The following is a 115,343-nucleotide window of genomic DNA, read 5'->3' as shown; positions in this document are numbered from 1 at the left end:
ACCATTGGACAAAGCGTGTTCAGCCTGTTGGGGAGAGATAAAATGAATATGGGTATCAATGCCGGCAGCCGTGAGGATCAGATGCTCACCAGATATCGCATCAGTACTGACACCAACCACCATGTCAGATGTAACGCCATTCATCATACTGGGGTTACCGCTTTTACCTATCCCAACAATGCGCCCCTCTTTTATGCCGACATCAGCTTTAATGACGCCTTGGCGTGCATCCAAAATCGTGACGTTGGTGATCACCAAATCCAATACATTTTCACTGGTCATACGGTTATCGGCACCCATGCCATCGCGCAGCGATTTACCTCCGCCATAGACCGATTCATCACCATAACCGCGCAGATCTTTCTCAATTTCAATAAACAGATTGGTATCAGCCAGGCGAATCTTATCACCGATAGTCGGACCAAAAAGACCGACATATTCCTGCCGGGAAATGGTTGGCATAGTTTATTCCTTTGTTCGAATAGTTTTCCGACGTTCGTTAACTTTACCTTGAATTTATTTGATGGTTTTATAACCCTAGTTTTATTACCCGGCGTGCAGCCATGTCTTTTCTACATATTCCTCAGTGGCAACCGGGATTTTACCCGCCCAACCATCGACTAAGTTATTAAATCCATAAACGTTTTGTTTCCCACCCACAGGGATTAATGACACCTCAATTTCATCACCGGGTTCAAAACGGATTGCGGTTGTTGACGTGATATTGAGTCGTTTGCCAAACGCAGCCGCACGATCAAATTGCAGGGCTTTGTTCACCTCAAAAAAATGAAAATGAGATCCCACCTGGATAGGACGATCACCTGAATTGCGAACCCTTAATTGAATAGCCGGACAATCTTCATTAAAGGATATAGGGCCTTCAGCAAGAATATATCCCCCCAACGGAGTAATATCTTCTTTATTATTTTCTTTCATCGGAAAATCTCCACGTCAATACGTGAACCAAGACCTAAATTAATATTTTATCCAGATAACTTTTCCTGTTATTCATAATTTTTTTCAGCAATTATTGGATGGGATCATGCACAGTCACTAAACGACTGCCATCCGTAAATATGGCTTCAACCTGCACATGTGGAATGAGATCAGCTACACCATCCATTACATCTTCTTTAGTCAGAACGTGCCTTGAATCATCCATGACTTCTTCCAGCGTTTTCCCCTCTCTGGCCCCTTCCAGAGCCGCCGCGGTAATAATAGCAACAGCTTCAGGGTAATTGAGTTTTAAGCCGCGGGACTTACGCTTTAATGCGACATCCGCCAGTGTATATACCATGAGTTTCTCAATTTCCCTTGGCGTTAATTGCATAACCCCCCCTAATAATTGGTTATTCCATACGGTCACACTGTCATGTTAAGAAGATATAACTTAATTCGCTTTTTCCAACAGACTTTATTCAAAATCTGCTTTTTTACCAATTTAAATATTGGAAAATATATCCTTTGGTAAAAAGGTTTTGACACCAGAATTATTATATGTCAATTAAGTTACTCCTCTTACAACAGGTTAGTCCTCTTACCTTTTATTTAAGTTTATCCAAGTTAATATTACAAGTTAATTAGTATTATGATTTAGCAAAAAACCGTACATTATTGCGTACAGAGGATACTTACCGTTTTTGTTTTTCAGAAATCATCCGCAAACAAGTTTAACATTGACAGGTTTCTTATATGAATAAAAAACACGCACTTTCGCTTCTTGTTGTTCTGATTGCCGCCAACTTACTTGCCTGGATTTGGGCATTTATCGCTTTCCGCCATCATGCAATCATGATGGGGGCGGCTCTGCTGGCATACGGTTATGGGCTACGCCATGCGGTCGATGCCGATCATATCGCAGCAATTGATAACGTCACCCGCAAACTGATGCAACAGGGTAAATCACCTATTGCCGTCGGCGCTTTCTTTTCTCTGGGACACTCTACCATTGTCATTTTGGCCTGCCTCGCTATTGTCCTGACTTCAATGGCTTTTAAAGATCAAATGGGCTGGGTTCATGACTATGGCGGCATTATTGGCACTCTCGTTTCTGCCTGCTTTCTGTTGGCAATAGCGCTGATTAATTTGCTGATACTGAAAAGCGTTTATCAGAAGTTTCAGGAGATCAAACGTGGAAAAGAGTTGGCGAACAGTGAGTTAACCGTGCTGGAAACAACACCGGGTGGAGTTATGACCCGCCTGTTTCACTCGGTCTTCCGGCTGGTCAGCAAAAGCTGGCATATGTATCTGGTCGGTTTCCTGTTTGGACTGGGTTTCGACACCGCAACCGAAGTTGGGCTGTTGAGTATATCTGCCGCCGGCTCTCTTAGTGGACTGCCTTTATGGTCGCTGATGGTATTCCCGGCGCTATTTGCCAGCGGCATGGCGCTAATCGATTCACTGGATAATTTTGTGATGGTAGGTGCCTATGGCTGGGCTTTTTCCCAACCAACACGCAAACTCTACTACAACATGACCATTACTGCGGCTTCTGTTGCCGTGGCGCTGTTCATTGGTGGGCTGGAAGCGCTCGGCCTTATCGCTGAGCAGTGGGATTTGCATGGTACTTTCTGGAGCACCATCGGGGCATTAAACGACAATATGGGCAATGTTGGTTTTTGGGTTGTCGGGATTTTTATTCTGTTCTGGACATTATCAGTGATAAATTATCGCTGGCAGGGATACCACACATTGGAAATTAAGTAGTAAAAACAGTCTGTTTAGATAAAACGAAAATCTGATTAGTCAGGTTTATGATTACTAACGAACCATCTATCTTTGCACTTATCATAAATACGCTATATCATCCATATAACGAATATACGCAAGATACGAGTTCAAGCAGATACAATACGGAGGCCGTATGATTACTAAATCACAAGACAAATCGAAGAATGTCAGCTTTAGCTTTCTTTCGATGGATACCATTGAGTTATCAAACAACAATAATGATATCGACAAACATATCAATTTGTCTGAGATTCCTTCTGATGAGGCAGATCAATATGTTGTCGTGAAATTGCCAAGAGCAATTGATTATTATGATGTTAAGCTAGCAATAGCGAGTGCAGTAACTGCTGTCACTACATTCAATAAGTACAAACAGCTGTCTTTTGTGACCAAACCGTCAGAAATTGAATTTGCTTCCCGCAATGAAGCACGTCTTGAAAAATTAAAAAATCAGATTCTTACTGATTCAAATTGGCTGACTGCCAGTGAACTCAGCAAATTAGCCGGGTCTAAATCGATGAATTCCAGCGCTGCGGCAAATCGGTTGAAAAAGTCAAAAAAAATATTTGCATTGCCAATTAATGGCAAAGACCTATTCCCACTGTATGCTCTAGACGAAGGTGGCCAACCATTACCCGTGATAAAAAAAATCATTGAGCTGTTTGGGAGCAAAAAGACGCCTTGGTCAATGGCCATTTGGTTCGGTACACCAAATGGCTGGCTTGGTAATAAAAAGCCAAAAGACCTTTTATTAACCCAACTTGATGATGTTTATATGGCAGCCAGAGAAGAAGTTGAAGGACCGCGTCATGGCTGATGATAAAAAAAGACTTCAAGAAAATATACCGCTTCCTCCAGAAAATACAGTAGCTAAAACCAAAAAATGGAAAGCGGGTACACCTATTGAACGTATTCATAGAACTAAATTCAAAGGGGCTGAATTTAATCCTGGTGTTGGCAATGCTCGCTTTAGCCCGTTCAAAAATAATGGAGTTTTTGTCCCAACAATCTATGGTGGTGAAAATATAGGAGTAGCTATTATGGAGACGATTTTACACGATATTCCATTAAACTGCTCCGGTATACCGGTTGATCTAGGTAAACTGGATTATTTAGCACACAGCCAAATCACTCCGCAAAAAGATATCAAGTATATGGATATCAATCCACGAATACTGAAGAAATGGGGAATTATTCAGGGCCAACTAATAGAATCAGAAGCATCGGATTATCATATTACTCAAAGATGGGCAGCCAAAATTTATCATGACAATCCTGATGCTCAAGCAATTCAATGGCCCTCTAAGCAGCACGGCGGCAAGGCAATAATAATTTTTGGAGATCGAGTAGAAGAAAGAGATTTGCGTGTGTCTATTGAATCTGAACCAGCCGCTACTTCTAAAAAGGTTAACGAAAAACTTAAAGAACTTGCAGATGAAATGGAATTAGTTCTAGTACCCCAAAATATTATATAAACACCCAATGATGGAACATGAGCTAATTATCCCTTTTGGTGGCACAAGCTATGTATTCAGTGGAAATCTGGCACTAGGCGAGAGTGTTTACAAGATTAAAAACTACCAACTTATTCTGTCTCTCAATCAAGATATGATTGAGAGACAGCAAATCCATCAGATCCGTAAGTTATAGCGATAAAAAATCACAGTGCACGAAGGATTGCTTCGACACTCGCTTTCGCATCACCAAACAACATCTGGCTATTGTCTTTAAAGAACAGCGGGTTTTGTACACCAGCGTAACCTGTGTTCATGGAGCGTTTAAACACAATAACACTCTGTGATTTCCACACTTCCAGTACTGGCATACCGGCAATTGGGCTGTTTGGATCTTCCTGTGCAGCCGGGTTAACGGTGTCGTTGGCACCGATGACCAGTACAGTGTCTGTATCAGAGAAATCATCATTGATTTCATCCATTTCCAGAACAACGTCATAAGGAACCTTGGCTTCCGCCAACAGCACGTTCATATGCCCAGGCAGACGCCCCGCAACCGGATGGATACCAAAGCGAACCTTAATCCCCTTTTCACGCAGTTTGGCAGTAATGTCATGTACTGGATACTGCGCCTGTGCAACCGCCATACCGTATCCCGGTGTGATGATGACAGACGTTGAGTTTTTCAGCAGTTCAGCAACCTCTTCCGCTGTGGTTTCGCGATATTCGCCCATATCCTGATCATCACCGGTCGAGGAACCATCCGTCCCAAATCCGCCTGCAATCACACTGATAAAAGAACGGTTCATTGCCTTACACATGATGTAAGACAGAATAGCCCCCGAAGAACCGACCAGCGCTCCCGTGACAATCAACAAGTCATTACTCAGCATGAATCCAGCGGCCGCGGCAGCCCAACCCGAATAGGAGTTCAGCATCGAAACCACCACCGGCATATCCGCGCCACCGATAGAAGCAACTAAATGCCAGCCAAACACCAATGCGATTGCCGTCATGATCAACAGGGTGGAGATTTGCAGGCCCGTACTTTCCGTTTTTACAAAAGTAATTAACAGGACAAAGGAGATAACCAGCGCTGCAAGGTTTAATTTATGCCGATTCGGCAACATCAGCGGTTTGGAAGAAATCTTTCCGCATAATTTACCAAATGCCACAACAGAACCGGTGAAAGTGACCGCACCGATGAAAACACCCAGGAATACTTCTGTCAGATGGATATTCTCCATCACAGGTTCCGCGAAACTATCGTGAGCAATAAAGCTGTTAAAACCAACCAGCACCGCAGCCAAACCGACGAAACTGTGCAATATGGCGACCAATTCCGGCATTTCCGTCATTTCAACTTTGTTTGCCAGACGAATACCAATAACCGCACCGATCACCATCGCCAGAATAACCCAGACAACATTTCCGGTATCAGGCCCGAAGATAGTCGCAATCAATGCAATTGCCATTCCGGTGATACCCAAAATATTCCCGCGTTTGGCGCTTTCGTGACGAGATAAACCCGCAAGGCTGAAAATAAATAAGATGGCAGCAACAATATATGCCGCTATAACGACTCCACTCGACATCAATTACCCCTTAGTCCTTACGAAACATTTTCAGCATACGTTGAGTGACAGTAAAGCCACCGAAGATATTAATGCTGGCAATTAAGATAGCGATAAATGAGAAGAAACTTACCCATCCACCATCACCAATTTGTAATAACGCCCCAACAACGATAATCCCCGAAATAGCGTTAGTTACCGACATAAGCGGTGTATGTAAAGCATGGCTGACGTTCCAGACCACGTAGTAACCCACCACACAAGCCAATGCAAAAACAGTAAAGTGAGATAAAAACTCTTTTGGGGCAACATTGGCTAACCCGCCGAACAAAATAACAGCCAGTGCCAACAAGCCATATTTCAACCAAAATGAAGCAGGTTTAGTCTCTGGCTTTTCTGTTTTGACTGGTGCCAGTTTTGTTGTCTGTTGAGCAGAAACTTGAATTGGCGGCGCCGGCCAGGTCACTTCCCCCTCTTTGACAACGGTCACACCACGAATAACAACATCATTAAAATCAATATTGATTTCGCCATTTTTCTCTTTGCACAATAGCTTGAGCAGATTAACCAAATTAGTCCCGTACAGTTGTGAAGATTGTGTTGGTAAACGGCTTGGTAAATCGGTGTAACCGATAATCTTCACGCCATTTTCTGTCACAACTAATTTGTCTGCTTGCGTTAATTCACAGTTCCCTCCCGTCTGAGCCGCCAGGTCAACAATCACACTGCCCGGTTTCATTGATTCAACCATCTCTTTGGTGATAAGACGCGGTGCTGGTTTCCCCGGAATAAGTGCCGTTGTCACAATAATGTCAACTTCTTTCGCCTGTGCTGCAAAAAGCGCCATCTCAGCCTTAATAAAGGCTTCAGACATGACTTTTGCATATCCGTCACCACTACCGGCCTCTTCTTCAAAATCCAGTTCGAGAAACTCCGCCCCCATGCTCTGAACCTGCTCTTTAACCTCAGGCCGGGTATCAAACGCACGGACAATAGCCCCCAAACTGCCCGCTGCACCAACAGCAGCCAGACCAGCAACACCGGCGCCAATAATCATCACCTTGGCTGGTGGAACCTTACCTGCGGCTGTAATCTGACCAGTAAAGAAACGACCAAATTCATGAGCGGCTTCCACTATCGCCCGGTAACCTGCGATATTCGCCATAGAGCTCAGTGCATCCAACGACTGTGCACGGGAAATACGCGGTACTGAATCCATCGCCAACACAGTGACTTTACGGTCTGATAATTTCTGCATTAACTCAGGGTGTTGTGCCGGCCAGACAAAACTAACCAACGTACTCCCTTCCTTCATTAACGCAATCTCGTCATCCTCAGGAGCATTCACCTTGAGAATGATATCTGAACCCCAAATATCATTACGATCGGTCATTTCAGCTCCGACCTGTTGGTAAGCACTATCCCCAAAGCTGGCTAAATGCCCTGCTCCATTCTCAACAACGACATCGAATCCCAATTTCAACAGTTGTTCCACAGTACTCGGCGTGGCTGCAACACGTGCTTCATTGGCAAGTCGTTCTCTCGGTACACCAATACGCATAATGTTCCCTTCCTAAAGCTTAAGATTAATGATGATTATTACTTGCTGAGGTCAGTTTAGCGATTCAATTAACTTTATTACTGCTATCAGCAAAATCTATCAACGAATATTTTGATAACCGACCGAAAATATTATTGGTGATCCATCACTAATGAGTAAGAAAAATAGCTAAGTAATATTACTGGTGTGAATCGCACTTTTCAGTGCCAGTCACTATGATATTGATAAAAACGTGTTGATGAAAACTTATGGCGCCATTTCTATGAACTTGTATTCATTCATACTGATAGCATAAATTCGTGGGACATTAGCTATTATTACATGTAATAATTGTCGGCTATGTGATACACAACGATGTTCAGCAAGTTATAAGTAATTAATGCGCAAGGCGGAAGGATTTTTTATGAGGCTGAAAACAACGATCATCGCAGTCGCGGTGTTCTCATTAACTGGTATTACCGCTGCTCAGGCAGCTCAAGAATTATCCCCGGAGAAAGCAGCAGAACTGAAACCATTTAAACGTATTATGGTTACAGGTCCTTTTAATGCTATTTATGAAGCTGCCGATGCCGTTTCCCGTCGGGCAGATAAAATGGGCGCAGATGGATTTTATATCCAAAGCCTTGATGATCTGAATAATAGTGGCAATCTGCGCGTTGTAGCTGATCTGTATCACAAAGATGCAGAGAAAGTTGACAATTCAACTAAATATCGTATGTTTCGCGGTATTAAAGAATTACCCAAAACAGAAGCTGTCACGCTGGAACCATTCGATACGGTAACTATCAGTGGTTTTTACACCAATGAGCCAGATTTGAATGAGGCCATCGCAAAAGCAGCCAAGAAAAAAGGTGCAGCTTCTTTCTTTATTGTCCGTCAAGTTTCAACCAACGATGGCGGTAATCAAACTGTTACCGCTTATGTTTACAAAGATGATGCGACAAAACGTCAAATTCAGGCTAACGAAGCAGTAATCCCGGCTGATTCAGACTCAGGACGCGCTGCATTAGCTGCGGGTGGTACAGCCGCTAAGAAAGTAGAAATCCCTGGTTTAGCTTCTTCAACTTCAACCAGTAGTTCCATTGGCCGCTTCTTTGAAACCCAATATTCTAAAGGTGAGCGTTACACTGTCACTCTTCCTGATGGTACGAAAATCCAGGAATTAAATAAAATCAGTGCTGCCCAGATGGTACCTTTTGATTCCATCACCTTTTCAGGTTACTACAACAGCATGCCTGATGTTGCTTATGAAGTCGCTAAACGCGCAGCGGCTAAAGGCGCTAAGTACTACCATATCACCCGTGAATGGCAATCCAGTGGTGGTTCCTCAACTATCAGTGCAGACCTGTTCAAATAATCTGTTTAATTTAGTAAAAAGGCACATATGAGATAACCATATGTGCCTTTTTACTGTAAGGATAATAAAATGCTTTAAATCAGCTAACGGATTCTAACTTCAAACGGATACAATCAATGGCATTTTGTACCGTCACCATTTTCTCCGCTTCTGTATCGTCAATAGTTATCTCGAAACGTTCTTCCAGAGCCATAATTAACTCGACACTATCTAACGAATCAGCACCCAATTCCTCGAATGTCTGTGTGGTAAGAATCTCGGCTTCAGGTATTCCAAGTTGTTCTGCAACAACATTTTTAACATGATTCTCTAAATTTTCCATGCTATTATCTTCCTAATGTACCCATACTCGGGGAAACTCACCGTTTCCCCCTTTTTCATTAATTAAAGTTAAATATTTACACGACAGTCAGGTGCATGAATGCCCCTGTGAATCTGGCACTTTCAGGGATAAAACATAACAGACGCTGATCTTTCTTCAATTTACCCGACTTCATCAGCTCATCCAACATGATATAAATAGAAGCCGATCCGGTATTTCCTTTCACTGTTAAGTTAGTAAACCAACGCTCTTGTTCAATACCAAAATTAATATCTTCAAGACCCTCGGAAAATTTCATGCGGAAATATTCAGATGAATAATGAGGCAAGAACCAATCAATAGATTCTGCCGATAAGTTACGATCAGCAACGATTCGTCTCAATGGTTCGGTAAGTGTAAATTTAACGACCCTCTCATTTAAATATCTGACATCTTGCTTGATACAGAAAACAGAATATGCCAGCCAATCAGCCTGACTCATTTGTGTCCAGCTTTTCAAACTGCCATCTGCTAACTTTTCTCCACCCGCGTACATGCATGTCTCTTGCTCATTAGCAAAAGAGTAAATATCTATCCAATCAATTCGTAATGAAACACCATCAGGCCGAGGTTTATTTTCAAGTAAAGCTGCGCCGGCACCATCAGAAAGCATCCAACGTAGAAAATCTTTTTCAAAAGCAATTTCAGGACGTCTTTCCAATTCTGCAACCCGGGCTTCGTTTTCACGTTCAAAGTTACGGGCATGCAGTACTGTTGAAGGCGTCTCCGAGGTGGTTGATACCGCATTACTTGTCGTTCCTGAGAGAACAGACAAATAAGCATATTTCATCGCTGTCATACCCGCAGCACAAGCACCTGAAGTTGAAATGACTTCACAAGGTTTATTCTTGAGTTCCCCATGAACCATTACCCCATGACCAGGTATAATTTGATCAGGAATACCACTGCTTGCTGCTAAGCTTTGCATATCATCTAAAGAAAAATGCTCATCAACTAAGCCTTTTACTGCTTCAGCCGCCAATTGAGCACATGAATAAGTTGTCTCTCCTGTTTTCGGATCCAGTGCATAATGGCGATATTTTATACCATTATTACGGAGCACGATATGACGAGATCTTGATGGGCGATCACCAACGAAACCAAGGACAGATTCCATTGTCTCATTATCTATTGGGTTTCCCGGCATAAAGGCGGAAACTTTAGTGATATAAACGTTGTTACTCATTTAATTATTTATCTCCTTTATTATCATAGCGGGCAGAACCAGATGGTAGTTCATAATATTTTTGCAATTCATTAAGACGCTCTTTCAGTAATACGGACAGCAAACGACGAATAACTACCGATATAGGTAAAACAATCAATACCGTCAGTACCAAATAGGTTACAAACAGGGTTAATAGCAAACCCCTTACCCATTTCCGCCGTTTACCTACGCGGAGAATAAACCCGGACCACAATCTAAATCCGCGATGTATAGTGCGTTCACCGAAAATAAAAGATTTATCAACAAATACTGCCCCTAACCCTTTCAACATTGGAGCATCAACTTTCTCTTTATCCGCTTTAAGTGCTGTTACCAACGCATCCCCAAAACGTTTAGCTCCTTGAACATCTTCTTCTGATATCCCGGCAGATGGTAAACTGGTAAATGGACGTTTTTTTCCTGTCATTAGCCATAGCGGGGTTATAAACAATGTTACAAAGAAGTTTGCTTTATTAATAAAAACCACGTTATCGCGCAGATACGCTCCATTTTCATGTAATAATTTTTTGACCGTTTCTTGGGCTGTTAGCCACATATCTCGACAAGCAATAACCGTCACCACTGGCCGACCATTGAGTAATCGTTTTCCTTCTTTACTCTTAATAAATGCAATTATCGGAGGAGAGGGTGACAAATACCAAACTTGATAGCCTAATATGACCAAGTCGAAAGGTTCTTCATCTTCCAGATCTAAAGGTGCTAGCTCAGGTGAATGTAACTGCACCGTTTCTGGAAAAACATCAACAAATTTAGAAAATGACCAGGGAAATTTATACTCTGGAATTGGTTTCAGAACCACTTCACGAATGTATATCTCGTCAGACTCATGCAAAGGTGCGATTAAACTTTTCACCACATCAATCAATTGGCCGCTTTGGGAATACGATACCACCAGAACACGTTTCATATGTTCTAACCTTTATAAATATTTAATACACTAAGCCAGTCAACGGCACCTAAAAGATAATAATTCGAATAACAACTATCTCCTAACCATCCAAAAATTTTTCAGTGTATAGACATATAATCATTCCTGAAAATTAAAAACACATGCAAGAAAATGAGTTAATAAATAACAGGTTAATATTTTCACAAACAATATAAATCAAAATGGTCGTTGTCAACATGATTTTTTTATTTTTATATAAGAATAGTTTTACATCACATTAACTAACATTAATTTGTTACTGGTGAAAATAGTTGATGAGAAATATATTAACCTAAAGCTAAAATTAACAAAACCAATGAAAAAATTAAAAATAATTAAATAAAATCAATTAATTAAAAAATATTCAGTTACTTCAATTTAATAAGACTCTCATTACGTTATAATTTAAAAGATTAACTTAGCAACCTGATATGAAAAAATAATTATTGTTACCGAATAATAATATTACATGGTAAAGTAAATATTGAAGAAAAAGCTTTACCTTTTACAATTATTTTCATTAAACTTTGAGATTGATTGAATAAATTAAAATAAAAATTACTTAATTAGTAATAACATCACAATGCTTTATATTCGTCATTTGTTACTCTTAACATAATAAACAGCATTATAGAAATATCCCATATAAGTTTGTAAAAATAAATTGTATGACATGACGTCCTAACCATCACTCTAACAGTGCATAAAATTTATAGTTACTTGCATAGAAAACCATTGCATCCAGCCCATACCCTCCGTAGAATCCCCGTCTATTTCTAGGTTTAACCAGTCTGTTTTTCCGTTCTATACAGCTTGGAAGCGACAAAAACCCAATGCCCAATTCATTTTTGTGATCGGGGTAATGAACTGGCTAACAATGCAGTTTATGTCATATTAGGAACATATCTTTGGAAAAAAAACTAGGTCTTACAGCTCTTACTGCTCTGGTACTCAGCTCTATGGTCGGCGCGGGTGTTTTCAGCTTACCGCAAAATATGGCTGAAATTGCCAGCCCGGCTGCGTTAATGATTGGTTGGGGAATAACCGGTGTCGGTATCCTGTTTCTGGCTACCGCCCTGCTATTTCTCTCTCGCCTTCGCCCGGATCTTGATGGAGGCATTTTCACTTATGCTAAAGAAGGCTTTGGTGAACTAATAGGCTTCTGTTCTGCCTGGGGATATTGGTTATGTGCGGTAGTTGCCAATGTTTCTTATCTGGTTATCGTTTTTGCCGCCCTGAGTTTCTTTACTGATAAAGAAGGTACCATTATCTTTGGTGACGGCAATACCTGGCAGTCCCTGTTGGGAGAATCTGTTTTACTCTGGTTAGTACACTGGTTGGTACTCCGTGGCGTTCAAACCGCGGCAGGAATCAACAAACTGGCAACAATGGCGAAATTGCTGCCTTTAGGTGCTTTTATTATTCTTGCCGCAATCGCGTTTAAAATGGATATCTTTGATCTTGACTTTACAGGTATCGAATTGGGTGTTCCTGTCTGGCAACAAGTAAAAGACACGATGCTGATCACCCTTTGGGTTTTCATTGGTATCGAAGGTGCTGTTGTAGTTTCAGCCAGAGCAAAAAAACGTAAAGACGTTGGTATTGCAACTATGCTGGCCGTCGTCGCCGCATTAGGAATATACATATTAGTTACCCTGCTCTCCCTTGGGTTAGTACCACGGCCTGAGTTAGCTGAAATACGCAATCCATCGATGGCAAACCTGATGGTAGGGCTTATTGGTTCGGCAGGTGAAATCATTATTGCCGCCGGATTAATTATTTCCGTTTGCGGCGCTTATCTAAGCTGGACAATCATGGCGGCGGAAGTTCCATTCATCGCTTCCCAACACGGCTCTTTCCCGAAAATTTTTGGCCTGCAAAACTGCAATAACGCACCCTCATCCTCATTGTGGTTGACTAATGGCGCCGTACAACTTTCCCTTGTTCTGATTTGGTTGAGCGGGAGCAGCTACAATTCATTACTGGCAATTGCATCAGAGATGATTTTACTGCCCTATTTCCTCGTTGGCGCATTTCTGTTGAAGGTCGCTTTTGATCGTAGCAACAAGGGATTATTACTGATTGCTGTTGGGGCTTGTCTTTATGGCTTATGGCTGCTTTATGCATCCGGTTTAATGAATTTGTTATTGTCTGTTGTTCTCTATGCACCGGGTGTTATTGTTTTCCTGTATGCTCGCTGTCAGAATCCACAGAAACACAATCTTTACCTGGCTGAAAAATTAGCTATTACCGTGTTGCTAATAACCACAATCCCTGCAACCTGGCTATTAATCAAATAATCCCATCGAATTCAGGATATTACTCTCTGTGGTAGCCATTTTTGTTTTCATATGGCAATTTGTTTTATTTTTGTACTGTTCTGGCATATTTTTTGGGTGTTGTCTTACAAAGTATGTTGTAACTAATTTGATGCTTTCCAAAGTCGATAATCGGAACCGTCCCTGTCTGGGAAATTCGCGCCAAAACAAGCACAGCTCGAATGCTCTGACAGAGACTGGATTCTCTTTTAGTTATTTAGTTTATCGCCCCAATTCGCAATCGCATCCGCTGTCTCGATCGGTTTCACCGCCGGCAGTGCATGGCTGGCCCCTTCTATCACAACGACAGTAACGCGGTTGCCAAACTCATCCTTTGCCTCCATCCGCGATTCCTCAGGTCGGAACGGGTCGGACCCGGCTTGCAGATCGAGGATCGGCGCTGTCCCGCCAGCCCACCAATCCTTACGATTAGTCAGCTCACGCGCCGCAGACTGGCTTTTTACGACATCGGAATGCCAACCCTCAAGCCAAGGCGTCGGATCATTACCTTCCGCGAAGAAGGCCAGCCGAAGCCGCGTCAGTCGCTCCTCACGGGTGGATTTCGGATCATTGATCACAGTGATTGCATCAGAAAGCTCCGGGGGCCAAGATTTCGCAGCCCCTGCCAAAAGCACTATGCCACGCGTCATTTCGGGATAATCTGAGGCGATTGTCTTGGCTATCCAGTGACCATAAGCATGACCCACCACTATTGCCTTACTGCCTTCCGCTGCAATTACCGCCGCAAAATCATCGGCAAAGTCGTGGAAAGTCACGTTCGCCATCGGACCAGTCGACCCCGAGATTCCGCGTGGTTCGGGCAGAGCGACGCGATAGCCACGCATCGCCAGTCGATCCGCAAGCGGCGCGAATTCCGCTGTTCCCCGACCGGTTGAGGCGATCATCACAATCAGTGGCCCCTCTCCCCGCACCGAATATTCGATTGATGCCGCGCCATTAGTGACGGTTTTCTGCTCTGCTTCCATGGCCGAAACGAGCGGCGTGAATGCGAGTACGACGGCCAATAAGCCCGATACAAAGACGAACTGTTTCATTTTTCCTCCGTTAATTTCAGATTGTCGCAACGCCGCAGAAAACAGCATCCCTGAGACACAAAAGTCTGCCAGTAGGCGACACAACTCCCCCAATCCAGAATTCATAGACCAATAAAAGCCAGATGTATAGCTTTTATTCCGTGAATATGCGTCCTTAACGCAAAACTTCCCTTACATGTATAACAAATGAGGTATTCAAAGTGGCCGGATGCGAATTTTTTATCCATTTCACCAAAAATGTGAGTTATTTTTAGATTGGAAAATAGATAATGCCGAGAATCCTTCTTGGATTGAACAGAATACGTTCGAGATATATTTCCGTTCAAAGCTCATAAAAGAATAACTTTTTCAGTGTGATATATGAACTGTGATATAAATCACAATTCATTTTATAACTAATTATTAAGTAATAAATATTCTTATCCGCTAGCATAATAGTTTATTCCATATGATAAATTACAATAAACTTTAAAAAAAATCCTGTCTAGTCATTAATTATAGATAAAAATCTTAAATGCAGCATATTACCGAGTCATTCTTTGGATTCTTCCGAATTAATCGCTATTATCACCCACACTTTATCCTAAATAAGAAACGCCAAACAAAACACCGTTTGACCTATGATTCTGATTATCGGATAAGAGCTTTAGATACTTACATACTGTATTGGCATTTATACAGTCTCGGTTCAATCAATGTTTCTGTTTCCCTGCCGTAATACTCGCCAGGGTTAGGATCTATTTACAATGAACACTAAACTGATTATTTTATCCTTACTTGCATCTTCTGTATTTATCTCTGTAGCAAATGCGGCAGATGGAAAGATCAATTTTACAGGTAACATCATCGCTAATGCTTGTAAAATCGATACCGATTCTGCAAATCAAAACGTGAACATGGGGGCAATTAGCTCAAATGCATTTAGTGGTGTAGATAGTACCGCTGCACCAACACCTTTTAGCATTAAGATGAGTGATTGCCCACCAGAATATACTCATGCACAAGTTAAATTTGATGGACAAATAGATAATAAAAATAGCAACCTTCTGGCTTTATCCAATGATAAAGGTCAGGCAGTCGCCAATGGTGTTGCGATTGGTATCTATGAAGAAGATAATTCAACCCTGATTCCTTTGGCAAAAGCATCTAAACTCCAGACTTTTACTGATCAAAAAACCGCAGAATTAAAATTTATTGCAAAGTACATTGCTACAGCTCAAGCAATTAGCCCAGGATCTGGGGATGCAGTCGCTAACTTTACTGTTGTTTATAACTAAGATAGGACAAACTTAGAACAAAACTGCTTTATGTTTTGTTGCTATGCGGCATGGATGCCCAAAAATCCCATAGAATAACGTATAAAAATACGATAAAACTGAGAGGTCACTGTGCAGTTCCAACGCCTATTAACTATAATATTTCTATATATTGTCAGCATAAATTTTGCTATCGCAGGTGTCGTTATTGGTGGAACCCGCGTTATTTACATGAGTGATAAAAAGGAAGCATCCATTTCTATAAACAACCCGGAAAAAGATGCACCCTATCTGATACAGTCTTGGATCCAAGATGAAAACGATAATATGAAAACCCCTTTTATCGTTACTCCCCCGATATTTAAACTCGCAGCAGGCCAAGAAAATATTCTGCGGATTGTAAAAACAGAGGGTAATCTGCCTGAAGATCAAGAGTCACTTTTTTGGTTGAATATAAAATCTATTCCTACCTCGGTGAAATCAGATCAAAATCAATTACAGATTACAGTTAAGTCAAAATTTAAATTGTTTTACCGTCCCATAAGTTTGGCAGAAAAATCAAGTACCGCATACAAAGAGATCAAATTCAGAACGGAAAATAATTTATTGATTGCAGAAAATCCTACTCCCTACTTTATCTCATTTTCTCACCTTAAAATAGATCAACATGAAATAAAACCTGCGGGAATGATTAAACCCTTTAGTCAACTGAGCTGGGCTCTTCCTGTAAAGAATATAAAACAAATAAGTTGGAAAGTTATTAATGATTTTGGTGGTGTAACTGCCGAAGAAAAAACAACCATTTAACAAAATAATCACATTAATTTATTCTATGCTAGAAAGTTAATTATGGAAAAGTACTCACAGCATAAAACCAATAAGAAATCATATGATATTGAACATTCATGGCTCTTATTACCGTTATTTATGGCAGTTGGAGTACTTTTTTACTCTGCTAAAACCTATTCTGAAGATTATTTCAACATTCATGCGTTAGAAACTGGGGCTGATTTTGGTTCTCCTGAAGATATTGATCTCTCTATTTTTACACAGGATGACCACCCCCCTGGTATTTATTGGGTAGATATTTATCTCAATAAAGATAAAATAGATACCAGAAACGTAGACTTTATTATAATAAATAACAAATTGCTTCCTAAACTAACTATTCAGCAATTACAGGATATGGGGGTAAAAATTGATACATTCTCAGAATTAATCAGTTTACCACCAGAAACAGAGCTATCTGATTTAGGTCAATATATTCCATCAGCAAGTACTGCCTTTAATTTTGGTCAACAAAGGTTAGATATCAGTATTCCACAAGCAGCGTTAAATAATCAGGCAAGAGGTTATGTTTCACCTGAATTATGGCAGCAAGGACTAACTTCATTATTGATTAACTATAATTATAGCGGTTCAAACACCTGGCAAAATAATCCGTCTGGTTCTACACAAACCAACTATCTGAATCTTCGAACAGGCGCTAATTGGCAAGCATGGCGTCTGCGCAATTATTCCACCTATACCAGCCGCGATAAGAGTTGGAAAAGTATTAATACCTATTTACAACGGGACATTCATTCACTAAAAGGACAATTAACGCTGGGTGACAGCTTTACATCTTCCTATATTTTTGATGGCGTCCAATTTCGTGGCTTACAATTAGCTTCTGACGATAATATGTTACCAGACAGCTTAAAAGGTTTTGCCCCTACTATCCGGGGAATTGCTCAAAGTAATGCACAAGTCACAATCAGACAAAGCGGCTATATCATTTATCAAACTTATGTTTCACCCGGTCCGTTTGTCATTAATGACCTTTTTCCAACCACAACAAGTGGGAACCTAGAAGTTATTATTAAAGAAGCCAACGGTCAGGAATATCGATCTACCCAATCTTTTTCCACAATACCTATCATGTTACGGGAAGGAGGCATTCAATATTCAGCCACTCTGGGCCAATACCAATCATCAAATAATCGTGGGCGAGAACCAAATTTTGCCCAAGGGGCGCTAATCTACGGCCTTTCCAATAATATCACCACCTACGGAGGGACTATTTTTTCAAAAGATTATCAATCGGTTGCCTTAGGATCAGGTTATAATTTTGGTATATTTGGTTCTCTCTCTTTTGATATAACACATGCGAATACCGATTTGCTATCCAATATAAGTACCAAAGGACAATCTTACCGCTTTCAATATGCAAAAGATCTTTCATTAACAGGAACCAATTTTACTCTGGCAGGTTATCGCTATTCAACACGTGGCTTTTATGACTTTAAAGAAGCCAATGATATAGATAACGCCAATAAAAGTGACTGGCGTTATCACACCAATAAAAGAAGCAAATTGCAATTGCATATTAATCAATCCATTGGAGATTTTGGTAGTTTATATTTATCCGCTTTTCAACAAAATTACTGGCAGCAACATGGTTATGAACGTAATATCAACGCAGGCTATAGCATCAATTATAATAATATTAATTACAGTTTAAATTATACCTATAACCAACTTCCCAATACGAATAAAAATGAACAACTTTTTTCATTCAGCATACAAGTTCCATTAGCTCGCTGGCTAAAAAATAGCTGGGCCAGTTACAATTTGAATACGAATAAAAACAAGGATATTTCCCACCAGGTGGGTCTAAGTGGTACGGCACTGGAAGATAATAATTTAATTTATAGTTTACAACAAAGTTATGCTAATCACGGTACCAGGGCTGGCGGCCATATACACACAGAATATAAAGGATCTTATGGTCAATTTAATGCCGGCTATAGCTATGATAATCATTCCCGCCAGCTGAATTATGGCCTTCAAGGAGGAATTGTTGCTCACCCATATGGCATTACTCTTTCACAACATTTAGGAGATACACAGGCATTAGTCCGGGCTGATGGTGCACAAGGAATAAAGATCCAGAATAATGTAGGTGTTACTACCGACCGGAATGGTTATGCTGTTATTCCCTATGTCAGCAGCTATCGGAAAAACCGAATTGCGCTAGATACTCACTCATTAGCCGATAATGTCGATATTGAAACAAATGCCCAAACAGTAATTCCCACTCAAGGGGCCTTAGTCCTGGCCAATTTCAAAACCCGAATAGGCCACAGGGTACTGATAAATCTTTACTATCAAGAAAATCCGATTCCTTTTGGTGCTATTGTCACGGTAGAAAAACAAGATGAGATTGATGAAGAAAATAGTGCAATGGTCAGCCATCAAGGACAAGTTTATCTCACTGGTTTACCCGATCGCGGACAGTTACTGGTTAAATGGGGTTACAAGGATATCCAGGAATGCGTAGCTCATTATACACTGCCAGAAAAAAAACCTTTATCTGGCATTTATACAATAGAAGCACACTGCAAATAACGATTTTTAGGAAAACACTATGCTCAGTACTTATAATAGGTTTAAATATTTTTTAGTTGCCCTCATTTTATTTTCTGGTCAGGAAATTATCCCTTATAGTTCTGCTGCTAATTGCCAATTTGATAAAGGATTTAAACCAGAAATCACTAATCTATCTTTTGGAACCTTGTATGTTCCAAGAGATAAACCTATTGGCACAACTATTCACGAATATCGTGCAGATGAATTAGACAATAAAGGCAATGTTTTCTATTGCAATACAAGAATAAATACATCATGGGGATATACAGCTTATAAAAGTGCAGATTACAATAAGGATGCTATTTACGAATCCGGTGTTCCCGGTGTCGGTATCAGAATAAATACCTGGGGTCCTGGCTATGGTTTGGACTGGTTACCTCGTATTACCAATGACCCTGTTAGTTGTGACCATTCAGGTCATTGGTATTGCGGTAATACATGGGGTTATTTGACTATTCAGTTGATAAAAATAGCACCGACAACAGGTTCCGGTTTTATCAAAAATGATCAATTAATTCAGGCACGGGTAAATGATCGTATCGTTCATACCTATCGTTTAGGCAATACCCGGATTATTACCAAAAGCTGTTCACTGAAAGATACCAATATTACTGTTCCTATGGGTGATATCAAAAAAAGCGATTTTTCCGGTATTAATAGTACCGCAGGAGGAAAAGATTTTGAGGTTATTTTAGATTGTGATGATAATGTGCAGATTCAATTAATGCTTGATGGCAAGAAAGCAAAAAATAGTTTAAATCATGTATGGGCACTTGATCAGAATTATAATCGCACAACGGCTTCCGGTGTTGGTATACAAATCCTTTATAATAACCAACCGGTAATTATTCACTCACAAATTAATATCGGCAACAGCTATTCAGGCGGGAAGTATTCTATTCCTTTACGCGCCCGCTATTTCCAGACAGACCGCAATATTACCCCCGGTCAAGCAAATGCAACTGCAACAATGACATTAACTTATCAGTGATAAATTAACCTGCATCAGCTATAGAAATTTTATTTTTTAGCTGATGTGTTATTGTTTAATTATTTTATTTCTATCTTGGGAATTAGTTCATCCAGCGTAGCCGATAAGTTCATATTCAGGCTACGGGCGGCGTCTACCAGATCAGTTGTAAGGGGTTTCTTAAAATGATTTTTTCTTCAACCATATTATTTTTACCTTATCCTTTTTGTAACCACTATCCATTCTTAAGTTATTTATTTTATCAATTAATTTATAAAAAATTTCTTTTTATTATAAAATTATGCTTTTAAAACCGTTTGTTAGATTTAAAAATAAATTTCTTAATATATAGATTTTAGATAAATCTATCCTGCACTTTTGTACGATACGGGAAATCAAAATATTAGAATTTACGAATATCATTCTTGAAATGGTATGTCCAGAAAGGTATTCTTTACAACGAGTTGAACTTCGATTAAGGAAAGGTACCCATGAAACCATCCGTTATTCTTGAGCTCAAACGAAATGCTGTGCGAGAAGCTACTAGTCGCTTTCGCACAGCAAACCCGCGCATCTTTGGCTCAGTGCTCCATGGCACCGACCAAGATGGTAGTGACCTCGATCTGTTAGTCGATGCGTTGCCCGGTACAACACTGTTCGACTTAGGTGGTCTGCAAGTCGAACTAGAATCGCTGCTCGGCGTACACGTCGATCTGTTAACCCCTGCCGACTTGCCACCGAAATTCCGGGCTAAAGTGCTTGCAGAGGCACAGCCGGTATGAGCGAGAACCGCCTCCCCGACTACCTCGAACATATGCGGCAAGCTGCAACCGATGCGTGCAACTTCGTGGATGGTTTGAGTAAAGTCGATTTTCTTGAAGATAAGTGTACCCAACAAGCCGTTATCATGAGCTTCATTATCATCGGTGAAGCAGCCACGAAAGTAATGGACGGCTATACAGAATTCACGCAAGCGCACCCCGAAGTGCCGTGGCGCAGCATGCTCGGCATGCGTAACCGCATCGCCCACGGCTATTATACGGAAGGTACCTGCCAACCAGGTCATACGTCTTAGTAAAAAGCCACCGCTAAAAGAGGTGGCCTTGCACTATTAAGAAACTATTTGTTCCATATTCTGCAAAATACGTTTATCAGAGACCGGATATGGCGTACCCAGTTGTTGGGCGAACAAGCTGATCCTTAATTCTTCTATCATCCAACGAATCTCTTGCACCTCAGGTAACTGCTTCTGTTGCAGTGATAATTTCGCCATCCATTGCTGCCACTGCTGCTGAACATTCTCGACACGCCCCATTTGCGTCCGATCCCTGTGTGGGTCTATCGCCAATTTTTCGAGACGGCGGTCAATACCATGCAGATAACGCAAAACATCCGGCAAGCGCTTCCAGCTATTAGCGGTGACAAATCCTCTGAAAACCAAACCAGAAAGCTGCGCTTTAATATCAGATAACGCCAGGGCCAGTGAAATATCAACCCTCCCCTTAAGACGCTTATTAATAGCAAAAACAGTGGTGAGTATCTGTTCTACCTGCCTGGCAATTTCCACAACAGTATCATTCAACTCAGCCCGAACTTTATCCTGTAGGTGAATAAAAGCCGGTTCATTCCACGCCGGTCCACCGTTCCCCGCGATCAATTTATCAATACCACAAGAGATACAATCGTCAATTAAGTCCAATACCTTGCCATAAGGATTAAAGTAGAGCCCCAATTTGGATTTGTTCGGCAATTTCTCATGTAAGTATTTAATGGGCGAAGGAATATTTAGCAATAATAGACGACGGGTGCCTTCCCACATGGCAGTCTGTTGTTCCAGCTCAGTTTCAAACAATCTGATACCGATGCTCTCTTTTTCATCCACCAGCGCTGGATATGCTTTAACGGAGTAACCGCCACGTTTTTGCTCATATCGTTCCGGTAATTCACCGAAACTCCAAATATGCAGCCCACTCTGTTCAATACCATCATCGGCAACAGCTGAAAGTGTCTCCTGAACTTTCTCTTTCAATCGTACTTTCAGCGCAGCTAAATCTTTGCCTTCAGCGATAGTCCGGTTCTTCTCTCCTGCCACCCGGAATGTCATTTTGAGGTGATCGGGCACTTGTTCTAACTGCCAATCATCACGTGACACTGTCACCCCTGTCATACGCCGTAATTCTCTCTCAAGACTATCCAACAAAGTGGATTGAGGTTGGGGTACCCGTTCCATAAATGCCTGAGCATAGTTTGGTGCCGGCACAAAATTACGACGCACCGGTTTCGGCAATGATTTAATTAGAGCGACGACAAGATCATAGCGAATACCTGGGATCTGCCAATCAAATCCTGCATCTTTAACCTGATTCAGCACCGGCAATGGAATATGCACCGTCACACCATCGGCTTCTGTGCCCGGCTCAAACTGATAACTAAGCCGTAATTTCAGTGCATCTTGATGCCAATAATTAGGGTAATCCAACGCGCTGATTTTATCCGCATCACCTTTGATCAACATATTTTTTTCAAAGTTGAGCAGGTCCGGTTGCGCTCTATTCGTCTTCAACCACCAGCGATCGAAATGACCCGTAGAAACCACACTCTGAGGTATACGTTGATCATAGAAACTGAACAGGATTTCATCATCCACCAGAATGTCACGACGGCGAGATTTATGTTCCAGCTCCTCAATTTCCTCGCGTAATTTCAGATTCGCCCGGAAAAATGCATGCCGGGTTTGCCAGTCACCTTCTACCAGCGCATGGCGGATAAACAATTCACGGCAAAGCATTGGATCAATTTTACTGTAATTAATCAAACGACTCGCCACAATTGGCAGTCCATATAAAGTGACTTTCTCCTTAACCATTGTCGCACCCTGCGATTTTTGCCAATGCGGTTCGCTATAATGGTGCTTCACCAGATGTGCGGCCAATGGTTCAACCCACTCAGGTTCTATCCGCGCAGCAATACGCCCCCACAAACGATTGGTTTCAACCAGTTCCGCAACCATTGCCCATTTAGGTGGCTTTTTGAATAAGCCGGAGCCAGGAAAAATAGAAAAACGTGCATTGCGTGCACCGGTATATTCCTGTTTATCTGTATCTTTTTGGCCAATATGCGATAACAGCCCAGAGAGCAGCGAAACATGAATACTACGATAATCTGCATCCTGACTATTTACCGGCAGGCCGACTTCTTTTACAACTTGTCGTAACTGGGTATATATGTCCTGCCATTCTCTGACTCTCAGATAGTTAAGATAATCCTGACGGCAAAGCTTGCGGAATTGTGAAGAAGAAAGTTCCTTTTGCTGCTCTTTCAGAAAATCCCATAATTTCAGGAATGCAATAAAGTCGGAATCTTTGTCGGCAAACCGACGATGTTTCTCATCAGAAGCCTGTTGTTTCTCCAGTGGCCTCTCTCTTGGATCCTGAATAGATAGCGCAGAAGTAATTACCATCACTTCACGCACACAACCGTGATGACGAGCTTCCAGCACCATACGCGCCAACCTGGGATCAACCGGAAGTTGAGCAAGTTGCTGCCCTATTAATGTCAGACGGTAATTACCCTTCACCGTTGCGTGCTGGTCAATCGCCCCAAGTTCTTCCAGAAGCCGGACACCATCCTGAATATTACGTTTATCAGGCGGTTGCACAAATGGAAATGCGCCAATATCCCCAAGACCAATTGATGTCATTTGCAGAATAACCGATGCCAGGTTAGTCCGCAGAATTTCTGGATCAGTAAACTCTGACCGTGAAAGGAAATCATCTTCCGAATACAGGCGAATACAAATTCCGTCAGATACACGCCCACAACGTCCTTTCCGCTGATTTGCCGATGCCTGGGATATTGGCTCAATCGGTAATCGCTGGACTTTCGTCCGATAACTGTAACGACTGATACGTGCATATCCGGTATCAATCACATATTTAATTCCCGGTACAGTCAAAGACGTTTCTGCCACGTTAGTGGCCAGCACAATTCTGCGACCGGCATGCGATTGGAAAATCCGGTTCTGATCACTGTTAGAAAGACGTGCAAACAACGGCAATACTTCGGTATGACGCAAATTTAATTTATTCAAAGCATCAGCTGTATCACGAATTTCCCGCTCACCACTCATAAAGACCAAGATATCCCCAGGCCCTTCACGGCCCAGTTCATCAACAGCATCAATGATGGCTTCAAGCTGATCCCGCTCTCCATCACTGTCTTCAGCTATTACAGGCCGATAACGCACCTCTACCGGATAAGTTCGGCCTGAAACTTCAATAATAGGTGCATGATGAAAATGACGGGAAAAACGTTCAGGATCGATAGTCGCTGAAGTGATGATCACTTTCAAATCAGGACGTTTTGGCAATAGCTGACGCAAGTAGCCCAGAATAAAATCAATATTCAGACTACGTTCATGCGCTTCATCAATAATGAGCGTGTCATATTGTTTAAGCAGCCTGTCATTTTGCAGTTCCGCCAGCAAAATACCATCTGTCATCAGCTTAACCAGCGTGCTATCACTGACATGATCACTGAAACGGACTCTATAACCTACAGCTGAGCCCACTGAGGTTTCCAACTCTTCCGCCAGACGATTGGCAACCGCGCGAGCAGCCAACCGACGAGGTTGGGTATGACCAATCAATCCTTTTATTCCCCTGCCCAGTTCGAGGCAAATTTTCGGGATCTGCGTTGTTTTACCCGAACCGGTTTCGCCGGCAATAATCACAACCTGATGATCACGAATGGCTTTGTAGATATCATTTTTCTTCTGGCTGACAGGCAGGTTTTCTGGATATTTGATTGTTGGACAAACGGCCTGACGATTAATGATTTTCTGAGACTCTTTCACCTTATCTTAGTCCTTAGTGACTTATTACTTTGCTGATTAGCCAGTTTTTGCTGATGACATAGTAGCATATCCTATTTATTGGCAATAATTTCAACGACTATTCCTTCTGCCGTAATCAGTACGAATAAATGTTATTCAATAAATTTGAACTCTAATCTCTAAATATTGATCTATTGCCAGAAGATAATAACTCATAGAATAACTGTATCGTGATTAACAAGTGAACGAACAAAAGTTAATTTAAGGAATAAAAATGAGTAAAGTTCTGGTTCTGAAATCCAGCATTATGGCGCAGCATTCACACACTAACCAAATGGCAGATTTCTTTATTGAAAAATGGCAAGCTAACCATGCTGACGACAGTATCACAATACGTGATCTGGCTGCACAACCTATTCCTGTTCTGGATAACGAACTGGTTCATGCATTACGTCCAAGAGATAATGAAATGACCGCCCGTCAGAAAGAGGTATTGGCGTTATCTGATGAACTTATTGCGGAATTGCAGGATCATGACATCATTGTTATGACCGCACCTATGTACAATTTTCACATTCCAACCCAACTGAAAAACTATTTTGATCTGATAGCCCGTGCTGGCGTCACCTTCCGTTATACTGAGAATGGCCCTGAAGGTCTGGTAAAAAACAAACGCGCAATTATCCTAACTAGCCGCGGAGGAATTCATAAAGATGGGCCCAGTGATCTGTTAGTGCCTTATTTGCGCCTGTTCCTCGGATTCATTGGTCTTACTGATGTAGAATTTGTGTTTGTTGAAGGTGTAGGATTAAGCCCTGACGCCGCAAATCAAGCACAACAAACTGCCCGTGAAGTTCTGGAAAAAATGACTGCCTGATAATTACACTCTATTCATACATTACCTATATATTATATTGCTGTATTTTGCGCACCTCCCGGTGCGCTTTTATTTCTTCAACCATTTCCCTGAGGTAACCAGAAACCTTGAATAACCAATGGGGAATAGAAAACCATACCGTCAGCATCAGCACCACCAATGGCATCAGTACAATGCCTCTTTTGATTATCAAATTATTGCCTCTCCTTATTAAGCCTTAGATCGGTTACTTCTATTGTTATTCCATAATTTAGTAGACACATCTCAAACTAAGACATTGATTATTAAGTAAATTTTGTTGAACATGTAGGAAAACAACAAGCAATACCCTTATAGCGTTACTTAATTTATCGGTTTATTTAATCCTTTACGTCAGCAATAATTTAAGTCCTAAACAATTTATTAGCTACTTAAATTATGACGGAGATAATTCCATGAAATTAGTCGTTTACAGTACCAAACAGTATGACTATAAACATCTGGAGCTGGTTAATCAAAAGCTCGGGTTTGATTATGATTTTGAGTTTTTCGATTTTCCTCTCAGTTCAAAAACTGCCAAAAATGCTATCGGTGCAGATGCTGTTTGTATTTTCGTTAACGATAATGCTGATCGTGAAGTACTTGAAGAATTGGCTGGAATGAATATAAAAATCCTCGCACTGCGTTGTGCAGGTTTTAATAATGTCGATTTGGACGCAGCTAAAGAATTGGACATTCAGGTTGTACGGGTTCCGGCCTACTCTCCTGAGGCAGTTGCTGAACATACCATTGGATTAATCCTGTGTTTAAACCGCCGTATTCACCGGGCTTATCAACGCACCCGTGACGCCAATTTCTCTCTTGATGGCCTAATTGGTTTCAATATGCACAACCGTACAGCGGGAGTTATTGGAACAGGCAAGATTGGTATTGCAACACTACGTATCCTTAAAGGGTTTGGCATGCGCCTGTTAGCCTGTGATCCATACCCAAATCAAGCTGTCTTGGATCTCGGTGCTGAATATGTCGATCTGGATACACTATATGCGCAATCCGATGTGATATCTCTTCATTGTCCGCTGACATCAGAAAACTATCATCTGCTGAATGAACTTGCTTTTAGCAAAATGAAAAACGGCGTCATGATCGTCAATACCAGCCGCGGCGCTCTGATTGATTCCGTAGCCGCTATTAACGCATTAAAGCAGCAAAAGATTGGCGCTTTGGGTATGGACGTTTATGAAAATGAACGCGACCTCTTCTTTGAAGACAAATCTAATGACGTGATTCAGGATGATATTTTTCGTCGCTTGTCTTCATGTCATAACGTGCTGTTTACCGGCCATCAGGCATTTCTGACAGAAGAAGCCTTGACCAGTATCAGTGAAACCACGCTGAGAAATATTCAGCAGTTAATCAACGGGAAAGATTGCCCGAATATTGTTAGTAAATACCCTTAAAATAATATATTAGGAGATAAATATGAAAAAAATACTACCTTTGGCAACAGCAACTTTATTGTTAGCCACATTCCAAGCCTCAGCAGTAGAAAATGTATCAATTGATGATTTACAGCATCACAGATTTGTTCTGGTGAGTGTTAATGGCGAAGACGCGAAAAATCAAGATGGTCGCGTACCATCCATTGAATTCGGTGAAAAAATGCATATCTCTGGTTCCATGTGTAATAACTTTATGGGTCAGGGTAAGCTGAAAAATGGTGTACTGACAGTTAAAAACCTGGCCAGCACTCAAATGCTTTGCGCTGATGATAAGTTGAACAGATGGGATCATTTGATTGGTAAGGTATTAGAAGATGGCGTCAAAATCACGCTGAAAGATCAAAAGCTGATCCTGTCCAACCATGGTAATAAGCTGGTTTATAAGCTGAAAGATTATGTTCAGTAATCAGAAAGTAAGTTAGTTTCAAGTGCCGGAAAGCGCTTTCCGGCACCTCCAGATATAAATATCTCAACAATAAATCTATGTTGGATTAACCTCGTCACCTAAGCTGTTTTACAGCGGTCTCTCATCAATTTAATAAAAAAAGCCGCAACTAAGCGGCGTGCGTGGCAAAATCCATAAGAAATTAGAATTGTTTTCTATTAATTCACTATTTATTAGGAAGCTTAATCTTGGAAATAATGGCTAACCTATCCATATAATATTCTGCATCGCCCCACAACCAACTCTGCTCTTTACCAACATCATCCTCAGTTAAGATATTTCTTAATTCGCAGGTCATAACATCATAACCGTAAACATAAAGCCCAAACTGTAATGCTTCATACATTCGAGCTTGCCAAAAAGAGATATCGTCTATTATTTGATTGACGTTTGAGGCAGCGACATCATGTGTTCTGATCAGATAATGGAAAAAGATTTTAGCTGCCAAATCACTTAACGCCGCTTTATGTTTTGGTTTCTTCGTTCTCCACACAAGCGTCTGAGATGCAGGACGACAGTTAAGCACCAAGTCATTCATCACAATAACTTTGTTGTAATAAACAACTTCCTTAGCGTCATCACTGAGTAACGCCAATTCAAAATGAGGCTCATCTATATCCAAATCTAATCTGCTATCAACCCTAACCAATCGGTAGCCTGGTGGAAGAATGAGTTCTTCCACATCATTCACAATATCAGTACCAGAGGAATCAAAAACATCATACAGGGTACGATTGAGCTCTGGCTCGTTCAGTTGGCTGAAATCATTGGCAATTTTTTCTATGTTTTCCGAATATCTTGGCATATTTTATGCTTCCTCTAATAAACCACAGGTTTAATTACCTCTAGGTAATAGTATAGATGCAATTATATACAATCAACCTTTAGTTCATTTTTAGTGAATAGATGTATTGGATAACTTAGTTTTAAGGCCAGATCCCATTTGGGAGAAGACACAATAAGAATAATAGAAAAATAATTTGTTAAATTACAGTTAGTTAAATCATTATTCAGGTTTATTAATAATATGGTCTTCCCATTCCACAACATCAATTTCCCGTACAGCGATATGCCTGACAGAGATTCTTTCGCTATGCATTGCTGTTTTGGAGCCTCTAATGAGTGGGTGCCAAGGTAACAATGCCTTCCCCTCCGCAAGCAAACGATATGCACAAGTCATTGGCAACCATTCAAACGTTGGCAAATTGTAGCGAGTCAGTTTGATACAATCCGGTTCGTATCTGAAACGATCTTCGTAATTTTTGCATTGACAAGTTTTTATATTAAGTTGATTACAGGCAACGTTAGTAAAATAAATTTCATCGGTATCATCATCCATTAATTTATGTAGACAGCATTGCCCACAACCATCACATAGCGATTCCCATTCTTCATCTGTCATCTGATCCAGGGTTTTTACCTGCCAGAAAGGTTGAGACATAACTTCTGCTATTCCTTATATTCAAATCACTCTTGTAGTGAGCGCATTATCATTCAAAGTGATCTTTAACACATCACCGGATTCCAGAACTCCAATACCTTCCGGTGTCCCGGTAAGAATCACATCTCCCGGCCGCAAAGTGAAAAAGTGAGACATATGGCTGATCAGAGGAATGATGGGTGTCAACATGTCATTGGTATCACCGTTCTGCCGTAATTCATCATTGACCGTCAATGAGAGCCGGGTATTTTGTGGATCACCAAAACTGCTCATCCGAATGAACCCAGATATCGGACAAGAACCATCAAACGCCTTACTTTTTTCCCACGGCTGACCTGCTTTCTTGAATTTGGACTGTAAATCACGCAAAGTAAGATCCAATGCAACAGCAAAACCGGCGATCGCAATGCCAACACGCTCTTGATTTGCTTGTTTCAGCTGTGTACCAATCAACACAGCCAGTTCAACTTCGTGATGAACAGCACCCAAATCTTTTGGAATCGCAATCGGCTGATGTATATCACACAATGCAGTTTCCGGTTTAATAAAAACAATGGGTTCTTCCGCTGGCTGAGAACCCATTTCTTTAATATGTTTAGCGTAATTACTGCCAACGCAAACAACTTTATTGACGGGAAGATCCAGTAATGCGCCCTGCCAATCTCTATGCTGATACATACTCATTCCTTACTCTGGTTTATCAGGCATACCCCTGATTATAGCATTTATTGCACTACCCTATCAGCCATAACTCAACATCAATGGGAAAAAAACACCACGCCCGTTAATATTGCAGTGGTTAATAAAACTGCAATAACGGTTAATTCCACTCACCAAATCCTCGGATTTTTCTTATTTTTTCATCTGTTCCAGATGTGCATTCATTAAATTTTCGGCCGGGGGTGGGATTTGCAGGTAAAAACCCTGTTCAATTAACGATATTTTTACTTTTTCTATATCAGCACCCACCAGTTTCTTTCTGTCTGCCAGGGAGATCATCATTGCGTATTGAGGCTGACCAAAACTTTTTAGTAACTCCTCAGGAACACGAGAAAAATTATCTCTTTTTTCAACATAAAGATATGTTTGCTCCCGTTTCGGGCTGCTGTAGATCACACAAATCATTATAATAAACTCTTTTAAATTAAGGCCACGACTTGCTTGAATAATTTAGTAATTATAACATGCTTATTGTATTTCGAAATATCGTATCCCAGATGTTGTTCTGGGGGATCTCAAATTTGCTGAATCTGAGTCAGGATAGATGTCACAGTCGCCAATTGAGCTAAAAGGCAGTAATTTTACGCTTTCAGTTGTTCATTTACACAATGACCAACCGGAAATTATTCTACAGGCCCTACAGGAAAAAGTGGAACAAGCACCGGATTTCCTGAAAAATGCGCCTGTTGTCATTAATATCTCCGCTCTGCCGGCAGGCGCTGATCTGAAAGCACTGCATCACGCTATTGATTCAGCAGGATTCCGGGTTGTTGGAATTAGCGGTTGCCGTGATGAGCAGCAACGCAGGGCGGTAATAAAAGCCGCCTTACCATTGCTAAATGAAGGCAAAAAACAAAAAACTTCGGTACAGGAAAATAAACCAACAGAGCCTACTGTTAAAAAAACCCGCATAATTAATTTACCTGTTCGCTCAGGACAAAGAATTTATGCCCAAGGCAGTGATCTTATTGTCACCAGTAATGTTAGTGCTGGTGCTGAATTGATTGCGGACGGCAATATTCATATCTACGGCATGATGCGAGGCCGGGCATTAGCCGGCGCATCTGGTGATCAGGAATGTTTGGTTTTTTGCACCCATTTAAACGCTGAGCTCATCTCTATAGCTGGGCAATATTGGCTCGGCGATAAAATCCCGACTGAATTAGCAGGAAAAGCCGCAAAACTTAGCCTGGTAAATAATGAATTAACTATTGAACCTTTAATCTAGCCCTTTTAATAAGGAATCGCTTCATGGCACGCATTATTGTTGTTACATCAGGTAAAGGTGGTGTTGGCAAAACCACTTCAAGCGCGGCCATTGCTACCGGCCTTGCCCAAAGAGGTAAAAAAACCGTTGTCATCGATTTTGATATCGGTCTGCGTAACCTCGATCTGATTATGGGATGTGAACGCCGCGTAGTTTATGACTTCGTGAACGTTATCCAAGGTGACGTCTCGCTTAATCAGGCATTAATCAAAGATAAACGTACCGAAAACCTTTACATCTTACCGGCATCGCAAACCCGCGATAAAGACGCGCTCACTCCTGAAGGTGTTGAGAAAGTTTTAGTCGATCTGGATAAACAAGGTTTTGATTTTATTATCTGTGATTCCCCGGCAGGGATTGAAAGTGGTGCGTTGATAGCACTCTACTTTGCTGATGAAGCGATTATCACAACGAACCCTGAAGTCTCTTCTGTACGTGATTCAGATCGTATTCTGGGCATTCTGGCCTCTAAATCACGACGTGCTGAACGCGGTGAAGATCCCATTAAAGAGCATCTGTTACTGACTCGCTATAATCCAGGCCGAGTAAGCCGTGGTGATATGCTCAGTATGGAAGATGTTCTGGAGATTTTATGCATTCCTTTACTTGGTGTTATTCCTGAAGATCAATCGGTACTGCGTTCATCCAACCAAGGGGAACCCGTCATTCTGGATACGGAATCCGATGCAGGAAAAGCGTATACAGATACTGTTGAGCGTTTATTGGGGGAAGAACGTCCTTTCCGTTTTATTGAAGAAGAGAAGAAGGGCTTCTTAAAACGCCTATTTGGGGGATAAAACATGGCCTTGCTAGATTTCTTTCTGTCGAGAAAAAAAACGACAGCAAATATCGCCAAAGAGCGTCTGCAAATCATCGTGGCAGAGCGTCGCCGTGGTGATTCTGAACCGGCTTACCTGCCTGACATGAAACGGGATATTCTGGCGGTAATCTGTAAGTATATACAGGTAGATCCTGAGATGCTCTCTGTACAATTTGAGCAGAAAGGTGATGATATTTCTGTGCTGGAGCTTAATATAACACTACCTGAGACGGAAGAAGCTCAAAAATAACTAAACCGTGCTTGCTTTATCATTAATCATCATCAAAGTAACCACGCTATATGGCTGTCTGAGATGGGGTAACCGTAAACGAGAACCCCACTCTCTCTCGCTTTAGTCTGCTATCAGACTAAAGCCGTCGCTTTCATCTGATGTGAGTTAATCAGGATAGTTCGCCAGAATCTCTGCGACTGGCCCAGCCAGCAACTCTCCCCGCCATCCACTGAGCAGTTCAGGTTTGCCATTTAATTGTTTCAATTTCCAGTGAGCGCTGAGTAACTGATTAATCTGACGACGGGATGCCAACAATTCAGAATTAAACCGATGCTGTTCACTTACCTGATTAATCAGCGCCTTAATATCCTTAAACGCCTTACGATAACCAGGTTGGTCAATCAGGTTTGTCACCAACGGAGGACATTCGCTTTCTGGGATATTTCCACTTTCAGCAACCATTGCCAACAGGCGACGTCCATGACAACGGATCTCCTGCCCACTTAACCCCAGCGCATCCAATTCTGCCAAAGAGGTTGGCATATAACGCGCCACCTGCCACAAGTTTTCTTCACGAATAACAAAGTTCACAGCTAAATCACGCTCTCTGGCCTGATTCAAACGCCATGCAGCCATTTTTTTTAAACACGCAAGCTGTTGAGGACGTAATTGACAGATATTGCCTATCTGTTTATAAGCACATTCCGGCGTCAATATCTCTTTGCGGCGCCGACTGATAAGCTCACACTCACCCATCGCAGCCTTCATATACCCAGCCTGCTCTGTCGAAGTCATCAGAATATCAGCCAAAGGTAGCAGATAATAAACATCCGCTGCTGCATATTCGCACTGCTTTTCACTTAACGGGCGGGCAAGCCAGTCAGTACGCGATTCGCTTTTATCCAACTCAACATGAAGATATTCAGCCACCAGCGCGGCAAAACCACATGATAGAGGGTGACCAATAAACGCAGCCAAGACCTGAGTATCAATCATGGGTTCCGGCAAGCATTGAAAAGCATTCAGAAAAACTTCCAAATCCTCACTGCCAGCATGTAACAGCTTCAATATCTGAGGATGGGTAATCAATTCACGAAAAGGTTGCCAGTTAGTGATATTAAGTGGATCTATCAGAGAAAGTTGTTCGCCATCATACAGTTGTATCAAACCTAATTGTGGATAATACGTCCGTGTGCGTACAAATTCAGTATCCAATGCTACTTTTGAGTATTTTTTTGCTCTTTCGCAGACTTGCTGCAATTGAGCATCTGTGGTGATCAACTGATAATTCAAAACATAGTTCTCTTAGCCATTCATGGTAATAAGCATGACAACGCCGGCTGAAACCGGCGTTGTCATGCTTATAAGTATTATGAAGAGGGTTAGGCTATAGCTACATTCCTAACCTTTTCCTCTTCATCGCGCAGTTCTCTGCGGAGAATTTTACCTACATTAGATTTAGGCAATTCATCCCGGAACTCAATGATCTTAGGTACTTTATACCCTGTCAGATAACGACGGCAATACGTTTTAAGCTCATCCTCGGTCAAACTGGGATCTCTTCGAACCACAAACACTTTGACAGTTTCACCGGAACTTTCACTTGATACGCCGATTGCTGCCGACTCTAGCACTTTCGGGTGAGCTGATACAACATCTTCAACTTCATTAGGATACACATTGAAACCAGAAACCAAAATCATATCTTTTTTACGGTCTACGATATGAATAAAGCCTTGTTCATCAACGTTAGCAATATCACCCGTCGCTACCCAGCCATCTTTCAACACTTCTTCCGTCGCATCATGGCGATTCCAGTAACCAACCATAACTTGCGGCCCACGAACCCATAGTTCTCCCTGCTGGCCTATCGCCACCTCATTACCGTTATCATCTACGAGTTTGATTTCAGTTGAAGATACCGGAAAACCAATACTACCAGTGTAATGTTTCGAATTATAAGGATTACAGGAAACCAATGGTGAGCACTCTGTCAAACCATATCCTTCAAGCAGAGGCCTTCCTGTTACTTCTACCCATTTCTCAGCAACCGCCTTCTGTACTGGCATACCACCACCAACAACGAGACGCAATGAGGAAAAATCAAGCTTCCTAAATTCTTCATTATTCAACCAGGCGTTAAACAACGTATTCACCCCTGTGACAGAAGTGAACGGGTAACGACTCAGCTCTTTAGCTGTACCAGCAATATCACGCGGGTTAGTGATCAGAAGATTGCATCCCCCTAGGTAAATAAGTAGCAAACAGTTTACCAATAATGCAAATATGTGATAGAGAGGCAACGCAGTGACTATCAGTTCCTGACCAGAATGCAGTAATGGTGAATAAACCGCTTTTGACTGTTCAAGATTTGCCAGAATATTACGGTGCGTCAACATAGCACCTTTAGCTACGCCAGTCGTGCCACCAGTATATTGCAGAAAGGCCAAATCCGCGCCGTTAATATCCGGTTTTACATATTGCATGCGATAGCCTTTATGTATCGCACTACGGAATGAGATGGCATCAGGCAGATTATACTTCGGTACCAGTCGTTTGATATATTTCACAGCAAAATCAACCAACGTACCTTTAGGGCGGGATAACTGATCACCCATACGCGTCAAAATAACATGCTTAACTTTGGTATTAAAAACGATCTTTTCCAGTGTATGGGCAAAGTTGGACACAATCACAATAGCTGAAGTGCCGCTATCATTAAGCTGATGTTCAAGTTCGCGTGGCGTATACAGCGGGTTTACATTTACGACAATCATACCTGCACGCAAAACACCAAACAGTGCAACAGGATATTGCAACAAGTTTGGCATCATCAGTGCAACACGATCCCCTTTGCTTAATCCCAAACCATTTTGCAAATAAGCAGCAAATGCCCGACTACGCTCTTCCAGCTTACGGAAGGTCATAACCTCACCCATATTGATGTACGCAGGTTGATCTGCATAGTGCGCTACAGCATTCTCAAACATCTCAACTAATGATGCATAACGATCCGGGTCAATTTCCGCAGGAACATCCGCCGGATAATGTTTTAGCCAGACTTTCTCCAAGGTAGTACTCCTGAAATTTCAATTGCTATGTTATCACTCGCCTAATAAATAACGCACGCCTTGTTTTAACAAATTATTAACTCAGCGTACCAGTGTAAAAAAGAAACATTGTTCAGGTTGAGATACACATCACTAATTTCATGTTAATCCTTACATACAAAAAACAAAGAGAACGATATCGTCTGTAAATTATTTTTTATAATCAGTATATTATTGCTATAGTTAACATTTAACTTAGTTGCTATTGATTATACATTGACCTACCTATTTTTCGTTTAAGATAGCATTTTTGAAATAGCATTTATTGCTTTCATCTATTCCAATAAATTATTAAAAAACTAAAAATAATAAAATATGGTCATAAACAACATAACGGTTAGAATGGGAAACCATTAAAGATAATACCTCACCACTTTTCGTGATTTTATCCCAAACCGCAGATTATATGACAAATTTGGTTTTGTCTTACTGGAACCGGATAATATTCCTGATAAATTACTGAAAATTCTGGCCGAGGAAGTTACTACTGATTTGGATGCAAGAATTGCGATGAAATTAACGATAACACCAAAGGAATAGTTACACGGATCACCGCCACATAAAAGCGGCGGCTCCGACAAGAAACGAAGTTACAGCGTCACAGATCACACATTAACAAAACAACAATTCTGGTATTAAAATGATCTTACTTGGTCAAAATAGTTTCAACAGGCGCAGGACCGGGATAATACCCATCCCATCCCCAACCTGAATAATAGGGATAACCGTAATAGTTCCAAGGCCCTGGGCCAGAAGGCATTAATACTCTCTGAGCAATCCTCCAACGTTGATAACCTGTGACATGAATCACAACATAAGCGTAATCCGCCTTGCCAATTTTACCCTTCTCTACACCCATGACCGGGCCAATGATAGTGACGTAATTTCCTTTAAAATCATTGGGATCAAGAAAATTATTAACATAAGCATAAATACGGCCGACAGAAGGCTCATGCAATCTCGGACTGGCATCGGATGCTAAGGGTAATGACGATATTTCCAGGCGGGTACAGTTATTTTCATTCACCACATCAAGCACCTTACCACCAAATCTCCCTTCCTGGCCGATGAACAGATCAGGCGTATTCTTAACAGAAAGCAGATCCTGGACTGGCATTGGTGACGTTCCCTTTACCGAATCAGGAACGGTGATACAACCTGTAAGCATGACAACACCTAACAAGATTACCGCTTTAAAACCAGTCCGGCAGTTTATTACTTTTAACATAACCACCTTCTCCTGAAAATTGGCCCAATAACGATGTTTGAAATAACCATGTGTTTAAAATAATTATGTCTATTTGATACTTTCTTTTACTACAAGTTTCATCAACCGATACTTAACGACCCGGTAATTTTTTCCAAGTCACTTCATTACGCAAATAGATCGGTTCAGCCTGTTCTACAGCTGTCATCTCACCGTTCTGCCACATCTGTACAGCCAGAGGTAACATATCTTCAGCGTGAGGCAATGTGATACCACTGTCAGTCAGCGTTAAGTGACTTGTCATCAATTGAGGATAAGCCTGCCAGCCGGTTCCGGCAATGCCCCACCCGCCATTTAATGAAACCATGAGCGCCTGAACCTGTTCCGGTTTCAGCACAGCTTCCGTTCCACTCCCTTGCCATTCACCTTTCTGGTCACGGGTATATTGGCCCCAGTAAACTTCACCCATCCGAGCATCAATAGCAGTTAACACCTGAGTTGCCCCTGTCAAACGAAAAACACCTTGAGCCATTGTATTAAGCGTTGAAACCCCAATAACTGGCAGGTCAGCCCCCAGAGCTAAACCCTGGGCAATACCCACACCAATACGTACACCGGTAAAACTACCCGGCCCACGGCCAAAAGCCAAAGCATCAAGTTGCTGTAAACTGAGACCCGATTCAACCAGAACAGACTGAACCATAGGTAAAATACGTTGTGTGTGTTCACGCGGAGAAATTTCAAACTGCGCCAGAACAGCGCCATCATTCCAAAGAGCAACAGAACAGGCTTCCGTTGCGGTATCAATAGCCAAAATTCGTGTGGACATGCCTTAACCTCGGCAAGAAATAGGATTCGAAATAAGGCATTATCTTATCACAACCTAGCCTATTTTACCCAGTTGGCAACCATAAGAAGGCTATGGTAGCGGTGTCTTTATAAGTTATCAGATAGAAGAGAAGTAAATTTGCCTGTCCTTCATCACTGCCTAACGTAATTCTACTGCCTCAATATGGAATATCCTTAATTATCATACCACGACAATGAACTCGCCTGACCAGCTTCGGGACATACGTGCCTTCCCAGAAAATTTGGCGGGTCGGCCTCCACATTGCGTCTTTCAAGACCTGTTCAGCGTAATGTATCAAGTTGATAGACGGATTTGTTAAGTAATAAAGCATCAAGAATATAAACAGTCTCCCAGACTCCACAGGATATAAAATGACTGAATAATAGCTCAATAATACGAAGGTATACTTAAAACAGTACCCCCTCATTGAAGATTTGACTCACTGGGTTTTGTGACTATAATCAGTTACAAAAGGAAGTTAGTTAATGGGGAAGTTGGAAAAATTGAAAATCATTTTTTTGCAGAGTCGAAAACGCTTGCATGATCTGAACTAGTTTCATTACTTAACCTGCTGGACGATGAAAAAAATGAATGCAGGGGCCACGAATACTTTTTTATAACAAAGAAATAGACCACACAATAGGTTGGATTGGTATGAAACATCTTACTTACAAAGGCTATATGGGCACGATTGAATTTAATGTGGAAGATAACTTTTTATTTGGAAAACTGGCTTATATCCGTGACTTGGTGACTTATCAGGCCACAACAATTAAGAAGCTGGAAGAAGAGTTTAAAAAATCTGTCGATTTATATTTACAGGATTGTCGGGAACTAAACAAGAAGCCGGACGTTCCGTTTAAAGGGGGGTTTAACGTCAGGGTTAACCCTGAAACGCATAGACATATTGCGGAACTTGCCAATGAAAAAGGTATGACAATAAATGCCTTTGTCAATAAAGCGCTAGAAAGCGAAATTAACAAATATACACGCCAGCATTGAACCACACCTGGCATTCCATGGTCACGCAGGCAAAATGGAGACATTGAGTTTGATTTTTCATGGATGGCTTCGATACGTATATCATGAAGCCAGTTTTCAAAGAAGTTGTATTCATCGGTAAACGATCAGCAGCATCAAAGACAAAGTCATCAATCACCACCTAGTACGGATTATCCGGGAAACTTATCCCGCCCTCACAGTCAACACCGTAATTTTTGCCATAAATGTAAAATTGATGACAACACCGAGAATAGCGACTTTAAGTTACATTATTGAAAATAACTAACAATATTATTAACACTTTAAATATATGCATAATTTAATCATTTATAACAAAAAGAGGAATTGATATGTCAGAAACAAAAAGTTATACCGACTTTGCGCGAAAGGCATTTAATGAAATGACACCTATTCATTGGGATAATAATGATTATTCAAAAAAATTAATTGAACATAAGGAGTTTTCTTTTTTATCTCCTGTCCTTCTAAATGAGCTTAAAAAGATTGTTTTTTTTGATAAAAATGTACCTCAGTTCAACTGTAATATTAGCAATAACTTTCACAATAGCATGCTTCTTACAACAAATGCGGATGTCGGTCTATTTTGGCGGATTGGTAGTTTTATTACTGTTCCGATTATAAGTGCAGCTATGGACTATCAAAACTCTGCCTACACTATTTTGCTTGGTGGTCTTTTCATTATCGTTCTTTTTATATCTATCATTAATATGAAAGTCCGGAGGTGAGTTATGATATCAGTGCGAAATTTTTTTCTAAAAGATAATCTTCTCTCTATTAAATCATTAGACTTAGACACTATAATGAATATTATAGAGCTGGCTCAGAATTTTAAAGTATCAAAACCTGATAAAAAAATAAAAAAAAGAAATGAAGATATCCTTGTTGCTTCACTTTTTTTTCAGCCCAGTACAAGAACTCGCCTCAGCTTTGAAAGCGCAGTCAACCGTCTTGGTGCAAAAATTATAGGTTTTGCTGATGGTGAGTCAAGCCGTTCTGGTTCAAGCTGGAATGAAAAATTTACAGATACTGCACAAATGATCAATGCGTATGCCGATATTGCCATTATGCGTCATGCCAAAGTTGAGCCTGTGCATAACTATTGTATAAAAAGCCGCCTTCCCGTTATAAATGCGGGAAATGGTGAAGGATTAAATGCAGAGCATCCAACGCAGGCTTTACTTGATATTTTTACCATTCATCAATCTTTCCCTCTTCATAAGTCATTAACTTTATTATTATGCTGTCACCCATCTTCCCGATCAGCGCGCTCCCTTCTCTTTTGTATAGCCCTGTTTCACAATATAAAATTATTACTTTGCACTGAACAAAATTGTAAGCTTTTACCAGAAGACGAAGCGTACCTTCGTCAAGCTGGTGTCACCTACGAATATCTCCGTAACATAAAAGAGGGGTTGTGTAGTGCGGATGTTATTTATATGGCGGGTTATAAAGAAACAGCAGATCATTTACCCGATTCCAATTTGATGCTCACTCCTGATCTACTTTCATACTTACATCCCCGCGCCATAATTATGCATCCTCTTCCGCGAGGTTATGAGCTTCCTTATGAGTTAGATAATTCAGTACATTGTGCTTATTTTTCTCAGGCTGAGAACGGAGTTTTTGTTAGAATGGCAATTCTTCAAGGTTACTTCAACGTTATTGGGGGACGGTAAGGATTCGTGCGTAAACAGGAAGGGGTTTGGTGGTAGTTGGTCAGGTGATGTTCACCGTGGCGGCGATGACTCAGGCAGCATTAGTGATGGCTGCAAAGGCAAGGGTACATGTAGAGGCTTGCAATCAATAATCCGAGCCTGTTTACGATTTTGTGTGAACGCCTTTTCTCAGAAGTGACCTTCAAGGCGATCACCGAACTCAATGATAAAGCGGCTCATCGCCATCCGCCAGTCTTTCAGCGGCATCGTCCATGTCTGCGATGCTGCCAGGATAGCCAGCCACACCACCTTTTTCACCGAATCGTCTGACGGGAACACTTTGCGCTTTTTGATGGCATGCCGGATCACGCTGTTCAGCGATTCGATGGCGTTGGTGGTGTAGATCACCTTGCTGATGTCGAGAGTATAAAAACCGACATTCATAACTACAACTCATATACGTGTACACTACACGTATACTCAATACCGGAGATAAATCATGACAGCAAAACAACAGAGGCGTTAAACCGTTTCCATGACGAACAGGGTTGTTTCAGTGATGAATACAGGACATTTTAACGATGCAATTCACCGTTTACCGTATATTGGGAAAACCGTTGTTTATCCCCTGTTGCTGGACGTCACGAGTGACATTATCGGGCAGTTAAACCGCCGAATTGCGATCCCACTGCTGCCAGTTGAAAAATATCCTGACAGCTGTCGCCCTGTTCGAATGATCCTCCTTATCAGGTTGATAAATATGCTGTCATGACTCACGAACTAGCCAGTATATCTGTTCATGCTTTAGGTGCTGAATTTTGCGATGCATCGCAATACCGTCATCAGGTAAAGGCGGCGCTCGATTTCCTCTTTAACGGTATTTAAGTCGGATAAGCGCAGACTGTTGCCAGACTGCGCTTATCCGACCAACTCCCTTGCGTGACGATGTTAGCTGAAAACCTTGCTGGCTTGGAAGTACAATGGATATGTTGACATATGCTAGGTGCAGGCATATATTGTGCACATATGTTAAACAAAAGGAGGTTCACATGCGTACCGTAGCGATATTTAAAAACGGTAATAACCGGGCAATAAGACTCCCAAAAGATATGGATTTTGATGGTATCGCCGAATTAGAAATTTCCCGTATCGGGGACTCCATTATTCTGAAACCAATAAAACCCACATGGGATTCTTTTCTGTCACAGGAAAAAGCTGATAATAATTTTTTAGAATCACGCCCTGATATTATCGAAGAAGGTCGCGTGAAATTATGAAAAATATTTATATGCTGGATACCAATATCTGCTCTTTCATTATGAGAGAGCAGCCAGCGAATGTTCTCCATAAATTACAACAATGTGTTTTGTACAGACATGAAATTGTTATCTCAGCAATTACCTATGCGGAAATGAAATTTGGAGCTATTGGCAAAAAAGCTTCTCCGAAACATACCATACTCGTTGAAGCATTCTGTCAACGCCTTGATGCCATCCTGCCATGGGATAAAGCCGCCGTAGATGCTACAACCAATATTAAAAACACGCTGACCACAGCAGGAACACCGATCGGCGCTAATGATACAGCTATCGCAGGACATGCACTAGCGTGTGGAGCAATCTTGGTGACAAATAATACCCACGAGTTTAAGCGTGTGGATGGCTTAATTATCGAAGATTGGGTAAACTGCTCCGAAATAACGTAAAAAGCATCACGGCTGGCTTATTAGGGACGCCTATAAACCAGCCATATCTACAATTTTCTATTTGCTATTAAATTACAGTCCTAAATCAGATAATCCTGGATGATCATCAGGACGACGACCTAAAAGCCAATGAAATTTTCGTTCAGACTCTTTTATCGGCAGATCATTAATACAAGCATAGCGATTGTACATCAAACCCTCTTCGTTAAATTCCCAGTTCTCATTACCATATGAGCGAAACCAATTACCGGAATCATCACACCATTCATAAGCATAACGAACCGCTATTCTATTATCAGTAAACGCCCAAAGTTCTTTAATCAGACGATATTCATGCTCTTTCTCCCATTTTCTGGCTAAAAAATCCTGAGCCTCTTTACGACTATGCACGAATTCAGCGCGATTACGCCAATGAGTATCCAATGAATAAGCCAATGAAACCTTTGCAGGGTCACGGCTGTTCCATCCATCTTCGGCCAAGCGAATTTTTTGAATAGCCGTTTCCCGGGTAAATGGCGGTACTGGCTGGCGAATTTCTTTTGTATCAGACATATTTTGTCTCCTAATTAATTATAATTAAATTTTCTATTAACTCACATTGTATTTATTCAATAATGCTTTAGCGATATTCATTGCTTCCAAAGCATAATTTCTATCATTCATTATATGGGCAGTGGTAATAGCGCCTTCTATCAAAATCAAAAGCTTCCGGGCTAAATCCACTGATGAATCCAAAGATATTTCTTCACAAATAGAAAGAACGTAAGTAAAAACTTTCTCTTTATGCTCCTTAGCAATAATTCTTACCGGATCAGCAGGATCAAGCCGTTCACCGGATGTATTGATAAATGCACATCCTCTGAAATCATCACTTTCGAACCATGTTTGTAATACCAGAAAAATATTCAGTAATTTCTCTTCAGGCGTCTTATATTCAGCTATTGATGAAGTAAACCACCCCATCCATCGTTCATCCCGCCGGCGAAGAACTTCTTCAACCAATCCATCTTTGGTACCGAAATAACGATAAATTGTTTTGCGTGAAGAACCCGTCGTGCGCGTTATTAGATCGATACCTGTCGCCGCAATCCCCCTGGTGTAAATTAATTCATCTACAGCATCCAACATGTTTTCCCTGATGTTTGCCGCCTTCTCATTTTCCATGTTCTTCATGGTAGAACGATCGTTCTCCATAGTCAACCTCTTAACTAAAAAAACAGAATAAACTTTCCATCTTTATGATTTAAAAAGTAATTTTAATAATAATCACATTTATCATAAAGAGACCCATTTTCACAAAAGAACTATCTTAAATAGTCTACACTGCATTATGATACCAAAATCATAGCGTAAAATAATTTACGAAACAGATTGGATGTTTTTAACTTTTCAGAAGGGAAGTAAATTGTATTTAATCGAAAAATCATCAACCATTAATAAAGAGTTGAAAAGAAATCCGCATGTAAAAGAATATTTTCCGAACAGATGGCTATTCAAGTACTTTATCGCCAGTTATTTTACGAAGAAAACCATAAAAATAACGCAATAAAAAAACGGATAAAGCGGTTAATTTAGCGGGGTTTAACTTAACAAAAATCAGGTGTTAAAAGGGATAAAAACAACGGTTAAAACTTTAAAACCGATTAGAACCATAAGTTAAAAAGATGACTTTTAATAACAGGTTAAAGTCTGCCCATCATAAAACTCAGAGTGGGATCCTGTTTCGTTTTTTCAGAAGGAGAGTTAATTGCATTTAATCGAAAATTATCAACCATTAATAGAGAGTTAGAAGAAATCTGCATGTAAAAAAATATTGTCCGAACAGATAGGTATTAAAGGGCGAATATCCGCCCTTCTATCAACCACCAGCCAATTTAACTGTCATACCTTTGGCTTCAAGCAACTGTTTCAATAAATCCCTTTTATCGCCCTGAATTTCTATCTCGCCATCTTTTACTGAACCACCGCAGCCACATTTTTTCTTCAATTCAGCCGCCAACTTGACCAGCGTCTGATCATCAACGTCAATGCCGGTAATAACACAAACACCTTTTCCTTTACGTCCACTGGTTTGGCGCTGGATACGAACGATACCATCCCCTTTCGGACGCTGAGGTTTAGCGGCTTCTTCCTGAATACGGCCTCCATCGGTGGAATAGACCAGACGCGAATTATTATCTTGCATTAATAACTCCTGCAATAGATTGATTAATCTGACGCAATGCCGCCGCGGGATCCGCGGCGCGGGTAATCGGACGCCCAATAACCATATAATCAACACCAGCCTGTACCGCCTGTTCCGGCGTCATGATACGACGCTGATCACCGGCTTCACTGCCCGCCGGACGAATCCCCGGCGTTACCAGTTGGAAATCCTGACCACAAGCGTTTTTCAGTTGCGTAGCTTCATGCGCAGAACAAACCACACCATCCAACCCACACTCCTGCGTGAGTTTTGCCAGCCTTTCAGCTTGCTGCGCTGGCGTCATATCAATACCGATACCTTGCAGATCCGATTGTTCCATGCTGGTTAATATCGTGACGGCAATTAACAACGGCGCAGTATTACCATAAGGCAACAGCGCTTCTTTCGCCGCCGCCATCATTCTGACGCCACCGCTGGCATGAACGTTTACCATCCAAACCCCCATCTCAGCCGCAGCAGCTACCGCTCTGGCGGTAGTATTGGGAATATCATGAAATTTCAAATCCAGGAATACTTCAAAGCCACGCTGGTGCAACAACTTAACAAATTGAGGGCCATTAAGGGTAAACATCTCTTTACCCACTTTCAGGTGGCAATCCTGTGGATCAATTTTGTCAGCAAAAGCCAGGGCAGCATCCTGGTTGTCGTAATCTAAAGCAACAATTACAGGCGAGCTAATCTGTTTACCGAATGATGTTAAGGTATGCGATGTCATTTTTTAACCTTTTTGACCAACAAAGAAATATTACTGTGATATTGTCACTGACCATCCAACCCACGGATGGGTTTAATCGAATCCCATGAACGACATGATGGGCAGTGCCAATAAAGTGAATGAGAAGTAAAGCCGCATTTATGGCAGCGATAATTAGGTTTAGTTCGAATTTGTTCACCCACCATGTCCCGCAGCAAAATAATACTTTCTTTCGCCCGGCCTTCTTCCGCTTCCGCCAAATGGTAATCCATCAGGCGATAAAACAGGTGCATCGTCGGATGACGTTCTAATTGATGATTGATATAGACTTGAGCGACTTCATGGCCTTCTTTCTGCTCGATAATATCTGCCAGTAAAAGTTCGGCAGTTGCCCCACTATTCTCTTCTACACAACGTCTAAGAAAATTTTCCCATTCATCAGTCTGATTCAGATTCTGGTAACATTCCTGGAGAATAGGTAACACTTCACTGACCAACTCTTTATCCTGCTCAAGAACAGATTTCAAAGAACCCGCCGCTTTAGTGTATTCCTGTTGGACCATAAACAGACGCCCTAACATGATAGAAACCCTGGCGCAATTTTTATCTGCCTGAACAGCTTTATTGAGATAACCAATAGCCTCATCAAGATCATCACTACTCATTTCCTGCAAGGCCAGTTCGCAATAAAAATGCGCAATTTTTTCCCGTAAATCATGTTTGCCGGATTTAACTAATTTTTCAGCGATATCAATGGCTTTTTTCCAATCACTGGTTGCCTGGTAAAGCGTAAGCAGTGATTGAAACGCATTTTGCCGAAAATCTTTTTCATTCACTAACTGAACAAACATATTTTCGGCGCGATCGTATAACCCCGCCGACATGTAATCACGGCCTAATTGTTGAGTCGCCAGCAAGCGCTGCTCAAATGTCAGAGAAGCGCTTTCCATGAGAGATTGGTGAATACGGATAGCCCGTTCCACTTCCCCTCTGGAACGGAACAGATTCCCCAAAGTCAGATGCGCTTCAAAAGCGGAACTGTCCTCTTTAAGCATTTCAAGGAACAGATCCTCCGCTTTATCTTGCTGGTTTGAAAGGAGAAAGTTAACCCCAGCAACATATTCCCGCGATAAGCGATCCGCATTTTGTTGCTTATCCTGCTGCGCACTCCTGCGCCCCATATACCAGCCATAAGCAGCGGCCACAGGAAGCAACAGAAACAACAGCTCTAACATGGGAATTTATTCCTTGCTAAATACAGGCGGTGAATGAGTAACCGGAGGTTCAGCCGGTTGCTCCAGTTGTGCTTCGAGTCGCTTAATCTTACGTTCAGCTCTTCCCAACGACAAACGAGTACGAAGATAGAATAATCCACAGATAACCCAGCCTAACACGAAACCGCTGGCGAATAATACAGCCAAAAGTGTAGATACAGAGTAATTTCCTTTAGCAATCAGATAGTTAAAAGTAACAATCTGATCGTTATTTGAGCCAAGAGTCACAGAGATGACAAAGATCACCAACACCAGTAATAAAATCAGAAAATATTTCACATTTTTTCCTGTTATCTATTGTTGCTTGGGTATTATGCCAAATAACAGACATAACGGCCTATTAAATTAGCATTTCCAGTCTGGGCAAAGGAAGCAATTTATCATGATAAATGCTTCTTTCAGCTTTTTTGCGATATCTTCCCATTAACTAAGTGTAAATAAGAAGCAATTACCTATCTAAGTCCTTCTGGAAGTTAATCAACCGCCATTTTTCTATGAGACAACAAATAACCATCGCCAACACTGCACTAATTAACGTAGATACGATAAGATCCTGCGGCTAGTGCATACCTAATGCCATTTTGCTGATCAAAACACTCGTCGCCCATGCCGTCACTATTGTGGATAAAATAGAGCAACGACGCGACCATAATACCCCCACTAAAAGCAGTGCCCAACTTGCAGCAAATAGGGTATGCCCGGAAGGAAAGGCATACCCCGTTTCACTTTTCCAGTGAGTAAGTTGCCATTGTGGAATACGGTCATCAGCTTTCAAATACTGTTCCAATAATTTGGCCCGCTGTTTTCGCTGATATTGATAAAACTCATCTGTTGGCACCCGATAATTTTTTTTCTAACCAAACAACATAGGGGCAGGGATCTTTAGTGGTATTTTTAATCAAAACCTTTATACCTTGCCCTGTCAAAAGCAACGCTGCAACAGGTGGCAGCGATAAAATCACAGTCGCTATAACTATAGGTCTGATAAATTGATTCATATCCGATACCAAATTATTCTTACTATACATTTTAAAAATCCATCTATAGCTTAACATGTTGATGTTACGCCTATTACTTATATACGATTATTTGAAGATTTTTCACAGATAATTGGCGATAAATATGGCAGAATACATGCGTGTTATAATCAGAGAAAATTTCTTGTGCAGTTTCAGCTGATTTCCCAGACCGGTATTATTTTTTTACAATCCATTCTTATAACGAGTCTGAATCGACATATGAACAATAAGATGCAATTAAAACAGATAGCTGAGGCTAAATTACCTACCCCTTGGGGCGACTTTTTAATGATCGGCTTTGAAGAAATCGCTACAGGTCAAGATCATGTCGCATTGGTATATGGCACTATTTCTGATAATGAACCTGTTCTCTCCAGGATCCATTCAGAATGTCTGACGGGTGATGCCCTGTTTAGCCTGCGTTGTGACTGCGGCTTTCAACTTGAAGCGGCGCTGTCTCAAATTGCTAAGGAAGGACGGGGGGTATTGCTTTACCACCGGCAAGAAGGCCGTAATATTGGTCTATTAAATAAAATTCGTGCTTATGCATTACAGGATAAGGGTGCCGATACGGTAGAAGCTAATCATCAGTTAGGTTTTGCCGCCGATGAACGTGATTTCACCTTATGTGCAGACATGTATAAATTGCTGGGCGTTCATGCTATTCGTCTGCTGACAAACAATCCTAAAAAAGTGGAAATTATGACCGAAGCAGGTATTAACATTGTGGAGCGGGTTCCGTTAATTACCGGCCGCAATGCTAAAAATGCTTATTATCTGGATACCAAAGCCAGAAAAATGGGTCATTTATTCGCCGACAAGCCTTAATTTCTACTTATTTTAGCTGGCAAAGATGGCGCCAAGATTGGCGCCATCTTTATGTGATGTAAAAATTATTTCAACATATGGCGGATGACATAATGCAAAATACCGCCGTGATGGAAATAATCCAGTTCAGTTCCGGTATCAATACGACACCGAGCCTCAACGACCACTTTGCACCCATCAGCATAAGTCATTTTTACCGGTACGATCTGACCAGGCTTGAGGTTATTCATCCCAGCAATATCAATCGTCTCATCACCTTTCAGATTTAGCGTTTTACGGTTTACGCCCTGAGGGAATTCCAGTGGTAATACGCCCATACCAATCAGGTTAGAACGGTGAATACGTTCAAATGATTCAGCAATCACCACCCGAACCCCCAATAACCGGGTTCCTTTCGCTGCCCAATCGCGGCTTGAACCAGAACCATATTCTTTGCCGGCAATAACAGCCAATGGTGTTTTTTCTTCCTGATAACGCATAGCCGCATCATAAATCGCTAATTGTGTCTGTGATGGAATATGGCGGGTATATCCCCCTTCTACACCCGCAATCATCTCATTACGAATACGAATATTGGCGAACGTTCCGCGCATCATCACTTCATGGTTACCACGCCTTGATCCATAAGAGTTAAAATCTTTAGGATCAACGCCATGCTCCTGAAGATAACGCCCTGCCGGACTGTCAGCTTTGATATTTCCCGCGGGGGAAATATGGTCTGTGGTGACAGAATCACCAAGAATAACCAATATATTCGCACCGTGAATATCCGTTATAGCCTCCGGCTCTGCTGTCATTTCACTAAAGAATGGCGGGTGGCGAATGTAAGTAGAATCAGGCAGGAAGTCATAAGTTGCAGAACTGACAACATCCAGCGATTGCCATGTCTCATCACCATCAAATACTTCGGCGTACTCTTTGTGGAACATGCCAACCTTAACTTTATCAACCGATTCAGCAATTTCTTTGCTGTCTGGCCATATGTCTTTCAAATAGACATCATTGCCTTGCTGATCCTGACCAATAGGATCTTTAGTCAGATCCTTTTTCATACTGCCGGATAAAGCATACGCCACAATTAATGGGGGTGATGCCAGCCAGTTAGTCTTTATCAGCGGATGGATCCGACCTTCAAAGTTCCGGTTACCAGACAAGACCGCACCGACGGTAAGATCAGCTTGCTTAATTGCAATTTCAATAGATTCAGGCAACGGCCCGGAGTTACCAATGCAAGTTGTACAGCCGTAGCCCACCAGATTGAAGCCCAGTTTCTCCAGATATGGCGTAAAACCAGCAATCTCAAGATAATCCGTCACCACTTTTGAGCCAGGTGCCAGTGAGGTTTTTACCCATGGCTGACGTTTAAGCCCTTTCTCGACCGCTTTTTTCGCCAGTAAACCTGCAGCCATCATCACACTGGGGTTAGATGTATTAGTACAGGAAGTAATCGCAGCAATGACAACCGCACCATCTTCTAACTCATACGTTTGGTTATCCAGATTAACGGAGGCTGAGGCGACTTTTCCTTGTGCTTTATTCATCTCCAGCTCAATGGCTAACTGAAATGCCTGTGGTACTCGCTCTAAAGCAACTCTGTCCTGTGGACGTTTCGGCCCGGCGAGGCTCGCTTCCACCGTAGACATATCCAGTTCCAGACTGTTGGTAAATACCGGTTCATCACCCGGATTTCGCCATAGCCCTTGGATCTTACAATATGTTTCAACCAGAGCAATCTGCTGTTCTGTACGCCCTGTTAACCGCATATAACTCAGTGTAATATCATCCACCGGGAAGAAACCACACGTTGCACCATATTCCGGTGACATATTGGCAATGGTTGCTCTGTCTGCCAATGGCAAATCAGCTAACCCATCACCATAAAACTCAACAAATTTCCCAACCACACCGTGTTTACGCAGCATCTGTGTCACTGTCAACACAAGATCTGTCGCAGTCATCCCTTCGCGTAACTTTCCAGTGAGTTTAAAACCCACCACATCAGGAATAAGCATGGAAACAGGTTGTCCTAACATAGCCGCTTCCGCTTCGATACCACCAACTCCCCATCCCAGAATACCAAGGCCATTGATCATTGTGGTGTGAGAATCAGTACCAACTAAGGTATCAGGATAAGCCAATTCCCGCCCGTTATGCGTTTCATGCCAAACCGTTTTGCCCAGATATTCCAGGTTGACCTGATGGCAAATCCCGGTTCCTGGTGGTACTACGCGAAAACGGTTAAATGCTTGTTGTCCCCAACGCAAAAACAGGTAACGTTCATAGTTACGTTCCATTTCTAATTGAACATTTTGTTCAAAAGCGTTTTCCGTGCCAAATTTATCCACCATGACTGAATGGTCAATAACCAGATCAACAGGTGACAATGGATTAACCTGTTCAACATCGCCACCAAGGCGCTGAACTGCATCCCTCATAGCCGCTAAATCAACGACGGCAGGCACACCGGTAAAATCCTGCATTAATACACGAGCCGGGCGGTAAGCAATTTCCCGGTCTGCATGACCGCTATTTTGCCAATCAACAATCGCTTTTAAATCGTCATCAACAACAGAGTTGCCATCAATATTGCGCAGGAGATTTTCCAGAAGAACTTTCATTGACTTAGGCAAGCGGGAAATATCACCTAAATGTTTAGCAACCCGTGGTAAGCTGTAATAATCATACTCTTTACTTGCAGCGGAAAGTGTTGAAACACAAACCTTTTTCAAATCAAACGACATAACTCCTCCTTCTTATTATGCTGGCATCACTCAGATGCCATCTTATGATAATGACACAAGTTCAACATAACATATAAACAAACAATTGTTTTTTATTACCACACAATTTGTCAATTCAGATTGTCCATCGGAATTTCTATAATAAATTTTGATGATTTAATCTGGTAAACAATTGAATGACAATCAGCTAGAATTAGTTCGCCAACAATTAAATTGGACTTTAATTATTAATTAAAAGAATAAGGAAAAAATTATGGATATAAGAAACTCAATTATAAATCACCAGGATCATATAGAGAAAATCAATGAAGCCAATAAGTTCTTCCATATCGATGGAACTTATTTTAATATAGAAAATACAAATACATACAAAGAAAAAGATGGCTTAGTTCAGTTCATTGTCGCAACACAATTATCTGATCAAAAAGATGTTCAGGAAAAAACGAATAGTTTAAGTCAAACATTAATTGCACTTTCCTCCATCGCGACTAATTATGTCAATAAACATGCAGAAAAGCATGGAGAGAAATACAAGACAGATATGGCATTCTGGACTCAAGTTGTCAACAAACTTCCTTTAATGGGTACCAGCAAAGTCGAATCCAAAAACTACACAGATTCATTGACTGGTCTAAGCATCTCAAAAAGTTTTCTTCATTTTATTATGAATGTTGTTGTATTCGAAAATACTGATATGCTGGCAAATTTCGCTGACTTTCTTACCAAACAAGGCGAAACGATTCGTTTAGGCATACGGAAAAATAAAGGTTTTTATTCTACCATTACACTGACAGTTGCCATAGATACCTTAGTTGTCGGAGAAAAGACAGTATATATTCCGAAGCTGAAACTTTATCGAATTAATTTCGATAGTAATAATTCAAACTTTTTATCAAGTTGTGCTTCTAATGAGAATGTTAATATTGATTTTGAATACTCATCCTTAATATCGGTCTTAGACTACGAAGCGCTCGAACATCCTGATATTAAGGCTAGTTTTGATGATTTCATTAATAAGCACAGAAAAATATCAATAGAAGATTCCGATGATTTCTTCAGTGGTGAGTTTGATCCAACCTGATAAGTAAAATCTGGGAGATAATGGGCATTATTATCTCCCTTATTATTTTATTATATGATTGGCAATTTGATATCTTTGAACATGATTTCGATATCTTCATTTGAGCGCAAAGCAACCGCCTGATCAATAACATCACGCGTCAGGTGAGGTGCAAACCGCCACATAAAATCATACATATAGCTGCGCAAGAAACTACTGCGCCGAAAACCAATCTTAGTTGTGCTGTAACTGAATTTATCTCGCATATCAATGCAAATAAGATCTTTATCCTGCACCGGATCAACCGCCATGCTGGCAATAACCCCAACACCCAACCCCAACCGGACATAAGTTTTAATGACATCAGCATCAGTGGCAGTGAAAACAATTTTAGGTTTTAAACCCACTTTATCGAATGCAACATCTAATTCAGAACGACCAGTAAAACCGAAGGTATAAGTGACCAGTTGATATTCAGCTAATTCTTCAATTGAAACATTCTCTTTACTCGCCAACGGATGATCCTGTGCCACCACTAACGTTCTGTTCCAATGGTAGCAAGGCAACATTATCAGATCTTCGTATAAATGCAGCGCCTCAGTAGCAATAGCAAAATCAGCATTACCTTTACTCACAGCTTCAGCAATTTGCGTTGGCGACCCCTGGTGCATATGCAAAGAGACCTGCGGATAACGCTCAATAAATCCCTTAATCACAGGAGGTAATGCATAACGGGCCTGTGTATGGGTAGTGGCGATATATAGCGAACCACGATTCGGATAAGTATGTTCACTGGCAACTGACCGTATTGCATCAATTTTAGACAATACTTCACGAGAAATTCGGACAACCTCTTCACCTGCGGGAGTAACATGTGTTAGATGTTTACCACTACGGGAAAAAATCTGAATACCTAATTCATCTTCAAGCATCCTGACTTGTTTACTGATCCCTGGCTGAGATGTATACAATCCTTCCGCCGTAGATGAAACATTAAGGTTGTGGTTTACCACCTCTACGATATAACGAAGTTGCTGCAATTTCATATAAGCACCATCCCAAAATAAACGCAGTGAACGATTATGACTTAAAACCTGGCCTGATATTGCCGTTTGCTATTTATTATAACTAATAGAAATAATATTGTTATCGCATATAACCACTATAACACGATTATATATTTATATAACGAATAATTGAAAAATCATAACGAAGGTTATAGCTGCATTCTAATTCATATATTTTAAAATTCTGTTGATAGATGAAAAAAGCCAACCTATAAGGTTGGCTTAATAGAAAAAAACAACTTCTTTTTTGAGAAAAAGAGAGTGTTAATTCTCCTAAAAATTATTACTGTTTATCTTTCTCAACCCATTTTCCATCAACATAAAACACACTCCACCCCGTTGCCTTGCCATTTTTCTCTGAAGCAGCATATTGCTGTTTAGTTTTACGACTAAAACGGATAACGGTTCTATTACCTTCAGCATCTGCCACAGGCGCATCAGCCAGATAGCGTAGTTTTTCCGGCAAGCGGTCTTTAAAACGAGCCAACTCTTCTACCAATGGAGCTCTGGTTTCCCTTGATTTAGGAAAAGTATTCGCGGCTAAAAAGACGCCAGCAGCACCATCACGCAATACAAAATACGCATCAGACTTTTCACAAGGAAGCTCAGGTAACGGAACCGGATCTTCTTTTGGTGGAGCGACTTCTCCGCTACGCAGGATCTTGCGGGTATTTTTACACGTTTCATTGGTACAGCCCATGTATTTACCAAAACGCCCCATTTTCAGGTGCATTTCAGCGCCACATTTGTCACACTCGATAACAGGGCCATCATATCCCTTAATGCGAAACTCGCCCTCTTCCACTTCGTAGCCATCACAAGCAGGATTATTACCACAAACATGTAATTTACGCTGATTATCGATAAGATAACTGTCCATCGCTGTACCGCATTTTTTACAACGACGACGAGCACGTAATGCGTTTGTTTCCGCATCATCCCCTTCCAAAATGTTAAGAATTTCATTTTCAGGGATAAGGTTGATCGTCTGCTTGCAACGCTCTTTAGGTGATAACGCATAACCGGAACAACCTAGGAAAACACCAGTGGTTGCCGTGCGGATACCCATAGGACGATTGCATGTCGGACACTCAATGGAAGTAATCACCATCGGGTTGGGTCGCATCCCACCATCTTCCGGGTCTTTATTGGCGACATCAAGCTGTTCACTGAAATCAGTGAAAAATTCATCTAAAACCCCTTTCCATTCAGCTTTATTACTTGCAACCTGATCGAGCTGATCTTCCATTTGCGCGGTAAAATCATAACTCATCAGCCCGTTGAAATTCTCTTCCAGCCGATCAGTTACAATTTCCCCCATTTTCTCTGAATAGAAACGACGGCTCTCCACCCGAACATAGCCACGATCCTGAATCGTGGAAATAATGGAAGCGTAGGTAGACGGGCGACCAATACTGCGTTTTTCCAATTCCTTAACCAAGGATGCCTCGCTGTAACGTGCTGGCGGCTTAGTAAAGTGCTGGCTTGGGAGCAGTTGTTGCAAGTCAAGTTCAGTACCAATGTTAACAACAGGCAAAGAGTGGTCTTCATCCCCCTTGCGCAATGCAGGCATCACTTTTGTCCAGCCATCAAAACGCAATGTACGGCCTTTGGCGCGCAACTCAAAATCACCCGCCTGTACCGCCAGAGTTGTGGAATCGTATTGTGCCGGTGTCATTTGACAAGCAACAAACTGACGCCAGATAAGCTGATACAGTTTTTGCGCATCCGCATCCATGTCTTTCAGCTGTTCAGCCATGACATCAACGCTGGAAGGACGAATTGCTTCGTGCGCTTCCTGTGAATTCTCTTTACTGCTGTAAGTATTTGCTGTTTTCGGCAGGTATTTATCACCAAAATTATCACCGATATAACCACGAACCATATCCAGCGCATCCTGACTCAGGTTGGTTGAGTCAGTACGCATATAGGTGATATACCCCGCCTCATACAAACGCTGGGCCATCATCATGGTCTTTTTAACACCAAAACTTAAACGCGTGCTGGCGGCCTGCTGCAATGTGGAGGTGATAAACGGTGCACCCGGTTTACTGGATGTTGGGCGATCTTCACGATCAATAACTTTGTAACGGGCTTTTTCCAGTAACGATATGGCAGCCTGAGTTTGCTCACTATTAACCGGCTTAAACGGCTTACCCTGCTTATGAGTCACTTCCATATGCAGTGAAATTTCACCTTTCGCCAGTAAATCAGCGTGTAACTGCCAATATTCTACCGGTACAAACGCTTTAATTTCGCGTTCTCTTTCTACAACAAGGCGTACCGCCACAGATTGCACGCGACCAGCAGAAAGCCCTCTGGCAACCTTTTTCCACAGTAGCGGAGAAACCATATAACCCACAACCCTATCCATAAAACGACGGGCTTGTTGCGCATTTATCCGGTCAATATTCAATTCACCCGGATTATCAAACGCCTGTTTGATGGCGTTTTTAGTAATTTCATTAAAAACAACCCGGCTAAAACGATCACTGTCACCACCAATCACCTCCCGCAAGTGCCATGCAATGGCTTCTCCTTCACGGTCAAGATCCGTTGCGAGATAAACATGATCTACTTTTTCAGCCAGTGATTTCAGCTCTGCGACGACCTTCTCTTTGCCAGGCAAAATCTGATAATCAGCTTCCCAGCCGCGGTATGGGTCAACCCCCATACGGCTGACTAATGCGGCTTTCTCATCTTTTTTGACCTTCTTCTTAGACTTATCGGTAGATGAGCTCGAGCTCTTTTTGCTGGCTGAACCGCTGGTCGGCAAATCACGGATATGACCCACGCTGGATTTCACCACGTAGTCACTCCCCAAATATTTATTGATTGTTTTGGCCTTTGCCGGGGACTCCACTATTACAAGAGCTTTACCCATAGTTATCTTTACCTAATTATCTTTTCAGATGGCGGAATTCACAGCGTCCATATCACGGTATTTAAAACCTCTTTTTATATTGCGATAGATTCTCAATATATCAACTTATTTTTATTCAGATGATCTGTCCGAAAGCGAAACCTGTTGAATTATTTAAGGTATTTTAGATACCGCCCATGAGCTATGCAAATAAATGAAGCGAATCGTAAACAAAATCTTCCATCTGCATGACGAAAAGTTCACACTCTACCTGATAAAAAATGATGCGCAACAAATTATTTTTGATAAAGGCCGAGAAATGCGAAAGGGAGCGACACCGATTAAACGTGAACAATTATTAGAAAAAGCCAACCGTATTATCCGCCAACATGAGGATTTTATTCAGGGTATGCAGGTAGACGATGTAGTACAAAAAGGGGATGTATTGGTATTCCGTGGTGAATTTTTTCTGGGTGAAAATGAGTAACAAAAATTTATAGGGCAACGAAACGGATAGACAGATATATAAAAATCATCTAAAAATATATCTGCCGGGCATATAAGACACTTTGTACTATAAACTTTGAATATTATTTAATCTTCAAGGGAAGATCGGAGAAAAAACCCGCCATCATGACATTAAACCTCTCCGGCGCTTCCCAGAATGGTCCATGCCCAAGATTGGTCAAATTATAAACACGGCCAGTCCAAAGATTTTTGTAGGTTATTCCATTGATATAATCAATATTAACAAATAAATCTTCCGCGCCATTGATAATCGCCAGAGGAGTTGGGTTTGTTTCAACCAACAACCGTTGATCCATAACATCTGGTGAAATGGATGCCTCTGACATATATTGCCGAGCTAAACCATCAGTCCGCGCAACTGCGGCTCTAAGAAATGGTTCACAAAGCGCACTTTTTCCATACAACGCCAAAGTATAATCTGTAATTTCCGCCTCAGTCAGCGAAGCCTTACCCGATATCGCCATGAACCGGCTTGGCTTAAATCCAAGGCTGACATTCTCTGCGCCTGGGCTCACCGGAGGCGTGCCACAAATCATCAATCCAACAATTCCAGGGAATCGCGGGATCATTTCCAACCCGATATGACCACCCAGTGACCATCCAAAAACAGCAACTTTATCGATGCCTAATTTTTCCAGCACTTCAATAATGCAGAGAGCATAGCCAGGTATCGAATAAGTCCGACGAGGATCCATTGCGTTTGATGAAGCACCATGCCCTGGTAAATCAATAGTCAAAATACGGTATTCATCACCAAAACAGCTCACTTGATGGCGAAAAATATCTTTACAGCTTGAATTACCATGTATAAGAAGTACCGGTAACCCGTTACCGCCAGTATCAGTAACAGAGATGACAGCATGACGGGTATGAATATCGTACTGCGAAATAGCCATAATACTTTATTTCCTTAGGAATATTATTAATAAATCGCCATTTTTTGGGAATTATATAATGCGTTTAAATGCGCCAATGACGCGGTGCAAAAGTGACTTATACTTGTTTGGAAATCAGCCAGATAGAACATATAAACACGAAGCCAGAGTACCAATTATTAGTGTAGAAAATTCTGATTCGCATCACACAGGTGAAGTGGTATGTAAAGCAAATTATGTAACACCTGTAATGTTTTAACAGGGACAAAATATCTGGTTTTTCAGGGGAATAATATCTTGACGATAAACAGGAAATGAGCACGGCACGGTTTCAATCAGCGTATCAGCCGGGCTGTTAACAGACACGATATCAAGGCGCCCCTAAGCGTTAAGAAAAGAACGCTGTTTCGGGTACGCCAAGATTATTCATTCAAAGCCGTGGTATTTTAATCAAAACAAAGGCTTTTCTCCTCTCTGCCACCAGCGTAATAACAATTTATCAATGCTTTCCATTGCGCTGCCAGTGAAACGCTCCACCATGCGTTTACGACGTGTGTAATTAACACCAATAACTTCACAATGATCTATTTGAGTAATTAACAGATCATCACTAACACCAATTTCGTCAATCAACCCTTTTTCTTTCGCCTGTGTGCCATACCAATATTCGCCTGTAGCGACACTTTCCGTATCAAGCAATGGACGATGTGTATGAATAAACGCTTTGAACAATTCATGAGTCTGATTGAGATCTTCTTGGAATTTTTTCCGGCCCTGTTCTGTATTTTCCCCTAAAAAAGTCAATGTGCGTTTATATTCACCAGCTGTATGCAGTTCTACATCAATATCATTTTTCTTCAATAACTTATGAATATTTGGGATCTGAGCAACCACCCCAATAGAGCCAATAATAGCAAATGGCGCGGCAACAATCCGATCAGCAACACAAGCCATCATATAACCACCACTGGCGGCCACTTTATCTACGACGACCGTCAGGCGGACACCTTTCTGACGCAGACGGGCAAGCTGAGAAGCGGCAAGTCCGTAACCATGAACCATTCCACCGGGGCTTTCAAGACGCAGCAAGACTTCATCTTTTGCATCTGCCACTGCCAGAACCGCGCTAATCTCTTCACGTAATGAATCCACTTCATGTGCATCCATACTGCCTTTAAAATCCAGCACATAGAGACAAGGTTTCTGTAATCCTTTCTGCCCTGTCTTAGCTTCACTCTTCTTCTGCTTGGATTCTCGCTTTTGCTGTTTATTAAACTCTTTGTGCCAGATTTTTCTTTCGGCTTCGGTCATACGGGCTCGCTGCATTTGACGCTGTTTATCCCGATATGACTCACCGAGATCTGTCAGTTTCAACTCACCTTTTGGCGAAGATTTCCGCATTCCCACACCAATACCAAATATTGCCAGGACGATAACGGCTAATACCAACGTTATCACTTTGGCTAAAAACAACCCGTAAAGAGATAAATACTCCACAAAACCCACCTTTGTCTTCTGATAATCAATATTTTTCATTCTAACTAAAAATAGATATTAACGCCTGTAATGTTTCACCATCTACTTCCTGAGCAGTCAGCCTTTACAAATTTGACTCAATATATCAATTTCTGTTCTGATAGCCTGAACTGCCTCCAACAGTAACAAATCGCTCTATCAATAACAGGAAATCTTCAAATGTTACATTACCAACCTAAACATGACCTCCTACAGCAACGTATTATTCTGGTTACAGGTGCTGGAGATGGAATTGGTCGTGAAGTGGCTTTGACTTATGCCCGTTATGGAGCGCAAATGATCTTACTTGGCCGAACCACGCACAAACTGGAAGCGGTCAAAAAAGAGATAGAACAAGCAGGTGGCGTCCCTGTAGCTATTTACACCATGGATCTACTCACCATAACAGCCGAAGAGTGTAAAACATTTGCTGACAATTTAACGAAACATTATCCACGTCTGGATGGTGTATTACATAACGCCGGATTACTGGGCGCCGTCGCACCAATGGCAGAACAGCCGGTTCAGTTATGGCACGATGTTATGCAAGTCAATGTCAATGCGACCTTTATGTTAACTCAGGCATTGCTTCCACTATTATTGAAATCACCTCACGGATCATTAATCTTTACCAGTTCAAGCGTTGGCCGTGAAGGTCGCAGTGGTTGGGGGGCTTATTCCGCCTCTAAATTTGCAACCGAAGGCATGATGCAGGTTTTAGCGGAAGAATATAAACACAGTTCTTTGCGCGTTAATTGCGTCAACCCTGGCGGCACACGCACAAATATGCGTGCCAACGCATTCCCTAACGAAAATTCTGCTAAACTGAAAACACCGGCGGATATTATGCCGCTGTATCTTTATCTCATGGGCAGCGACAGTCTGCGTAAAACAGGCATCAGTTTTGATGCACAACCCGGACGCAAAGCAGGACCAGCCGAATAATGACAATCAATGATAACCAGCACCAAAAAAGGCAACAACGCCTGAAAGAAAAAGTGGATTCCCGAATTGAAGCCGCCCAATTAGAGCGGGGAATTTTCATCGTTTTTACCGGCAATGGAAAAGGCAAAACCACCGCGGCTTTTGGCACCGTAACCCGTGCAGTAGGTCATGGGTTACGTGCCGGGGTTATCCAGTTTATAAAAGGTCAATGGGAGAATGGCGAGAAAAATTTGCTAGAACAGCATGGTGTGAATTTCCATGTTATGGCGACAGGTTTTACCTGGGAAACCCAAAGCCGGGAAACCGACACCGTAGCCTGCCATCAGGTATGGCGCCATGCGCTGGAGATGCTGGCTGATCCCGATTTGGATCTGGTCGTACTGGATGAACTAACTTATATGGTGAGTTACGGCTATCTTCCTCTTGAAGAGATTATTACCGCCCTGAAACACCGGCCAGAACACCAATCCGTTATTATTACTGGCCGCGCTTGTCATCGTGAATTATTGGAAATGGCCGATACCGTCACAGAAATGCGCCCGGTAAAACATGCCTTTGATGCTGGCATTAAAGCACAAAAAGGAATCGACTGGTAAAAAAGGCCCCGTATTACACGAGGCCCACAGAGCCTGGAAAGAGAAATTAGCGACCTTTTGAGGCAGTTGGGCGCCCCGCATTCTGGCGGGAGCTCCCCGGGCGCTTTCCTGCCGCTGGACGTGATGTTCCCTGAGTATGGCGTTTAACCGCACGGCGGATTTGGTTAGCTTTAAGACGGCGTTGATCACGTTCAACCGCCACTTTGGAGACCATCTCTGCATTCAAACCCACTAATTGGCGCAAATAATTAGTTTGCTCCAAGCCCAGTTCTGTCCAGCCGCCGCGTGGTAAACCTTTTGGCAAGCCAATATCACCATAACGCACACGAATAAGGCGGCTCACCTGTACCCCCACTGCTTCCCAAAGACGGCGAACTTCACGGTTGCGTCCTTCTGTCAGCGTGACGTTATACCATTGGTTCATCCCCTCACCGCCTTTGAACGCGACAGTGCAGAATGATGCCGGACCATCTTCCAGTTGAATCCCCTTAGTCAGTTGTTTCAGTTTAGTATCATCAACTTCACCAAAAACACGAACAGCATATTCGCGCTCAACTTCCCGGCTTGGATGCATCAAACGGTTCGCCAACTCACCATCTGTGGTAAACAGCAACAAACCACAGGTATTCACATCCAAACGTCCGACCGCTATCCAGCGGGAGCCCAGTAGCTTAGGCAGACGATCAAAAACGGTTGGCCGCCCTTCTGGATCATGGCGGGTGCAAAGTTCACCTTCTGGTTTGTAATAAGCCAGAACACGACAAACTTCTTTTTGTGGTTCTTTGATATTTAATATCCGGCCATCAAGGCGGATTTTTGTGGCGGGCTGAACTTCAATGCGATCACCTAAAGTAGCAATCTTGCCGTCAACACTGACGCGCCCTTGTTGGATATAACCTTCTACTTCGCGGCGGGAACCGTGGCCGGAACGCGCGAGAATTTTCTGTAACTTTTCAGATTTTTGTGTCTTACCGCTCATTGAGCAACCTCTGCTGTCGCCTTCACAGGCGTCGTGTTATACAATTAATCAATGTGCCATAATAGAAAAAATTATAACAAACTGATTTTAATAAAATTTTTAGTATAGAGTGTTAGAAAACAGGTCATACACTCCAGTCCGTGGCCGGGCATTCTACACTAATTTTGGAATCAATGATTCTAATAAATATGCCCGCTTATCACCCACCCCCGAAACTCATCGGAAAAATCCAGATATATTACGGCCACAACCGGAAACCAAAATAAAAGTGGCCATCAGATATTAATCTCAGGCCACGTTTCATCAAACTTTTATTTAACTTGCCATTAATACAAAACTAGAATATTAGTTATTTATAAATCAGTCTTGGTAAAATAAGAATCCCATCACTCTTGAATTGGAGATGGATTAGCAATACTTTTCAGGGAGTCAGGAATTGTTTCACTTAAATACATATCACTAATTTTTGGCAAGTTCTTAACATAGAGATCATATGGCATCCAGAATGATGTCCCTTCAAATCGATTATTCTGGAATATATCGTTTTGAACGTCTTCTGGAATATTTTCCCATTCAGCAGAGCCAGGGGAATATGGGCCTGTATATTTAACGACATTCCATGGATTATGCAATCGGACTAATTTAATACCATTCCATTGTTGAGCATCAAGCAATAAATAAGCATGACCTGATACTAAATCAGTAGATGAGCCAGTTCCTTGATAAGTCACATGATGTTTTATTTTAAAAATATCTATAAATTTCTCATTCCAGAGACGCTTCTGATTATCCTGATTAATATAAATATTTGCCGTAGAGTCTATACCAAAATAGATTTCATTACCGCCACCTAAATGCTGGTAACCTCCATGCAGTTTTGAAAATGCCTTTTCAATAAGGTAGTACCAAAACTCATTTTTATCTTCCATCTCAGAAAAACTAACCCGTGGGAGATCATCGTCAATCAATAAATAACCAATCGTAGACTGATTTATTATCCTGACTGAATAAACGCCCGTTGGGTTATAAACTGGCGGATAAATAGCAGAAAATAACACATTATGCCCTTCAGGATGGGATACGATTGCGCCAATAGTGCTAACAAAGCCACAATTACCGAGATAAAGCTGACCCATATCGATCATCTCTATCCCTTTAATATACATCCCAGGAGATTTAATAAAATCCTTAATGCGGCTATGCTTTTCAACTCCTCCATTTTGCCATTGTTCAGGGGGATATGAATCATCCAACAAATACGCTTTCTTAGCTGATAATGCCTTAATTAAGGCCAACACCGGATCTTTGGAATATAACGTTATTCCTTTGAATTCAAAAGGTTCACAAGTAGCAAGAATATCATTTAACTCGCTCAATTTTATTACTTTATCAGGATTTCCGGTCAGTGCTTCCTGCACTGATTTTTCAGCATACGCATCACGACCACATTCAATTAAATCTCTATCAGGCGATTTCGGCCAAGTATTCACATTACGAACATCAATTGGTTCATCAGAGAAATTAACAACTGCCATTTTCAATATCCTTTAACTTTATGACGTATGAACAACTCTACACTGCCATTTATTTCAAATAACCAGCCTAAAGTTTTATACCTAATAGTATTTTAGCAAACCTACCTTAGGTGCGGAAAATATTTAATCATCGGGTAATTAAAAGCAACTTAATTATTAAACACGTGATGGATTTATTTTATTTAGCTACTATTAATAATTCGAAAGAATAATAAAAATTTCAATTCAACCAAAAAATTAAAAATATAAAGCCAGTGTATAATACACTGGCTTTATATAAATACTGAAAATGATTATTTGCTTAACCTATAAGAATGGGGTTACATTCCCAGCACCTTCACGTATTATAACAGGCGTATCTTCAGTCAAATCAATTACCGTTGTAGGTTGCTGCCCTAAATAACCACCGTGAATAATCAGATCAACCCGTTTCCCCAAACTATCTTTAATTTCTTCTGGATCAGATTCAGCAAAATCATTCCCCGGCAGAATCAAACTCGTAGACATCAGTGGTTCACCCACTTGTGCCAAAAGGGCCAACGCAATTGGATTAGATGGAACACGTAGCCCAATTGTTTTCCGTTTATCATTCATCAAACGACGAGGCACTTCTTTCGTCGCACGCAGAATAAATGTGTAGTTGCCTGGCGTATTATTCTTAATCAGACGAAAAGCCGAATTATCAACATAGGCATAGGTTGATATCTCTGATAAGTCCCTGCACATCAAAGTGAAATTATGATTACTGTCCAACTGGCGAATACGACATATCCGGGTCATCGAATCTTTATCTTCCAGATGGCAACCAATCGCATAGCCGGAATCAGTTGGGTAAACTACGACCCCACCTTTTTTGAACACATCCACACTTTGCCCTATTAAGCGTGGTTGCGGATTATCAGGATGAATATAAAAAAACTGGCTCATAAATTGCCTCTTAATTTTATGCAGCCCCTACAGTGACCAGTTGCGCCATATTGGTACCACATCACCGGGTAACCACAATTTACGCCCTAACTCTATCCATGAACAAGGCTGGTGAAAATCAGAACCTAACGATGCCATCAAATCATACTCCCGTGACAATTGACCGAGATATTTCCGCTCGTTAAGTGCCTGCCGGCACTGTGCAACCTCCATTGCATCACCACCATGTTGCTTAAACCAGTCAATCAGACGTTTCAGCCATTTGGCAGATAAATCATATCGCCCCGGATGCGCAATCACTGCCTGCCCGCCTGATTGATGAATGGCATCAATAGCTTGTTCAATTGTACACCATTGCGGTGGCACGTATCCGGTTTTTCCTTTTGCCAGATACTTCTTAAACACTTTTGCAATCGTCGGCTCTCTGCCAATTTCGATTAAGTAGCGGGCAAAATGGCCCCGCGTCACCTGGCCACCATCCGCTAACTGACTTGCGCCTGCCCAAGCATCGGGAATACCTGCCTTTGCCAGCCTGCGGCCCATTTCAATTCCGCGCACTCTCCTGAGTTCAACCTGTTTACCCAATAATTCAATCATTGCAGCTGCCTGAATATCTATATTCAGACCCACAATGTGAATCTCCATATTTTCCCACAGAGTCGATATCTCAACGCCGGGTATTAGTTTCAAGGGCAGATGATGTTCGCGGATATATTCATGAGCCAGAGGAATAGCATCTGTCGTATCATGATCAGTCACTGCCAGTACATTGACCCCCATGGTTACCGCCCGTTCAACCAATTCAGATGGTGAAAGTAAACCATCCGAAATGGTTGTATGGCTGTGAAGATCATAAATTGTTACTAACTCAGTAGCTGAATTTGTCATTATCTCTTTTTCTGCCTGAATAGATTAAAACATACGACCGGACAGCTTAACGGTAAATGGCAGCGTTTTACAGAAAAGAACGGTATTCAGCCCTAAAAATACCGGGCTGAATATTATCATTTTAAGAGGTAAAAAGTTTCATACTCCTTTCTATATAAGGATGGAAGTTAATCTGAGTTTTTCTTCATTTCACCAACAGATTTTAAATAATAGGGCTTACCCGGATTATAGAGTGGCCCCATATCAATAGTTTCATCGTTGGATTTAGCAACATAGCCCATCCCTTCTCTGGCGGCATTTGCCAACAAGCCGCAATCCTGATCACCTGACCAGGAAAATATCCCCCCCAGTTTATTCCTGGCTACATATTCAGCTTTCTGTTTCACCGTGCGCGGCGTATCTAATGAGATAAAGTGCCCTTCCTTTTCACTATATAAGAAATCGGCATCAGCATTGGTATCCGTCATTAACTCGAAGCTATTTTTCCCGGTAGCAAGAGTATGTTCAGTATCCAGATAATTATTAACAATATCAAAGAATTCAGGTGATCCTTTTTCCATTGTTCCTAATGCATCGCCATCTTTATTATATTCGCGCGTTTCAAGATTTGCTCCTTTGCCGGCACGGCCATAGTTAGCATAACCTAAATGAATTTTCTCCAAAGGTATGCCAAGCTCCTGATGTAAATAATTGATAGCGACTTCCGCGGATAAATCGGATTCACTTGATGGATCAGGATCTGTCGGCGAATAAAGATTAGTATGATGCCCGATGTAAGGCGCCCATCCGGTACCGAAATAGTCATAACTCATTAAGAAAATATTATCCAAGCCATTCTTAACTAACTCTGCAATATTAGATGTTTTCAGTTTCGCTTTTACACCACTACAGGCAATAGAAATCTCTTTTCTTGCCTCCCGTCCAAATCTGCTATCCAGAGATTCACGTAATTCTTTGATTAACAGAGCGTAATGTTCCCCATCTTTTTCACTGATAACATTACCGACCTCACCAGCGCTTCCTGGATATTCCCAGTCAATATCGACACAACTGAACATGGGAAAGCGCGCAAAAAAATCAACAATACTGTCAACAAAAACGCGGCGCTGTGCCACATCAGCAGCCATCACTGAGAAATAACCGGACATACTCCAACCACCAATACTAAAAGCCAATTCAAGTTTATGGCCTGCTAGACGCGCTGTTTTCTGTAACTCGCGTAATCCACCTAATAAGCCCGATGCTTTCTTTTGTTGATAAAAAGGCAAAAATGTCCCTGAATTAATATCAGTATTAGCACTTTCCTTAGGTAATCCCACATTACGGGCAGTACCCAAATCACCATAGGGATCAAGAGGAACAATATGACCTTCAGTAATTTTGATGTCACTCTGGCTATTCCAGCCCTCCGCAACTTCTTTGATCTTCTTCCCTTTCACACCAGTATCACCGTAAATACCCAAAAAGCTGAATATTAACTTATCATAAGCAGTAACATTGATAGTGCTTAAATCAAATCCTCTTCCCCGATCACCCGCCTCTTCATTTTTGCCATCTAAGCGGGCATCATATTGGCACCAATCAGTAATATAAGCAGAAAGTTTAGGCCTGGATTTATCACTTTCATATTCATTATACATTGGACGACAAACACGAGCCGCAGTGTAGGAAAGATTGTTACCTGAACCATCCGGCTTAAAATTAACATCTGGCCGCTGATAAGTTTCCACTGTAATGGCATCCGGCTGTAAAACCGGTGAAGGAATCTCTTCGGTTGGATTAATGCTTCCATCGGTAGGATTACCGTGCTGTTTTATTTCTTCTTCCGTCGCTGGACGGATATATTTCCAGGCATTGTGCGGTGTTCCATCGGTGGAATCGGGATCTGGAACATGCCAACGCTCAACCCAATAGGTATTGGTATAAACACCACCATTAAAAATAACGTTATAAACTTGACCGCCAGCCTGATTTTTCCAGGCAGTTAACGGTTCACTAATAATATCACTGACATCGGACATGGATCTTGATGAAGTATAAGTATATTTGTTTACCATTTATAAACTCCAATGAGATTTATATTTAATCTCCACATGGGTAGAGGAGGCTAATCCCGCTATTAAGAATCTGTTTCTTCTTTTTTTAATAATTCTTTAACCGCCACGCCAAACGATGTTGACCCTTCTTGCGCGGTATAGCGAATATGAAGAATGACATCCGTCAGGCTTTCTAAATCTTGAGATGTATTAGTAAATTGGAAATTCCAGCTCGATCCTACCCCTACTCCCTCAAAGGGTAAGAAACGTTCATCATCGAAATTAAGCATGAACATCCCGCTGTCATTAACACCCGTAGATAAGGCAATTTGTTGATTGGGTTGTATGCTGCGTACAGTATAAGGAGTTTCCGCACGAGCACCTTCTTTCAGCATCTTTTCGACAGTTTTGATATCTGCTTTTGTCGTATAACTACTCACACCCGACAAACTTAATTTGGCGCAGATATCTTGATAAGGCCCAATCAACATAGGAAGCGTAACGGAAACTGATTTAATCCGCCGATTAAATAGCCCCGGATAATCCGCACCAAACTGCTTTAATTCATCCAAATTAAATGTAATTGCATTATGCGATTTCAAAATTTTGAGATTATCTTCCCAAAATTCACCTAACAGCGATTTAAGCGAAATCGTTTTAATAATCTCTAACTTACGTGCATTTTGCTCAACATAAACACGCTCCATGCGTTGCAGAGCCAGTTTCAGATTTTCACCGACTAACAATCCTTGATAGAGATCATTCCAGCTGCCACCATCAACAAAATTCTGTTCACCTAACCCAAGTTCATACTGCAAAGAGGCCTGAGCAGACAAACACAACGATGAAACAGCATCATAAGCCTGCAAATAGAGACTTGAGATCTGGCTAATCATCCAGGTATATAAGCTTTCATTGGTAAAGCGGCTAGAAAAATAAGCCAACAGTGCCTGAGATTGTTGTTGTTGAGCTTCAACCTGCACCAAACGCTTACGTGCGGCACTGACCTGCAACTGTTGAATACTGATTTGCTGCTCAATGGAATTCACTTCCCATTCGGCTTGTTTATATTGTAACTCCCACTCCTGCCGACGACGGCGATAAGATTCAGAAACACTGAGGCTTTCGGCTTTAGTACTGTCAGATTGGTATTTCAGTGTCGCTATCTCAGCAACAGCATTCAAAGCCGCTCCCCAGTGCGAACCACCGACGGCCAATCCATAAATATTGGGAACTAAATCCAGCGCTGCCGCAGCCGTCCTTGATACCTGTGAAGCCAATAAGGCAGAAGATGCCTGAGATTGCAATTCAATAACCTGTTGCTCCGTTGATGAAATATTTTCATCATAAAGACTTTTATAATGCTCATACCGTTCCTGAGCAGATTGCTTACTCACTTGCAACGCATCAAGGCTGGCCTGGCTAATATTGATATCCTGTTGCTGGAGATCAACAGCAAAACGGTAGAGATCATTATTCTGGACCATCTGAAATGATTCAAAACTCAGATTATCTTTACGTTCCAACAAGCTTAACAATGTGCTGCCAAATTGTATCAATGTCTCGACACCGGATTTTGCCCGTGCCAACATCGGTTCAAAACGATAATTTGGCACTCTGAAATTCATTCGGCTGGCATTTCGGGCAGTAACAACACGCTGATAGCGCTGATTCATTAACCCTCTGGGAGAAATTTTCGAATCATAAAGATCCATAGAAATTTCTTTACCATCCAGCGTTAAATTATGTCGTAAATTATAAATCCGGGTTTCTATTCTATCCCACAGTGCAGTCAACTCTTCATTGATAGGTTTCATGAAGAGATCATTATCAAGCGCACGAATCGTTTTATCATGAACCACCGCAGCATAAGGCAAAGGATAACTTATCATCTCCAATTCACGTACGGCGCTATTCTTCTTATAGGATGCATCCTCAAGAGTTATCGGCTGCCAGGCACTGGCTAATTGCAGATCAGGACGGGCGCCCAACAGGGAACTTGCCGTTGCATAACTCAGACGTGCCAGCGTTCTCGCGGTAGGCTGTAACTTCCGATATTCCATATCGCCTTGATCGATAACATTTTTAACGTAAAAATTAAAAATAGCCTTACGATAATGAATAGGCTCACTGGCAGAAATTGCATCAGGATCCGTCGGTTCTACCAGGCTACGCAATCGTTTTGGTTCGTCAATTATCGGGCGGCTATTCCAATAACGTGGCTTATCCTGTGTTAATGCGGGTTCATCACTACTCTCAAAAGGGTTAAAAATAAACTTAATCCAGCGACTGGCTTCTTCATAACGCTGTTCTACATTAAATCGCCAGGCCACCATAAATGGCATATGGAAGAACAACTCCCAGAAATAAATACCATTTGCACCTTTAAGGTCAATGGGTTTTAAATCACTGTCGGTAATCGACTCTTCATGAATATTTTGGGTTTCCCAACTCAGAACTTTATCCAGTTTCTGACTCGCCTTACTAACTAACTCCTTTGCAAAAAGCGTATTTAAACGAATTGCTTTATCAGAATACCAACTTTCGGGTTGCTCTTCTTTTGGAAATTGCAAATATTGAGTTTGCTTAGTTTGCTTAATTTGAACCTTGTCACGAACCAACTTACCGACACTCAGCTTAATCTTAATTCTGCCTGCAATATCTGCTCCGGTTTCTGATGGCAAACTAAAGCCGGTGACAATTGTCACATCACTCCTGTCACACCGATTCAATGTGAAATTCAGCTTTGGCTCATAATCTTCCGGGGTAAGTACCTTATATTTCAGCCAACACCGTTCACCTTTACTGTCCTCCAGCCAAATACAATAAAGGATATTTTTGCTTCTGCTAAAATCATATTTATATGTTGAACTGGATGTAAGATTCAGATTCAATGTCTGGTCAACATAAGCAGCATCCAACTTGAAATCATCTATTGTACCCAGTTGTCCTTCAAATGTTGTTGGCCCGGCTATCGGCCATTTCATATTATTATTAACCGGATAAAGAACTAATTGTTTATATTCTTCCGGCCCCCCATTCAATTTCTCCCGAAAATAGAACCAGACTAAAGCTGCACCATATGAATCCAGATCAGACAGCTTTGAAGTGGATTTGGGCAGATCGGTTGCCTCCATTAACAAATTGTCACAAACGTAAGTGAAAACTTCATCATAATCATACGGTTTTTTATTTTCATCTATACCTTGCAAACGAACAAATGCAACCAGCGCTAAACGTTCAGCATCTCCTGTACAATCGAGAACAGCAATCAACTCTTTCATGGAATGATCAAGTAAATCTTCACGAACCGTAGTCCCTGTACTCCAGGTGCCATCAAACGCCAAGTGCGCTAAATTAAGTTTAGTTCGATACTTAATACTATTATCTTTATCTTGTTTTTCTTCAGCAACTTCAAACCAACTAATATACAGTCGGTTATTCAGAACAATTGGGCGAATAATACCGTTACGTGCATTTTCTAAAGGGACATTAATCAGCTTCCATTCACTCCAGGCCGTAGGATACAGCTCAGTCTGACCATTGCGCTGTTTTGTATCTAAAGTCCGCCAAAAATAGCGGTATGGCTGAGTGCGTGTCTTGGCAATGAAATAGATCTTATCATCGGCAATATCAACCCCATCTTCATAACCGGCAATAACCTCTAAATTACTGACCTCTTCAAAGTTATTCAGATATCCTAATATCGCTTTCTGAGCAACATCATCCGTGAGCTTTCCTTGATTGAGCGCACTCTCAAGTTGGAAAAAAAATTCCGTTTTTGTTAAACGTAATGTGGGATCGACATATACTTCCGGGTAAATAGCAAGTTGCTGATTTGCAGACCAATAGCCATAACGATTAGCAAATTCCTGCCAATTATCCGCATCTTCCTGAGTCATAGATAAACCTGACTCTAAATTCAAGACAATGCGGTTAATATATTGTTGTACAGATTGGGTAATATGTGCGACACGCGCTGTTTTTACTTTGGAAGAAACCTGAGTGTCTAACAATAGAAAATCATATAAATCATCAACATTTTTAATTTTTTCACGCTGAGATTGAAAAGCGGTATCATGCGGAACAATCTGACCAAGATAATAATCAACTAATGCGTCACGCAGGTTTTCCTGTAATTTTGCTTCAATTAAATTAGACATTCTCATCATCTCCTTGCGCTTTTAATGCGGCCATAACAGCTTCACCGATACTTTGAAAAACTTCAAAATCTGAATTAACGACAAGTGCACCAGCGTCTAATAAAGGCTCAATGGACAAATTGGTTTTAACAGAAAGTTGTTGTAATCGTCGTAGCCAATCTATTTGAGATAAAGTTATTGCGCGTTTCTTTTCTAACCCGGCTTTCTCACAAGCAAGATAAATTTCATCAGGATCCCAACCTAAAATTTCGGTAAGCAATTGTGCACATTTATAACTACTATCATCCTCTGCTTTTTGGGGTAAAGACCCATTGTTAGCAAAAGTGAAATATTCCTGAATTTTATCTTCTCTTTGTTTCGCATTTTCCAGTAAATCCTGATAGCGATTCAGCAGGAAAATCTCATCTAACGATAATGCCATTTCCGTTGTTTTATTTACGCCTAACCCCAGCCATTCAGGATTTATCAAACGTAATAACAATAGATTATTACTTATGCTTAATGCGTTAATTAACTGAGTGTAAATTAATAAACTATAAGTCAGATCCAAAAACTCCTTTTGAATATCTTCAACTTTTTCTGGTGTATCACTTAATACCATCCTCAGTACTGAATAAACACTACTTCCCAACCAACGAAGTTGTAACGGAACAATATCTCTTGATACACCATATTCACCAGCAACAGCGCTAGACAATAGACTCTCTTGCGCAGTTTTAGCTTGTAAGATGATCTGCAAGATAATATTAGTTTGATTATCATCCGGATTTATTTTTTTATTTATAATATCTTCAATCCTTTTCTTCAGAGATTCTTCGTCTGTTTTTCCCCATATCAATGGAATATCTTTTACTAGTCCGTTATCCCTATCAAAAACACCCTCTTTATCTGACAGAATAGTCCACCAATCTATATCATTTATTTCTTGCCGATTAAAATCGGATTCTTTTAAACACACATTATCAGTCAATCCATTAGAAATTCCTTTATAAAAAGTCAGCATTCCATTGGTTGGAACGACAGGAAGATCAGTTTTCCCCAATAACAGGGAAAGCTTTATTGGTGTCAGTTTTGTTTTAGCCAACCAGGAAGTCAAAACTTCCATTTGAGCAATAATACTGAGGATGTCATTTTTCTCTCCCAAAATCGGTATATTTGCCAGATATCCGTTCTCACCGGTTAAAATATCAGCCAGGATCAATCCATCTTCCGTAGAAAAACCAAATAACCGAGGAATAGTTACCAAACGATAAAATCTGGACACCACATCGAGATTACGAACTAATTTACCAGAAGAGAGCTTTAATGCTTTCTCGACTATAGGTGCAATCACTTGAAACGTGGATAAAGGAATAGCTAACCCGGCACACAGTTGTTTGACCGTTTTCGCACCATTTCCCTGATTCTCCGTATAATTAAATTCGCTGTCATCCAAAATTAAAGGCTGGTCAAAAAGTTTAGATTGATTAAAGAGTTGATCAAAAAAAGGAACATTATTACTGATGGAGAATGGCGTAATCTGATATATCCATCCGGCAAATGCTTCTGGTAATATTTTATATTGTGTAGATAAATGGCGGAATAAACCTAATGCTCTTAATGTATTATCAGTAATAGCCAGATCTGCATTTTTTGATTCAGCTTTTATTGCTGAAATAATAAGTAAGTCAAGCTGATGATATGGTAGCTCTAACCAACGCTGTAAGCGAATAAAACGATTCATTCGATCATAGCGAAAATCAGAAACTGCACTTATCTCACGTCCATAGTCAGTTCTGATAATCTCTAATGTGTCCAGTTGCCCCGCATTGATATAAGCCCCCCCATAATGATAAGGAGCAGGAAAGTTTTCTGACGTTTGTCCACTACCAAAGATGGGGTTAGAAAATACCACATTGGGTGAAACTAACGGCCGGAAATCACCGCTACTAAATAGGTGTTCCAGATCTGTCACTTTCGATCCTGTCTGTTGACCAAAAGAGAGAATCAGTTTTAATTTCACGCTTTCATCCGCGGAAAGACCATAATTATCCTGGAAAAATTGCTCGGCTTCTGGCAATAATTCTGATTGTGCAGTTCCTTGTTTAGCAATCGCAAAACGGTAAGTCATTGTCAGGAAATTAATTCCTTCAATATTTATCGATACGTTATTTGTGTCCTCTTTCGGCATTGCCGCATAAACCATCATTTCACCAAAGAAAGGGCCATTATCCAAATTACCAATTGTACTATTATCACTCTCTACATAAGTTAACTTTAATTGCCGGCCAAATGGAGGTGAATTATTAAAAGGTTCCATCCTCGCTTTTACACGGTTATAGGTCAGAACATTTTCACCCCGAAGTTTAACTTTGATAGTCTCTTTGGATCTATTTTCGCAGGTAACGACAATCTCATCATAAGCTTTATCAGCCCCATCACTCAACGACGTCGGGCCCGTAATATTTTCACCAGAAAGAATAATATAAGCATGTTTTGAAATATCATGTTCAGGTAAGACTTCTGTTGTACTTTTGCTGAAATAACTCTTAATCAGTTGCTCACGTGACAAAAAGTTTTGTGAAAATGGGCTTTTCTCTGTCAGTAGAGTCATTTGCTCTTTGCTCAATTGAGTATAAGCAAGCAAAGCCTGATCACGTTTTTCAGTTAAAATATGCCAGGGAAATTGCTGATCCACTTGCTGAATAATCGTGCCCAACTCAGTCTCTTTTTCGGCCAAGCCTTTATTTATCTGTTGAGAAGGTAAACTATAAGGTAACGTGAAGGGAAAGCGAGTCTCTCCCAAAACCTGATTAACGGGTTTATCTGCATGACCTGTCTGATCAATATATTCTCTGGCGCTCTTGGATAAAACATCATTTACAATAGATATCGCAGTGATCTCTTTGTAAAGATTATCGCTATCAAGTAATAAGCCAGGAATATCGACACGTCTTTCCTCCAGGCTTACGGCGTTATTAGAACCATCTAACTCTATTTGTTTTACAAATTTATAAAGATCAAGTAAGTAATTTACCGGGCTGTCAAGAGCCTCAATAGCGCCTGGCTGACAGAAATCATCCCAAGGTTCAGGAAATAAGCTACTGTAATCAGGTAATTTTTCTTTCTCATCGACATTATCCTTACTATAAGAAAAATGCCTTGTCTGACTATTCACTTTCCTTAATGTTGCGCCATCATAATCTCTAAGCTGCCTTTGCCGATAATTTTGTACCAGTTGATTAGCAGCGCTAACGGCTTTATCAAAAATCACCTCTGCATGACCCGATAAAAACTCATTATGGCGTTTAATAAATCGTTGTTTTGATACTTCAATAATATCAAAAATAGAATGATACCCCAGACGCTGAAGCGTATTTACTAATGTGACGGTGGAGTTATCTGTTTTCTCTACTGAATCTAACTGCATATAACTCATCGGTAATATTGGCGATTTTGACGATTTTACTTCTGCCACCGCAGCCAATAATGGCGATACTTTTTTTATATCCCGTTTTTCACCAAGAGAGCTTTTATATTTATCCATTGTATTATCCCAACCTAATTAATCGGAAACACCTGAATAGAACAGTTATAGAGACTATAACTATATTAAACAGCGAAGTTTTTTAAAGAGAAAAATCAATTTAATTTACATGCTTCACACTGCTTCTCTTTCGGTTTGTCGTAAGAAGGAAGCTCACCTTCGAAATAGAATGGCTTCATTTCAATCACTTTTTTAATTGCCTTACGCCCCAATCCTTCATGGGCAGCATTAGTTAACAAACCATTATCTTGATCGCCTGTCCAAATAAATAGACCACCCAAACCTTTCTCTTTAACATAACGACCTTTTTCTCTTACCGAACGAGGAGTATCTAATGACATAAATACTTTGAGATCTTTATTATAAAGATAATCAGCTTTAGCAACCGGATCATGGAAAACCTCAAAGCCATTACGACCTATTTGATTCTCATAATCAACATAATTATAAATAATATCTGTCCATTCAGTGACACTGCTTTCAAAACTCCCAACCGTGGATGTTCCATCAATATATTTACCAACCAACTGTTCATCATACTTACTTTCTAATTCCGCAGTTCTGGCATTACGAGTATAACCTGAATAGCCGATATAAATTAATTTCTTATTAATACCTAAAGAGATGAGATAATTAACTGCATCATCAACTGAGTATTTAGAGTATTGGTCATCTTTATTACGATAAAGATTAGTATGATGAGAAAGTTTTTTATCACCTAACGTAAAGAAATCATAAGTCATTAGGTTAATTTCATTAACACCCGCTGCGATCAATTCTGGAATATGTGCTGCTTTTATTTTTTCTATATCGGCGGAAGCAGCAATACTGATTCCTTTTAAATTACTTATATTCGCACTCTTTAAATCCTTAATAAGTTCGACAAAATACTTATAATCATCTTCATCAAATTTATTACCTGCTCCCGCAGAACCAGGATATTCCCAGTCAAGATCAATATGGGTTAGCATAGGGAATTTAGTGTATAACTCTCTTACTCCCTCAACAAAATTCTTACGGAACTTATCATCACGACAGACTTCATAAAAAGCACCACTCATTGACCAACCACCAACACTGACAGATATTTCCAGATCCGGATTTTCGTCCCTGAGTAAGCGCAGACCGCCTAATACTCCCTGTGCTTTATCTTGTTCATATAACTTCCAATCGTCATCCTTCCAACCACTGAAACCGCAATTAAGATAAGAACCAACATCAGCCCAAGAATCAATCGGAATAGGTTTACCTTTATGATCTTTAATTATATTTTCATCAGTATCTCCCATCTTCCATCCATCTTTAGCCGCTCTCATGATATCCGCTTGCTTCTCTCCGGTATCACCGATAATACCTGCAAAGCTAAAAATAATTCTTTTAAATGGCTTTCCTTTTTCTTTATCACTCTTAAGGCGCATTAAATTAGCCCCCCTTCCTCCATATATTTTAAAATCATCATCTCCTGTCGGCATTAGACGCCTATCGTAGATTGACCAATCAGTTAAATAACAGAGAATAGCAAAATCATCGTTCTCCTCATAAATATTAAAAACCGTTTTAGCGAGCCTTGTTGGTGTATACGATAATGCGTTATCAACGTTTTTAGGGTCGAACTTATTTAATTCATAGGTTTTTTGCGCCGCGCCCACACCGATAAGTTCTGCACCATGCATATATCCAGGATCAGTTTGATATACCAATTGACTATCTGCTTTTGATTCATCTTTACTCATATTACACTCCACCAACAGTACAATTTTTAAACATCAGAAAGTTAAATCATGGCAATCTATGCCAGAATTAAGTAGAGATCTATAAGTATTCATACTAAAAATCGCTCACCAAGAATACCTATAATGTATTGAACACAAAGGATTACATAGCTTAAATACATAAAAATACAAATTTTAAATAACACGATATATTAGAGTTATAAATACTACTTCTTACAGTAATCTCTGTTAAACCTCTTTTTTTCATATACAGATATAAAAATTGATTATCTATTCTTACCGTTTGCCCGTTGACTCAAGAAAAAGCCAGTCAATCATGCTTTTTAATCAAGATTTACTACAGCTAAATTCTGTTTTTTATGAAATAAAATTGATATGTGTAATATTATTAAATATGCATCATAGGGATATCATAAAATGATAAGCGTTCGTCCATAATATCAAGCTACCAGAGTTATCCGGTCCTATCCTGATAACCCATTGTTCTTACCCAACCAATCGAAAAAAATTCTTGACACACCAATACCGTTCCAGTTTACTAGTACAAAAGAAATGGCAGTATTATCCCGTATATCATCTATATTTAATGCGAAAAGAGGCACTGAAAATGGCTGTATTTATGATATCTATCCGTTGGTGGCACAACTTCCCATTCAGGGCGGTATGGTCACGCACATAAATCAACAGTGCCAAATTACCAAAACCCGCCAAAAAGGCGGGTTTTTTTATATGCATAATTCATAATCAGGACGAAAAAATGACGGATAAACAACCAAAACTCACAGTCATTGAGCAGGAAACAACTTATCAGCCCGATCCTGCACAGCTATTCAATCAACTCTGTAGTAAACGACCAGCAACGTTATTGCTGGAATCGGCAGAAATTAACAGTAAAAAAAGCCTGAAAAGCCTGTTAATCATCGACAGTGCTTTGCGTATCAGCGCAAACGGCAATCAAGTCACTTTTAACGCCTTGACAGAAAATGGCCGAAATTTATTACCAGTTTTGGTCAAAAAATTTCCCAGCAACGTCCAATCTGAAATGACACACGATTATCTTCAATTGATCTTTCCACCAATCAATCACAATATGATCGATATAGATGAAGATAGTCGTCTGAAAGCCATATCTGTATTTGATGCACTGCGTGCCCTTCTTTCTCTGGCAGAATTGCCATCACAATGCGAATTACTATCACAAGACAATGCAGAAGCAATATTCGTTGGCGGCCTTTTCTCCTACGACTTAGTCGCCGGGTTTGAGCCATTACCCACAGTAAAAACCGTTCAACGTTGTCCTGATTTCTGTTTTTATCTGGCAGAAACTTTAATGGTGATCGACCATCAAAATAAAAACGCACGCCTGAAAATCAGTCTCTTTAGTGATTCGCCAAAAGAAGAGCAACGCCTCAAGCAACGATTGAAAATATTAGCGGAACTTATTACAGAACCCAAGGAACCAGTACAACAAATCTCTCTGCCGACAATGAAAGTTTCATGCAATCAAGATGACAAAACATATGCAGAAATAGTGACACAATTGCAACAATACATCTGCCAGGGAGACATCTTTCAAGTGGTTCCATCACGGCGCTTCTCTCTGCCATGTCCCGCACCGCTTAATGCCTATCAAAAACTTAAACAACGCAATCCAAGTCCCTACATGTTTTTCATGCAGGATAAAGACTTCTGCCTGTTCGGTGCTTCCCCGGAAAGCGCACTTAAATATGATGCGTCTAATCGTCAAATTGAGATTTATCCTATCGCCGGTACGCGTCCCCGTGGGCGCAATGCTGCCGGAGAGTTGGATGCAGATCTGGACAGCCGAACTGAACTGGAGATGCGTACAGATCACAAAGAATTAGCTGAACACTTGATGCTGGTTGATTTAGCCCGTAATGATTTAGCCCGTATTTGTGAACCCGGCAGCCGCTATGTCGCTGATCTGACAAAAGTCGATCGTTACTCTTTTGTCATGCATCTGGTTTCCCGTGTGGTCGGGACATTACGCCATGACTTAGATATTTTCCATGCTTATCAAGCTTGTATGAATATGGGAACCCTTACCGGTGCACCGAAAGTTCGGGCAATGCAACTTATCGCCCATTACGAAAATGAACGTCGTGGCAGCTACGGTGGCGCAGTCGGTTATTTCACCGGCAGAGGTAATATGGATAATTGTATCGTTATCCGCTCGGCTTACGTGGAAGATGGCATCGCGACGATTCAGGCCGGCGCTGGCGTAGTACTGGATTCCGTACCTTTGGCAGAAGCTGAAGAGACCTGCAACAAGGCAAGAGCCGTCATTCGTGCCATTGCGGAAGCACATCAAGCAGAGGAGATTTTCTGATGGCGAATATTCTCCTGCTCGATAATGTGGATTCATTCACCTATAACCTCGTCGATCAATTACGCAATAAAGATCATCAGGTTGTTATCTATCGCAATACCGTTGCAACTGACATCATTATGCAGCAATTCAAAGCGCTACCTTCTCCGTTACTGATGCTTTCACCGGGACCGGGTAAACCCTCTGACGCGGGCTGTATGCCTGAATTACTCGAAAAAATAATCGGCAAAATTCCGGTGATCGGCATCTGTCTTGGACATCAGGCAATTATTGAAGCCTATGGTGGAGAGATTTCCGCCGCTGATGAAATCCTGCACGGCAAAGCCTCTCTGGCAGAGCATGATAATCAGGCTATGTTCGCTGATCTGGAAAATCCTCTACCCGTTGCCCGTTATCACTCTCTGGCGGGTCACAGAATTCCATCTGAATTGACAATTTCTGCCCGTTGTGGCGACACCGTTATGGCGGTTCGCCACGACAAACATAAGGTTTGTGGGTTCCAGTTCCATCCAGAATCCATTCTCACAACACATGGCACCAGATTACTTGAACAAACTCTGGCCTGGGCATTGAATTAAAAAGGAGGTATGAAAATGCAGTCTATTTTCGACAAATTGTTCAGTGCACAGATACTGACACAACAAGAGAGCCAGCAACTGTTTTCCGCCATAATTCAAGGAGAATTAAGTGAGCCGCAACTCGCTGCGGTCCTTATCAGTATGAAATTGCGCGGTGAGCAGCCACAGGAGATCGCCGGTGCTGCGCAGGCGTTACTGGCAAATGCCCTGCCATTTCCGAGGCCAGACTACACTTTCTGCGATATTGTCGGAACAGGGGGCGATGGAACTGACAGCATCAATATTTCAACCGCCAGTGCATTTGTCGCAGCAGCTTGTCATATTAAAGTCGCCAAACATGGTAACCGCAGTGTTTCCAGCCGTTCAGGTTCATCTGATTTGCTGGCGGCATTTGGTATAACACTTGATATCAGCGCAGAATGCGCCCGCAGCGCTTTAGATGAAATCGGTATCTGTTTTCTGTTTGCGCCGCAGTATCACATTGGATTCCGCCATGCGATACCTGTACGTCAGCAACTGAAAACCCGGACGCTGTTCAATGTATTAGGTCCTCTGGTTAACCCGGCCCGCCCGCCGTTGGCATTAATTGGCGTTTACAGCCCTGAGCTGGTTAGACCCATTGCCCATGCCTTGCAAGTCCTAGGCTATCAACGGGCTGCCGTTGTTCACAGTGGTGGAATGGATGAAGTTGCCCTGCATGCACCAACAATCGTTGCAGAACTTAATAATGGAGAAATTGCCCATTATCAATTAAATGCTGAAGATTTTGGTTTACAAAGCCATCCAATATCGGCATTAAAAGGGGGGGCACCGGAAGAAAACCGCGAAATACTCAGTTTATTGTTACAAGGTCAGGGTAAGAAAGCCCATGCTGATGCCGTTGCCGCTAATGTTGCCCTGCTGATGAAAATTCATGGACAGGAAAATTTACGTCATAACACTCAACAAGCTCTTGAAACCATTCACAGTGGTCTGGCTTATGAACGAGTCACCTCACTTGCCGCAAGGAGTTAATGATGCAAGCTACCGTTTTACAGAAAATTGTTAATGATAAAGCCGAATATCTTATTGGCCGTAAGCAACAGCAACCTCTGGAAAGCTTTATTGATTCTATTGTTGCCAGCCAGCGTAGTTTTTATCAGGCGCTAAACAGTGAACAGACTGTTTTTATTCTGGAGTGTAAAAAGGCATCGCCTTCAAAAGGACTCATTCGTCAGGATTTTGATCCCATCCAGATAGCAAAAACTTATCAGCCTTATGCTGCCGCAATTTCAGTATTAACAGATGAAAAATATTTTCAGGGCAGCTATGACTTTCTCCGTCTGGTGAGTCATGCCGTTCATCAGCCGGTATTGTGCAAAGATTTTATTATCGATCCTTATCAAGTTTATCTTGCTCGTTATTATCAGGCAGATGCAATTCTGCTGATGCTGTCCGTTCTTGACGATGAGCAATATATTATGCTGTCTGAACTTGCGCATAGTCTAAATATGAGCGTACTGACTGAAGTGAGCTCAGAAGAAGAACGGATCAGGGCTGTCGCATTAAAAGCCAAAATTATTGGTATCAATAACCGTGATCTAAGAGATCTCTCTATAGATTTAAACCGAACCAAACAACTTGCGCCACAGTTACCAGAAGGAACGATTATTATCAGCGAATCAGGCATCCACCAGCACCAGCAAATTCGTGAACTCAGCCATTATGCTAATGGTTTTCTGATTGGCAGCGCTTTGATGTCCCAGTCCAATCTGGATCTGGCATTACGCAAACTGATTCTGGGGGAAAATAAAGTCTGTGGATTGACCCGCCCACAAGATGCCAAAGCGGCATTACAAGCAGGGGCTGTTTATGGTGGCTTGATATTTGTTGAGCATTCTCAGCGTAGAATTAATATCGAACAGGCTCAACAAATCATCAATGAGGCCGCTCTCAAATATGTGGGGGTATTTCAAAATCAATCATCTGCATTTATCAGTCATACCGCCCACACTCTATCTCTCGCTGCGGTGCAATTACATGGAGCAGAAGGCGAAGTTTATATTGAAGAACTGCGGAAATTATTGCCTGAAAACTGCCAAATTTGGAAAGCGATTGATATGTCGAAAGATTCATTTCACGCTAAAGCCGGAAATATTGATCGGTATCTGCTTGATAACGGCAAAGGTGGGACCGGCAAAAGTTTCGACTGGCAATTACTTGAAAAACAATCACTCGACAATGTTATGTTGGCAGGTGGATTAAATGAAGAAAATTGCCAGCAGGCAGCAAAATATGGCTGTTGTGGACTTGATTTCAACTCTGGTGTTGAAAGTGCCCCGGGGATCAAAAGCAGTCATAAATTAAGCAAAGTGTTTCAGCGTCTACGTAGCTACCAATAAACAACGATTCTTTGATTAATGGACAAACAGAATAATGAGTAAACTTAACCCCTATTTTGGTGATTTCGGTGGACAATTTGTGCCACAGATCCTTATTCCCGCCCTTGAACAATTAGAAGCAGCATTTATTGATGCTCAGCAAGATCCTGAATTCCAGCAGGAATTTCAGGATCTACTGAAAAACTATGCAGGCAGACCAACGGCATTAACTTTATGCCGTAATTTGACTAAAGGCACTAAAACCCGTCTTTATCTGAAACGAGAAGATCTATTACACGGTGGCGCTCATAAAACCAATCAGGTACTTGGTCAGGCATTACTAGCGAAACGCATGGGCAAAAATGAAATTATTGCGGAAACCGGTGCGGGCCAGCATGGTGTAGCAACAGCCCTTACCTGCGCACTTTTAAATATGAAATGCCGTATTTATATGGGTGCTAAAGATGTGGAACGCCAATCCCCTAATGTCTTTCGCATGCGTCTGATGGGAGCCGAAGTTATCCCGGTCTACAGCGGCTCTGCAACCCTAAAAGATGCCTGCAATGAAGCACTACGTGACTGGTCAGGCAGCTATGATAAAGCTCACTATTTGTTAGGTACCGCTGCTGGCCCACATCCCTATCCGACTATGGTTCGAGAGTTCCAGCGTATGATTGGTGAAGAAGCCAAAGCCCAGATTCTGGCAAAAGAGGGGCGTTTGCCTGATGCCGTGCTGGCCTGTGTTGGTGGGGGTTCCAATGCCATTGGCATGTTTGCCGCATTTATTCCTGAAACATCAGTACGCCTGATTGGCATTGAACCCGCGGGACACGGTATCGAAACAGGCAAACATGGCGCCCCGCTGAAACATGGCGAACTAGGTATCTATTTTGGTATGAAATCACCCATGATGCAGACAAATGAGGGCCAGATAGAAGAATCTTACTCTATTTCAGCCGGCCTGGATTTCCCTTCTGTTGGCCCCCAACATGCCTATCTGAACAGTATTGGCCGGGCTGACTATTTTTCCATCACTGATGATGAAGCATTAGCTGCATTCAAAACGCTTTCCCGTGAAGAAGGCATTATTCCGGCTCTCGAATCCTCTCATGCGCTGGCTTATGCTTTGAAAATGATCCAGCAAGCGCCTGATAAAGAGCAATTACTAATCGTCAATCTATCTGGTCGCGGTGATAAAGACATATTTACTGTCCATGATATTTTAAAATCCAGGGGGGAAATCTGATGGAACGTTATGAGCAGCTATTTAAACAATTGGAAAGCCGTAAACAAGGTGCTTTTGTCCCCTTTGTCACACTGGGCGATCCAAACCCAGAATTATCGTTGGAAATTATTGACGCACTGATTGCAGGTGGTGCTGATGCCCTCGAGTTAGGTATTCCTTTTTCTGATCCGCTGGCTGACGGCCCGACAATTCAGAATGCCAATCTGCGTGCTTTCTCCTCAAATGTTACCCCCACTCTTTGTTTTGAACTATTGGCAAAAATCCGGGCAAAATATCCTGATATTCCTATTGGTTTATTGATGTATGCCAACCTGATTTTTCATAATGGCATAAACGAGTTTTATCGCCGCTGCAAAGATTCAGGTGTCGATTCTGTATTAGTTGCAGATGTTCCTATATCGGAATCACGGCCATTCCGTACTGCAGCAATGAAATACGGTATTGCCCCTATCTTTATTTGCCCTCCGAATGCGGAAGATGAATTATTACGTGAAATCGCCTCTTATGGCCGGGGATATACCTATTTATTATCCCGAGCAGGCGTTACCGGCACAGAACGACGCGCTGAACATCCTTTAAATCATTTGGTCAATAAGTTGCAGGAATATCATGCTGCACCGCCATTACAGGGATTTGGTATTTCAGAACCTGCACAGATAAAAGAAACGCTAGCAAGTGGTGCAGCTGGTGCAATTTCCGGATCTGCCGTAGTCAAAATTATTGAAGAAAATCTTTCTCAGCCAGAAATAATGTTGAAAAAACTCACTGAGTTTGTATCAAAAATGAAATCGGCAACTCAGCTTTAGTATAAAAAATGGGGCAAATTATGCCCCATTTTCCCATATTATACAACTCACATTAAATAAAAACGGTTCTTATTAGAAGTGATAACCGACACCAAACATAAATACCCACGGATCAAGCCGGGTGTCAATTTTATGGCTCTTGTCACCTGCTTTGAATTTCACATCCGTTTCAATGTTCACCCACCACACAGACGCGTTTAGCATCCAGTTCTGATCTAACTCATAATCTAAGCCAACATGACCGGCAACACCCCAGGAATCTTTCAGATCCAGACTGTGTAAATTATTACCTTTAACAGCATCATTGCCATTGAATTTTTCGTTAAAGAAAGTGGTATAGTTCAAACCAACACCAATATAAGGGCGGAAATCACTTTCTTTAGAGCCGAAATAGTATTGCGCCATTAATGTTGGTGGTAGACTCTTTATTTTAGCAATATTACCTGCACCCGGTAAACTTACCTGATGCTGGAAAGGTGTCCCAGCGAGTAATTCAATACCAATATTATCGGTAATCATATAACCGAAGGTCAGCCCCATCTGGGTATTATTATCCGCACTAAGAGAACCTACCCCTAATACATTATCAGATCCTGTATTAGGCCTTACTGTTGCAGTACCCGTGCGGAAAAGAAAATCACCCGCTTCATGAGCAAAAGCGAACGATGGTGCTAAAGTTGCCGCTGCTAACACAAATGCAGAAAGTTTTTTCATTATTCATCCCATTCTTGTGATTTAAAAGTCAATAAAAATATAGCCATATATTTAAAATTATGATCCAAGACAGATCACATCTTTTAAAGAATTTAATAAAAATCGTATATTTGAGATATTATTATTTCAAATAGGAATTATTTTAAATTGACATAAATCAATATTTATTTATTGTTAATCAATCAGATTTTTTGTTTTATATTTATATGCCAATTTTAGTGTTTTATTCCTCATTTAATTATATTTTCATTATGTTTTAATAAGGTTAAATTTATGTTTGTTTTTATATTGAAAAGATAACATAAAGAATTTTTTCCTCTTATCAACAATCACAATTAATCACTAATTTATCCGCATAATCTCCTTTCAGCTATCCACATCTGCCCATAACAGAGTACAATTAACCGCTGTGTATTATTGTGTTGTTTAACCTGATAGGAGCTGTCTTCATGCCAATCACGGCGAATACCCTGTACCGTGACAGTTTTAACTTTTTCAAGAATCAACTGTTAAGTATTCTGACTTTGGCCGTTCTGGCGGCTCTGGTGACTACCCTATTAGGGCACCTGTTTATCCCTGATAGCGAACAGATGAAGCTGCTGACAGAAGCAGAGTTCACTTTTGCAACTTCAGGTAAAACAGGTATTCAGGATATGGTGTCTCAAATGACTCCAGAGCAGCAGTCAATGATCATGCGAGCGGGAATAGGAACCATTTTCTCCAGTATGATTGGCAATGTGCTACTGGTTGGTGGTGTCTTGACGTTGGTCACGGCAGTTTCAGCGGGAAATCGTATTTCTTCATTACAAGCAATTGGTTTATCCGCAAGCCAATTACCAAAACTGTTCCTGCTATTGCTTATCTGCACCTTGCTGATCCAACTTGGTTTGATGCTCATGCTGGTACCAGGTATTATTCTGTCTATCGCCCTGGCTTTATCACCCGTGATTATGACCGCTGAGCGTCGTGGTATTTTTGCCTCTATGAAAATAAGTTGGAAACTGGCATTTGCCAATATTCGCTTGCTGGTTCCGGCAATTCTGTTATGGCTAACTGCCAAGCTCTTGCTGGTGTTTATTATTGATCATCTGACATTTATTCATAGTGAGATGGCGGGGATCATGCTTGGCGTGTTTAATAACCTGATCTCAGCCATTCTGCTAATTTATCTGTTCAGGTTATATATGCTGGTTGCCTCTTCACAACAAAAATGAATATAAAGTAGCCGTTCAACAAACCCCATAGCGATAAAAGCTATGGGGCTGACAGACTATCTTAAGCTCATCCAATTTTGAGTATTCATAAGATATATCGATAGTCCAATTTGGCATAAGGTTAAACTGTAATCCCAATCCGTAGCTAACAGATGTTTTACTCTTGCTGTCACTCATTGGATCAACATAATCTGAGTACTTAGCCTTTCCATAAGTTAACAAGTTGCTTGGTTGTCTTCCTGACATCTTGGTCAATTTACGATTGTCTCATTATCTTTTGATATAATTAGAGTACCATTCGGGCTTACTTTGAATCATCCGCACAGCAAAATAAAGATCGGGCACCACAATCAGATCGTCATCACTGCTTCTCAGTTTATTTTGTTTTATCCAGCGGGTAAGTTCTGTCCGTCGGCCAGCGAGCACCAGTGTGATACCTTTTACTTTCAATTCAGTAATCAGCTCATCAATCGCCGCAAAAACACTCACATCGTCATAGGTAAAACTCACCGCCGCATCAACAACTAACCAACCTGGGCGTTTTCGCGCCTTGTCTACATGCTGCAACACCCGTTTTTTAAAATAACTGACATTAAAATAAGTCAATGGGGAGTTAAACCGATACATCATCACACCGTCCACCGGTTTAATTTCATTGCCTTGGTTAATGGAGTGAATCATCCCTTGTTCATTAACGCCCAAAAGCTGATCTGTCGGGCGGAAGACAATTCGCAAAAACTGCAATAAGCCAAGCAAAACAGCAAAACCAACACCGTTAATCAAACCAACCACCAACACTGAAATCAGGGTAAACAACGATAAAGTAAATGCCTGACGATTTCGTTTCCGCAGTGACCAGATCCCCCGTAAACTCAACAATGACGATGCTGAATAAATCAGTACCACACCAAGAGATGACAATGGAATATGCGCCAGGAAACCAGTCATGAACAGCAAAACCAGCAGAATAACCACAGCGGCAATCACAGAGACCAATTGAGTTTTTCCACCAATAGCATCATTAACCGCAGTTCGACTGCTGGCAGCACTGACAGCAAACCCTTGTGATAAAGCAGAAGCAATGTTCGCAATACCTAAGGCCCTAAGCTCAGAATCCGCATCAATCTGATAGCCGTTTTTACTGGCAAAACTACGGGCCGTCATCATAAAACTGACAAAACTGATGACGGCAAGGTTTAGAGATGGGATAACCAGATCACGCATAATTCCAGGTTGAAAATCAGGCATTGGAACAACAGGTAATCCCCCACCGCTGACACTGCCAACAATCTGAATACCGTATTTTTCAAGCCCAAATTGCCAGCTTAAATACGTCGTTAATACCATTGCCAACAAAGGCCCCGGCCAGGCCGGGCGCAAGAAACGTACAGTCAGCAAAATCAATACCGTCACAACCGACATCGCCAACGTCGGTAAATGAGTACTCATTAATTTTGCAGGCAATGCGATCACCCGTTCAATCAATCCAACAGGTACGCCGGCAAAGCCAAAGACTTTAGCCAACTGATCCACCATGATTGTCAATGCCACACCGTTCATTAATCCTTTAAGGATCGGCCTTGAAAGAAAATCAGCAAACGCACCTAATCGGAAATGACTCGCGAGAATACACCATATCCCTGTCATTAAAGTCATCGCGATCGTAAGCTGCCAACGTACATCTTCATTACCAAAAACCAAGGGAGCAACCGCTGCCGCGATAACCGCGCACGTTGCTGCATCCGGCCCGACAATCAACTGTCTTGAAGTGCCAAATAACGCATAAGTGAACATTGGCAAGATACAGGCATAGAGACCGATAATTGCACTTATCCCCATTAATTCAGCGTAAGCAATAGCAACCGGCAGAGCTACTGCGGCCACAGAAAGCCCAGCCCTTAAATCATGACTAAACCACTCTTTGCGATAATGAGAAAAATTGCCCAACCCTGGCATCCAACGCTGTAGTTTTTTCCACTGCATCTGGTTTATGCCCTCTTATTTTTCAACGGGTTTTGGCTATAATGCTGTGTTATATGTTCACTGACAACAGGAAGTTAATTACGCCGCTCTTTATGGTAAAATTGTGCGAAACAGATCAATAAAAATCTTTATTTATCGATAAATAAAGCCATACTGTTACCGCTTAGTATATTCAATCACCAAAATCGGATAGAGTCAGCTGCCGGAGTTACAATAGGTTCAAACATGAAACAACTTTTAGACTTTCTACCTTTAGTCGTATTTTTTGTTGTATATAAAATGTATGATATTTTCTATGCTTCCGGGGCACTGATCGCCGCCACCGGTTTAGCAGTAGCGATAACTTATTTCATCTACCGGAAAGTAGAAAAATCTTCTCTGATCACTTTTATCATGGTTACTGTTTTCGGCACTCTGACCTTGGCTTTCCACAGTGATCTCTTTATTAAGTGGAAAGTCACCGCAATCTATGCCTTATTCGCATTAGCCTTGCTAATCAGCCAATGGTTCATGAAAAAACCCCTTATTCAGAAAATGCTAGGAAAAGAGTTGGTTTTACCAGATTTTGTCTGGAATAAACTCAATATGGCATGGGCGCTGTTTTTTATTGCCTGCGCGCTGGTCAATATTTATGTCGCGTTCTGGTTACCGCAAGATGTCTGGGTTAATTTTAAAGTATTTGGTCTGACTGCCCTGACCCTGGTTTTCACCGTGCTCAGTGTAGTATATATTTATCGTCACCTGCCACGCGAACAGAAGTAACCCTATTCAAATGGATACCTGCCTGCTATCGTCTGTAGGCAGGTATTGTTTTTTCATCAAATAAAGTAAAGTTTTCAATGACACAACAACAATTACCTTACGGAGAATTAGTCCTCCGCACACTGGCTATGCCCGCTGATACCAACGCCAATGGAGATATTTTTGGCGGATGGCTGATGTCACAAATGGATATTGGTGGCGCAATTCTGGCAAAAGAAATTGCAGAAGGCCGTGTTGTCACTGTCAGAGTAAATGGTATTACTTTCCTTAAACCTGTCGCTGTTGGTGATGTCGTCTGCTGCTATGCGCATTGCCTCAAAACCGGCAACAGTTCGATTACGATTAACATCGAAGTCTGGGTGAAGAAAGTAGCATCTGAGCCTGTAGGTCAACGCTATCGTGCAACCGAAGCGGTATTCACTTATGTTGCTGTTAATGAGGATAATACCCCGCGCCGGTTACCCGAAGGCAAAACCCAATTCCAACTGACCAGCAGCACTGACGAATAAGCCTGATTATTAATGTAAAAAAAGGAGCATCTAAATCATGCTCCTTTTTTATCTGCATTTTCCCGCCAATCAGGATTGAGATATACCGGTCATTTTGAATTCTATTGTTGTGATATAGCCAACAGCGGGTATTTTTTCATAACGCCACTTTCTCATTGCTTTTTTCACTTCCCTGTCAAAAACATTGGGTGGATTGGCACCAATCACTTCGATATTTTTTACCCGACCGTCTTCATCAATATCATATTTGACTCTAACATTACCCTCAATCCCCAATGCTGCCGCTCTGGATGGATAAATGGGTAACGCTTTACTTAATGCTTTTGGCCCATTCTGTGATTTAGTTGCCGTATTAGTTGCCGGTTTATTCTGATTATTATCAGTACGGTTAACCAGTGGCTTTTCCAGTTGTTCAGTTGTCTTCTCAACTGGCTCCGATTGCTTTTTAACAACCTTCTTCTTCACTTCCGGTTTCGGCTTCTTCACCTCTGGCTTTGGGATCACCGGCTCTGGAACAGGTTCCGGCTCCTCTGGCTCTGACTCGGGTTCAGGTGCCGCGGGTTGTGAAACCGGAGCTTCTTCGGCAGCTAACTGAATCATAGCTACAGACATAAGTGCAGCATCAGGCTGTTTTTCCGGTATTACAGAACAAAAAAGTGCGGCAGCAACAGAAATATGCAAACAAACTGATAATAATATTGGCCAATGTATCCAGCGCATAAGGGGGTTCTTGATTAGCAGCATAATAGTCAATCCTCGAATAACTGCTAGTTTAAATGCAAATAGCAATCATATTCAATAAAGATTGTAGGTAAGCGTGAATATAAGGCCAAAAATATTATTTCTTTACTGCATCCACTCACTATGTTGAACAAACAATAAAGCTCGCCGCTGTTTATAAACATCTAATTTACGTAGTGAATAAATACGTAAATTACGTCTTGATTGCCCTTCCATCCAACGGCGACGGCGGTTGAGATTCTGACGCAATCTCCGCCACCGTCCTACTTCATTCCGACTATGTCTCATACAATTATACCTGTAAAAAATATCACGCTCATTATATAGGCCTTTAAAAAAGATATCCAAGGTGTATCTGAATAGTACTTTTTATGTCATATAGTGCTAAATAACCAATATCAAGTATGATGCTTACAGTATACTTGCCGATTTTTTGGTAAATTCATCAGATTAATTAGATCGTTTATATCCCGTGTTTCGGGGAAACCGTGTTAAACGCCATCAAAGATGTCTGAACAAAACAGGATTGATTGCCGAACATGACAACCTTTTATTCCGTCCTAAGTTGGCTTGCTATTTTTTTCTATTGGCTAATCGTTGCCATTATCACCTTACGTATTTTAATAAAACGCCGGCCTGTCACTTCTGCTATGACCTGGCTGCTGATTATTTATATCCTGCCCTTAGTTGGCATTATCGCTTATCTGTCATTTGGTGAGCTGCATTTGGGAAAACGCAGAGTTGAACAGGCAAAAGCCATGTGGCCGTCAACAGCGGTATGGCTTGAAGAGTTGCGCAAATCTCGTCATATCTTCGCCACGGAAAATAGCGAAGTCGCGACACCTTTATTCCAGCTTTGCGAACGGCGACAAGGGCTTGAAGGTGTTAAGGGTAACAAGATCCAACTGCTGACAACCTATGACAATTCACTCAAAACCATCATTGAAGATATTGAGAATGCCAAACACAGCATTGAGATGATGTTTTATATCTGGCAATCCGGCGGCTTGGTTGAACAAGTGACTGATGCCCTTATGGCTGCAGCGCACCGAGGAGTCAGATGCCGTGTTATGGTGGATTCAGCCGGCAGCTGGTTATATTGCCGTAGCCAATACCCGGATATCATGCGCCAGGCGGGCATTGAATTTGTTGAAGCTTTACCAGTCAATATCTTCCGTCTATTTCTACGTCGGATGGATCTGCGCCAGCATCGTAAAATTATCCTGATAGACGACTATATTTCTTACACTGGCAGTATGAATATGGTAGATCCACGCTTCTTTAAGCAAGACGCCGGCGTTGGACAATGGATCGACATCATGGTGCGAATGGAAGGGCCGGTTACCACGACGATGGGGGTTATTTACGCTTGTGACTGGGAAATGGAAACAGGTCAACGCATCTTTCCACCCTCACCAGACAACAATATCATGCCATTTGAACAAGCCAGCGGGCATACAACTCAGATTATTGCCTCTGGTCCAGGATTCCCTGAAGAGTTAATTCAACAATCTTTAATGACGGCTATTTTCTCTGCCCGTAAGCAATTGATATTAACTACCCCTTATTTTGTTCCCAGTGATGACCTGATGAATGCTATCTGCACTGCGGCCTTAAGAGGGGTGGAAGTTATTATCATTGTTCCTCGCAGAAATAATTTTTTCCTGGTTCGCTGGGCAAGTCGTGCATTCTTTTCTGAACTATTGAAGGCGGGAGTTAAGATTTATCAGTTTGAAGAGGGTTTATTACATACCAAAAGCATTTTGGTTGATGGCCAACTCAGTATGGTTGGCTCAGTTAATCTCGATATGCGCAGCCTGTGGCTGAATTTTGAAATTACCGTGGTTATTGATGACGAAAACTTTGGTAATGACCTGACTCTGGTGCAATACGATTACATGGCCCATTCTACATTGCTGGAAATCCATGAGTGGGAACAGCGCCCTTTGTGGCATCGGATAATTGAACGTATTTGTTACTTTTTCAGCCCACTACTGTGACCAATACCCTCGTCTTGACAAGATGGGGGTACCAATCAATGCTTCATCATGTTTTAATTCTCCCATCATTACTACTGACAAATGAATTGATATGGACAACAAACCTTCACAAACGATGGACTTAGATCTCAACAACCGAATGACAGAAGATGAAACCCTTGAGAAAGCGTATGACATCTTTCTTGAGCTGGCTTCATCCAATCTTGATCCTGCGGATATTTTGCTATTTAGCTTACAATTCGAAATACGGGGCGGTGCAGAATTACTGGATCCTTCCGAGGATTGGCTTGAACATGTGGATTTCGATCTGAACCCTGATTTTTTCGCAGAGGTGATTATCGGGCTGGCAGAATCTGAGGATGCTGAGATTAATGATATTTTTGCTCGTATTTTGATTTGCCGGGAAAAGTCTCACCAGATTTGCCATATTTTGTGGAAAGAGTAATTATAGCGACTCACGTTTGAAATCCCCGGAACCATTTGTCCGTGACTGACATGGAGGACTATATAAGTTATTCAAACCAATGTGGGTAACAAACCATGTCTGTAATCCATTATCCTGAGCGGATATCAAAGGAATAAACGGTGATTCCTATCCCTCACAGAATAGAGTACAGATAATCTTAAGATACATCAATTTCATCTTTTACTTTTGTACTCCTCAGCGCCTCATATAAGAAATAAATGCTGATGATAAATAAATAAGTACCTAATATCATCATAGCATCATTTGATTGCATATAACGTGACAAAATGTAAGAAACAACAGAGCCAAACGGTATTGCAGAATAGATAATCATGTAGGATGCAGAAATAACGCTCACCACTTCATCTTGGTGATAATTAGTCTGTCTCTCAGTATAAAAGACAATTAAGTTGATGGCACTCAACAACATAACAATACTCCATGCTATTGATGCAATATAGATATTATTGGTTATGGGTATGCAAATTAAGCACAAAGAACATACTATCCCTGTAATGGAAATTAAATGCCATTTATTAACATTGTTCTTATACATAATCCTGCCGATCTTTACCCCTATAATTAACCCGATAGTGGAAATAGCAAAGAATAATCCTAACTTTATATCTGTTAAATTAAATTTTTCGATTAAAAAATACGTCAGTATAGATTGAAATCCATGTAACGCTATGTTTGAAAAGAAAAAACGCCTCATCAAATAATTAACAAACAAATTATCCTTAATAAGTCTAAAACCTTTGATGGTTTTTAAGATGAAATTCTCACCGGTGGTTTTTATTCTCAACTCTATATTTATTTTAGCTAAAATAAATATAGAGATCACATATATGACACCAATAATAAGAAATACATTATTATAACCTAAATAACTTAATATGGTTGCGCCGATCATTGGTCCTATAGCAGGAAACAGGCTATCGACAAAAGCAATTTTCCTGCTCATTTCTCCCATATCTTCTTTATGTGGCAATATCTCTTTTAATATACTGTGGATAATGGTTTGGTATAAGATAAGAATGGATGATAACAAAAATACCACCATAAAAAAAACAAGGTTACTAAAATTAATCTCAAAGTAGATATAGGAAAAAAGACATAAAAACAAACCAATTAAATTCAGTATTAATAGGCTTGCTTTTTTTGCAAGCCTGTTTTCGAGTAGATTAACTATCGGAGGTGCAATGATGTTTGGTGTAAACAACAATCCATAGCTAATTGTCATCATTTGCAATGATTTTGTTTCTGAGTAAAGAACCAACGGAGCAATAAATTTAAAAACCCAATTATTCATCGAATTAAGAATATATGAAATTAAAAAGAATAGAGATTGATTGCTTTTTACTTTAAACATTGGTCAACTCGTTCCTTCATTTCTTTGAATATTTCATAACCCCTTTCTGTTAGGTCACCGTACTGCTCTATGATATCGTATGTTTCATTTTTGGTTATTTCTTCTACTGAGTTCCCCGTGAATGGGCCGAATGCATAAACACCATCGTCATTGACGTCATTATCCGGTTTGTCATAGATATCTTTTAAGGTTTTTGCTACCTCTTCCGAGATGTTAGCATCAGTAATAACTAATATTCCCGGTCTACTAAGAACTGTCATTTTAGGATTGTGAGCAGACAAGTTATCCAATGCAGATTTTAAGAAAATTACTGCATTTTTTTGGTCTTGCTCTTTTATCGCATCGACGCACAAAAAATAGTTGGCAAAAACTTTCCAATTATAATTGATATTTAACTTACCACTGAAGGCGATATTGAAGTTTTCAGACAGGTATTTTAGCGAAGATAACACTTCATCTTCAAAAAACAATTTATTCTTCTCAATGGCAGCAGTTATAACAAGTCCCTCATTAATAAAGATGTTAAAGTGTCCAGATGGTTTCATTTGGACACTTTAATCGCACTAGATGACGCTTACTTTCGATTGATGAGAACAACAGCTGTGTACAGATGACCTTTTGGCGTGAATAATTTAGAAAGATCGATATTGTTCATATTAACGTCTCCATTATTATTTACAAAAGTCAACTATTTTTATGTTTTTCTGCACTACGATTGGATGATGCACTACGCCAGTAATTTCATTAAATTACAATTAAAAAACCAATAAATTACCAAGCAAAGCGCTCCATCTAATATGACAACATCACCAACAATTACAACGGATCAACCTTCAAACAAGACACCGCATGGCGAAAACTTCCCTCCATCAATGGCCGTGTCTTAGCACATTCAGGATCTGCCATTGGGCAACGTGTACGAAAAACACAACCTGATGGCGGATTGATCGGTGACGGTAATTCACCTTCCAGTAACTCAATATGTTTATTTCGTTCTTTATCTGGATCAGGCACCGGCACTGCCGACATCAATGCTTTGGTATAAGGATGCTGTGGATTATGATAAACCTCATCATAAGTGCCCAACTCCACCGCATGCCCAAGATACATCACCAATACACGGTCAGATATATGCTTAACCACCGCAAGATCATGGGCGATAAAAATCAGCGACAGCCCCATTTCCCGTTGTAATTCCTGCAACAGGTTCACGACCTGAGCCTGAATGGAGACATCAAGTGCAGATACCGGTTCATCACAAATCACCAACTTAGGTTCAAGAATAAGCGCACGGGCAATGCCGATACGTTGACATTGACCGCCAGAGAATTCGTGCGGGTAGCGGTTAATCAGATTCGGCAGCAATCCAACCTTCATCATCATGGCTTTTACCCGATCTTTGATTTCCAGCTCTTTCATCTTAGGATGATACGTGCGTAGTGGTTCAGCAATAATATCGCCAATCGTCATTCTCGGGTTCAGGGATGCTAGTGGATCCTGGAATATCATCTGGATATCACTGCGAATATCCCGCCACTGCTTATCACTCATATCCAGCAGGCTTTTTCCCAACCAAGTTACCGAGCCACCGGAAGACTTGACCAATCCGATAATTGCACGGGCAAAAGTCGATTTACCGCAACCAGATTCACCAACCACACCAAGGGTTTCCCCTTCATACAACCTCAACGTAACGCCATCAACCGCTTTCAGGGTTTTTGCGGGTTGCCAAAACCATTGTTTGCCATCTTTGATATCAAAGTGAACTTTCAGATCGGCTACTTCCAGCAGCACGCGTCTTTCTTCAATCGGACTCATACCAATTCTCCCGGTGCTTTAAAACAAGCTCGCAAACGCCCATTGCCAAATGCCTCTAACTTTGGTTCACAATCTACACAATGGTCTACTGCAAACTGACAGCGTGGCTGGAACGGACACCCTTTCGGCAACCGTAATAAATTAGGTGGATTCCCCGGAATTGTTGTCAATGATTCTTCATCACCATCAAGACGAGGTACAGCATTAAGAAGGCCAATAGAATAAGGATGCGTTGGCTGATAAAACACTTCGCGAGCCGTGCCATACTCCATAGTCCGCCCAGCGTACATCACCAGCACTTTGTCACAAACACCGGCAATTACCCCCAAATCGTGAGTAATCATAATTATCGCAGTATTAAACTCCTGTTTCAGTTCATTCAGCAGAATCATAATCTGTGCCTGAACCGTAACATCAAGTGCAGTTGTCGGCTCGTCAGCAATCAGCAATTTTGGCCGGCATAATAATGCCATTGCAATCATTACGCGCTGACGCATACCACCAGAAAACTCATGAGGGTACATGCTCATACGTTTACGCGCTTCCGGCATTTTGACGGCATCCAGCATCCGAATCGATTCAAGGTATGCTTCACTTTTACTCATACGTTTATGCAGCATTAATACTTCTGTGAGCTGGTCACCAATACGCATATAAGGATTGAGAGAGGTCATTGGATCCTGAAATATCATGGATATTTCTTCCGCTCTCATGCGGTTAAGTTCTTTCTCTTGCAAGTTAAGAATTTCCCTGCCATTAAAAATAGCAGAGCCGCCAATCGTGCCGTTTCTGGCAAGCAATCCCATCAGAGCAAAAGCAGTTTGTGATTTTCCAGAGCCAGATTCACCGACGATTCCCAGCGTTTCCCCTGCCCGTAAATCAAAATTCAGCTTGTTCACCGCGGTAACATCCCCATCCGGGGTACTAAAAGTCACGTTCAAATCTTTAACAATTAACAACGGCTCAGAACTTTTCTGGTTTTTAACGCTGTTCATGTTACCTCCTTAACGATCTTTCGGATCGAGGGCATCACGCAAGCCATCGCCGATAAAGTTAAAACAAAACAGTGTCACCACCAGAAAACCGGCAGGAAACATCAGCAACCACGGGGAAACTTCCATCGAATTCGCACCATCACTTAACAACGCTCCCCAACTGCTTAATGGCTCCTGCGTTCCCAATCCCAGAAAGCTAAGAAATGATTCAAACAGAATCATGCTTGGAACCAATAAAGATGCATAAACCACCACCACGCCCAATACATTAGGGACAATATGGCGTAACACGATGTAACGGGTTGGCACCCCACACACCAACGCTGCTTCAATAAATTCTTTACGTCTCAGGCTTAGTGTCTGCCCCCGGACAATACGCGCCATATCCAACCATGACACCATGCCAATCGCGACAAATATCAGCAAAATATTCTGTCCAAAAACGGTCACCAACAGGATCACAAAGAACATGAATGGGAATGAATTCAGAATTTCCAACAGGCGCATCATCACTGAGTCTATTTTTCCACCCAGATAACCGGATAATGAACCATACAAAGTTCCAACGACTACGGCAACCAAAGCTGCGGCAATCCCAACCATCAATGAAATACGTCCACCAATAGCAACACGTACCAGTAAATCACGACCAGAGGAATCGGTACCGAAATAGTGACCAGACTCAAAATCAGGTGGCATAGACATCATGGCCCAGTCAGTATCATCGTAAGTAAACTGGGCCAGCATCGGTGCCAGGATCACAAACAAAGTAATCAAAGATAGCAAGCACAAACTGGCAATCGCTGCCCGGTTGTGAATAAAACGACGTCGTGCATCCTGCCACAAACTACGGCCTTCAATTTCCAGTTGCTCAGAGAAATTTTCCAGAGCTTCGCTGTTTTGTTTATTGACTATCATTGCGCGCTCCAGTCTTAATAACGGATCTTCGGATCGATGACGGCATACAACACATCAACAATCGCATTGAACAGAATAGTCAGGCCACCAACCAAAATAGTCAGGCTTAATACCAATGAATAGTCACGGTTCAATGCTCCGTTAACAAACAACTGTCCTATTCCCGGTAAACCGAAGATTGTTTCAATCACCATTGAGCCAGTGATAATACCGACAAAAGCAGGCCCCATATAAGAGATAACCGGTAGCAATGCGGGTTTTAAGGCATGGCGAAATATAATGATACGTAATGGCAACCCTTTAGCACGTGCAGTACGGATAAAGTTAGAGTGTAGCACTTCTATCATCGAACCACGGGTAATACGCGAGATACTGGCGATATAAGCCAAAGACAATGCTACCATGGGTAAGATCATAAATTTTGGTGCCCCACCATTCCAACCCCCGCCCGGCAACCATTTAAGATGAATAGCAAACACCAGCACCAATAACGGCGCCACAACAAAGCTTGGGATAACAACCCCCGTCATGGCGAATCCCATAACGGTATAATCCCACTTTGTGTTTTGGTTAAGTGCAGCAATAATCCCAGCGCTGATCCCCAAGATAACCGCCATAATAAATGCCGATGCCCCCAATTTAGCCGACACCGGAAATGCCGTCGCGACCAGATCGTTAACTGTGTAGTCCTTATATTTAAAAGAAGGACCAAAATCCCCTTTGGAAAGCTGAACTAAGTAATCAAAATATTGTTTATACATGGGGTCATTCAGATGATATTTCGCTTCAATATTTGCCATAACTTCTGGTGGCAATTTCCGCTCACCAGTAAATGGGCTGCCTGGTGCCAACCGCATCATGAAAAACGAAATAGTGATAAGAATAAAAAGTGTCGGGATCGCCTCTAAACAACGGCGTAAAATAAACTTAAGCATTGCCCGTTCCTATGTGTTGGCCCTAAACCCTGGCCTTAAAATATAATCTGACACTAAGGCAGCCCTTTCCGGGCCGCCCTACAACTATTAGTGTTTGATAATATAGAAATCTTTGGTGTGTAAATTATCCAAAGGATCTTTCCCTGTATAACCACCAACATAGGGCTTCACTAACCGGGTATTCATATAGTAATAAAGGGGAACAATGGCTGAATCTTTATCTAACTGCGCTTCCGCTTTTTGATAAACGGCCGCACGTTCATCATCAGTTTTTACTTGCAGGGATTCTTTCATCAGCTTATCAAATTCACTGCTCTTATAATGTGAGGTGTTATTACTGCTGTAAGAAAGTAACATATTTAGGAATGAGGAAGGTTCATTGTAATCGGCGCACCAACCAGCACGGGCTACATCGTAATTGCCCTGATGTCGGGTATCAAGGAAAGTTTTCCACTCCTGATTTTCCAAACGAACATCAACACCTAAATTCTTCTTCCAGACAGAAGCTATTGCGATTGCAATTTTTTTATGCAGATCCGAGGTATTGTAAAGCAAGTTAAACTTCAATGGATTATCTTTAGTATAACCCGCTTCGGCCAGTAATTTTTTGGCTTCCTGGTTACGTTTTTCCTGGTTCCAATCAGTAAACCACGCTGGTTTTATCTCTTTAAAACCATCAGTAAACGGAGGTGTAAAGCCGTAAGCAGGGATATCACCCTGTGCTTTTACTTTATTGGTCACAATGTCTTGGTCCATCGCCAATTTCAATGCGGTGCGGACACGAGGATCATTAAATGGCGGCTTTTCATTATTAATTTCGTAATAATAAGTACATAGATATGGGTTAATACGCAACTCGTCCGGGATCTCTTTTTTCAGTTTCTGGAATAACTCAATCGGCAAATTGGCATAAGTCATATCAATTTCACCACTACGATAGCGATTTACATCCGTCACTTCTGAGGAAATTGGCAGGAAAGTGACCTGATCAATAACCGTATTTTTGTTATCCCAGTATGTCGGGCTACGTTCCATCACAATACGTTCGTTGACCACCCAATTTTTCAGTTTGAAAGCACCATTACCCACAAAATTCTGCGGCTGAGTCCATTTTTCGCTATATTTTTCCACCGTAGCTCTATGAACCGGCGACATTGAGGAGTGAGCCAAAAGCCTTGGCAGATAAGGAACTGCTTCACTCAATGTGAGCTGTAATGTATAGTCATCCAGTGCTTTTACACCCAGAGTATCCGGTTTCTTTTTACCACCGATAATGTCATCAATATTGGTGATATGGGCATACTGGAGGTAACTTTCATAGGGAGAAGCAGTATTAGGATCAGCCAAACGCTGCCAGCTGTAAACAAAATCATGCGCAGTGACCGGGTCACCATTAGACCACTTAGCCTCTTTACGCATATGGAATGTCCAAACGGTAAAGTCTTTATTTTCCCAACGGGTTGCAGAACCCGGCAAGATTTCACCATACGGGCCAACGATTACAACACCTTCAAACAGATCGCGAGCCAAATGTGATTCTGGCACCCCTTCAATCTTATGTGGGTCCAGTGATTGCGGCTCAGAGCCGTTATTACGAACTAAAACCTGTTTATCAGCTAATTGAACACCATCAGGCACTTTTGCAGCAAATACCTGGCTCGCCACTACCATACTTAGCACAGCACTAATGCTGACAGTAAGTAATTTATTCTTCGTTGTGTTTATCATCTTTTTCTACTCCAATTTTACATCGTCAGACTTTTTATCAGCCGACGGCCCAGAAATACGGGTCAGATTATCACCTGCATTCAAAAGGAACGATTTTGTTTGCAGGACCAGTAACTCTTTTGAGTAAAACTAATGTCTAGTTTTTTATCATATACAGTCGCTTAATATCCATATAATCCAATGGGTCTTTCCCTGAAAACCCTCCCACTGATGGGCTAACAAGCCGCACACTCACCCGGTAATAAACGGGAATTAATACCGAGTCTTTATCAAGTTGAAATTCAGCTTGTTGGTATAACTTCTTACGCGCAACCGCATCTTTAGCGACTAACGCCTGCTCCAGATAGCTATCGAAATTTTTATTCTGGTAGAAAGTCGTGTTATTACTGCTATGTGAAAGCAACATATTTAAAAACGCGGTAGGCTCATTGTAATCCGCACACCAGGTCGCTCTGGTAACTTCATAATTCCCTTGGTGACGACTTTCGAGAGAAGTTTTCCATTCCTGGTTCTGCAAAATCACATCAGCTCCCAGATTCTTTTTCCACATGGAAGCGGCGGCAATAGCTTGCTGTTTATTTTGATCAGATGTGTTGTACAGCAATGTGAACTTCAGCGGATTCGCCGGATTAAAACCCGCCTGCGCCAGTAATTCTCTGGCGCGCTTATTGCGCTGTTCCTGTGTCCAGTCAGCCCACTCTGGTTTAGAAAAATCACCACCACCGATAAACGTTGGAGTAAAACCATAGGCCGGTATTTGCCCCTGCCCCATAATTTTTCCCGCAATAATATCTCTGTCGAGAGTTAACTTAACGGCTTCACGGACTCTGACATCAGTAAACGGGGGTTTATTATTATTAATTTCGTAATAGAACGTACAGAGATAAGGGCTGACGCGCATTTGATCAGGGATCTCTTTTTTCATTTTCCGATATAGATCCGGAGGGATAGCGCTATTGGTGATATTTATTTCACCACTACGGTAGCGGTTAACACCGCTAGTTTCAGATTGAAGTGGTAAAAGCGTCGCTTGCTCAATGACCGTTTTGCCGTTATTCCAGTATTGTGGATTACGCTCAATCACAATCCGTTCATTCACCACCCACTCTTTCAGCCGATACGCCCCATTACCCACATAATTTTCTGGCAAAGTCCATTTATTACCCAATTTTTCGACCAGATCCTTTTTCACTGGTTTCATTGCCGTATGACTGAGCATATTGACGAAATAAGGCACGGGATGCGTCAGAATAACCTGCAAACGATGATCATCCAGCGCTTTAACCCCCAACTGGTCAGGTGATTTTTTACCTTTCAGAACATCATCAATATTTTCAACGTAAGCATATTGAAGATAACTGGCATAAGGTGAACCCACCTTTGGATCAGCTAATCGTTGCCAGCTATAGACAAAATCATGTGCAGTGACGGGGGTTCCATCACTCCATTTCGCATTATCACGCAGATAGAAAGTCCAAACTTTGTAATCCTGATTTTCCCAATGACTCGCAACGCCCGGAACAGTTTCTCCCTCGGAACCCGTACTGACTAATCCTTCCAGGAGATTAAGAATAATGTTGGTTTCCGGCACACCTTCGACTTTATGTGGATCAAGTGAGGCAACTTCTGCGCCATTATTGATAATAATCTGTTGTTTATCCGCAAGCTTCACACCATCTGGGACATCAGCGGCAAACACGGCCGTAGCAGGAAATACCGATAATAAAAATATACAGGAAACAAACTTATGTAATTTGAATTGTTTGATCTTCATTTTTTACCTCCAGTTTGGTGAACCTGCTCATTCATTTCGCATATATCCTATAAAGGCCAGTACCTTCACATTATTTAGCTCAAAGTAACAGATTAAATATTAAAGGCGACTTATCATATCAATTGTTAAAATACCCTTCCCATATTGTAAAAAAACCTCCTTACAAACAACTTAATGCATCCTATTACACTAATTGACAAAACACCCCAGATAACACCATAAAATATTGATAAACATCACTTTATTAACACCACCCTTAACTAAAATAGTAAACAAAGGTAGTCTAGAGATGAAAATAAACATAATTTTAACAAATTGCAATCAATGCAAATTAAAAACCTACATTCATCACAAAACTATGGTGGAAGCAACCAGTTACAGATTGAACTCACAGGAAAGAATAACTTAGAAAAATATTAGGTTATTTGTATAAAATTCAGGGAGTACCAGTAAAATAAATGAGAAAAGCCCATAAAACAGGCTTTATAATAAAAATGACAAGAATATTATAATTTGTAATTTGACTTGAGAAAAACCTAACACCTTTTATCGTCAAACGTATCAGAGTAATCCTGGGAATAATGCTCTGATCCCTGTCACAACCAGTTCGATTCCCAAAGACATCAATAGCAGCCCCATAATTCGGGTGATAACGTTAATGCCTGTTTGCCCAAGATATTTGACGACTAAAGGAGCTGATCGGAATAACAACCAACAGCAAAAAGCAAACAATGCGCTGGTTAACACTAACCCAATAAAATTCTGCCATCCCTGATAGCGGGAACTCCAAACAATACAAGAACTGATCGCCCCGGGGCCGGCCATTAACGGCAATGCCAGCGGCACAACACCAACACTCTCTCTAATGGCTGTTTCTGATTTTTCTTGCTTATTCTGTTTGTCTTCCCCAAGTTTACCGTTAATCATCGACATAGCGATGGTCACAACCAGGATCCCACCGGCAATACGGAAAGAGTCAATGGAAATGCCAAACATCCGCAGTATCGAATCACCCAGCAGCAAAGCTGTCCATAAAATGATGGCAACAGAAATATTGGCAATAAAATTAGTTCTATTGCGGGCAGCCTGAGCCTGATAGTGAGTCATGCTGATAAAAACCGGCAAAATACCAACAGGGTTGACGAGTGCGAACAGCCCAACAAAAAACTTAATGTAACCAGAAAGATCCAACAGTAAATCACCCACGAATAACTCCTCTTGAGTTACGCAGTGTTAATGAAAATATTTTCATATGATCACTCACCCAAAAATCATAGAAAACTTAATTTTTTCTTTACTTTATACGGACGACGTTCCGCTTTCTATCGACTGCGACTCATTTTTCAATTTAAAATGTCTTATATAACAATTCGTTAACTCGATTTTTTCATTAGGTTAAAAACTCAGCCTGATTAACACCTTTACCACCCAATCACCAATAATGATCACTCATCCAAGCTGAAAGGAGTCAGCTTGGAATTTATGTGATTAAGATCAATATCTATTTAATATTAAATGGTAACCTGTAGCCATCATAAAATCACCAGGCCAAATAGTCTAAAAAACACTTATTCATTGATATTAAAAGATTTTTAATATTTTCCAGGAGTACTTCTTTATGGCTGTAACTCATATTACTGAACTGAATGAACTAGTTGCCCGGGTTAAAAAAGCACAATGTGAATTTGCTAGCTTTTCTCAGGATCAAGTTGACAAAATCTTCCGGGCCGCGGCCCTTGCAGCAGCAGATGCCCGTATCCCTTTAGCAAAATTAGCCGTAACAGAATCGGGTATGGGCATTGTCGAAGACAAAGTGATCAAAAACCACTTTGCTTCCGAATACATCTATAACGCTTATAAAGATGAAAAAACCTGTGGCATTTTGTCCGAAGACAAAACATTCGGCACCATCACTATCGCTGAACCTATTGGCTTAATCTGCGGTATCGTGCCAACAACTAACCCAACATCCACCGCTATTTTTAAGGCTCTGATCAGCCTGAAAACCCGTAACGGTATTATTTTTTCACCCCATCCACGCGCTAAAAAAGCAACTAACAAAGCAGCTGAATTGGTCCTGTGTGCTGCGGTTGAAGCCGGTGCACCAAAGGATATTATTGGCTGGATTGATGAACCGTCCGTTGAACTTTCAAATGCATTGATGCACCACCAAGATATCAACCTGATCCTGGCAACCGGTGGCCCAAGTATGGTAACAGCAGCATATAGCTCTGGTAAGCCAGCAATCGGCGTTGGTGCAGGCAACACACCGGTCGTTATCGACGAATCAGCTGATATTAAACGCGCGGTTGCCTCTATTCTGATGTCCAAAACCTTCGATAACGGCGTTATCTGTGCTTCAGAACAGTCTATCATCGTAGTGGATTCTGTTTATGATCAGGTGCGTAAACGTTTCTTTACTCATGGTGGTTATTTGTTACAAGGTAAGGAATTGAAAGCGGTTCAAAATATCATCCTGAAAAACGGCAACCTAAATGCGGAGATTGTTGGTCAACCCGCAACGAAAATTGCCGAAATGGCAGGCATTCATGTTCCAGAAAGAACCAAGATCCTAATTGGAGAAGTCAATCTGATTGAGAAAGCGGAGCCCTTTGCCCACGAAAAACTGTCTCCATTACTCGCAATGTATCGTGGTAACAATTTTGAAGATGCGGTAGAGAAAGCAGAAAAACTGGTTGAAATGGGGGGGATTGGTCATACATCCTGCCTGTATACCGACCAGGACAATCAAGCGGCACGAATCAAATACTTTGGCGACAAAATGAAAACAGCCCGTATTCTGGTGAATACACCCGCTTCTCAGGGAGGTATCGGTGATCTCTATAATTTCAAACTTGCCCCATCTCTGACACTGGGCTGCGGTTCATGGGGAGGAAACTCCATCTCTGAAAACGTAGGGCCAAAACATCTTATCAACACCAAAACTGTGGCGAAAAGAGCAGAAAATATGCTGTGGCATAAACTTCCAAAATCAATTTACTTCCGTCGCGGTTCACTGCCTATCGCCTTAGAGGAAGTCGCAACCGATGGTGCAAAACGCGCCTTCATCGTAACAGACCGTTTCTTATTCAATAATGGCTATGCTGACCAAGTCACTGATGTGCTGAAATCCCACGGGATAGAAACTGAAGTTTTCTTTGAAGTTGAAGCAGACCCTACCCTAAGCATTGTTCGTAAGGGTGCGGAACAAATGCACTCATTCAAACCGGATATCATTATTGCCCTGGGTGGTGGTTCCCCAATGGATGCAGCCAAAATTATGTGGGTGATGTATGAACACCCTGAAACGCATTTCGAAGAGTTAGCTCTACGGTTTATGGATATCCGCAAACGTATCTACCGATTCCCCAAAATGGGGATTAAAGCGAAAATGGTAGCGATTACCACAACTTCCGGTACAGGCTCTGAAGTGACCCCCTTCGCTGTTGTCACTGATGATGCAACCGGTCAGAAATATCCACTGGCTGATTATGCTCTGACTCCGGATATGGCTATCGTTGACGCCAACCTAGTGATGAATATGCCAAAATCACTGTGTGCTTTTGGTGGTCTGGACGCAATCACCCATTCCCTGGAAGCTTACGTATCGGTCCTGGCAAACGAATACTCTGACGGACAAGCACTGCAAGCGCTAAAACTATTGAAAGAGTTTCTCCCAACCAGCTATCACGAAGGCTCTACTAACCCCATTGCCCGTGAACGGGTTCATAATGCTGCAACTATTGCGGGTATTGCATTTGCTAATGCTTTCCTGGGGGTATGTCACTCTATGGCACATAAATTGGGTTCGGAGTTCCATATTCCACATGGCCTTGCTAACGCACTGCTGATTTGTAATGTTATCCGCTATAACGCTAACGATAACCCAACCAAACAGACTGCATTCAGCCAATATGACCGCCCGCAAGCCCGCCGTCGTTATGCTGAAATTGCTGATCATCTTGGTTTATCTGCGGCTGGCGATCATACGGCAGCAAAAATCGAAAAACTGCTGGCATGGCTGGAAGAGATGAAATCGACACTGGGTATCCCAGTATCTATCCGCGAAGCCGGTGTTCAGGAAGCTGACTTCCTGGCGAAAATTGATAAGTTATCTGAAGATGCCTTCGACGACCAATGTACTGGTGCTAACCCACGCTATCCTCTGATTTCTGAGCTGAAACAATTATTGCTGGATTCATTCTATGGACGTGAATTCACAGAAACAGAGGTAACAACACCAGCCCTCCCGAAAGAAACAGGTTGTTAACTGATTTAAACCACTTAAAAGGGGGCGAATATCAGCCCCCTTTAACTTTACCTCTGCCTCATTTTCCTCAATTTTCAATCCGAACCCTCAAACGGCCTCAAGAAGCCTTACAACAGATTATAATTGTATACTTATCTTCATCTTTCCTTAGCCTTACTGATAGCATCCATATAGTGCTTACGGCAAACAGATACATATTTCTCATTGCCACCAATATCAACCTGTTCACCATCATAAACGGCCACACCTTCGCCATCAAAACGTAATACACGACTTGCTTTGCGCCCACAATGACAGATAGTTTTCAGCTCAACTAGCTTATCAGCCCACGCCAGAAGATACTGACTACCACTAAAAAGCTCCCCGCTGAAATCCGTTCTCAGCCCATAGCAAAGAACCGGAATATCATCGTAGTCAGTCACTTTACATAGCTGTTCAACCTGCGCTTTTGTGAGAAACTGACATTCATCAATCAGCACACAATGCACTTTTTCCTGAATATTTTCATTTCTGATTAACTCACCAATATCTGTCTGTTGGCTAAACAGAAATGCATCAGCAGATAATCCAATACGAGAACTAACTTTTCCTTTTCCAAACCGGGTATCAATTTCTGCGGTAAAAATCAGCGTTCTCATCCCTCTCTCATTATAGTTATAAGAAGATTGCAACAGTGATGTCGATTTTCCAGCGTTCATTGCGGAGTAATAAAAATAAAGTTGAGCCATCGGCCCTGCCTCTTAACAAAATTTATAAAGCCATATAGTCAGATGAGTTTACCATAAACTTTAGTGGTGATTATCCCTCTCAGTCAGCTGTACCGATTGATATACAGAAATATTTAGCTTAGTGATCTCTTAATGATTCATGACTCTGATCACATCAAATGGGTAATAAAGCACATTTGAACGACAAATGTTCATGTTTAAATTAAGAAATGAAAACCAGACTGATTTGTTGCATATTGTATACAAATTAATAATGTGCGTGACTTACTTCCAGAAAATAGTCACAGAAAATCGACGATAACTCATGGATTAGTCATAAGTTTTTTTTAACTTAGTATTATTCTGCCTTAGCGGGTATGATAAGAAACAGTTAAAATTACTTACCGATTTAGTATATGCTTGGTTTATAAATTAGAGAGATAATCATGTCCCCTTTGTTAAAGGTACCCTGAACATGTTATTGTGGAATGACAATCGAAATAGCTGTATAAAAAGCGCTATATAACTTTTGTAAAGAAATTACGTTTAAAAAAAAGAGTCATTTTATCCGAATATGAGAAATTGACTATTGCAGAAAATAAAATAGCATTCTATTATTATATCCACATCAGCCATCATCATTATAATTTGAGACCAGGACAATGAGCGATTTAAAAACCCTAAATAACATCCGTACTTTACGAGCTCAAGCAAGAGAATGTGAACTTGAGTTCTTAGAAGAAATACTTGAAAAACTGACCGTCGCTGTTGAAGAGCGCCGTGAAGAAGAAAGTCAGGTAAAAGCTGAATTAGAGGAACGTTCACGTAAATTGGAAGAAGTTCGTAAAATGATTCTTGAACAAGGAATTGATCCAAGCGAATTGCTTCAGACAATGAGCGCCGGCAAATCTGCTGGTAAAACAAAACGTCCTGCACGTCCAGCTAAATACCAATATGTTGATACAAACGGTGAAACTAAAACCTGGACTGGTCAGGGACGTACACCTGCTGTTATCAAAAAAGCAATTGAAGACGAAGGAAAAACTCTGGAAAGCTTCTTGCTCTAACATATTGTTTTTAAATTGATTTAATTATAAAAATACCCTCTTACAAGGGTATTTTTATTATATAAACGGTTTAACAGAAAAACGGATTAATGTCTGTTATATGAGCTTAAGCATCATTGACAGACATTTAATCAAGTAACAACCTATAGTAGTGTCATTTCTTTGTTGTGAAGCAACTCTAACCAGTTACTAACTTAGCCAATGCTAAGGCAAATTAATAACCAAACAGGTACAGTTATTTACTTCTCTTGGGTCGCTGTCAGTGATTCAATAGAAAAGGAGCCAATGGCTCCTTTTTCTTATTTGGATTGATGATAGAAATTCAAATACCACTCGACAAACTGCTTCACGCCATGCTTTAGCGGCGTATTGGGGGCGAATCCTATTTTTTGAAAAAGGTCACTTGAATCAGCACAAGTCGATAGAACATCACCATCTTGCAGGGGCATAAAATTTTTCTTGGCCTGGATGCCTAATGATTCTTCTATCGCCTCAATAAAATCACCTAGTCTAGTTGGTTGACCATTACCAATATTATAAATACAGTAAGGAGCAGAACTGGCAGATATTTGCCCATCCTCAACCATCCAGCTCTCATTTGATGCAGGAATGATGTCTTGCAACCTGATTATTGATTCGACGATATCATCTATATAAGTAAAATCTCTAACCATGTTACCGTGGTTATAAACATCAATAGGCAGCCCTAATAACATAGCTTTAGTGAACTTAAATAAAGCCATATCAGGACGTCCCCACGGGCCATATACGGTGAAAAATCGCAAGCCTGTCGTTGGCAACTGATAAAGATGAGAGTAACTATGAGACATTAATTCATCTGATTTTTTAGTTGCCGCATATAGTGAAATTGGGTGATCAACTGAATCGTTTGTCGAAAACGGTTGCTTTCTATTTAACCCATAAACAGAGCTGGAAGAAGAATATAATAAATGCTCAACATTATTACAGCGACAACCCTCCAGAATATTGATATGCCCGACTATATTCGAATCAATGTAAGCCATTGGATTTTGCAACGAATAGCGAACACCAGCCTGAGCCCCCAAATGGATCACCCGCTGGAATTGATGTCGCACAAAAAGGTCTAAAATGGCTATTCTGTCAGCTAAATCCAACTTTTCAAATTTAAAACCCGGCTTATCAAATAATAGATCTAACCGTGCTTGTTTGAGACTCACATCATAATAGTCATTAAGGTTGTCAATACCTACAACCTCATACCCCATTTTCAATAATCGCTGGCTCACATGAAAACCAATAAAACCAGCAGCACCTGTCACTAAGAATTTCATCGTATTACTCAGATAACCGGGTTAATGGATGCGCCTCGACCAATCCCATAATAAGTAAAACCACGGGATTGCAGGCGTTCAGGATCATAGAGATTCCGCCCGTCAAAGATAACCGACGTCTTGAGAGACTCTTTGATAACATCAAAATCTGGCGCACGGAAATTTTTCCATTCAGTACAGATAATCAGGGCATCCGCCCCCTTCAGCGCAGCTTCCTTAGTGCCCATCAATGATAAATCATCACGCTGACCATAAATACGTTGTGCTTCCTGCATAGCCTCAGGATCGTAAGCCTGTATTTTAGCTCCTGCCTGCCACAATGTTTCCATCAAAACACGGCTCGACGCTTCACGCATATCATCGGTATTCGGTTTGAACGATAATCCCCAGACAGCAAACGTCTTGCCGGATAAATCCTCCCCAAAATGGCGTTTGACAAAAGAAGGTAATTTACTCTTTTGCAGTTCATTCACTTGTTCTACAGCATGAAGAATCTTGGGTTGATAGCCAATTTGCTCTGCGGTACGAATTAACGCCTGCACATCTTTCGGAAAACATGAGCCACCATAACCACAACCCGGATAGATAAAATGATAGCCAATACGAGAATCAGAACCAATTCCCTGACGCACATGCTCAATATCTGCTCCCAGCATTTCAGCTAAATTCGCGATCTCATTCATGAAACTGATTTTTGTTGCCAACATACAGTTCGCGGCATATTTCGTCAGCTCTGCGCTGCGGATATCCATCACAATCATACGATCATGATTACGGTTAAATGGCTCGTACAACTCACGCATCAAATCAATGACTCTGTCGTTGTCACACCCAATAATAATCCGTTCAGGGCGCATACAATCTGCAACAGCGGCCCCCTCTTTGAGAAACTCCGGGTTAGAAACCACATCAAATGGGATATCAATATTGCGTTTACACAGAGTCTCATTGACAACCGCATTAACTTTAGCTGCTGTACCAACAGGAACCGTAGATTTATCAATAATAACTTTATAGCTATCCATGTATTCAGCAATAGTACGGGCAACGGCGGAAACATACTTCAAATCCGCTGAACCATCTTCATCAGGAGGCGTACCTACCGCAATAAACTGTAATTTACCGTGAGCAACACCGGCCTTTGCATCAGTGCTGAAATTCAGGCGACCTTCTTCATAATTCTTCTTAACCAGTGGCGCTAAACCAGGCTCAAAAATGGGGACTTGACCATTTTTCAGATTTTCAACTTTATTTTCATCTACATCAATGCAAAGGACATCATGCCCTACCTCTGCTAAAACCGTAGCCTGAACCAAGCCAACATAGCCAATACCAAATACCGTAACTTTCATATTAATACCTAAAAATTTTCACAAAATTATTCTTTAGTTTGATCCTGCAAAGCCACTAACCAATCAGTAAACTCTTTGCCTAAAGCATGGTGTTTCATACCATATTGGACAAACGCCTGCATATAACCGAGCTTATTGCCACAATCATGACTTACCCCCCGCAAGTGATAAGCTTCCACGGATTCATTTTCCATTAACATGGCAATAGCATCGGTAAGTTGAATTTCATCTCCAGCACCTGGCGCTGTTTTTGCCAATAACGGCCAAATTTTTTCAGACAACACATAACGGCCAACAATAGAAAGGTTTGACGGCGCTTCTTTTGGTTCAGGTTTTTCGACCACACGCCTGATAGGTTTGCTGTCACCGGGTTGCAGATTTTCTCCCTGACAATCGACAATACCATAACTGGAAACATCTTCATGGGGTACAGGTTCTACTAATATCTGGCTGGCCCCCGTTTCATTATAACGAATTAACATTTCGCTCAGATTATATTGAGTCAAGTCTGTACTGTATTCATCAAGAATAACGTCAGGAAGTATCACCGCAAAAGGCTCATCACCAATTAAGGGCTTGGCACATAACACCGCATGGCCTAACCCTTTAGCAATTCCCTGGCGAGTTTGCATAATAGTGACATGATTTGGACAAATAGATTGAACTTCATCCAGTAGCTGACGTTTCACCCTTTGCTCAAGGATAGCCTCCAGTTCAAAACTGGTATCGAAATGGTTTTCAATTGAATTTTTTGATGAATGAGTCACCAAGATAATTTCATTAATGCCAGCGGCAATACATTCATTAACAACATACTGAATAAGAGGTTTATCCACTAAGGGCAGCATCTCTTTAGGAATTGCTTTCGTAGCGGGTAACATCCTTGTTCCCAATCCCGCGACGGGAATAACAGCTTTCTTTACTATTTTACTTACTGATGGCATTAATCTTTTCTCCTGATGTTTTTTGGCTGAAACAAATCCGTCTTCAACTCAAAATCAGTGCTGGCTCTTTAAGAACCTATTCCAATAAAGCGTCATTATTAATTACAGACCACTCTTGTCAATAAATCGAGAGTGCGGACAGCATACAAAAACCGACGCATACATAGAACACATCGCTTTGCCCGCCCTTCTGATCACATTAATAGTACACTCAAAAGTTATCGCTTTTATCTGCGTCGCGCTAAATTTTCTCTTTGCACTAAAGAGCGACAAATAAAATAGCCTGGTAGATTCCAAGCGTAATGAACTGAGTATACCAGCTAATTCTATCCGATAGACAGCGCCATCCTGTTTAATTACATCACCGTGACTTGATGTTTAATATCTGCTTTAAACAAAATCCCACCTTGGTAATATTCATCCGGAATACATTGAAGAAAGCATCAATTTTATTTGACTATCTGTATTCCAAATCCGACATTGCCATTCAGCACTATGAGAACAAACCTGGTTCGAACAAATTGTTCTCAACGTCCCAAGAGGAACACCACTATCTAATTGGATTTGGCGGTTACCCGACTTAATACTGGCATGTAACCCCGCAGAAGTCAGCAGAACCGTTTTATTGATTGTATGATAATATCCGAGCAGTAATGGAAATTGCCCTTGTAACCCTGCATTTCCCAACAAGTTATTAATCCTGTTTAGAATACCAGCCATACTGGGTAAACGCCGGGAATGATGAGTGATATGCTCTTGCAACAAACTGTTAAATGCAACTCTGAGTAATAATGCTGAAATCACACCATACTCTGTTGAACGGCTGATATCCAGACAATAAAAAGCTAATTCATTGTCGGATAACGCCGCCATATCGAGAATTAACCCTGGTTTATCAATCATATTTAATTTTCGGTAATTGACTTTACAGTGAGCAATCACCTGAGAAACCGGGGGTTGTAATTGCTTAAGCATATTTAATGCTTCATCTGAATTATGTTTCAGTGTTAACCAATCTTTATTCAAGTTATTCTGTTCAATTGCACCAGACATAAAAACAGTTGGATGTAAATAGGCCAGCACTGTTTTTTTTATCTCATTTAGATCTGCAACAGGTTTTAATAAAACATCTTTTGCGCCTAAACGAAGCACTTCATCAACTTCTGCCATCTTATTAGTTGCTGAAATAATGATAACGGGAATATTAATGCCCTTATTAGTCAATTTCGCAACAAATTCAATGCCATTCATAACCGGCATATCTAAATCACATAAAATGAGTTCAATATGTGCTTCACGTCCCAACACCTGTAGTGCAATAGCACCATTAGATGCGACCAATACCTTAGCACCCAACGTTCGCAAATACCCAGCCAGCAAAGAACTGAAAACAGGTTCATCCTCTACAATCAGAATCTGTTTGCCTGCTAATGCTTTTTCCATAAATGCGCTCCCTTAGCTTAATATTGCGACTTTCACCTGTTCTTAGGTACTATCAATCATATTAGTTCAATAAAGTGACTATCATTTGTTCTCTTACGTTTCTTTGCAATAGAAAACGCATAAAATGGTATTTCACCCTTTACAATTGGAGTTATTTTGACAGAATTATGCCCTTGCGGCAGTGGAATGGATTTTGCGGATTGCTGTTCTCCCTATCTCAAAAACACAAAACTTGCCCCAAACGCCGAATCATTGATGCGTTCCAGATACAGTGCCTATGTAAAACATAATGCTGATTACCTTATTACCAGTTGGCATCCTGACTGCCAGGCAGAAAAGTGGCGTTCAGATATAGAACAGAGTTTCATTGCTACCCAATGGCTCGGATTAAATGTTATCGCAACTGAAAAAGGTACAAGCGATAACGAAGCCTATGTTGAATTTTCGACTTGCTTTCTTGATCAGAAAGCCCAGGATAAACAACTTATTCATGAGCGCTCACGTTTTCTTCGTATAGACCGGCGTTGGTATTATATTGACGGCATTAAACCTCAGACTGGGCGTAATAGCCCCTGTCCATGTGGTTCAGGTAAAAAATACAAAAAATGTTGTGGTTAAACACCACAGAAAAAAGTGAAAAAGATTTAAGGATCACCCCATTCATGCAACACCAACATGTACAAAAGAAAATTCTGCGCACTATTTGCCCTGATGCAAAAGGATTAATCGCCAAAATTACTAATATCTGCTACAAGCACCAACTGAATATCGTTCAGAATAATGAATTCGTCGATCATCGTACCGGCCGTTTTTTCATGCGTACTGAGCTTGAAGGAATTTTCAACGATGAAACATTTCTTGCTGACTTAGATGACGCGCTGCCAGTGGGTTCTCAACGGGAATTAAATAGTGCGGGGCGGCGGCGTATTGTTATTATGGTGACAAAAGAAGCGCATTGCCTTGGGGATTTACTCATGAAAAGCGCTTACGATGGGCTTGATGTTGAAATCGCTGCGGTTATCGGCAACCACGCAACATTACAATCATTAGTTGAACAATTTGGTATTCCTTTCCATTTAATCAGCCATGAAGGTTTAACCCGTGAGCAACACGATGAAAAACTGATTGCCCAAATCGACCAGTACAAACCTGATTACGTAGTACTCGCCAAATACATGCGTGTCCTGACACCGGAATTTGTCCAGCATTACCCAAATCAGATTATTAATATTCACCACTCCTTTTTACCTGCATTTATCGGAGCGCGCCCTTATCATCAGGCGTATGAAAGAGGAGTAAAAATCATAGGAGCGACAGCTCACTATGTGAATGATAATCTGGATGAAGGTCCAATTATTACCCAGAATGTCATTAACATAGACCATACATACACAGCTGAAGATATGATGAGAGCAGGCCGGGATGTTGAAAAAAATGTACTGAGCCACGCTTTATATTGGGTTCTTGCTCAACGGGTTTTTGTTTATGGAAACCGTACAGTCATTCTTTAGCCGCATAAAATCCCTTGCTTATTGCTCACAACTGACTCGCTCGGAGCAAAAAAACAGCATGCGGTAACTTATTTTCAAATATAGACTTTACAGCAGCGGTTCATTTGATATGATTCCGCTCGCTGTAAGCAATAATGATACTTTTCAAAATCTGGTGGGGTTCCCGAGCGGCCAAAGGGAGCAGACTGTAAATCTGCCGTCACAGACTTCGAAGGTTCGAATCCTTCCCCCACCACCATAAAAAACAAGTTGTTATTCCTGAATATCCAAACAAAGCACTAAGCGAAATTTGCTTACCCGACCTTAAATGTATCTAGTCATATCTCTCATCACACCTTTATGTGAAAGTTAACATTTCACAACAATCCAACATAAACTTTACAAATCAAATAATTATAAGAAAAATCAACTTCACGCATAGGATGCTCGAATGTGATAACAGTCGTATATTTGTGAAATAGCGTGTGAAATAATCATAAAGAATAACAAATTATAACAGCAACACTAGGGAACCATCATGAACCCGTCAGCACAAAAAATAAGAATTATAGGATTGGGGCTATAGTAATGGGAATCGCCTGTTCATTAATACGTGCAGGCATTCCTACATATGGGTTTGATTTAAACTCACTTTGCCGGAGAGAAAATAATGACCATTAAATTGGGCGTTATTGCTGATGACTTTACCGGCGCAACCGATATCGCAGGTTTTATGGTGCAAAGCGGCTGGCGAGTTATTCAGTTGCTGGATACACCTGATGAAAATACCTTTATTTCACAAGATATTGATGCGATTATTATCAGCCTGAAAAGCCGCTCCTGCCCGGTAGATGAGGCAGTAAACAGCGCGCTGAAATCCTGTCGCTGGTTACACCAGAGGGCAGGCTGTCAGCAAATATTCTTCAAATACTGCTCAACTTTTGACTCCACCAGCAAAGGCAATATCGGGCCGGTAACTGATGCTCTGATGGACGCATTAAAAACAAACATCACGCTAATTTCCCCTGCCCTTCCTGTTAATGGCCGGACAGTTATTCATGGGCATCTGTTTGTCAACGGTCAACTACTTAATGAAAGTGGTATGCAACACCACCCCGTAACCCCCATGACAGATGCCAATCTGCTACGCCTGATAGAACAACAAGCCCAGGGAAAAGCGGGTTTGGTGGATCTGATATGTATTCACCAGGGGGAACAGGCAATCCGCGATCGGCTAAATCATTTACAACAACAAGGCATCCGTTACGCGGTAACAGATGCCATGACCATGAATGACCTGCTACCTACTGCCAGAGCGGCCTCAGAACTGAAATTAGTCACCGGAGGTTCTGGCCTCGGCGCTGCACTTGCCAGCATAGATACCGGAAAACCATTGATACCACGCCAGCCGGAAGGCGCAACACCACCAGCCCAGAATAGACGCACCGTCATCTTTTCCGGCAGTTGCTCCGCTATGACTAACCAACAAGTTGCTCAGTATCAAAAACTGGCTCCTGCCAAGGCCCTGAATATTGGTTCATGCATCAATGATCCTCAGTATGCCGAACAACTGGTAACGTGGATTATTCAACAATCTGAAAACAGCCTGGCGCCAATGTT

General features: G+C 41.3%; 100 protein-coding genes, 1 tRNA gene, 6 pseudogenes and 1 other annotated feature (2 of these 108 cut by a window edge). Of the genes and pseudogenes, 46 read left to right on the top strand and 61 right to left on the bottom strand.

Annotation, left to right across the window (positions count from 1 at the left end):
• The 3 genes from C5470_RS04195 to C5470_RS04185 form a co-directional block, all read right to left on the bottom strand.
• Positions 1-462 carry the beginning of an urease subunit alpha gene (locus tag C5470_RS04195; RefSeq protein ID WP_166286210.1) on the bottom strand. Its footprint begins 1,254 nt before the window's first position, so 462 of the gene's 1,716 nt are visible here — the first part of the coding sequence; its start codon is at positions 460-462; the stop codon falls past the left edge of the window.
• 84 nt (positions 463-546) lie between these two features.
• A complete protein-coding gene (locus tag C5470_RS04190) occupies positions 547-936 on the bottom strand; it encodes an urease subunit beta (RefSeq protein ID WP_036847387.1) in 390 nt (129 codons plus the stop codon).
• Positions 937-1,027: 91 nt separating this feature from the next.
• Positions 1,028-1,330, bottom strand: coding sequence for an urease subunit gamma (locus C5470_RS04185; protein WP_011146425.1), 303 nt, complete (start codon positions 1,328-1,330; stop codon positions 1,028-1,030).
• A 362-nt stretch (positions 1,331-1,692) separates the two neighbouring features.
• Between C5470_RS04185 and C5470_RS04180 the strand changes: the two genes are divergently transcribed.
• The 3 genes from C5470_RS04180 (at position 1,693) to C5470_RS04170 (ending at position 4,205) form a co-directional block, all read left to right on the top strand.
• Positions 1,693-2,706: a HoxN/HupN/NixA family nickel/cobalt transporter gene (locus tag C5470_RS04180; protein WP_166286208.1), complete on the top strand. Its 1,014-nt coding sequence runs from the start codon at positions 1,693-1,695 to the stop codon at positions 2,704-2,706.
• A 157-nt stretch (positions 2,707-2,863) separates the two neighbouring features.
• The gene (locus tag C5470_RS04175) at positions 2,864-3,547 is read left to right on the top strand and encodes an antitoxin Xre/MbcA/ParS toxin-binding domain-containing protein (protein ID WP_152962130.1); all 684 of its coding nucleotides are present in this window, start codon (positions 2,864-2,866) and stop codon (positions 3,545-3,547) included.
• The gene (locus tag C5470_RS04170; RefSeq protein WP_166286206.1) at positions 3,540-4,205 is read left to right on the top strand and encodes an RES family NAD+ phosphorylase; all 666 of its coding nucleotides are present in this window, start codon (positions 3,540-3,542) and stop codon (positions 4,203-4,205) included. The genes C5470_RS04175 and C5470_RS04170 overlap by 8 nt, the downstream gene beginning before the upstream one ends.
• A gap of 185 nt (positions 4,206-4,390) precedes the next feature.
• Here C5470_RS04170 and pntB read toward each other — a convergent pair whose 3' ends face one another.
• A complete protein-coding gene (gene pntB, locus C5470_RS04165; protein ID WP_166286204.1) occupies positions 4,391-5,779 on the bottom strand; it encodes a Re/Si-specific NAD(P)(+) transhydrogenase subunit beta in 1,389 nt (462 codons plus the stop codon).
• Between the two features lie 10 nt (positions 5,780-5,789).
• Complete coding sequence (gene pntA, locus C5470_RS04160) at positions 5,790-7,319, bottom strand: Re/Si-specific NAD(P)(+) transhydrogenase subunit alpha (protein ID WP_166286202.1); 1,530 nt, start codon at positions 7,317-7,319, stop codon at positions 5,790-5,792.
• 403 nt (positions 7,320-7,722) lie between these two features.
• On the opposite strand from pntA, the gene ydgH reads away from it, so the two are divergent.
• Entirely contained in the window at positions 7,723-8,676 is a 954-nt protein-coding gene (gene ydgH / locus C5470_RS04155) for a DUF1471 family protein YdgH (protein WP_166286200.1), read from the top strand.
• A gap of 79 nt (positions 8,677-8,755) precedes the next feature.
• Here ydgH and stlE read toward each other — a convergent pair whose 3' ends face one another.
• The 3 genes from stlE to stlC all read right to left on the bottom strand — a co-directional run bounded on the left by stlE (position 8,756) and on the right by stlC (position 11,172).
• Entirely contained in the window at positions 8,756-8,998 is a 243-nt protein-coding gene (stlE, locus tag C5470_RS04150) for a stilbene biosynthesis acyl carrier protein StlE (RefSeq protein ID WP_166286198.1), read from the bottom strand.
• Between the two features lie 76 nt (positions 8,999-9,074).
• Positions 9,075-10,223 (bottom strand): beta-ketosynthase StlD, encoded by a 1,149-nt coding sequence (stlD, locus tag C5470_RS04145; RefSeq protein WP_166286196.1) that lies wholly within the window; start codon positions 10,221-10,223, stop codon positions 9,075-9,077.
• A 4-nt stretch (positions 10,224-10,227) separates the two neighbouring features.
• Positions 10,228-11,172 (bottom strand): stilbene biosynthesis aromatase StlC, encoded by a 945-nt coding sequence (gene stlC / locus C5470_RS04140; protein ID WP_166286194.1) that lies wholly within the window; start codon positions 11,170-11,172, stop codon positions 10,228-10,230.
• Between the two features lie 929 nt (positions 11,173-12,101).
• Between stlC and C5470_RS04135 the strand changes: the two genes are divergently transcribed.
• Positions 12,102-13,493, top strand: a complete 1,392-nt coding sequence (locus C5470_RS04135; RefSeq protein ID WP_166286192.1) for an amino acid permease — start codon at positions 12,102-12,104, stop codon at positions 13,491-13,493.
• 227 nt (positions 13,494-13,720) lie between these two features.
• On the opposite strand, the gene C5470_RS04130 is transcribed toward C5470_RS04135, so the two are convergent.
• Positions 13,721-14,566, bottom strand: a complete 846-nt coding sequence (locus C5470_RS04130) for an alpha/beta fold hydrolase (RefSeq protein WP_166286190.1) — start codon at positions 14,564-14,566, stop codon at positions 13,721-13,723.
• Positions 14,567-15,312: 746 nt separating this feature from the next.
• Between C5470_RS04130 and C5470_RS04125 the strand changes: the two genes are divergently transcribed.
• The 4 genes from C5470_RS04125 to C5470_RS04110 all read left to right on the top strand — a co-directional run bounded on the left by C5470_RS04125 (position 15,313) and on the right by C5470_RS04110 (position 20,224).
• Positions 15,313-15,843 carry a fimbrial protein gene (locus C5470_RS04125; protein ID WP_166286188.1) on the top strand — a complete coding sequence of 177 codons (531 nt, stop codon included), beginning with the start codon at positions 15,313-15,315 and terminating at the stop codon, positions 15,841-15,843.
• Between the two features lie 111 nt (positions 15,844-15,954).
• A complete protein-coding gene (locus C5470_RS04120) occupies positions 15,955-16,629 on the top strand; it encodes a fimbria/pilus periplasmic chaperone (protein ID WP_166286186.1) in 675 nt (224 codons plus the stop codon).
• A 42-nt stretch (positions 16,630-16,671) separates the two neighbouring features.
• Positions 16,672-19,212, top strand: a complete 2,541-nt coding sequence (locus tag C5470_RS04115) for a fimbria/pilus outer membrane usher protein (RefSeq protein ID WP_166286184.1) — start codon at positions 16,672-16,674, stop codon at positions 19,210-19,212.
• Between the two features lie 19 nt (positions 19,213-19,231).
• Positions 19,232-20,224 carry a fimbrial protein gene (locus C5470_RS04110; protein WP_166286182.1) on the top strand — a complete coding sequence of 331 codons (993 nt, stop codon included), beginning with the start codon at positions 19,232-19,234 and terminating at the stop codon, positions 20,222-20,224.
• Between the two features lie 59 nt (positions 20,225-20,283).
• On the opposite strand, the pseudogene C5470_RS04105 reads toward C5470_RS04110, so the two are convergent.
• A pseudogene (locus tag C5470_RS04105) lies at positions 20,284-20,367 on the bottom strand (hypothetical protein); the annotation flags it as partial.
• 327 nt (positions 20,368-20,694) lie between these two features.
• On the opposite strand from C5470_RS04105, the gene C5470_RS04100 reads away from it, so the two are divergent.
• Both C5470_RS04100 and C5470_RS04095 read left to right on the top strand, forming a co-directional pair.
• Complete coding sequence (locus C5470_RS04100; protein WP_166286180.1) at positions 20,695-20,985, top strand: nucleotidyltransferase family protein; 291 nt, start codon at positions 20,695-20,697, stop codon at positions 20,983-20,985.
• Positions 20,982-21,242: pseudogene (locus tag C5470_RS04095) on the top strand (HepT-like ribonuclease domain-containing protein); the annotation flags it as partial. The gene C5470_RS04100 and the pseudogene C5470_RS04095, both read left to right, overlap by 4 nt.
• A gap of 72 nt (positions 21,243-21,314) precedes the next feature.
• On the opposite strand, the pseudogene hrpA reads toward C5470_RS04095, so the two are convergent.
• A pseudogene (gene hrpA / locus C5470_RS04090) lies at positions 21,315-25,046 on the bottom strand (ATP-dependent RNA helicase HrpA); the annotation flags it as partial.
• 265 nt (positions 25,047-25,311) lie between these two features.
• Here hrpA and C5470_RS04085 point away from each other — a divergent pair.
• Positions 25,312-25,914 (top strand): FMN-dependent NADH-azoreductase, encoded by a 603-nt coding sequence (locus C5470_RS04085; protein WP_166286174.1) that lies wholly within the window; start codon positions 25,312-25,314, stop codon positions 25,912-25,914.
• 25 nt (positions 25,915-25,939) lie between these two features.
• On the opposite strand, the gene C5470_RS04080 is transcribed toward C5470_RS04085, so the two are convergent.
• Positions 25,940-26,107 (bottom strand): hypothetical protein, encoded by a 168-nt coding sequence (locus C5470_RS04080; protein WP_166286172.1) that lies wholly within the window; start codon positions 26,105-26,107, stop codon positions 25,940-25,942.
• A gap of 241 nt (positions 26,108-26,348) precedes the next feature.
• On the opposite strand from C5470_RS04080, the gene C5470_RS04075 reads away from it, so the two are divergent.
• Entirely contained in the window at positions 26,349-27,353 is a 1,005-nt protein-coding gene (locus tag C5470_RS04075; RefSeq protein ID WP_166286170.1) for a 2-hydroxyacid dehydrogenase, read from the top strand.
• Between the two features lie 22 nt (positions 27,354-27,375).
• Positions 27,376-27,801, top strand: coding sequence for a heat shock protein HslJ (hslJ, locus tag C5470_RS04070; protein WP_166286168.1), 426 nt, complete (start codon positions 27,376-27,378; stop codon positions 27,799-27,801).
• A 205-nt stretch (positions 27,802-28,006) separates the two neighbouring features.
• Here the strand turns inward: hslJ and C5470_RS04065 are convergent, their stop codons facing one another.
• The 4 genes from C5470_RS04065 to C5470_RS04050 all read right to left on the bottom strand — a co-directional run bounded on the left by C5470_RS04065 (position 28,007) and on the right by C5470_RS04050 (position 30,406).
• Entirely contained in the window at positions 28,007-28,645 is a 639-nt protein-coding gene (locus C5470_RS04065) for a hypothetical protein (protein ID WP_166286166.1), read from the bottom strand.
• Positions 28,646-28,846: 201 nt separating this feature from the next.
• Positions 28,847-29,281: a YcgN family cysteine cluster protein gene (locus C5470_RS04060; RefSeq protein ID WP_166286164.1), complete on the bottom strand. Its 435-nt coding sequence runs from the start codon at positions 29,279-29,281 to the stop codon at positions 28,847-28,849.
• A 21-nt stretch (positions 29,282-29,302) separates the two neighbouring features.
• Positions 29,303-29,959: a fumarylacetoacetate hydrolase family protein gene (locus C5470_RS04055; RefSeq protein WP_166286162.1), complete on the bottom strand. Its 657-nt coding sequence runs from the start codon at positions 29,957-29,959 to the stop codon at positions 29,303-29,305.
• A 174-nt stretch (positions 29,960-30,133) separates the two neighbouring features.
• Positions 30,134-30,406 carry a YcgL domain-containing protein gene (locus tag C5470_RS04050; protein ID WP_166286160.1) on the bottom strand — a complete coding sequence of 91 codons (273 nt, stop codon included), beginning with the start codon at positions 30,404-30,406 and terminating at the stop codon, positions 30,134-30,136.
• 139 nt (positions 30,407-30,545) lie between these two features.
• On the opposite strand from C5470_RS04050, the gene minC reads away from it, so the two are divergent.
• Genes minC through minE form a run of 3 tightly spaced genes read left to right on the top strand, consistent with a single transcriptional unit; the run spans position 30,546 to position 32,338 of the window.
• Positions 30,546-31,229 (top strand): septum site-determining protein MinC, encoded by a 684-nt coding sequence (gene minC, locus C5470_RS04045; protein ID WP_036847449.1) that lies wholly within the window; start codon positions 30,546-30,548, stop codon positions 31,227-31,229.
• Positions 31,230-31,252: 23 nt separating this feature from the next.
• Positions 31,253-32,065: a septum site-determining protein MinD gene (minD, locus tag C5470_RS04040; RefSeq protein WP_166286158.1), complete on the top strand. Its 813-nt coding sequence runs from the start codon at positions 31,253-31,255 to the stop codon at positions 32,063-32,065.
• A 3-nt stretch (positions 32,066-32,068) separates the two neighbouring features.
• Positions 32,069-32,338 (top strand): cell division topological specificity factor MinE, encoded by a 270-nt coding sequence (minE, locus tag C5470_RS04035; RefSeq protein ID WP_023045613.1) that lies wholly within the window; start codon positions 32,069-32,071, stop codon positions 32,336-32,338.
• 147 nt (positions 32,339-32,485) lie between these two features.
• Here minE and rnd read toward each other — a convergent pair whose 3' ends face one another.
• From rnd to tsaB, 4 genes are all read right to left on the bottom strand, one after another.
• Positions 32,486-33,613, bottom strand: a complete 1,128-nt coding sequence (gene rnd, locus C5470_RS04030) for a ribonuclease D (protein ID WP_166286156.1) — start codon at positions 33,611-33,613, stop codon at positions 32,486-32,488.
• Positions 33,614-33,702: 89 nt separating this feature from the next.
• Positions 33,703-35,391 carry a long-chain-fatty-acid--CoA ligase FadD gene (gene fadD, locus C5470_RS04025; RefSeq protein WP_166286154.1) on the bottom strand — a complete coding sequence of 563 codons (1,689 nt, stop codon included), beginning with the start codon at positions 35,389-35,391 and terminating at the stop codon, positions 33,703-33,705.
• Between the two features lie 685 nt (positions 35,392-36,076).
• Positions 36,077-36,658: a Slp family lipoprotein gene (locus C5470_RS04020; protein ID WP_166286152.1), complete on the bottom strand. Its 582-nt coding sequence runs from the start codon at positions 36,656-36,658 to the stop codon at positions 36,077-36,079.
• A 112-nt stretch (positions 36,659-36,770) separates the two neighbouring features.
• Positions 36,771-37,466, bottom strand: coding sequence for a tRNA (adenosine(37)-N6)-threonylcarbamoyltransferase complex dimerization subunit type 1 TsaB (gene tsaB / locus C5470_RS04015; protein ID WP_166286150.1), 696 nt, complete (start codon positions 37,464-37,466; stop codon positions 36,771-36,773).
• A 675-nt stretch (positions 37,467-38,141) separates the two neighbouring features.
• Between tsaB and C5470_RS04010 the strand changes: the two genes are divergently transcribed.
• From C5470_RS04010 to C5470_RS04000, 3 genes are all read left to right on the top strand, one after another.
• The gene (locus tag C5470_RS04010) at positions 38,142-38,489 is read left to right on the top strand and encodes a type II toxin-antitoxin system HicB family antitoxin (RefSeq protein WP_166286148.1); all 348 of its coding nucleotides are present in this window, start codon (positions 38,142-38,144) and stop codon (positions 38,487-38,489) included.
• 350 nt (positions 38,490-38,839) lie between these two features.
• Positions 38,840-39,235 (top strand): hypothetical protein, encoded by a 396-nt coding sequence (locus C5470_RS04005; protein ID WP_166286146.1) that lies wholly within the window; start codon positions 38,840-38,842, stop codon positions 39,233-39,235.
• Positions 39,236-39,238: 3 nt separating this feature from the next.
• Complete coding sequence (locus C5470_RS04000) at positions 39,239-40,186, top strand: aspartate/ornithine carbamoyltransferase family protein (RefSeq protein ID WP_166286144.1); 948 nt, start codon at positions 39,239-39,241, stop codon at positions 40,184-40,186.
• Between the two features lie 168 nt (positions 40,187-40,354).
• Here C5470_RS04000 and C5470_RS03995 read toward each other — a convergent pair.
• Positions 40,355-40,594: pseudogene (locus C5470_RS03995) on the bottom strand (transposase); the annotation flags it as partial.
• Between C5470_RS03995 and C5470_RS23370 the strand changes: the two are divergent.
• The 4 genes and pseudogenes from C5470_RS23370 (at position 40,523) to C5470_RS03975 (ending at position 41,870) form a co-directional block, all read left to right on the top strand.
• Positions 40,523-40,744, top strand: a complete 222-nt coding sequence (locus C5470_RS23370) for a type II toxin-antitoxin system CcdA family antitoxin (RefSeq protein WP_166286142.1) — start codon at positions 40,523-40,525, stop codon at positions 40,742-40,744. The pseudogene C5470_RS03995 and the gene C5470_RS23370 sit on opposite strands and share 72 nt — an antisense overlap.
• A gap of 2 nt (positions 40,745-40,746) precedes the next feature.
• Positions 40,747-41,050 (top strand): annotated as a pseudogene (locus C5470_RS03985) (CcdB family protein).
• 164 nt (positions 41,051-41,214) lie between these two features.
• The gene (gene vapB / locus C5470_RS03980) at positions 41,215-41,442 is read left to right on the top strand and encodes a type II toxin-antitoxin system VapB family antitoxin (RefSeq protein ID WP_036837149.1); all 228 of its coding nucleotides are present in this window, start codon (positions 41,215-41,217) and stop codon (positions 41,440-41,442) included.
• On the top strand, positions 41,439-41,870 hold the full coding sequence (locus tag C5470_RS03975) for a type II toxin-antitoxin system VapC family toxin (RefSeq protein ID WP_166286140.1): 432 nt from the start codon (positions 41,439-41,441) through the stop codon (positions 41,868-41,870). Before vapB ends, C5470_RS03975 begins: the two co-directional genes overlap by 4 nt.
• A gap of 72 nt (positions 41,871-41,942) precedes the next feature.
• On the opposite strand, the gene C5470_RS03970 is transcribed toward C5470_RS03975, so the two are convergent.
• The 8 genes from C5470_RS03970 to C5470_RS03935 all read right to left on the bottom strand — a co-directional run bounded on the left by C5470_RS03970 (position 41,943) and on the right by C5470_RS03935 (position 47,099).
• Entirely contained in the window at positions 41,943-42,422 is a 480-nt protein-coding gene (locus tag C5470_RS03970) for a nuclear transport factor 2 family protein (RefSeq protein ID WP_166286138.1), read from the bottom strand.
• A 36-nt stretch (positions 42,423-42,458) separates the two neighbouring features.
• Positions 42,459-43,064 (bottom strand): TetR/AcrR family transcriptional regulator, encoded by a 606-nt coding sequence (locus C5470_RS03965; protein ID WP_166286136.1) that lies wholly within the window; start codon positions 43,062-43,064, stop codon positions 42,459-42,461.
• Positions 43,065-43,728: 664 nt separating this feature from the next.
• The gene (gene yciH / locus C5470_RS03960) at positions 43,729-44,055 is read right to left on the bottom strand and encodes a stress response translation initiation inhibitor YciH (protein ID WP_166286134.1); all 327 of its coding nucleotides are present in this window, start codon (positions 44,053-44,055) and stop codon (positions 43,729-43,731) included.
• A complete protein-coding gene (pyrF, locus tag C5470_RS03955) occupies positions 44,045-44,791 on the bottom strand; it encodes an orotidine-5'-phosphate decarboxylase (protein ID WP_166286132.1) in 747 nt (248 codons plus the stop codon). Before pyrF ends, yciH begins: the two co-directional genes overlap by 11 nt.
• Before the next feature lie 44 nt (positions 44,792-44,835).
• Positions 44,836-46,005 (bottom strand): lipopolysaccharide assembly protein LapB, encoded by a 1,170-nt coding sequence (gene lapB / locus C5470_RS03950; protein ID WP_166286130.1) that lies wholly within the window; start codon positions 46,003-46,005, stop codon positions 44,836-44,838.
• 6 nt (positions 46,006-46,011) lie between these two features.
• On the bottom strand, positions 46,012-46,323 hold the full coding sequence (locus C5470_RS03945; protein WP_166286128.1) for a lipopolysaccharide assembly protein LapA domain-containing protein: 312 nt from the start codon (positions 46,321-46,323) through the stop codon (positions 46,012-46,014).
• Between the two features lie 280 nt (positions 46,324-46,603).
• Positions 46,604-46,819, bottom strand: a complete 216-nt coding sequence (locus C5470_RS03940) for a phosphatase PAP2 family protein (RefSeq protein ID WP_207626875.1) — start codon at positions 46,817-46,819, stop codon at positions 46,604-46,606.
• A 49-nt stretch (positions 46,820-46,868) separates the two neighbouring features.
• On the bottom strand, positions 46,869-47,099 hold the full coding sequence (locus tag C5470_RS03935; RefSeq protein WP_166286124.1) for a hypothetical protein: 231 nt from the start codon (positions 47,097-47,099) through the stop codon (positions 46,869-46,871).
• Between the two features lie 195 nt (positions 47,100-47,294).
• Between C5470_RS03935 and ribA the strand changes: the two genes are divergently transcribed.
• The gene (gene ribA, locus C5470_RS03930; protein WP_166286122.1) at positions 47,295-47,891 is read left to right on the top strand and encodes a GTP cyclohydrolase II; all 597 of its coding nucleotides are present in this window, start codon (positions 47,295-47,297) and stop codon (positions 47,889-47,891) included.
• A 65-nt stretch (positions 47,892-47,956) separates the two neighbouring features.
• On the opposite strand, the gene acnA is transcribed toward ribA, so the two are convergent.
• Positions 47,957-50,632, bottom strand: coding sequence for an aconitate hydratase AcnA (acnA, locus tag C5470_RS03925; RefSeq protein WP_166286120.1), 2,676 nt, complete (start codon positions 50,630-50,632; stop codon positions 47,957-47,959).
• Positions 50,633-50,885: 253 nt separating this feature from the next.
• On the opposite strand from acnA, the gene C5470_RS03920 reads away from it, so the two are divergent.
• Positions 50,886-51,713, top strand: a complete 828-nt coding sequence (locus C5470_RS03920) for a hypothetical protein (protein WP_166286118.1) — start codon at positions 50,886-50,888, stop codon at positions 51,711-51,713.
• Between the two features lie 50 nt (positions 51,714-51,763).
• Here the strand turns inward: C5470_RS03920 and cysB are convergent, their stop codons facing one another.
• Positions 51,764-52,738 carry an HTH-type transcriptional regulator CysB gene (gene cysB, locus C5470_RS03915; RefSeq protein WP_166286116.1) on the bottom strand — a complete coding sequence of 325 codons (975 nt, stop codon included), beginning with the start codon at positions 52,736-52,738 and terminating at the stop codon, positions 51,764-51,766.
• Between the two features lie 304 nt (positions 52,739-53,042).
• Positions 53,043-55,643 carry a type I DNA topoisomerase gene (topA, locus tag C5470_RS03910; protein WP_166286114.1) on the bottom strand — a complete coding sequence of 867 codons (2,601 nt, stop codon included), beginning with the start codon at positions 55,641-55,643 and terminating at the stop codon, positions 53,043-53,045.
• Between the two features lie 298 nt (positions 55,644-55,941).
• Here topA and C5470_RS03905 point away from each other — a divergent pair.
• A pseudogene (locus tag C5470_RS03905) lies at positions 55,942-56,103 on the top strand (DUF2498 family protein); the annotation flags it as partial.
• 109 nt (positions 56,104-56,212) lie between these two features.
• On the opposite strand, the gene C5470_RS03900 reads toward C5470_RS03905, so the two are convergent.
• Together C5470_RS03900 and sohB are read right to left on the bottom strand one after the other, a co-directional pair.
• Positions 56,213-57,046, bottom strand: coding sequence for an alpha/beta fold hydrolase (locus C5470_RS03900; RefSeq protein ID WP_166286112.1), 834 nt, complete (start codon positions 57,044-57,046; stop codon positions 56,213-56,215).
• A 429-nt stretch (positions 57,047-57,475) separates the two neighbouring features.
• Positions 57,476-58,522, bottom strand: coding sequence for a protease SohB (sohB, locus tag C5470_RS03895; protein ID WP_166286110.1), 1,047 nt, complete (start codon positions 58,520-58,522; stop codon positions 57,476-57,478).
• 198 nt (positions 58,523-58,720) lie between these two features.
• On the opposite strand from sohB, the gene C5470_RS03890 reads away from it, so the two are divergent.
• Both C5470_RS03890 and cobO read left to right on the top strand, forming a co-directional pair.
• The gene (locus tag C5470_RS03890; protein WP_166286108.1) at positions 58,721-59,485 is read left to right on the top strand and encodes a YciK family oxidoreductase; all 765 of its coding nucleotides are present in this window, start codon (positions 58,721-58,723) and stop codon (positions 59,483-59,485) included.
• Complete coding sequence (gene cobO, locus C5470_RS03885) at positions 59,485-60,081, top strand: cob(I)yrinic acid a,c-diamide adenosyltransferase (protein WP_166286106.1); 597 nt, start codon at positions 59,485-59,487, stop codon at positions 60,079-60,081. The genes C5470_RS03890 and cobO overlap by 1 nt, the downstream gene beginning before the upstream one ends.
• 46 nt (positions 60,082-60,127) lie before the next feature.
• Here cobO and rluB read toward each other — a convergent pair whose 3' ends face one another.
• From rluB to C5470_RS03845, 8 genes are all read right to left on the bottom strand, one after another.
• Positions 60,128-61,060: a 23S rRNA pseudouridine(2605) synthase RluB gene (gene rluB, locus C5470_RS03880; protein WP_166286104.1), complete on the bottom strand. Its 933-nt coding sequence runs from the start codon at positions 61,058-61,060 to the stop codon at positions 60,128-60,130.
• 386 nt (positions 61,061-61,446) lie between these two features.
• The gene (locus tag C5470_RS03875; protein ID WP_242687804.1) at positions 61,447-62,595 is read right to left on the bottom strand and encodes a C2 family cysteine protease; all 1,149 of its coding nucleotides are present in this window, start codon (positions 62,593-62,595) and stop codon (positions 61,447-61,449) included.
• Positions 62,596-62,901: 306 nt separating this feature from the next.
• The gene (locus C5470_RS03870) at positions 62,902-63,522 is read right to left on the bottom strand and encodes an L-threonylcarbamoyladenylate synthase (RefSeq protein WP_166286100.1); all 621 of its coding nucleotides are present in this window, start codon (positions 63,520-63,522) and stop codon (positions 62,902-62,904) included.
• A gap of 27 nt (positions 63,523-63,549) precedes the next feature.
• Complete coding sequence (gene rnm / locus C5470_RS03865) at positions 63,550-64,410, bottom strand: RNase RNM (RefSeq protein WP_166286098.1); 861 nt, start codon at positions 64,408-64,410, stop codon at positions 63,550-63,552.
• 167 nt (positions 64,411-64,577) lie between these two features.
• A complete protein-coding gene (locus tag C5470_RS03860) occupies positions 64,578-66,467 on the bottom strand; it encodes a glycoside hydrolase family 18 protein (protein ID WP_166286096.1) in 1,890 nt (629 codons plus the stop codon).
• 62 nt (positions 66,468-66,529) lie between these two features.
• The gene (locus C5470_RS03855; protein ID WP_166286094.1) at positions 66,530-70,609 is read right to left on the bottom strand and encodes a Tc toxin subunit A-related protein; all 4,080 of its coding nucleotides are present in this window, start codon (positions 70,607-70,609) and stop codon (positions 66,530-66,532) included.
• Positions 70,602-74,135 carry a Tc toxin subunit A gene (locus C5470_RS03850; protein ID WP_166286092.1) on the bottom strand — a complete coding sequence of 1,178 codons (3,534 nt, stop codon included), beginning with the start codon at positions 74,133-74,135 and terminating at the stop codon, positions 70,602-70,604. Before C5470_RS03850 ends, C5470_RS03855 begins: the two co-directional genes overlap by 8 nt.
• A 95-nt stretch (positions 74,136-74,230) precedes the next feature.
• Positions 74,231-75,868, bottom strand: coding sequence for a glycoside hydrolase family 18 protein (locus C5470_RS03845; RefSeq protein WP_166286090.1), 1,638 nt, complete (start codon positions 75,866-75,868; stop codon positions 74,231-74,233).
• Between the two features lie 628 nt (positions 75,869-76,496).
• Positions 76,497-76,597 (top strand) — a sequence feature (Trp leader region).
• A 28-nt stretch (positions 76,598-76,625) separates the two neighbouring features.
• Between C5470_RS03845 and C5470_RS03840 the strand changes: the two genes are divergently transcribed.
• The 6 genes from C5470_RS03840 to trpA are packed head-to-tail and all read left to right on the top strand — an operon-like array spanning position 76,626 to position 83,208.
• A complete protein-coding gene (locus C5470_RS03840) occupies positions 76,626-78,218 on the top strand; it encodes an anthranilate synthase component 1 (RefSeq protein WP_166286088.1) in 1,593 nt (530 codons plus the stop codon).
• On the top strand, positions 78,218-78,796 hold the full coding sequence (locus C5470_RS03835; protein ID WP_166286086.1) for a glutamine amidotransferase-related protein: 579 nt from the start codon (positions 78,218-78,220) through the stop codon (positions 78,794-78,796). Before C5470_RS03840 ends, C5470_RS03835 begins: the two co-directional genes overlap by 1 nt.
• Positions 78,797-78,811: 15 nt before the next feature.
• The gene (gene trpD / locus C5470_RS03830) at positions 78,812-79,810 is read left to right on the top strand and encodes an anthranilate phosphoribosyltransferase (protein ID WP_166286084.1); all 999 of its coding nucleotides are present in this window, start codon (positions 78,812-78,814) and stop codon (positions 79,808-79,810) included.
• A gap of 2 nt (positions 79,811-79,812) precedes the next feature.
• Entirely contained in the window at positions 79,813-81,177 is a 1,365-nt protein-coding gene (trpCF, locus tag C5470_RS03825; RefSeq protein WP_166286346.1) for a bifunctional indole-3-glycerol-phosphate synthase TrpC/phosphoribosylanthranilate isomerase TrpF, read from the top strand.
• 34 nt (positions 81,178-81,211) lie between these two features.
• Positions 81,212-82,402, top strand: a complete 1,191-nt coding sequence (gene trpB / locus C5470_RS03820; protein ID WP_166286082.1) for a tryptophan synthase subunit beta — start codon at positions 81,212-81,214, stop codon at positions 82,400-82,402.
• On the top strand, positions 82,402-83,208 hold the full coding sequence (gene trpA / locus C5470_RS03815) for a tryptophan synthase subunit alpha (RefSeq protein WP_166286080.1): 807 nt from the start codon (positions 82,402-82,404) through the stop codon (positions 83,206-83,208). The genes trpB and trpA overlap by 1 nt, the downstream gene beginning before the upstream one ends.
• A gap of 72 nt (positions 83,209-83,280) precedes the next feature.
• On the opposite strand, the gene ompW is transcribed toward trpA, so the two are convergent.
• Entirely contained in the window at positions 83,281-83,922 is a 642-nt protein-coding gene (gene ompW, locus C5470_RS03810) for an outer membrane protein OmpW (protein WP_166286078.1), read from the bottom strand.
• A 449-nt stretch (positions 83,923-84,371) separates the two neighbouring features.
• On the opposite strand from ompW, the gene C5470_RS03805 reads away from it, so the two are divergent.
• The gene (locus C5470_RS03805) at positions 84,372-85,136 is read left to right on the top strand and encodes a YciC family protein (RefSeq protein ID WP_166286076.1); all 765 of its coding nucleotides are present in this window, start codon (positions 84,372-84,374) and stop codon (positions 85,134-85,136) included.
• 15 nt (positions 85,137-85,151) lie between these two features.
• On the opposite strand, the gene C5470_RS03800 is transcribed toward C5470_RS03805, so the two are convergent.
• Entirely contained in the window at positions 85,152-85,382 is a 231-nt protein-coding gene (locus C5470_RS03800; RefSeq protein WP_166286344.1) for an outer membrane protein, read from the bottom strand.
• 24 nt (positions 85,383-85,406) lie between these two features.
• Entirely contained in the window at positions 85,407-87,119 is a 1,713-nt protein-coding gene (locus C5470_RS03795) for a SulP family inorganic anion transporter (protein ID WP_166286074.1), read from the bottom strand.
• 225 nt (positions 87,120-87,344) lie between these two features.
• Between C5470_RS03795 and C5470_RS03790 the strand changes: the two genes are divergently transcribed.
• On the top strand, positions 87,345-87,881 hold the full coding sequence (locus tag C5470_RS03790) for a septation protein A (RefSeq protein WP_166286072.1): 537 nt from the start codon (positions 87,345-87,347) through the stop codon (positions 87,879-87,881).
• 77 nt (positions 87,882-87,958) lie between these two features.
• A complete protein-coding gene (yciA, locus tag C5470_RS03785; RefSeq protein WP_166286070.1) occupies positions 87,959-88,390 on the top strand; it encodes an acyl-CoA thioester hydrolase YciA in 432 nt (143 codons plus the stop codon).
• Positions 88,391-88,459: 69 nt separating this feature from the next.
• Here yciA and tonB read toward each other — a convergent pair whose 3' ends face one another.
• Both tonB and C5470_RS03775 read right to left on the bottom strand, forming a co-directional pair.
• Positions 88,460-89,134, bottom strand: a complete 675-nt coding sequence (gene tonB, locus C5470_RS03780) for a TonB system transport protein TonB (protein WP_166286068.1) — start codon at positions 89,132-89,134, stop codon at positions 88,460-88,462.
• A 102-nt stretch (positions 89,135-89,236) separates the two neighbouring features.
• Positions 89,237-89,419 carry a YciY family protein gene (locus C5470_RS03775; RefSeq protein WP_166286066.1) on the bottom strand — a complete coding sequence of 61 codons (183 nt, stop codon included), beginning with the start codon at positions 89,417-89,419 and terminating at the stop codon, positions 89,237-89,239.
• A gap of 251 nt (positions 89,420-89,670) precedes the next feature.
• Between C5470_RS03775 and cls the strand changes: the two genes are divergently transcribed.
• Together cls and C5470_RS03765 are read left to right on the top strand one after the other, a co-directional pair.
• Positions 89,671-91,131 carry a cardiolipin synthase gene (gene cls / locus C5470_RS03770; protein ID WP_166286064.1) on the top strand — a complete coding sequence of 487 codons (1,461 nt, stop codon included), beginning with the start codon at positions 89,671-89,673 and terminating at the stop codon, positions 91,129-91,131.
• Positions 91,132-91,246: 115 nt separating this feature from the next.
• On the top strand, positions 91,247-91,576 hold the full coding sequence (locus tag C5470_RS03765) for an HI1450 family dsDNA-mimic protein (protein ID WP_132351913.1): 330 nt from the start codon (positions 91,247-91,249) through the stop codon (positions 91,574-91,576).
• Between the two features lie 178 nt (positions 91,577-91,754).
• On the opposite strand, the gene C5470_RS03760 is transcribed toward C5470_RS03765, so the two are convergent.
• The 9 genes from C5470_RS03760 to C5470_RS03720 form a co-directional block, all read right to left on the bottom strand.
• Complete coding sequence (locus C5470_RS03760; protein ID WP_166286062.1) at positions 91,755-92,969, bottom strand: MFS transporter; 1,215 nt, start codon at positions 92,967-92,969, stop codon at positions 91,755-91,757.
• Positions 92,957-93,514, bottom strand: a complete 558-nt coding sequence (locus tag C5470_RS03755; protein WP_166286060.1) for a hypothetical protein — start codon at positions 93,512-93,514, stop codon at positions 92,957-92,959. The genes C5470_RS03760 and C5470_RS03755 overlap by 13 nt, the downstream gene beginning before the upstream one ends.
• A 271-nt stretch (positions 93,515-93,785) precedes the next feature.
• Positions 93,786-94,787 (bottom strand): murein tripeptide/oligopeptide ABC transporter ATP binding protein OppF, encoded by a 1,002-nt coding sequence (gene oppF, locus C5470_RS03750; protein WP_166286058.1) that lies wholly within the window; start codon positions 94,785-94,787, stop codon positions 93,786-93,788.
• On the bottom strand, positions 94,784-95,782 hold the full coding sequence (gene oppD / locus C5470_RS03745) for an ABC transporter ATP-binding protein (RefSeq protein WP_152961947.1): 999 nt from the start codon (positions 95,780-95,782) through the stop codon (positions 94,784-94,786). Before oppD ends, oppF begins: the two co-directional genes overlap by 4 nt.
• A gap of 9 nt (positions 95,783-95,791) precedes the next feature.
• Complete coding sequence (gene oppC, locus C5470_RS03740) at positions 95,792-96,700, bottom strand: oligopeptide ABC transporter permease OppC (protein ID WP_036846881.1); 909 nt, start codon at positions 96,698-96,700, stop codon at positions 95,792-95,794.
• A gap of 14 nt (positions 96,701-96,714) precedes the next feature.
• Entirely contained in the window at positions 96,715-97,635 is a 921-nt protein-coding gene (gene oppB / locus C5470_RS03735) for an oligopeptide ABC transporter permease OppB (RefSeq protein ID WP_166286056.1), read from the bottom strand.
• Between the two features lie 87 nt (positions 97,636-97,722).
• Positions 97,723-99,363: an oligopeptide ABC transporter substrate-binding protein OppA gene (gene oppA, locus C5470_RS03730; protein ID WP_166286054.1), complete on the bottom strand. Its 1,641-nt coding sequence runs from the start codon at positions 99,361-99,363 to the stop codon at positions 97,723-97,725.
• A gap of 136 nt (positions 99,364-99,499) precedes the next feature.
• On the bottom strand, positions 99,500-101,137 hold the full coding sequence (locus tag C5470_RS03725) for an ABC transporter substrate-binding protein (RefSeq protein WP_166286052.1): 1,638 nt from the start codon (positions 101,135-101,137) through the stop codon (positions 99,500-99,502).
• A gap of 561 nt (positions 101,138-101,698) precedes the next feature.
• Positions 101,699-102,343, bottom strand: a complete 645-nt coding sequence (locus C5470_RS03720; protein WP_166286050.1) for a YchE family NAAT transporter — start codon at positions 102,341-102,343, stop codon at positions 101,699-101,701.
• A 412-nt stretch (positions 102,344-102,755) separates the two neighbouring features.
• Between C5470_RS03720 and adhE the strand changes: the two genes are divergently transcribed.
• The gene (gene adhE, locus C5470_RS03715; protein WP_166286048.1) at positions 102,756-105,407 is read left to right on the top strand and encodes a bifunctional acetaldehyde-CoA/alcohol dehydrogenase; all 2,652 of its coding nucleotides are present in this window, start codon (positions 102,756-102,758) and stop codon (positions 105,405-105,407) included.
• Positions 105,408-105,544: 137 nt separating this feature from the next.
• Here the strand turns inward: adhE and C5470_RS03710 are convergent, their stop codons facing one another.
• Positions 105,545-106,135: a thymidine kinase gene (locus C5470_RS03710; protein ID WP_166286046.1), complete on the bottom strand. Its 591-nt coding sequence runs from the start codon at positions 106,133-106,135 to the stop codon at positions 105,545-105,547.
• A 641-nt stretch (positions 106,136-106,776) separates the two neighbouring features.
• Here C5470_RS03710 and hns point away from each other — a divergent pair.
• Complete coding sequence (hns, locus tag C5470_RS03705; protein WP_021325507.1) at positions 106,777-107,181, top strand: histone-like nucleoid-structuring protein H-NS; 405 nt, start codon at positions 106,777-106,779, stop codon at positions 107,179-107,181.
• Between the two features lie 299 nt (positions 107,182-107,480).
• On the opposite strand, the gene C5470_RS03700 is transcribed toward hns, so the two are convergent.
• The 4 genes from C5470_RS03700 to rssB form a co-directional block, all read right to left on the bottom strand.
• Positions 107,481-108,494, bottom strand: coding sequence for an NAD-dependent epimerase (locus tag C5470_RS03700; RefSeq protein ID WP_166286044.1), 1,014 nt, complete (start codon positions 108,492-108,494; stop codon positions 107,481-107,483).
• Between the two features lie 8 nt (positions 108,495-108,502).
• The gene (locus tag C5470_RS03695) at positions 108,503-109,846 is read right to left on the bottom strand and encodes a UDP-glucose dehydrogenase family protein (protein WP_166286042.1); all 1,344 of its coding nucleotides are present in this window, start codon (positions 109,844-109,846) and stop codon (positions 108,503-108,505) included.
• 26 nt (positions 109,847-109,872) lie between these two features.
• Positions 109,873-110,790 (bottom strand): UTP--glucose-1-phosphate uridylyltransferase GalU, encoded by a 918-nt coding sequence (gene galU / locus C5470_RS03690; protein ID WP_166286040.1) that lies wholly within the window; start codon positions 110,788-110,790, stop codon positions 109,873-109,875.
• A gap of 417 nt (positions 110,791-111,207) precedes the next feature.
• Positions 111,208-112,233, bottom strand: coding sequence for a two-component system response regulator RssB (rssB, locus tag C5470_RS03685; RefSeq protein WP_166286038.1), 1,026 nt, complete (start codon positions 112,231-112,233; stop codon positions 111,208-111,210).
• 156 nt (positions 112,234-112,389) lie between these two features.
• On the opposite strand from rssB, the gene C5470_RS03680 reads away from it, so the two are divergent.
• The 4 genes from C5470_RS03680 to otnK form a co-directional block, all read left to right on the top strand.
• Positions 112,390-112,851 (top strand): YchJ family protein, encoded by a 462-nt coding sequence (locus C5470_RS03680; protein ID WP_166286036.1) that lies wholly within the window; start codon positions 112,390-112,392, stop codon positions 112,849-112,851.
• Positions 112,852-112,895: 44 nt separating this feature from the next.
• Positions 112,896-113,744 (top strand): formyltetrahydrofolate deformylase, encoded by an 849-nt coding sequence (purU, locus tag C5470_RS03675; RefSeq protein WP_166286034.1) that lies wholly within the window; start codon positions 112,896-112,898, stop codon positions 113,742-113,744.
• Positions 113,745-113,897: 153 nt separating this feature from the next.
• Positions 113,898-113,982: transfer RNA gene (locus C5470_RS03670), tRNA-Tyr, on the top strand.
• 411 nt (positions 113,983-114,393) lie between these two features.
• Positions 114,394-115,343: the 5' portion of a 3-oxo-tetronate kinase gene (gene otnK / locus C5470_RS03665; protein ID WP_166286032.1), read on the top strand. Its footprint extends 328 nt past the window's final position; only the first 950 of its 1,278 coding nucleotides appear in the window; it begins with the start codon at positions 114,394-114,396; its stop codon lies beyond the right edge, outside the window.

The organism is Photorhabdus stackebrandtii (assembly GCF_011189495.1).
Classification (GTDB): Bacteria; Pseudomonadota; Gammaproteobacteria; order Enterobacterales; family Enterobacteriaceae; genus Photorhabdus; species Photorhabdus khanii.
This window is presented reverse-complemented; position numbering and strand designations above follow the sequence as displayed.

Excerpts from the sequence above, each read along its gene's own strand:
- C5470_RS04190 (WP_036847387.1), bottom strand. The coding sequence starts at position 936 with ATGAAAGAAAATAATAAAGAAGATATTACTCCGTTGGGGGGATATATT.
- C5470_RS04185 (WP_011146425.1), bottom strand. The coding sequence starts at position 1,330 with ATGCAATTAACGCCAAGGGAAATTGAGAAACTCATGGTATATACACTG.
- C5470_RS04180 (WP_166286208.1), top strand. The coding sequence starts at position 1,693 with ATGAATAAAAAACACGCACTTTCGCTTCTTGTTGTTCTGATTGCCGCC.
- C5470_RS04175 (WP_152962130.1), top strand. The coding sequence starts at position 2,864 with ATGATTACTAAATCACAAGACAAATCGAAGAATGTCAGCTTTAGCTTT.
- C5470_RS04170 (WP_166286206.1), top strand. The coding sequence starts at position 3,540 with ATGGCTGATGATAAAAAAAGACTTCAAGAAAATATACCGCTTCCTCCA.
- pntB (WP_166286204.1), bottom strand. The coding sequence starts at position 5,779 with ATGTCGAGTGGAGTCGTTATAGCGGCATATATTGTTGCTGCCATCTTA.
- pntA (WP_166286202.1), bottom strand. The coding sequence starts at position 7,319 with ATGCGTATTGGTGTACCGAGAGAACGACTTGCCAATGAAGCACGTGTT.
- ydgH (WP_166286200.1), top strand. The coding sequence starts at position 7,723 with ATGAGGCTGAAAACAACGATCATCGCAGTCGCGGTGTTCTCATTAACT.
- stlE (WP_166286198.1), bottom strand. The coding sequence starts at position 8,998 with ATGGAAAATTTAGAGAATCATGTTAAAAATGTTGTTGCAGAACAACTT.
- stlD (WP_166286196.1), bottom strand. The coding sequence starts at position 10,223 with ATGAGTAACAACGTTTATATCACTAAAGTTTCCGCCTTTATGCCGGGA.
- stlC (WP_166286194.1), bottom strand. The coding sequence starts at position 11,172 with ATGAAACGTGTTCTGGTGGTATCGTATTCCCAAAGCGGCCAATTGATT.
- C5470_RS04130 (WP_166286190.1), bottom strand. The coding sequence starts at position 14,566 with ATGAAACAGTTCGTCTTTGTATCGGGCTTATTGGCCGTCGTACTCGCA.
- C5470_RS04125 (WP_166286188.1), top strand. The coding sequence starts at position 15,313 with ATGAACACTAAACTGATTATTTTATCCTTACTTGCATCTTCTGTATTT.
- C5470_RS04115 (WP_166286184.1), top strand. The coding sequence starts at position 16,672 with ATGGAAAAGTACTCACAGCATAAAACCAATAAGAAATCATATGATATT.
- C5470_RS04110 (WP_166286182.1), top strand. The coding sequence starts at position 19,232 with ATGCTCAGTACTTATAATAGGTTTAAATATTTTTTAGTTGCCCTCATT.
- C5470_RS04100 (WP_166286180.1), top strand. The coding sequence starts at position 20,695 with ATGAAACCATCCGTTATTCTTGAGCTCAAACGAAATGCTGTGCGAGAA.
- C5470_RS04085 (WP_166286174.1), top strand. The coding sequence starts at position 25,312 with ATGAGTAAAGTTCTGGTTCTGAAATCCAGCATTATGGCGCAGCATTCA.
- C5470_RS04075 (WP_166286170.1), top strand. The coding sequence starts at position 26,349 with ATGAAATTAGTCGTTTACAGTACCAAACAGTATGACTATAAACATCTG.
- hslJ (WP_166286168.1), top strand. The coding sequence starts at position 27,376 with ATGAAAAAAATACTACCTTTGGCAACAGCAACTTTATTGTTAGCCACA.
- C5470_RS04065 (WP_166286166.1), bottom strand. The coding sequence starts at position 28,645 with ATGCCAAGATATTCGGAAAACATAGAAAAAATTGCCAATGATTTCAGC.
- C5470_RS04060 (WP_166286164.1), bottom strand. The coding sequence starts at position 29,281 with ATGTCTCAACCTTTCTGGCAGGTAAAAACCCTGGATCAGATGACAGAT.
- C5470_RS04055 (WP_166286162.1), bottom strand. The coding sequence starts at position 29,959 with ATGTATCAGCATAGAGATTGGCAGGGCGCATTACTGGATCTTCCCGTC.
- C5470_RS04050 (WP_166286160.1), bottom strand. The coding sequence starts at position 30,406 with ATGATTTGTGTGATCTACAGCAGCCCGAAACGGGAGCAAACATATCTT.
- minC (WP_036847449.1), top strand. The coding sequence starts at position 30,546 with ATGTCACAGTCGCCAATTGAGCTAAAAGGCAGTAATTTTACGCTTTCA.
- minD (WP_166286158.1), top strand. The coding sequence starts at position 31,253 with ATGGCACGCATTATTGTTGTTACATCAGGTAAAGGTGGTGTTGGCAAA.
- minE (WP_023045613.1), top strand. The coding sequence starts at position 32,069 with ATGGCCTTGCTAGATTTCTTTCTGTCGAGAAAAAAAACGACAGCAAAT.
- C5470_RS04020 (WP_166286152.1), bottom strand. The coding sequence starts at position 36,658 with ATGTTAAAAGTAATAAACTGCCGGACTGGTTTTAAAGCGGTAATCTTG.
- tsaB (WP_166286150.1), bottom strand. The coding sequence starts at position 37,466 with ATGTCCACACGAATTTTGGCTATTGATACCGCAACGGAAGCCTGTTCT.
- C5470_RS04010 (WP_166286148.1), top strand. The coding sequence starts at position 38,142 with ATGAAACATCTTACTTACAAAGGCTATATGGGCACGATTGAATTTAAT.
- C5470_RS04005 (WP_166286146.1), top strand. The coding sequence starts at position 38,840 with ATGTCAGAAACAAAAAGTTATACCGACTTTGCGCGAAAGGCATTTAAT.
- C5470_RS04000 (WP_166286144.1), top strand. The coding sequence starts at position 39,239 with ATGATATCAGTGCGAAATTTTTTTCTAAAAGATAATCTTCTCTCTATT.
- C5470_RS23370 (WP_166286142.1), top strand. The coding sequence starts at position 40,523 with ATGCCGGATCACGCTGTTCAGCGATTCGATGGCGTTGGTGGTGTAGAT.
- vapB (WP_036837149.1), top strand. The coding sequence starts at position 41,215 with ATGCGTACCGTAGCGATATTTAAAAACGGTAATAACCGGGCAATAAGA.
- C5470_RS03975 (WP_166286140.1), top strand. The coding sequence starts at position 41,439 with ATGAAAAATATTTATATGCTGGATACCAATATCTGCTCTTTCATTATG.
- C5470_RS03970 (WP_166286138.1), bottom strand. The coding sequence starts at position 42,422 with ATGTCTGATACAAAAGAAATTCGCCAGCCAGTACCGCCATTTACCCGG.
- C5470_RS03965 (WP_166286136.1), bottom strand. The coding sequence starts at position 43,064 with ATGGAGAACGATCGTTCTACCATGAAGAACATGGAAAATGAGAAGGCG.
- yciH (WP_166286134.1), bottom strand. The coding sequence starts at position 44,055 with ATGCAAGATAATAATTCGCGTCTGGTCTATTCCACCGATGGAGGCCGT.
- pyrF (WP_166286132.1), bottom strand. The coding sequence starts at position 44,791 with ATGACATCGCATACCTTAACATCATTCGGTAAACAGATTAGCTCGCCT.
- lapB (WP_166286130.1), bottom strand. The coding sequence starts at position 46,005 with ATGTTAGAGCTGTTGTTTCTGTTGCTTCCTGTGGCCGCTGCTTATGGC.
- C5470_RS03935 (WP_166286124.1), bottom strand. The coding sequence starts at position 47,099 with ATGTTAAGCTATAGATGGATTTTTAAAATGTATAGTAAGAATAATTTG.
- ribA (WP_166286122.1), top strand. The coding sequence starts at position 47,295 with ATGCAATTAAAACAGATAGCTGAGGCTAAATTACCTACCCCTTGGGGC.
- acnA (WP_166286120.1), bottom strand. The coding sequence starts at position 50,632 with ATGTCGTTTGATTTGAAAAAGGTTTGTGTTTCAACACTTTCCGCTGCA.
- C5470_RS03920 (WP_166286118.1), top strand. The coding sequence starts at position 50,886 with ATGGATATAAGAAACTCAATTATAAATCACCAGGATCATATAGAGAAA.
- cysB (WP_166286116.1), bottom strand. The coding sequence starts at position 52,738 with ATGAAATTGCAGCAACTTCGTTATATCGTAGAGGTGGTAAACCACAAC.
- topA (WP_166286114.1), bottom strand. The coding sequence starts at position 55,643 with ATGGGTAAAGCTCTTGTAATAGTGGAGTCCCCGGCAAAGGCCAAAACA.
- C5470_RS03900 (WP_166286112.1), bottom strand. The coding sequence starts at position 57,046 with ATGGCTATTTCGCAGTACGATATTCATACCCGTCATGCTGTCATCTCT.
- C5470_RS03890 (WP_166286108.1), top strand. The coding sequence starts at position 58,721 with ATGTTACATTACCAACCTAAACATGACCTCCTACAGCAACGTATTATT.
- cobO (WP_166286106.1), top strand. The coding sequence starts at position 59,485 with ATGACAATCAATGATAACCAGCACCAAAAAAGGCAACAACGCCTGAAA.
- rluB (WP_166286104.1), bottom strand. The coding sequence starts at position 61,060 with ATGAGCGGTAAGACACAAAAATCTGAAAAGTTACAGAAAATTCTCGCG.
- C5470_RS03875 (WP_242687804.1), bottom strand. The coding sequence starts at position 62,595 with ATGGCAGTTGTTAATTTCTCTGATGAACCAATTGATGTTCGTAATGTG.
- C5470_RS03870 (WP_166286100.1), bottom strand. The coding sequence starts at position 63,522 with ATGAGCCAGTTTTTTTATATTCATCCTGATAATCCGCAACCACGCTTA.
- rnm (WP_166286098.1), bottom strand. The coding sequence starts at position 64,410 with ATGACAAATTCAGCTACTGAGTTAGTAACAATTTATGATCTTCACAGC.
- C5470_RS03860 (WP_166286096.1), bottom strand. The coding sequence starts at position 66,467 with ATGGTAAACAAATATACTTATACTTCATCAAGATCCATGTCCGATGTC.
- C5470_RS03855 (WP_166286094.1), bottom strand. The coding sequence starts at position 70,609 with ATGTCTAATTTAATTGAAGCAAAATTACAGGAAAACCTGCGTGACGCA.
- C5470_RS03850 (WP_166286092.1), bottom strand. The coding sequence starts at position 74,135 with ATGGATAAATATAAAAGCTCTCTTGGTGAAAAACGGGATATAAAAAAA.
- C5470_RS03845 (WP_166286090.1), bottom strand. The coding sequence starts at position 75,868 with ATGAGTAAAGATGAATCAAAAGCAGATAGTCAATTGGTATATCAAACT.
- C5470_RS03840 (WP_166286088.1), top strand. The coding sequence starts at position 76,626 with ATGACGGATAAACAACCAAAACTCACAGTCATTGAGCAGGAAACAACT.
- C5470_RS03835 (WP_166286086.1), top strand. The coding sequence starts at position 78,218 with ATGGCGAATATTCTCCTGCTCGATAATGTGGATTCATTCACCTATAAC.
- trpD (WP_166286084.1), top strand. The coding sequence starts at position 78,812 with ATGCAGTCTATTTTCGACAAATTGTTCAGTGCACAGATACTGACACAA.
- trpCF (WP_166286346.1), top strand. The coding sequence starts at position 79,813 with ATGCAAGCTACCGTTTTACAGAAAATTGTTAATGATAAAGCCGAATAT.
- trpB (WP_166286082.1), top strand. The coding sequence starts at position 81,212 with ATGAGTAAACTTAACCCCTATTTTGGTGATTTCGGTGGACAATTTGTG.
- trpA (WP_166286080.1), top strand. The coding sequence starts at position 82,402 with ATGGAACGTTATGAGCAGCTATTTAAACAATTGGAAAGCCGTAAACAA.
- ompW (WP_166286078.1), bottom strand. The coding sequence starts at position 83,922 with ATGAAAAAACTTTCTGCATTTGTGTTAGCAGCGGCAACTTTAGCACCA.
- C5470_RS03805 (WP_166286076.1), top strand. The coding sequence starts at position 84,372 with ATGCCAATCACGGCGAATACCCTGTACCGTGACAGTTTTAACTTTTTC.
- C5470_RS03800 (WP_166286344.1), bottom strand. The coding sequence starts at position 85,382 with ATGTCAGGAAGACAACCAAGCAACTTGTTAACTTATGGAAAGGCTAAG.
- C5470_RS03795 (WP_166286074.1), bottom strand. The coding sequence starts at position 87,119 with ATGCAGTGGAAAAAACTACAGCGTTGGATGCCAGGGTTGGGCAATTTT.
- C5470_RS03790 (WP_166286072.1), top strand. The coding sequence starts at position 87,345 with ATGAAACAACTTTTAGACTTTCTACCTTTAGTCGTATTTTTTGTTGTA.
- yciA (WP_166286070.1), top strand. The coding sequence starts at position 87,959 with ATGACACAACAACAATTACCTTACGGAGAATTAGTCCTCCGCACACTG.
- tonB (WP_166286068.1), bottom strand. The coding sequence starts at position 89,134 with ATGCTGCTAATCAAGAACCCCCTTATGCGCTGGATACATTGGCCAATA.
- C5470_RS03775 (WP_166286066.1), bottom strand. The coding sequence starts at position 89,419 with ATGAGACATAGTCGGAATGAAGTAGGACGGTGGCGGAGATTGCGTCAG.
- cls (WP_166286064.1), top strand. The coding sequence starts at position 89,671 with ATGACAACCTTTTATTCCGTCCTAAGTTGGCTTGCTATTTTTTTCTAT.
- C5470_RS03765 (WP_132351913.1), top strand. The coding sequence starts at position 91,247 with ATGGACTTAGATCTCAACAACCGAATGACAGAAGATGAAACCCTTGAG.
- C5470_RS03760 (WP_166286062.1), bottom strand. The coding sequence starts at position 92,969 with ATGTTTAAAGTAAAAAGCAATCAATCTCTATTCTTTTTAATTTCATAT.
- C5470_RS03755 (WP_166286060.1), bottom strand. The coding sequence starts at position 93,514 with ATGAAACCATCTGGACACTTTAACATCTTTATTAATGAGGGACTTGTT.
- oppF (WP_166286058.1), bottom strand. The coding sequence starts at position 94,787 with ATGAGTCCGATTGAAGAAAGACGCGTGCTGCTGGAAGTAGCCGATCTG.
- oppD (WP_152961947.1), bottom strand. The coding sequence starts at position 95,782 with ATGAACAGCGTTAAAAACCAGAAAAGTTCTGAGCCGTTGTTAATTGTT.
- oppC (WP_036846881.1), bottom strand. The coding sequence starts at position 96,700 with ATGATAGTCAATAAACAAAACAGCGAAGCTCTGGAAAATTTCTCTGAG.
- oppB (WP_166286056.1), bottom strand. The coding sequence starts at position 97,635 with ATGCTTAAGTTTATTTTACGCCGTTGTTTAGAGGCGATCCCGACACTT.
- oppA (WP_166286054.1), bottom strand. The coding sequence starts at position 99,363 with ATGATAAACACAACGAAGAATAAATTACTTACTGTCAGCATTAGTGCT.
- C5470_RS03725 (WP_166286052.1), bottom strand. The coding sequence starts at position 101,137 with ATGAAGATCAAACAATTCAAATTACATAAGTTTGTTTCCTGTATATTT.
- adhE (WP_166286048.1), top strand. The coding sequence starts at position 102,756 with ATGGCTGTAACTCATATTACTGAACTGAATGAACTAGTTGCCCGGGTT.
- C5470_RS03710 (WP_166286046.1), bottom strand. The coding sequence starts at position 106,135 with ATGGCTCAACTTTATTTTTATTACTCCGCAATGAACGCTGGAAAATCG.
- hns (WP_021325507.1), top strand. The coding sequence starts at position 106,777 with ATGAGCGATTTAAAAACCCTAAATAACATCCGTACTTTACGAGCTCAA.
- C5470_RS03700 (WP_166286044.1), bottom strand. The coding sequence starts at position 108,494 with ATGAAATTCTTAGTGACAGGTGCTGCTGGTTTTATTGGTTTTCATGTG.
- C5470_RS03695 (WP_166286042.1), bottom strand. The coding sequence starts at position 109,846 with ATGAAAGTTACGGTATTTGGTATTGGCTATGTTGGCTTGGTTCAGGCT.
- galU (WP_166286040.1), bottom strand. The coding sequence starts at position 110,790 with ATGCCATCAGTAAGTAAAATAGTAAAGAAAGCTGTTATTCCCGTCGCG.
- rssB (WP_166286038.1), bottom strand. The coding sequence starts at position 112,233 with ATGGAAAAAGCATTAGCAGGCAAACAGATTCTGATTGTAGAGGATGAA.
- purU (WP_166286034.1), top strand. The coding sequence starts at position 112,896 with ATGCAACACCAACATGTACAAAAGAAAATTCTGCGCACTATTTGCCCT.